84 protein-coding genes and 4 pseudogenes (2 of these 88 cut by a window edge) are annotated in these 115,343 nt (G+C 70.1%); 40 read left to right on the top strand and 48 right to left on the bottom strand.

The window, feature by feature from the left end; genetic code table 11:
• Positions 1–193, bottom strand: the 5' end (the start) of a protein-coding gene (locus tag AB0D74_RS21440; protein ID WP_362589086.1) for a lytic polysaccharide monooxygenase. 875 nt of this gene lie to the left of the window's left edge; 193 of the gene's 1,068 nt are visible here — the first part of the coding sequence; the start codon lies at positions 191–193; its stop codon lies off the left edge, out of view.
• A gap of 262 nt (positions 194–455) precedes the next feature.
• Between AB0D74_RS21440 and AB0D74_RS21435 the strand changes: the two genes are divergently transcribed.
• Complete coding sequence (locus tag AB0D74_RS21435; protein WP_362589001.1) at positions 456–1,070, top strand: Uma2 family endonuclease; 615 nt, start codon at positions 456–458, stop codon at positions 1,068–1,070.
• A gap of 24 nt (positions 1,071–1,094) precedes the next feature.
• Here the strand turns inward: AB0D74_RS21435 and AB0D74_RS21430 are convergent, their stop codons facing one another.
• The 5 genes from AB0D74_RS21430 to AB0D74_RS21410 all read right to left on the bottom strand — a co-directional run bounded on the left by AB0D74_RS21430 (position 1,095) and on the right by AB0D74_RS21410 (position 8,567).
• Complete coding sequence (locus tag AB0D74_RS21430; RefSeq protein ID WP_362588998.1) at positions 1,095–2,615, bottom strand: ATP-binding protein; 1,521 nt, start codon at positions 2,613–2,615, stop codon at positions 1,095–1,097.
• Positions 2,612–3,337, bottom strand: a complete 726-nt coding sequence (locus AB0D74_RS21425; protein ID WP_362588995.1) for a response regulator transcription factor — start codon at positions 3,335–3,337, stop codon at positions 2,612–2,614. Before AB0D74_RS21425 ends, AB0D74_RS21430 begins: the two co-directional genes overlap by 4 nt.
• Positions 3,338–3,490: 153 nt before the next feature.
• On the bottom strand, positions 3,491–6,205 hold the full coding sequence (gene acnA / locus AB0D74_RS21420) for an aconitate hydratase AcnA (RefSeq protein ID WP_362588992.1): 2,715 nt from the start codon (positions 6,203–6,205) through the stop codon (positions 3,491–3,493).
• A gap of 353 nt (positions 6,206–6,558) precedes the next feature.
• Positions 6,559–7,407, bottom strand: coding sequence for a hypothetical protein (locus AB0D74_RS21415; RefSeq protein WP_362588989.1), 849 nt, complete (start codon positions 7,405–7,407; stop codon positions 6,559–6,561).
• Positions 7,404–8,567 (bottom strand): hypothetical protein, encoded by a 1,164-nt coding sequence (locus AB0D74_RS21410; protein WP_362588986.1) that lies wholly within the window; start codon positions 8,565–8,567, stop codon positions 7,404–7,406. The genes AB0D74_RS21415 and AB0D74_RS21410 overlap by 4 nt, the downstream gene beginning before the upstream one ends.
• 148 nt (positions 8,568–8,715) lie before the next feature.
• On the opposite strand from AB0D74_RS21410, the gene AB0D74_RS21405 reads away from it, so the two are divergent.
• Positions 8,716–10,029: a LuxR C-terminal-related transcriptional regulator gene (locus AB0D74_RS21405; protein WP_362588983.1), complete on the top strand. Its 1,314-nt coding sequence runs from the start codon at positions 8,716–8,718 to the stop codon at positions 10,027–10,029.
• Here AB0D74_RS21405 and AB0D74_RS21400 read toward each other — a convergent pair.
• From AB0D74_RS21400 to AB0D74_RS21390, 3 genes are all read right to left on the bottom strand, one after another.
• Positions 10,005–10,208, bottom strand: coding sequence for a PqqD family protein (locus tag AB0D74_RS21400; RefSeq protein ID WP_362588980.1), 204 nt, complete (start codon positions 10,206–10,208; stop codon positions 10,005–10,007). The genes AB0D74_RS21405 and AB0D74_RS21400 overlap by 25 nt on opposite strands.
• A gap of 76 nt (positions 10,209–10,284) precedes the next feature.
• Positions 10,285–11,325 carry a hypothetical protein gene (locus tag AB0D74_RS21395; protein ID WP_362588977.1) on the bottom strand — a complete coding sequence of 347 codons (1,041 nt, stop codon included), beginning with the start codon at positions 11,323–11,325 and terminating at the stop codon, positions 10,285–10,287.
• A 207-nt stretch (positions 11,326–11,532) separates the two neighbouring features.
• Positions 11,533–11,694, bottom strand: a complete 162-nt coding sequence (locus AB0D74_RS21390; protein ID WP_362588974.1) for a hypothetical protein — start codon at positions 11,692–11,694, stop codon at positions 11,533–11,535.
• Between the two features lie 264 nt (positions 11,695–11,958).
• Between AB0D74_RS21390 and AB0D74_RS21385 the strand changes: the two genes are divergently transcribed.
• The gene (locus AB0D74_RS21385) at positions 11,959–13,488 is read left to right on the top strand and encodes a UDP-N-acetylglucosamine 1-carboxyvinyltransferase (RefSeq protein WP_362588971.1); all 1,530 of its coding nucleotides are present in this window, start codon (positions 11,959–11,961) and stop codon (positions 13,486–13,488) included.
• Between the two features lie 150 nt (positions 13,489–13,638).
• On the opposite strand, the gene AB0D74_RS21380 is transcribed toward AB0D74_RS21385, so the two are convergent.
• Positions 13,639–14,145, bottom strand: coding sequence for an integrase (locus AB0D74_RS21380; RefSeq protein ID WP_362588968.1), 507 nt, complete (start codon positions 14,143–14,145; stop codon positions 13,639–13,641).
• A 347-nt stretch (positions 14,146–14,492) separates the two neighbouring features.
• Here AB0D74_RS21380 and AB0D74_RS21375 point away from each other — a divergent pair.
• A pseudogene (locus AB0D74_RS21375) lies at positions 14,493–15,252 on the top strand (IS5 family transposase).
• Between the two features lie 163 nt (positions 15,253–15,415).
• Positions 15,416–15,685 (top strand): hypothetical protein, encoded by a 270-nt coding sequence (locus AB0D74_RS21370; protein ID WP_362588965.1) that lies wholly within the window; start codon positions 15,416–15,418, stop codon positions 15,683–15,685.
• A 118-nt stretch (positions 15,686–15,803) separates the two neighbouring features.
• On the opposite strand, the pseudogene AB0D74_RS21365 reads toward AB0D74_RS21370, so the two are convergent.
• A pseudogene (locus tag AB0D74_RS21365) lies at positions 15,804–16,611 on the bottom strand (IS5 family transposase).
• Between the two features lie 61 nt (positions 16,612–16,672).
• Here AB0D74_RS21365 and AB0D74_RS21360 point away from each other — a divergent pair.
• Together AB0D74_RS21360 and AB0D74_RS21355 are read left to right on the top strand one after the other, a co-directional pair.
• Positions 16,673–17,032, top strand: coding sequence for a hypothetical protein (locus tag AB0D74_RS21360; RefSeq protein ID WP_362588962.1), 360 nt, complete (start codon positions 16,673–16,675; stop codon positions 17,030–17,032).
• Positions 17,033–17,220: 188 nt separating this feature from the next.
• Complete coding sequence (locus AB0D74_RS21355; protein ID WP_362588959.1) at positions 17,221–19,479, top strand: restriction endonuclease; 2,259 nt, start codon at positions 17,221–17,223, stop codon at positions 19,477–19,479.
• Positions 19,480–19,786: 307 nt separating this feature from the next.
• On the opposite strand, the pseudogene AB0D74_RS21350 reads toward AB0D74_RS21355, so the two are convergent.
• From AB0D74_RS21350 to AB0D74_RS21315, 8 genes and pseudogenes are all read right to left on the bottom strand, one after another.
• A pseudogene (locus AB0D74_RS21350) lies at positions 19,787–21,433 on the bottom strand (IS1182 family transposase).
• Positions 21,434–21,580: 147 nt separating this feature from the next.
• A pseudogene (locus AB0D74_RS21345) lies at positions 21,581–22,025 on the bottom strand (DUF317 domain-containing protein); the annotation flags it as partial.
• Positions 22,026–22,081: 56 nt separating this feature from the next.
• Positions 22,082–22,375: a hypothetical protein gene (locus tag AB0D74_RS21340; RefSeq protein ID WP_362588956.1), complete on the bottom strand. Its 294-nt coding sequence runs from the start codon at positions 22,373–22,375 to the stop codon at positions 22,082–22,084.
• A complete protein-coding gene (locus AB0D74_RS21335; protein WP_362588953.1) occupies positions 22,372–22,950 on the bottom strand; it encodes a hypothetical protein in 579 nt (192 codons plus the stop codon). Before AB0D74_RS21335 ends, AB0D74_RS21340 begins: the two co-directional genes overlap by 4 nt.
• 261 nt (positions 22,951–23,211) lie before the next feature.
• The gene (locus tag AB0D74_RS21330) at positions 23,212–27,024 is read right to left on the bottom strand and encodes a DUF4365 domain-containing protein (RefSeq protein WP_362588950.1); all 3,813 of its coding nucleotides are present in this window, start codon (positions 27,022–27,024) and stop codon (positions 23,212–23,214) included.
• 294 nt (positions 27,025–27,318) lie between these two features.
• On the bottom strand, positions 27,319–27,984 hold the full coding sequence (locus AB0D74_RS21325) for a hypothetical protein (protein WP_362588946.1): 666 nt from the start codon (positions 27,982–27,984) through the stop codon (positions 27,319–27,321).
• 624 nt (positions 27,985–28,608) lie between these two features.
• Positions 28,609–28,896 carry a hypothetical protein gene (locus AB0D74_RS21320; RefSeq protein ID WP_362588943.1) on the bottom strand — a complete coding sequence of 96 codons (288 nt, stop codon included), beginning with the start codon at positions 28,894–28,896 and terminating at the stop codon, positions 28,609–28,611.
• Positions 28,889–29,236 carry a hypothetical protein gene (locus tag AB0D74_RS21315; RefSeq protein WP_362588940.1) on the bottom strand — a complete coding sequence of 116 codons (348 nt, stop codon included), beginning with the start codon at positions 29,234–29,236 and terminating at the stop codon, positions 28,889–28,891. The genes AB0D74_RS21320 and AB0D74_RS21315 overlap by 8 nt, the downstream gene beginning before the upstream one ends.
• A gap of 31 nt (positions 29,237–29,267) precedes the next feature.
• Here AB0D74_RS21315 and AB0D74_RS21310 point away from each other — a divergent pair, with 31 nt between their 5' ends.
• On the top strand, positions 29,268–30,548 hold the full coding sequence (locus AB0D74_RS21310; RefSeq protein WP_362588937.1) for a helix-turn-helix domain-containing protein: 1,281 nt from the start codon (positions 29,268–29,270) through the stop codon (positions 30,546–30,548).
• Between the two features lie 500 nt (positions 30,549–31,048).
• Here the strand turns inward: AB0D74_RS21310 and AB0D74_RS21305 are convergent, their stop codons facing one another.
• A complete protein-coding gene (locus AB0D74_RS21305) occupies positions 31,049–31,912 on the bottom strand; it encodes a GntR family transcriptional regulator (RefSeq protein WP_362588934.1) in 864 nt (287 codons plus the stop codon).
• Positions 31,913–32,067: 155 nt separating this feature from the next.
• On the opposite strand from AB0D74_RS21305, the gene AB0D74_RS21300 reads away from it, so the two are divergent.
• The 7 genes from AB0D74_RS21300 to AB0D74_RS21270 all read left to right on the top strand — a co-directional run bounded on the left by AB0D74_RS21300 (position 32,068) and on the right by AB0D74_RS21270 (position 37,893).
• Positions 32,068–32,421 (top strand): hypothetical protein, encoded by a 354-nt coding sequence (locus tag AB0D74_RS21300; protein ID WP_307056007.1) that lies wholly within the window; start codon positions 32,068–32,070, stop codon positions 32,419–32,421.
• Positions 32,418–32,621 (top strand): hypothetical protein, encoded by a 204-nt coding sequence (locus tag AB0D74_RS21295; protein WP_362588931.1) that lies wholly within the window; start codon positions 32,418–32,420, stop codon positions 32,619–32,621. The genes AB0D74_RS21300 and AB0D74_RS21295 overlap by 4 nt, the downstream gene beginning before the upstream one ends.
• Positions 32,609–34,000 carry a cell division protein FtsK gene (locus AB0D74_RS21290; protein WP_362588928.1) on the top strand — a complete coding sequence of 464 codons (1,392 nt, stop codon included), beginning with the start codon at positions 32,609–32,611 and terminating at the stop codon, positions 33,998–34,000. Before AB0D74_RS21295 ends, AB0D74_RS21290 begins: the two co-directional genes overlap by 13 nt.
• Positions 34,001–34,036: 36 nt before the next feature.
• Positions 34,037–34,786: a DUF2637 domain-containing protein gene (locus tag AB0D74_RS21285; protein ID WP_362588925.1), complete on the top strand. Its 750-nt coding sequence runs from the start codon at positions 34,037–34,039 to the stop codon at positions 34,784–34,786.
• A gap of 148 nt (positions 34,787–34,934) precedes the next feature.
• Positions 34,935–36,365 (top strand): replication initiator, encoded by a 1,431-nt coding sequence (locus AB0D74_RS21280; protein ID WP_362588922.1) that lies wholly within the window; start codon positions 34,935–34,937, stop codon positions 36,363–36,365.
• Positions 36,365–36,589, top strand: a complete 225-nt coding sequence (locus tag AB0D74_RS21275; protein WP_362588919.1) for a helix-turn-helix domain-containing protein — start codon at positions 36,365–36,367, stop codon at positions 36,587–36,589. The genes AB0D74_RS21280 and AB0D74_RS21275 overlap by 1 nt, the downstream gene beginning before the upstream one ends.
• Complete coding sequence (locus tag AB0D74_RS21270) at positions 36,589–37,893, top strand: tyrosine-type recombinase/integrase (RefSeq protein WP_362588915.1); 1,305 nt, start codon at positions 36,589–36,591, stop codon at positions 37,891–37,893. The genes AB0D74_RS21275 and AB0D74_RS21270 overlap by 1 nt, the downstream gene beginning before the upstream one ends.
• Before the next feature lie 114 nt (positions 37,894–38,007).
• On the opposite strand, the gene AB0D74_RS21265 is transcribed toward AB0D74_RS21270, so the two are convergent.
• Both AB0D74_RS21265 and AB0D74_RS21260 read right to left on the bottom strand, forming a co-directional pair.
• Entirely contained in the window at positions 38,008–38,370 is a 363-nt protein-coding gene (locus tag AB0D74_RS21265; protein WP_362588912.1) for a hypothetical protein, read from the bottom strand.
• Between the two features lie 86 nt (positions 38,371–38,456).
• Positions 38,457–45,047, bottom strand: coding sequence for a polymorphic toxin-type HINT domain-containing protein (locus AB0D74_RS21260; RefSeq protein WP_362588909.1), 6,591 nt, complete (start codon positions 45,045–45,047; stop codon positions 38,457–38,459).
• A 1,040-nt stretch (positions 45,048–46,087) separates the two neighbouring features.
• Between AB0D74_RS21260 and AB0D74_RS21255 the strand changes: the two genes are divergently transcribed.
• The 5 genes from AB0D74_RS21255 (at position 46,088) to AB0D74_RS21235 (ending at position 57,085) form a co-directional block, all read left to right on the top strand.
• On the top strand, positions 46,088–51,136 hold the full coding sequence (locus AB0D74_RS21255) for a LamG-like jellyroll fold domain-containing protein (protein WP_362588906.1): 5,049 nt from the start codon (positions 46,088–46,090) through the stop codon (positions 51,134–51,136).
• 408 nt (positions 51,137–51,544) lie between these two features.
• Positions 51,545–52,870 (top strand): extracellular solute-binding protein, encoded by a 1,326-nt coding sequence (locus AB0D74_RS21250; RefSeq protein WP_362588903.1) that lies wholly within the window; start codon positions 51,545–51,547, stop codon positions 52,868–52,870.
• Positions 52,871–52,965: 95 nt separating this feature from the next.
• Positions 52,966–53,817 carry a sugar ABC transporter permease gene (locus AB0D74_RS21245; protein ID WP_362589083.1) on the top strand — a complete coding sequence of 284 codons (852 nt, stop codon included), beginning with the start codon at positions 52,966–52,968 and terminating at the stop codon, positions 53,815–53,817.
• On the top strand, positions 53,814–54,644 hold the full coding sequence (locus tag AB0D74_RS21240; RefSeq protein WP_362588900.1) for a carbohydrate ABC transporter permease: 831 nt from the start codon (positions 53,814–53,816) through the stop codon (positions 54,642–54,644). The genes AB0D74_RS21245 and AB0D74_RS21240 overlap by 4 nt, the downstream gene beginning before the upstream one ends.
• Before the next feature lie 86 nt (positions 54,645–54,730).
• On the top strand, positions 54,731–57,085 hold the full coding sequence (locus tag AB0D74_RS21235) for a glycoside hydrolase family 3 N-terminal domain-containing protein (RefSeq protein WP_362588898.1): 2,355 nt from the start codon (positions 54,731–54,733) through the stop codon (positions 57,083–57,085).
• Positions 57,086–57,150: 65 nt separating this feature from the next.
• Here the strand turns inward: AB0D74_RS21235 and AB0D74_RS21230 are convergent, their stop codons facing one another.
• The 3 genes from AB0D74_RS21230 to AB0D74_RS21220 form a co-directional block, all read right to left on the bottom strand.
• Positions 57,151–58,185 carry a substrate-binding domain-containing protein gene (locus AB0D74_RS21230; protein ID WP_362588894.1) on the bottom strand — a complete coding sequence of 345 codons (1,035 nt, stop codon included), beginning with the start codon at positions 58,183–58,185 and terminating at the stop codon, positions 57,151–57,153.
• A gap of 100 nt (positions 58,186–58,285) precedes the next feature.
• The gene (locus AB0D74_RS21225; RefSeq protein ID WP_362588891.1) at positions 58,286–60,472 is read right to left on the bottom strand and encodes an RICIN domain-containing protein; all 2,187 of its coding nucleotides are present in this window, start codon (positions 60,470–60,472) and stop codon (positions 58,286–58,288) included.
• Positions 60,473–60,611: 139 nt separating this feature from the next.
• Entirely contained in the window at positions 60,612–62,012 is a 1,401-nt protein-coding gene (locus tag AB0D74_RS21220; protein WP_362588888.1) for a carboxypeptidase regulatory-like domain-containing protein, read from the bottom strand.
• 150 nt (positions 62,013–62,162) lie between these two features.
• Here AB0D74_RS21220 and AB0D74_RS21215 point away from each other — a divergent pair, with 150 nt between their 5' ends.
• Both AB0D74_RS21215 and AB0D74_RS21210 read left to right on the top strand, forming a co-directional pair.
• Positions 62,163–62,771, top strand: coding sequence for a TetR/AcrR family transcriptional regulator (locus tag AB0D74_RS21215; RefSeq protein ID WP_362588885.1), 609 nt, complete (start codon positions 62,163–62,165; stop codon positions 62,769–62,771).
• 177 nt (positions 62,772–62,948) lie between these two features.
• Positions 62,949–63,557, top strand: a complete 609-nt coding sequence (locus AB0D74_RS21210) for a flavin reductase family protein (protein ID WP_362588882.1) — start codon at positions 62,949–62,951, stop codon at positions 63,555–63,557.
• A 37-nt stretch (positions 63,558–63,594) separates the two neighbouring features.
• Here AB0D74_RS21210 and AB0D74_RS21205 read toward each other — a convergent pair whose 3' ends face one another.
• Both AB0D74_RS21205 and AB0D74_RS21200 read right to left on the bottom strand, forming a co-directional pair.
• On the bottom strand, positions 63,595–65,124 hold the full coding sequence (locus AB0D74_RS21205) for an SDR family oxidoreductase (RefSeq protein ID WP_362588879.1): 1,530 nt from the start codon (positions 65,122–65,124) through the stop codon (positions 63,595–63,597).
• 304 nt (positions 65,125–65,428) lie between these two features.
• On the bottom strand, positions 65,429–66,427 hold the full coding sequence (locus AB0D74_RS21200; protein ID WP_362588876.1) for a LacI family DNA-binding transcriptional regulator: 999 nt from the start codon (positions 66,425–66,427) through the stop codon (positions 65,429–65,431).
• Positions 66,428–66,711: 284 nt separating this feature from the next.
• Between AB0D74_RS21200 and AB0D74_RS21195 the strand changes: the two genes are divergently transcribed.
• Positions 66,712–68,682, top strand: a complete 1,971-nt coding sequence (locus AB0D74_RS21195; protein WP_362588871.1) for a hypothetical protein — start codon at positions 66,712–66,714, stop codon at positions 68,680–68,682.
• A gap of 29 nt (positions 68,683–68,711) precedes the next feature.
• On the opposite strand, the gene AB0D74_RS21190 is transcribed toward AB0D74_RS21195, so the two are convergent.
• Positions 68,712–69,710 (bottom strand): helix-turn-helix domain-containing protein, encoded by a 999-nt coding sequence (locus tag AB0D74_RS21190; RefSeq protein WP_362588868.1) that lies wholly within the window; start codon positions 69,708–69,710, stop codon positions 68,712–68,714.
• Complete coding sequence (locus AB0D74_RS21185; RefSeq protein WP_362588865.1) at positions 69,703–70,749, bottom strand: helix-turn-helix domain-containing protein; 1,047 nt, start codon at positions 70,747–70,749, stop codon at positions 69,703–69,705. Before AB0D74_RS21185 ends, AB0D74_RS21190 begins: the two co-directional genes overlap by 8 nt.
• A 604-nt stretch (positions 70,750–71,353) precedes the next feature.
• Here AB0D74_RS21185 and AB0D74_RS21180 point away from each other — a divergent pair.
• Positions 71,354–72,358 carry a substrate-binding domain-containing protein gene (locus AB0D74_RS21180; RefSeq protein ID WP_362588862.1) on the top strand — a complete coding sequence of 335 codons (1,005 nt, stop codon included), beginning with the start codon at positions 71,354–71,356 and terminating at the stop codon, positions 72,356–72,358.
• A gap of 30 nt (positions 72,359–72,388) precedes the next feature.
• Here AB0D74_RS21180 and AB0D74_RS21175 read toward each other — a convergent pair whose 3' ends face one another.
• Entirely contained in the window at positions 72,389–73,402 is a 1,014-nt protein-coding gene (locus tag AB0D74_RS21175) for a LacI family DNA-binding transcriptional regulator (RefSeq protein ID WP_362588859.1), read from the bottom strand.
• 216 nt (positions 73,403–73,618) lie between these two features.
• Between AB0D74_RS21175 and AB0D74_RS21170 the strand changes: the two genes are divergently transcribed.
• From AB0D74_RS21170 to AB0D74_RS21155, 4 genes are read left to right on the top strand one after another with little or no spacing between them, the layout of a single operon-like run.
• Complete coding sequence (locus AB0D74_RS21170; RefSeq protein WP_362588856.1) at positions 73,619–74,569, top strand: TIM barrel protein; 951 nt, start codon at positions 73,619–73,621, stop codon at positions 74,567–74,569.
• Positions 74,570–74,580: 11 nt separating this feature from the next.
• Positions 74,581–76,005 carry a sugar porter family MFS transporter gene (locus AB0D74_RS21165; RefSeq protein ID WP_362588853.1) on the top strand — a complete coding sequence of 475 codons (1,425 nt, stop codon included), beginning with the start codon at positions 74,581–74,583 and terminating at the stop codon, positions 76,003–76,005.
• Between the two features lie 22 nt (positions 76,006–76,027).
• Positions 76,028–77,044, top strand: a complete 1,017-nt coding sequence (locus AB0D74_RS21160) for a Gfo/Idh/MocA family oxidoreductase (protein ID WP_362588851.1) — start codon at positions 76,028–76,030, stop codon at positions 77,042–77,044.
• Positions 77,041–77,907 (top strand): sugar phosphate isomerase/epimerase, encoded by an 867-nt coding sequence (locus tag AB0D74_RS21155; protein WP_362588849.1) that lies wholly within the window; start codon positions 77,041–77,043, stop codon positions 77,905–77,907. Before AB0D74_RS21160 ends, AB0D74_RS21155 begins: the two co-directional genes overlap by 4 nt.
• A 136-nt stretch (positions 77,908–78,043) precedes the next feature.
• Here AB0D74_RS21155 and AB0D74_RS21150 read toward each other — a convergent pair whose 3' ends face one another.
• Positions 78,044–80,008 (bottom strand): BTAD domain-containing putative transcriptional regulator, encoded by a 1,965-nt coding sequence (locus AB0D74_RS21150; protein ID WP_362589080.1) that lies wholly within the window; start codon positions 80,006–80,008, stop codon positions 78,044–78,046.
• 72 nt (positions 80,009–80,080) lie between these two features.
• Here AB0D74_RS21150 and AB0D74_RS21145 point away from each other — a divergent pair, with 72 nt between their 5' ends.
• Entirely contained in the window at positions 80,081–80,983 is a 903-nt protein-coding gene (locus AB0D74_RS21145; protein ID WP_362588846.1) for an alpha/beta hydrolase, read from the top strand.
• A 73-nt stretch (positions 80,984–81,056) separates the two neighbouring features.
• On the opposite strand, the gene AB0D74_RS21140 is transcribed toward AB0D74_RS21145, so the two are convergent.
• Positions 81,057–81,500, bottom strand: coding sequence for a DUF6299 family protein (locus AB0D74_RS21140; RefSeq protein WP_362588842.1), 444 nt, complete (start codon positions 81,498–81,500; stop codon positions 81,057–81,059).
• 264 nt (positions 81,501–81,764) lie between these two features.
• On the opposite strand from AB0D74_RS21140, the gene AB0D74_RS21135 reads away from it, so the two are divergent.
• The 6 genes from AB0D74_RS21135 to AB0D74_RS21110 all read left to right on the top strand — a co-directional run bounded on the left by AB0D74_RS21135 (position 81,765) and on the right by AB0D74_RS21110 (position 86,429).
• The gene (locus tag AB0D74_RS21135; RefSeq protein ID WP_362588839.1) at positions 81,765–81,959 is read left to right on the top strand and encodes a DUF5999 family protein; all 195 of its coding nucleotides are present in this window, start codon (positions 81,765–81,767) and stop codon (positions 81,957–81,959) included.
• 106 nt (positions 81,960–82,065) lie between these two features.
• Positions 82,066–82,878, top strand: a complete 813-nt coding sequence (locus AB0D74_RS21130) for a PaaX family transcriptional regulator C-terminal domain-containing protein (RefSeq protein WP_362588836.1) — start codon at positions 82,066–82,068, stop codon at positions 82,876–82,878.
• Between the two features lie 189 nt (positions 82,879–83,067).
• Positions 83,068–83,619 carry an adenylyl-sulfate kinase gene (gene cysC, locus AB0D74_RS21125; RefSeq protein ID WP_362588833.1) on the top strand — a complete coding sequence of 184 codons (552 nt, stop codon included), beginning with the start codon at positions 83,068–83,070 and terminating at the stop codon, positions 83,617–83,619.
• Complete coding sequence (gene cysD, locus AB0D74_RS21120; protein WP_362588830.1) at positions 83,616–84,518, top strand: sulfate adenylyltransferase subunit CysD; 903 nt, start codon at positions 83,616–83,618, stop codon at positions 84,516–84,518. The genes cysC and cysD overlap by 4 nt, the downstream gene beginning before the upstream one ends.
• Positions 84,519–84,520: 2 nt before the next feature.
• On the top strand, positions 84,521–85,729 hold the full coding sequence (locus AB0D74_RS21115; RefSeq protein WP_362588827.1) for a GTP-binding protein: 1,209 nt from the start codon (positions 84,521–84,523) through the stop codon (positions 85,727–85,729).
• A gap of 250 nt (positions 85,730–85,979) precedes the next feature.
• A complete protein-coding gene (locus tag AB0D74_RS21110; protein WP_362588824.1) occupies positions 85,980–86,429 on the top strand; it encodes an ATP-binding protein in 450 nt (149 codons plus the stop codon).
• Here the strand turns inward: AB0D74_RS21110 and AB0D74_RS21105 are convergent.
• From AB0D74_RS21105 to AB0D74_RS21095, 3 genes are all read right to left on the bottom strand, one after another.
• Positions 86,389–87,825, bottom strand: coding sequence for an amino acid permease (locus AB0D74_RS21105; protein ID WP_362588822.1), 1,437 nt, complete (start codon positions 87,823–87,825; stop codon positions 86,389–86,391). The two genes, AB0D74_RS21110 and AB0D74_RS21105, sit on opposite strands and share 41 nt — an antisense overlap.
• A gap of 116 nt (positions 87,826–87,941) precedes the next feature.
• A complete protein-coding gene (gene argF, locus AB0D74_RS21100; protein ID WP_362588820.1) occupies positions 87,942–88,982 on the bottom strand; it encodes an ornithine carbamoyltransferase in 1,041 nt (346 codons plus the stop codon).
• Between the two features lie 165 nt (positions 88,983–89,147).
• Positions 89,148–90,371 carry an arginine deiminase gene (locus AB0D74_RS21095; protein WP_362588818.1) on the bottom strand — a complete coding sequence of 408 codons (1,224 nt, stop codon included), beginning with the start codon at positions 90,369–90,371 and terminating at the stop codon, positions 89,148–89,150.
• 128 nt (positions 90,372–90,499) lie between these two features.
• Between AB0D74_RS21095 and AB0D74_RS21090 the strand changes: the two genes are divergently transcribed.
• Both AB0D74_RS21090 and AB0D74_RS21085 read left to right on the top strand, forming a co-directional pair.
• Positions 90,500–91,666: an SPFH domain-containing protein gene (locus AB0D74_RS21090; protein WP_362588815.1), complete on the top strand. Its 1,167-nt coding sequence runs from the start codon at positions 90,500–90,502 to the stop codon at positions 91,664–91,666.
• Positions 91,663–92,562 carry a hypothetical protein gene (locus tag AB0D74_RS21085; protein ID WP_362588812.1) on the top strand — a complete coding sequence of 300 codons (900 nt, stop codon included), beginning with the start codon at positions 91,663–91,665 and terminating at the stop codon, positions 92,560–92,562. Before AB0D74_RS21090 ends, AB0D74_RS21085 begins: the two co-directional genes overlap by 4 nt.
• A 3-nt stretch (positions 92,563–92,565) precedes the next feature.
• On the opposite strand, the gene AB0D74_RS21080 is transcribed toward AB0D74_RS21085, so the two are convergent.
• From AB0D74_RS21080 to AB0D74_RS21045, 8 genes are all read right to left on the bottom strand, one after another.
• On the bottom strand, positions 92,566–94,353 hold the full coding sequence (locus AB0D74_RS21080) for an HEXXH motif domain-containing protein (protein WP_362588810.1): 1,788 nt from the start codon (positions 94,351–94,353) through the stop codon (positions 92,566–92,568).
• Positions 94,354–94,768: 415 nt separating this feature from the next.
• On the bottom strand, positions 94,769–95,872 hold the full coding sequence (locus tag AB0D74_RS21075; RefSeq protein ID WP_362588807.1) for a caspase family protein: 1,104 nt from the start codon (positions 95,870–95,872) through the stop codon (positions 94,769–94,771).
• Between the two features lie 26 nt (positions 95,873–95,898).
• Positions 95,899–96,300: a hypothetical protein gene (locus tag AB0D74_RS21070; RefSeq protein WP_362588804.1), complete on the bottom strand. Its 402-nt coding sequence runs from the start codon at positions 96,298–96,300 to the stop codon at positions 95,899–95,901.
• Positions 96,301–96,607: 307 nt separating this feature from the next.
• Positions 96,608–101,149, bottom strand: coding sequence for an FxSxx-COOH system tetratricopeptide repeat protein (gene fxsT / locus AB0D74_RS21065; protein WP_362588801.1), 4,542 nt, complete (start codon positions 101,147–101,149; stop codon positions 96,608–96,610).
• Complete coding sequence (locus tag AB0D74_RS21060) at positions 101,149–102,252, bottom strand: MoxR family ATPase (RefSeq protein ID WP_362588798.1); 1,104 nt, start codon at positions 102,250–102,252, stop codon at positions 101,149–101,151. Before AB0D74_RS21060 ends, fxsT begins: the two co-directional genes overlap by 1 nt.
• Entirely contained in the window at positions 102,249–103,796 is a 1,548-nt protein-coding gene (locus AB0D74_RS21055; RefSeq protein ID WP_362588795.1) for a hypothetical protein, read from the bottom strand. The genes AB0D74_RS21060 and AB0D74_RS21055 overlap by 4 nt, the downstream gene beginning before the upstream one ends.
• 170 nt (positions 103,797–103,966) lie before the next feature.
• Entirely contained in the window at positions 103,967–106,513 is a 2,547-nt protein-coding gene (locus tag AB0D74_RS21050) for a polynucleotide kinase-phosphatase (RefSeq protein ID WP_362588792.1), read from the bottom strand.
• Entirely contained in the window at positions 106,510–108,018 is a 1,509-nt protein-coding gene (locus tag AB0D74_RS21045) for a 3' terminal RNA ribose 2'-O-methyltransferase Hen1 (protein WP_362588789.1), read from the bottom strand. Before AB0D74_RS21045 ends, AB0D74_RS21050 begins: the two co-directional genes overlap by 4 nt.
• A gap of 114 nt (positions 108,019–108,132) precedes the next feature.
• Between AB0D74_RS21045 and AB0D74_RS21040 the strand changes: the two genes are divergently transcribed.
• On the top strand, positions 108,133–108,882 hold the full coding sequence (locus AB0D74_RS21040) for a TetR family transcriptional regulator (protein ID WP_362589077.1): 750 nt from the start codon (positions 108,133–108,135) through the stop codon (positions 108,880–108,882).
• Positions 108,879–110,207, top strand: coding sequence for an FAD-binding oxidoreductase (locus AB0D74_RS21035; protein WP_362588786.1), 1,329 nt, complete (start codon positions 108,879–108,881; stop codon positions 110,205–110,207). Before AB0D74_RS21040 ends, AB0D74_RS21035 begins: the two co-directional genes overlap by 4 nt.
• A gap of 51 nt (positions 110,208–110,258) precedes the next feature.
• Here AB0D74_RS21035 and AB0D74_RS21030 read toward each other — a convergent pair whose 3' ends face one another.
• Positions 110,259–110,930, bottom strand: coding sequence for an NAD(P)H-dependent oxidoreductase (locus AB0D74_RS21030; protein ID WP_362588783.1), 672 nt, complete (start codon positions 110,928–110,930; stop codon positions 110,259–110,261).
• A gap of 119 nt (positions 110,931–111,049) precedes the next feature.
• Between AB0D74_RS21030 and AB0D74_RS21025 the strand changes: the two genes are divergently transcribed.
• Positions 111,050–112,027, top strand: coding sequence for a LysR family transcriptional regulator (locus AB0D74_RS21025; protein ID WP_362588780.1), 978 nt, complete (start codon positions 111,050–111,052; stop codon positions 112,025–112,027).
• Here the strand turns inward: AB0D74_RS21025 and pheA are convergent.
• The 4 genes in view from pheA to AB0D74_RS21005 are tightly spaced (at most 27 nt apart) and all read right to left on the bottom strand, a layout consistent with a single transcriptional unit that may run on beyond the window.
• Positions 111,997–112,851 (bottom strand): prephenate dehydratase, encoded by an 855-nt coding sequence (pheA, locus tag AB0D74_RS21020; protein WP_362588777.1) that lies wholly within the window; start codon positions 112,849–112,851, stop codon positions 111,997–111,999. The two genes, AB0D74_RS21025 and pheA, sit on opposite strands and share 31 nt — an antisense overlap.
• 18 nt (positions 112,852–112,869) lie before the next feature.
• On the bottom strand, positions 112,870–113,325 hold the full coding sequence (locus AB0D74_RS21015) for a nuclear transport factor 2 family protein (RefSeq protein ID WP_362588774.1): 456 nt from the start codon (positions 113,323–113,325) through the stop codon (positions 112,870–112,872).
• A gap of 27 nt (positions 113,326–113,352) precedes the next feature.
• Positions 113,353–114,276, bottom strand: a complete 924-nt coding sequence (locus tag AB0D74_RS21010; protein WP_362588771.1) for an NAD(P)-dependent oxidoreductase — start codon at positions 114,274–114,276, stop codon at positions 113,353–113,355.
• 17 nt (positions 114,277–114,293) lie between these two features.
• On the bottom strand, positions 114,294–115,343 hold the end of the coding sequence (locus AB0D74_RS21005; protein WP_362588768.1) for a non-ribosomal peptide synthetase. It continues 1,707 nt past the right edge of the window; the window shows 1,050 of its 2,757 coding nt (coding positions 1,708–2,757); the start codon falls outside the window, past its right edge; the stop codon is at positions 114,294–114,296.

Below are 115,343 nucleotides of genomic sequence, written 5' to 3'. Positions count from 1 at the left end.
CGGTGTCGGTGAGCCCGTCCTGCCAGCACAGGAAGGTACGGCTGCCGGGTTTCATGGGGGTGCCGTGCGCCTGGGCCGGGGCGCCCGCGGCGAGGATCAGGGCGAGGGCGGGGACGGTGGTCAGGAGGGCGAGCAGGGTGAGGAAGAGGGCTCGGCCTCGGGTGGGGAGGGGTAATCGGGGTTTTCTTGTCATAGCCATGACAGGCAATTCCCTCTGTGTGGGGTGGACGGTCGTGCGCGGGTCACGGAGACGAACGCGGGGCGGGAGCGGACCCGGCATGCCGGGCGGGTTCCGGTCCGCCGCGACCTTCGATGGGAGCGCTCCCACCCCACTCCCCTGTGAAGCTAGCGCGGACGGGGGCAGGTGTAAACGGCGCGGCATGGCTTCACCGCTTCGAGTGGCGATACCTTCGTACAGAGGATCACGACGCGTCACCGCGTCCACACTCTCGCCCATGGGAGCAGTGATGACGACACGCCGGCAGGGACCGGCCAACGAGGACAACTGGATGTTCCCGCCTGCTGACGGCTGGACGTTCGACCAGGTGAAGAACCTGGAGCTGCCTTTCGACTGGGAACTAGTGGACGGACGAATCGTGGTTCGAGGACGGACCAGGTTCTGGCACAACCGAGTGCGCGACAAGATGCTGATCGCCCTCGAAGCAGCGCGAGTCGAGCCCTACGAGGTCGTGGCCGAGCAGTGCGTCATGGTCGATGACCTCAACGTCAACAAACCCGATGTGATCGTCTTCGACCCACGGGGGCTGGACTTCTTGGAGCTCGAATGCGTTCCGGTGGACAAGCTCACCCTCGTCGTGGAGGTCGTCTCCCCCGGGTCCCGTCAGGATGACCGGGTACGAAAGCCGGCGCTCCTCGCTACGGCGGGTGTTCCGTTCTACTGGCGTGTCGAACTCGACCAGGATGGACGGCTCGCAACCCACGAGTACTGGCTCAACGCCGACACACACTCCTATTTTCCCGCCCCCTTGCACCCGGTACACCGCGGCAAGCTCGTCACCGAAGTGCCGTTCCCTGTCCAGATCGACCTCGACGCTCTCGTCGGATTCTGATCCCCCCTTCCGGCACGGTGCTTCCTAGACCGACGCCGGGCGGGCCCGTACCGCCGTGTCCGTGGGCAGGGGTTCGGCGGTCGGCAGCTCGACGGTGAACTCCGTACGGCCCGGCGCGCTCTGTACGTCGATACGGCCGCCGTGGGCCGTCGTGATCGCGTCGACGATCGCCAGGCCCAGACCCGAGCCGCCTTCGAGGACGCCGGCGCGGGTGCGGGAGGTGTCGGCCCGGGTGAAGCGTTCGAAGACGGTGGGCAGGAGGGCGGGCGGGATGCCGGGGCCGTCGTCGCGGACCCGGATCACGCAGGTGGTGCGGGTGGCTTCGACGGACGCGGTCACGGTCGTGCCGGCGGGGGTGTGCACCCGTGCGTTGGCCAGCAGGTTGGCCACCACCTGGTGCAGGCGGGCCTCGTCGCCCAGCACCAGTGCCGAGCCGTCGTCGAGGTCGAGGTCGAGCTCCAGCTGCCAGACATGGTCGGCACCGGCCGCCCGTGCGTCCCACACCGCCTCCGCGACCAGCGCGGCCATGTCCACCTCGGCGGACTGCAACGGGCGGCCCTCGTCGAGGCGGGCCAGGAGCAGCAGGTCCTCCACCAGGCTGCGCATCCGGGCCGACTCGGCGTTGACCCGGCGCCAGGCCAGGCCGGGCTCGATGCGGTCCGTGCCGCGGTTCATGAGCTCGGCGTACCCGGCGATCGAGGCGAGCGGGGTGCGCAGTTCGTGGCTGGCGTCGGCCAGGAAGCGGCGCATGCGCTCCTCGCTGCGGCGCACCTGTTCCTCGCTGTGCTGGCGTTCCGCCAGGGACGCCTCGACGTGGTCGATCATCCGGTTGAGGGCGGCGCCGACCTGGCCGGCCTCGCTGCCGGGATCGGTGTCCCGCTCGGGCACCCGGGTCAGGCCGGTCACCTGGCCCCGGCCGAGCGGCGCGTGGGAGACCTCGACGGCGGTGGCGGCGACCCGGCCGAGGGGCCGCAGCTGGCGTCGTATCACCACCGCGCAGACGCAGCCGGCGGCCGTGAGGCCGACGACGGCGACCGCGATCTCGACCTCGACCAGGCCGCTGATGGTGTCCAGTACGTCGTCCATGGGGAGGCCGGCCAGGACCCGCACACCGTCGGCGTTCAGGGCGGTGACCCGGTAGGTGCCGAGGCCGGGGACCTGGCGGGTGTGGGTGGAACCGTCCTGTGCGAGGCCCTTCAGGGCGCCGGTCTGGGCCGCGGTGAGGGAGCGCGGGGGCGCGTCCTGGCTGACGACGGCCGCGCTGATGATGTCGCCCTCGGCGTCCAGGCGGGCGGCGAGCATGCCGGCCGGGTGGCCGCTCTCGTTGAGGAAGGTCAGGTCGCGGGTGAGGTCCGGGTGCAGGGCGGCGCCGCCGACGCCGCGCTCGGCCGCGTCGCCGACCTGGTTGTCCAGATTGCCCATCAGATAGGCGCGTTGGGCGAACACGGTGGTCAGGGCGATCGCGGCGCACACGCAGACCAGAACGGCGGTGATGAAGACGAGCAGTCGCGTGCGCAGCGACCGGCTCCGCAGCCGGGCGGTCATCTGCCGTCCTCCACGGGCCGGACGACGTAGCCCATGCCGCGCACGGTGTGGATCATCGGGGCCCGGCCCCGGTCGATCTTGCGGCGCAGGCTGGAGATGTAGACCTCGACGAGGTTGCCGCCGCCGTCGAAGGAGGTGCTCCACACGTGGTCGAGGATCTGGGCCTTGCTGAGCACCTGGCGCGGATGGTCGAGGAGCAGGCTGAGCAGGTCGAACTCCTTGGCGGTGAGCCTGATCGGGGTGCCGGCCCGCTGCACCTCGCGGGACTCGCCGCTCAGCACCAGGTCGCCGAGGACGCGTACCGCGTCGTCGACGGGGGGCTGTTCGCTGCCGGCCCGGCGCAGCAGCCCGCGCAGCCGCAGCACGACCTCCTCCAGGGAGAAGGGCTTGGTGACGTAGTCGTCGGCCCCCGCCTCCAAGCCGTCGATACGGTGTTCGACGGCGTCGCGGGCGGTGAGCATCAGGACGGGCAGCCGTGGCATCTCGTAGCGGAGTCTGCGCAGCACCTGGAGGCCGTCGAGGTCGGGCAGCATCCCGTCGAGCACCACCGCGTGCGGGGCGCAGCCGCGGGCCAGCCGAAGTGCCGTCTGCCCGTCGAGCGCGGGGTAGGGGCGCCAGCCCGCGTCGGCGACGGCGGCGGCGAGCAGCTCGGTGAGTCCGGGCTCGTCGTCGACGATCAGAACGCGGACTCGGCCGGTTCGGGCCCCTGCGGTGGCAGACATGTAGCAAGTCTGTGCCGGTTCGCTGAGGGAACCCTGTGTTCCGACTGAGCTTTGACGATGTCACGGGCGGACAACACCCGTCGGGAGCGGCGGGAAACGCGGAGGGCCGCGTCCCCGGTCACCGGGGACGCGGCCCTCACGGACCTCTTGCGCCTACTTGCGGATCAGGCTGCGCAGCACGTACTGCATGATGCCGCCGTTGCGGTAGTAGTCGGCCTCACCGGGGGTGTCGATCCGGACGACCGCGTCGAACTCGACGCCCGTGTCGGTGGTGACCTTCACCGTGCGCGGGGTGGTGCCGTTGTTGAGCTCCTCGACGCCGGTGAAGGAGAAGGTCTCCTCGCCGGTCAGACCGAGGGACTCGGCGTTCTGGCCCTCCGGGAACTGGAGCGGCAGGACGCCCATGCCGATCAGGTTCGAGCGGTGGATGCGCTCGTACGACTCGGCGATGACGGCCTTCACGCCGAGCAGCGCGGTGCCCTTGGCGGCCCAGTCGCGGGACGAGCCGGAGCCGTACTCCTTGCCGGCCAGGACGACCAGCGGGATGCCCTGCTCGATGTAGTTGCGGGAGGCGTCGTAGATGAACGCCACCGGCGCGTCCGCCTGGGTGAAGTCGCGGGTGTAGCCGCCCTCGGTGCCCGGCGCGATCTGGTTGCGCAGGCGGATGTTGGCGAACGTGCCGCGGATCATGACCTCGTGGTTGCCTCGGCGGGAGCCGTAGGAGTTGAAGTCACGACGCTCCACACCGTGCTCGGTGAGGTACGTGCCGGCCGGGGTGTCGGCCTTGATGGCACCGGCGGGCGAGATGTGGTCGGTGGTGACCGAGTCGCCGAGCTTGGCGAGGACACGGGCGCCGGCGATGTCGGTGACCGGGGACGGCTCGTGCTGCATGCCCTCGAAGTAGGGGGGCTTGCGGACGTAGGTCGACTCGGCGTCCCACTCGAAGGTGTTGCCGGTCGGGACCGGGAGCGACTGCCACTGGGCGTCGCCAGCGAAGACGTCGGCGTAGGACTTGTTGAACATGTCCTCGCCGATCGCGTTGGCGACGACGTCGTTGACCTCGGCCTCGGTCGGCCAGATGTCGGCCAGGTAGACCGGCTTGCCGTCCTGGTCGGTGCCGAGGGCGTCCTTGGTGATGTCCACCTTCATGGAGCCCGCGAGCGCGTAGGCGACCACCAGCGGCGGGGAGGCCAGGTAGTTCATCTTGACGTCGGGGTTGATCCGGCCCTCGAAGTTCCGGTTGCCGGAGAGGACCGAGGTCACGGCCAGGTCGTGGTCGTTGACGGCCTTGGAGACCTCCTCCGGCAGCGGGCCGGAGTTGCCGATGCAGGTGGTGCAGCCGTAGCCGACCAGGTTGAAGCCGACCTTGTCGAGGTAGGGCGTCAGACCGGCCTTCTCGAAGTAGTCCGTCACGACCTTCGAACCCGGGGCGAGGGTGGTCTTGACCCAGGGCTTGCGGGTCAGGCCCTTCTCGACCGCCTTCTTGGCCACCAGGGCGGCGGCGACCATGACGTACGGGTTCGAGGTGTTGGTGCAGGAGGTGATGGCCGCGACGGTCACCGCGCCGTGGTCGATCTCGTACGTGGTGCCGTCGGGGGCGGTGACGGTGACCGGGTTGGTCGGCACGCCGTTGGCGGCGGCCGGGGCGTCGGAGGCCGGGAAGGACTCCTCGCCCGCCTCGTCGGCGGTGGCGACGTAGTTGCGGACGTCGCTCTTGAACTGCTCGGCGGCGTTCGCCAGGACGATCCGGTCCTGCGGGCGCTTCGGACCGGCGATCGACGGGACGACCGTGGCGAGGTCCAGCTCCAGCTTCTCGGAGAAGTCGGGCTCGGCCTTCGGGTCCAGCCAGAGGCCCTGCTCCTTGGCGTACGCCTCGACGAGCGCGACCTGCTGGTCGGAGCGGCCGGTCAGGCGCAGGTAGTTCAGGGTCTCGTCGTCGATCGGGAAGATCGCGGCGGTGGAGCCGAACTCCGGCGACATGTTGCCGATGGTGGCGCGGTTGGCGAGGCTGGTCGCGGCCACGCCCTCGCCGTAGAACTCGACGAACTTGCCGACGACGCCGTGCTTGCGCAGCATCTCGGTGATGGTGAGCACGAGGTCGGTGGCGGTCGTGCCCGGCTTCAGCTCACCGGTCAGCTTGAAGCCGACGACGCGCGGGATGAGCATGGAGACCGGCTGGCCGAGCATGGCGGCCTCGGCCTCGATGCCGCCGACGCCCCAGCCGAGCACGCCGAGGCCGTTGACCATGGTGGTGTGCGAGTCGGTGCCGACCAGGGTGTCCGGGTAGGCCTGCCCGCCCCGGACCATGACCGTGCGGGCGAGGTGCTCGATGTTCACCTGGTGGACGATGCCGGTGCCCGGGGGGACGACCTTGAACTCGTCGAACGCGGTCTGGCCCCAGCGCAGGAACTGGTAGCGCTCCTTGTTGCGGCCGTACTCCAGCTCGACGTTCTGCTTGAAGGCGTCGTTGGTGCCGAACTTGTCGGCGATGACGGAGTGGTCGATGACCAGCTCGGCCGGGGCCAGCGGGTTGATCTTCGCCGGGTCGCCGCCCAGCTCCTTCACGGCCTCACGCATGGTCGCGAGGTCCACGACACAGGGAACGCCGGTGAAGTCCTGCATGATCACGCGGGCCGGCGTGAACTGGATCTCCTGGCTGGGCTGGGCCTGCGAGTCCCAGCCGCCGAGGGCGCGGATGTGGTCGGCGGTGATGTTCGCGCCGTCCTCAGTGCGGAGCAGGTTCTCCAGCAGCACCTTCAGGCTGTACGGAAGGCGAGCCGAGCCTTCCACCTTGTCCAGCCGGAAGATCTCGTACGACTCGTCGCCCACCTGCAGCGTGCTGCGGGCGTCGAAGCTGTTCGCCGACACGACAGTCTCCTTCATTGATGTGCGCGTACCACCGTCATCGTGCCGCCACGCCGACTTGGCCAATCCAGTAAGGTCAGGCTAAGTTAGGCATGCCTAACCAGGGTGGCGGTTACGGTGCGCCTAGGCAGATATCTCGATGTCGAGATAACTCTAGTACACGGTCGCGGGTTGGTCATGCCCGGACCCGCTGTGTTGTGCGCCGCCATGCCACCCACGCCTGAGTCGTGCCCCGTGAGGGGCGCTGGGGGTGCCCCCGGCCGAAGGCTGGGGGAGGAACTGCGCGCCTGGCCCCCGGCGGCCGAGACCGAAAGGCCGGGGAACTCCCCTGCGGATCCCCGGCCGCGTCGGGCTGCTCAGAGCGAGGTCAGCAGCACCACCAGCAGGGCCGCGGACAGGATCAGCACGGTGACCGTCAGCGCACCGACGACGGCCCACGTCCGGTCGGCGGCCCGCCCGGTGTCCAGGGCCGCCGGCGCTCCGGCGCCTCCCGTGCTTCGAGGGCCGCCGCGGCCGAATGGGCCCGGGCCCCCAGGTTCCGGGCTTCCCGGCCTGCCCGGTCCAGCGTCGTACCCGCCAGCCGCAGGAACCCCGCCGCGGTCCTGCGGTACGGGAACGACCGCGGGCCCGCCGCCGGTTGCGACCGGGACGCGCCGCTCGGCCGGGGGTCGGGGGCGGCCCGAGAGGGCCGCCTGGATACTCCTCTGCGAGTGGTAGGTGTCCTGGACGACGCAGGGCAGCAGCGTCCCGCTCTCCGGTACCTCGATCGCGTCGGAGGGGCGCACCCCGAAGGTGTCGGAGTCGGCGTCGTGGAAGTCCTTCACGACGTCCGCGCACCCGACGTGCACGAGGCGGAAGAGTTCCCGCGTGGCGTCGTCGGTCCGCGGCCGGTCCAGGAGGACGACGCCTTCCATCAGGGGTGTCCTGCGCGAGCGGTTGAGGACGTACTCGACGTCCCGGCCCACGTCGGCTCCCGTCAGGTAGACCACGCGGTACAGCAGCCACAGGGAGTGCCCGGCCCGGTCGCGGTACTCGCGCAGGTAGGCGGTTTCGTCGGAGACTTCGCCGCCCGCGACGCTGGTGAGCAGCCCGTGCGTCCGGGTCTCGGCGAGGAACCCGGGGGCGACCACCACCTGGAAGTCGTGGCTGGCGGTACGGGTGATGACGAAGGGCCAGGCCTCCTGCCGGTCCGTTCCGTAGGTCACGAGGCCTCCTTCAGGACGAGCGACCCCGGATGCACGGCCTCGAACTCGGCCAGTACCGCGTCGAACACCTCGGCCATGCGGGTCAGCGCCTCGTCCTCCGTGCGCGCCTGCAGCATCTGGCCGCGTACCTGGGCGATCTCCCGCTCGACCTGCTGTCTGCGCTCGGCGATCCGCTCCCTCCCGTACTCCTCGGCGGCTCCGAGGACGTCCTGCTGGAACAGCCGCAGCAGCGGCGAGCGGGCGGGCCGGGCGCCCAGAGCGCCGCGCAGCAGGGCGAGCTTGCCCTCCCACCCTTCCATCCGTTCGAGCCGGCGCCTGTGCTGCTCCAGCACCGGGCCCGCGCTCTCCGCCCGCAGCGCCGAGGCCCGCAGCTCGTCGCGGACCAGGTCCACCAGGACGGCCATGAACGGTATCTCGACGTTGTACGGCCTCGGGTAGGTGCCGGGCCTGACCTGCTTGACCATGGTCCGGGAGGCCGGGTCCAGGACCGCGTACCCCTGGCCGAGCGCGCTCACCGGGATGAAGCGGAACGTCCCGACGGACTTGCGGTTGAGCCGGTCCAGGTAGAAGTCCGCGAAGTCCGGATGCTCCAGCAGACCGTCGAGCACGCTGCGCAGCGTGTGACCGGCCGCCTGGAGCAGATCCCACTTGGTGACCACCACGTGCACCGCGGCGTCGCTCTGCTGGATCTCGTTGAAGATCGCGATGAGTTCGTCGGTGAGACCCGGCTCGCCGTCGAGCTGGCGGAGCACCTTCTCGCCGTCCAGCAGGAGCAGCAGGAACTTCGAAGCCCGGACCCGGTCCCAGACCGCCTGGCCCGCCTCGCTCTCCCAGGCGTCCACGATCTGCATGAACGCACCCGAATAGTCGAGGTAGGAGAGGGAGAACGGGCTGAAGACCTCGCCCTCCTCGGTCCGCAGCGAACACGTGAACGTCCACTCCGTGGTGTTCGCCTGCATGCTGGGGTCGGGCCACTCGTCGGGCGCTCCGGACGTCACCTCGCGGAAGATGTTGTTGAGTCTGAGCTTGTCGGCGCCGGGGACGTTCACGAAGAACCCGGTGTCCGCCCGCTGGATGGCCAGCCGGCGGAAGAGGCTGGCCAGGTAGAGGGTCTTGCCCGAGCCGGACGGCCCGAGCACGGTGACAGGAATCGTGTCCATGCAGTGCCTCGTTCGGTGACGCGGAACAGCGTCGCGGGGGCCCAGGTCCCCCGCGACACACCCCCCGTGTGGAGCGGTACGGCGACCGTAAGCGGCGGATCGCCCGTAACCCATCCCAACCATCTGGGATATCCGTAGAGTTGTGGATATGCCTCGCCCCGCGTCAGAGCCCTCGCCGGAGCCCGCCGCGGGCCGTTCCGGTTCGTTACGTGCCCGTTCCGGCGACCTGGTGGACGCCTTCGAGCGCCGCTCCCGCCGGCTGCTCGCCACCGCGCCCGCCTCCGGCGCCGCCCTGGAGGTGCTGGGCGCCGCCGCCCAGTGTCTGCTCCGCCGGGTGCCCGCGGACGTGTGGTGCGGGGTGCTGCTCGACCCGGCGACGCTGCTGGACACGGGCGGCCGTCACGAACAGGGCTTTCCCGAGCGGGTGATGCCCCGGCTCTTCGAGATCGAGCATGCCGAGCAGGCGGGCGTCGACAACATCCGGGCGCTGTCCCGCCGTACCGAGCCGGCCAGTCTGCTGAGCCTGTCCACGAGCCGGCGGCGGGAGGGCCTGGAGGACAACGTCTACTACCGGGACATCCTGCGCCCCGAGGGCCTCGCCGACGAGCTGCGCGTGGCCCTGCGCGACCGCGGGCACTGCTGGGGCCTGCTGGTGCTGTGCCGGGCCAGGGGCACCCTGCCCTTCTCCCCCGCCGACGTGGCGCTCGCCGCCCGGCTCAGCACCCCGGCGGGGCGGGCGCTGCGCCAGGCGTTCCTGCTGGGCGGCACGGACCTGGGCGACACCCCGGACGCGCCCGGCCTCGTCGTCCTCGACCGGAGCGGGCGGATCCGGCAGGCCACTCCGACGGCACGGCACTGGCTCGGCCAGATCCAGGAGAGCCGCCCGGCCGACGAGGAGACGGGCCCGCTCGCCCTGCAGGCCGTCGCGGCCAGGGTCCGCACCACCGCGCACGAGGACACCGGCGAGCCGGCCCCGGCGCACTCGACCCGCTCCCGGGTACGGACCCACAGCGGCCACTGGGTCACCCTGCACGCCACGCACCTGCCGGCCCCGGGGAACGGCGATGGGGCCGGGGAGGAGGCCGGGGCCGGGGACACCTACGTCTCGGTCGGGCTCAGCCAGCCCGGCGAACTCGCCGCGATCGTGCTCGACGCGTACGGCCTGTCGGCGCGTGAACGCCAGGTCGCCCAGCGGGTGCTGGTGGGCCGGTCCACCACCGAGATCGTGGACGAGCTGGCGATCACCGAGGACACCGTCCAGGACCATCTCAAGAAGATCTTCCGCAAGGCGGACGTGCACAGCCGCCGCGAACTCATGGAAGAGGTCTTCTTCCACCACTACCTGCCCGGCCTCGTCCAGCCCCCGCTGACCACGGACGGCAGGAGACGTCCGCGGGGCGGCGCCACGCCTCGCCGCGCCGCGCCGGGGTCACCGGCTCAGGAGCGCTCGATCCAGCCGTAGGCGGTGAGGTCGGCCAGGAGGCGGGCGACCGGGGCCGTGGCCTCGGCCGGGGAGCAGTCGGCGGCGGTGGCGAGGATGGTCACCAGGTCCTGTTCGGTGCGCGGTTCGCGCAGCGCCTCCAGGAGGATGCGGGCCGCCCGGTTGACGCGGGCGGCGGTGAAGGTGGTGTCGTCGATCACCTGTGCGCCGCCGTCCTGCTCCGGACGGAGGTGCAGGGAACCCAGAAGACGGATTGTCGGCGTGTCGGAAACCGGGTCAGAGCGTGTCAAGCCGGGCCTCCCGCGAGATGAAGTCGAAGTGCATACCGGTCAGGCCGTTGCCCACCCCCAGATGGACGCCCGCGGCACCCTCGTTGAGCAGGCAGTTCAGACCCCAGTCCACCCGGTCGGCGGAGAGCACACCGGTGCCGATGGCGACCTCGGTGACCGCGCCCCGGTACTCCGGACCGCTCGTCGCGTGGATGCCGTCGGCGAAGGGGCCGAACCCGTCGACGAACCGGTTGTCCCGGATCTCCACGGACAGCGGACAGGATTTCCGCATCATCTCAGCCGTTTCGGCGGCGGCGCCGAAACGGTCGGCACGGACGCCCGTCAGTTCACGGTGTTTGGCGACGAGCACGGAATCTATCCGCAACGTTCCGGAAACAGTGAGTTCGGTGTCCACACGGCCGGCCAGATCGGTCGGCGACATGGCCACCTCGAAATAGTTCCCGATGGTGGAGTGCTCGTCCGGGAGAAGCTCGGGACGGGTACGGCTGGAGAGCTGGAGCTGTTCGGGAAGACGGATGGTGAGATCCGTCCCGGGGCCGGTCATCCGTACTTCTTCGCGGGCCAGGAGAAGTTGGGAGATGATTCGCCGGTTCGCCGCGATACAGCTCGGGATATCGATCTCGGCGAACCTTTCAAGACCGTATCTGGCGACTTGCGGATCGGCGGAGAAGGAGGCCAGTGGAATCCACAGCACACTGGACCCGGAAAAGATGTCGCGCAGGGCCCGCCGGGACGGCAGCCGGCCGTAGTCCACCGGTACCGCGACCGCTCGCGACGGCGCCGGCGCACGGCCGTCCAGCACGCCTTCGAACGTCGACGCCGGCACCCCGTGCGCCGTCAGCCAGTCCACGAGACCGGGTTCGTCGGTCAGGATACTTACCTCCTGACCTGGGAATATCGCATCCAGATTGGCCAGCGTCCCGTCACGCATCGGGCACCAGCGCGGCCAGGCAGGGGCAGGTCGGGATGTCGCCCAGATGGCTCTTGAGGACCGCGGGCGCCTGCCGCCGCACGCCCCCTCCGGCATCCGCGCCGGGCTCCGGCCGCCCGTCCGGAATCTTCAGGGAGCGGCCGTATATGTCACCGTCGCTGGCCACGCCTTCCGCCACCCAGATCCTTCGAGTCATATGCGGTCCCCACTGTGTGCGGTGAGAGTGCGGGAATTCAGGGCACCGCCGCCGGTGCATCTCCGAGCAGTGCACCGGCGGCGGTTTCCGGCACAACAGAACGCGAATCAGATTCCGTTGTAGATGATCGCGAGGAACGGCTTGGGGTTCTCACCCTCGGGCGTCATGGCGGTCGTTCCCTGGTCGGCGTCGAGGGAGCCGAGCGGGGTGATCTCCGGGGCTTCCAGAGTTCCGACGAACAGGGCGGTCTCAATGGCTACCTGGGGCATTTTACGTACCTCCGACTTGAGCCTGGTGACACGTGCCCGTGCTGAGTAACGGGCACCACTCCAGCGTACGGAGGAAAGGCACCCGGACAACGGCCTGCCGAATTCCTGACCAAACGTTGGGCGCCGTCTTGACGCGCTCTCACCCCACCCTTGTGCGAATCTGAACGACGGTCGACGGGCCGAACGGCCGGGCCCGCTGACAGGACATCACCCGAACGGACCCCCCGACGGGCGCCATCTCATATCTGAGATAACCTCGGCCTCATGGCAGACGACTACCTCGTACGCATCGGCAAGCTCATCCGTGACGCCCGGCAACACCGCGGCTGGACACAGAGTCAGCTCGCGGAGGCGCTCGGCACCAGTCAGAGCGCTGTCAACCGCATCGAGCGCGGCAACCAAAACATCAGCCTTGAGATGATCGCTCGAATCGGTGAGGCCCTGGACAGCGAGATCGTCTCACTGGGCTACGCGGGCCCGATGCATCTGCGGGTGGTGGGCGGCCGTCGGCTGTCCGGCGCCATCGACGTGAAGACCAGCAAGAACGCGTGCGTGGCCCTGCTGTGCGCCTCGCTGCTCAACAAGGGGCGCACGGTGCTGCGCCGGGTGGCCCGGATCGAGGAGGTGTACCGCCTACTGGAGGTGCTCAACTCCATCGGCGTGCGCACCCGCTGGATCAACGACGGCGTCGACCTGGAGCTGGTGCCGCCGGCCGACCTCGACATGGCGTCGATCGACGCCGAGGCCGCCGTCCGCACCCGCTCGATCATCATGTTCTTCGGTCCGCTGCTGCACCGCATGGACCACTTCAAGCTGCCCTACGCCGGCGGCTGCGACCTGGGCACGCGGACCATCGAGCCGCACATGATCGCGCTGCGCCGGTTCGGCCTGGACATCGCGGCGACCGAGGGGCAGTACCACGCGCAGGTCGACCGCGCGATCCGCCCGGACCGCCCGATCGTGCTGACCGAGCGCGGCGACACGGTGACCGAGAACGCGCTGCTGGCCGCCGCCCGGCACGACGGCGTCACCGTCATCCGCAACGCCTCCTCCAACTACATGGTCCAGGACCTCTGCTTCTTCCTGGAGGCGCTCGGCGTCAAGGTCGAGGGCATCGGCACCACGACGCTGACCGTGCACGGCGTCCCGAACATCGACGTGGACGTGGACTACTCCCCCTCCGAGGACCCGGTCGAGGCGATGAGCCTGCTGGCCGCCGCGGTGGTCACGGAGTCCGAACTGACGGTCCGCCGCGTCCCCATCGAGTTCCTGGAGATCGAGCTGGCGGTCCTGGAGGAGATGGGCCTCGACCACGACCGCAGCCCCGAGTACTCGGCGGACAACGGCCGTACCCGCCTGATCGACCTCACGGTCCGCCCCTCCAAGCTGGAGGCGCCGATCGACAAGATCCACCCGATGCCGTTCCCCGGCCTGAACATCGACAACGTCCCGTTCTTCGCCGCCATCGCGGCCGTCGCCCAGGGCAAGACCCTCATCCACGACTGGGTCTACGACAACCGCGCGATCTACCTGACCGACCTCAACCGCCTCGGCGGCCGTCTCCAGCTCCTCGACCCGCACCGGGTCCTGGTGGAGGGCCCCACCCGCTGGCGCGCCGCCGAGATGATGTGCCCGCCGGCCCTGCGCCCCGCCGTGGTCGTCCTCCTCGCCATGATGGCGGCCGAGGGCACGTCCGTCCTGCGCAACGTGTACGTCATCAACCGCGGCTACGAGGACCTCGCCGAACGCCTCAACTCGATCGGGGCGCAGATCGAGATCTTCCGCGACATTTGATACGGCGATGCCGCCGCACCCCTCCCTGACCTGCCGTTTAGCAGGTCAGGGAGGGGTGCGGCGGCATCTCTGGGACTTCTCTGGGACTTTGGGCCCACTGTGGGCTACGAGCCGCGCTCCACCGGCTCTACCGGCTGGCCACGGCCGCAGCTAAGCGAAGATCGCGTCGATGGCGGCGCTGCCTCGTGCGCCGGCGCGGGGCAGGAAGTGGGAGTACTTCCGCAGCGTGAACCCGGGGTCGGAGTGCCCCAGCCAGCGTGCCAGGGAGACGACCGATTCGCCAGCCTCCAGTTCCTCAGAGGCAAAGAAGTGGCGCAGAGCGTGGAAGCCGTGTTCCCGGGACGGCTCCCACACGCGAGCGCCGTCGGTGCCGCTCTCGTCCAGCGGGGCGATCACACCCGCGGCGACCAGAGCGGGCTTCCACACGTAGGAGTTGAAGTAGTTCCGGTTGATGGCCTTCCGCTCGCGTCCCGTCACCAGGAGGTGGTAGGTCCTCGGCCGTCGGTGCTTGGCCTCCACCGCCGTCTCGGCCGGAGTCGGGTCGTCCCAAGGCAGCGTGACCGGCACCGGCGCGAACTGCTGGAGTGAGAGGCCGAGATAGTCGTAAGCGTCCTTCACGGTCATGAAGGCGGCGGGCACGACGCCCGAGGAAGCCAAGGCGGCGAGTAAAGATCGTGCAGGTATCGGTGGATCTCTGTCAGGTAGAGGAGGCGTGAGCCCGGGTGGGCGGAAATCCAGTTCCGCCCACCCGGTGCCATGTCATGCGGCAGAACGGGAATCGCAGACGATCCGCAGCGACATACAGCGCTACGGGGGGGCGCACGGCGGTCGGCGCCGACTCATTCGGGAGGTCATGAAGGGCGAGGGCAGCTTCGAGTCGGCCCCAAGAGCTCGTAACACGATCTTGTGCTCTGATACAGGTCAACCCTAACCGGTACGACGATTGAGCCGTTCGGGAAGGCGTGAGCGTCAAGCCGTGGGGCGTGGACGACGAGTTGTGGACGATGATCGAGCCGGTCCTGCATCCCTGGTCCGAGCACTCGCCCGGACCCAAACCAGTCCCCGACCGGCTGTGCCTGCAGGGCAACCTGTTCGTGCTTACGCCGGGATCCCATGGCAGCAGCTGCCATTGGAGCTGGGCTTCGGCTCCGGCCAGACCTGCTGGCGGCGCCTGGAGCGATGGCAGGCAGCCGGAGTCTTCGACAAGCTGCACCGGATACTGCTGTCGGAGCTGAACGCGGCCGGCGAGCTGGACTGGATCCGCGCGTGCGTGGACGCCTCCCATGTGCGCGAGAAAAAGGGGGTGCCGCGACGGGCCCGTCGCCGGTCGACCGCCGCAAGACCGGCAGCAAACACCACCTAATCACCGACGGCGGCGGCATCCCACTCAAGGTCATCACCACCGCGGTCAACGTCAACGACGTCACCCAGACCCTCGCCCTGGTCGACGGAGTCCCGCCGGTCGCCGGCCGCGTCGGCCGCCCCCGCAAGCGCCCCGACGCTCTCCTGGGCGACAAGGGCTACGACAGCATCCCCAACCGGAAGGAACTGCTACGGCGCGGGATCCTGCCGATCATCTCCCGCAAGGGGCAGCCTGACATCCAGAGCCTGGGCAAGCTGCGGTGGGTCGTGGAGCAGACGTTCGCCCTGCTGCACCAATTCAGGTGCCTCGTCTTCCGATGGGAATGTCGCCTGGACCTCCACGACGCCTTCGCTCCGCTCGCCTGCGCCCTCATCTGCTGGAGGAGACTCCGGAAGAGATAGCTTGATCGTCCTGCGGCGGAGGCAATGGTGGAAGGCAGGACGGGTGTCCGAACAAGTGGTGAGGCCAAGCGAGGTCCTGGCCCAAGACGAGGTCCGACTGCTGCAACGGGCTCTCGGTGAATGGGGTGGGCCAGCTCGGTGCAGCGATGAACTCGCCTTCGGTATGGGGTTTGTGGACGCTCGCGATCTGCTCGATCAGTGCCGCATCCTGAGCCGCGCTCTGGGTGACGGTGATCCAATCACGCCGGTCGATTGGGCGCGGACCCTTCTGGCTGCGGAGATCGTCTTCGTCAGCGACCTCGTCGGCTCGGGCGTCGAGTGGCAAACGACCACGGGGCTCACCGACGAGGCCACCCTCCCGATCCTCCGGGCAATCCAGCGAAAGCTGGCCAGGACCGTGAGCGCCTACTACGGAAAGCGCCCGGACGCGTAGCCCCGAGATCGTGTTACGAGTTCTAAGGCGTTGGCAATGCCACGTGAGAAATCGGCACGGCTCCCCAGAGCCGACCCCGCTTGTGATCCCACTTTTCCTCCTGGAATTAGTGATCGTTTCAGAATGCGCTCCGTAGCCGCCTCAAGCAGATGATGGCGCAGGCGAGTTGGAGGAGTCCGTGATGTAGGTCGGCGCGTATCTCGTAGCGAATGCGTAGGCGTTTGAACTGGTGCGGCCACGCGAACGTGCGTTCTGCGACCCGGCGGGTCTTGCCCAGGCAGGAGCCGTGCGGGGCGCCGCGCTGGGCGATCTTCGGGACGATACCGCGGGCCCACACAAGTGGCGGTACTTGCGGAAGTCGTAGCCTCGGTCGGCGTACAAGCGCTTCGGCTTGTGGCGGGGGACGGCCGCGCAGGCCTCGGATACGCGAAATCGCATCCAAGAGCGGGACGAACTGGGTGACGTCGTGCCGGTTGCCGCCGGTCGGCGAGGCGGTGAGCGGGGTGCCGTGGCGGTCGACGATCACATAGTGCTTGCTGCCCGGGCGGCTGCGGTCGACCGGTGAAGGCCCGATGTGAGCCCCCCTTGAGGGCCCTGTCGTGTGAGCCGTCGATCGCTCAGTCGTTCATGTCCAGCAGGCTGGCATGTCGCAGCTCGACGAGCAGGGCCTCGTGCAGGCGGGGCCATACCCCCGCCTCCGTCCAGTCTCGTAGTCGCCGCCAGCAGGTGACCCCAGAGCAGCCGATCCGTTCGGCCGGGACGTCCGCCCAGGACACGCCCTTGCGCGAGACATACACGATCCCGGCCAGCGCAGTCCGGTCGTCGACTGGCTTGCGTCCGGGAAACCGGTGCCGCCGCGGCGGCCGGGCCGGGATTACCGGGGCTATCCGCTCCCATAGGTCGTTGGGCACAAGATCGCTGTTCACACCGGAAGCGCGCCAGAACAAAGCAGTTGAGGAGGGCGGATGGGCCCGGCACACTCGCCCGATGAGCGACAGCACAACATCGGGCAGCTGGGACGGGCCCTGGTACCGCGTCCACACCGAGCAGTTCGAGGCCGCGTTCCTGCCGAATGCCGGCGAGGACGTGGAGGCCGTCGACAACGTCGATGTCTTCGTGGATCTCAAGGACGGCTCCCGGTGGAGCGCGACCATCACCACCCTGGCTCAGGTCGAGATCCTCATGGGCCGATGGGCCACCAGCGGGGAGGCCCTCGCAGGCCGATACTTCTGGTGCTCGGATGGGCTCATCGTCCGTGACGCCGGCATCAGCAACATGACCCAGGTCCTCGCCGGTCTGATCGATACCGGCGAGTTCACCCACGTCCTTCAACTCCTCGACGACTGAAGGCCGTCCGGCCAGCCCGTCCCATTCCGAAACGATCAGTTAGTGCTCCCCCCAGTGAGTGTCACCAGCTCCGGGATCCTGCCGCTGAAGGGCGGAACAGCCAACGCTGAGCCCGCGTCGTGGAGAATGGGTCCGATCGAGCCCCGCGGGAGGACCGAGGGGTACCGGGATGCACGGGCGAAGGCGGCATGGATTCCTTTGAGCTGGGGCGGCTGACAGACCACGACTTCGAAGAGGTGTGCCGGGACCTGTTCACGGAGCTCCTGGGCGTGCCGCTGGAGATCTTTCCGCGCGGCCGGGACCGGGGCGTCGACCTGCGCCATGACCCGGAAGGCGGTCCTTGCACGATTGTCCAGTGCAAGCATTGGTACCGCAGCGGCCGTGCGAAACTCCTGGCCCACCTGACCGATGAGGAGGCCCCCAAGGTCGCCGCTCTAAAGCCGGACCGCTATGTTCTCGCCACCACCGTCGGGTTGACCGTCGACGCCAAGGAGAAGCTGCGCGCCGCCTTCGCCCCTCACATCCGGTCCACCGAGGACATCCACGGCGTGGATGACATCGTGGCCGCCCTGCGGGCGCGACCGCAGCTGGTGGAGCGGCACTTCCGGCTCTGGCTCAGCGGTACGGCGGCACTTGGCGCGCTGCTGCACAAGGGCCCGCTATTGCGCTCCGACTGGCTGCGGCGCGAGCTGGCGAAGGTGGCCCAGACATTCGTCCCGCACGAGGCTTTCGCGCGTGCCCGGCAGCTTCTCGACGAGCAGCACGTGTGCATCGTGACCGGCATCCCCGGTGCCGGGAAGACCACAGTCGCGCGCATGCTCGCCGCCTGGCGGATGGGCCACGGCTGGGAGGTGCACGAGGTCAGCCAGGACATCGACGAGGTCACAGAACTATGGCGCGACGACGTGCCCCAACTCTTCCTCTACGACGACTTCCTGGGCCAGACCACGCTGCTGCCCCAGTTCGGCAAGAACGAGGACACGCGCCTGCTGTCCGTGATGCGCGCGATACGAGACGCGCCAGACAAGGCCTTGGTCATGACGACCCGCGACTACATCCTGGAGGAGGCCCGCCGCAAGCACGATCGGCTGGCCACCGAAGATGTACGGGACGCTCTCACCGGCATTCGCCTCACCGACCTGGACCTGCTGACCCGCGGGCGGATTCTCTACAACCACGTCCACCGCTCGGCTCTCGGACCGCGACAGAAACGGCAGTTCGCCGCTCGCGACGCCTGGCTGCCCGTGGTTAGCCACCGCAACTTCAGCCCGCGCCTGATCGAGGAGACTCTGCGCATCGACCTGAAGCGCGAACCGGACGTCGCCACCGCCATGGTCACCAACCTGGACAATCCCCGGCGGATATGGGAACGCATCGTCGAGAACGAACTCACCGACGAAGCCGTGCACTTGCTGGAGATCCTCTTCACGTACGAGTCGGTCGAACTCGTCGAACTGGAGGAGACTTGGACCTGGTATCGCAAGGAATTGGACCGAGAGGCGGACGGTCGCCGCTTCCGTCACGCGCTCCAGGTGCTCGACGGAACCATGCTCGTTATCGACGAAGGTGCCGTCTCCTTCCATAACCCGTCAATTGCCGACTACTTCCGCTTCCACCTCAGCGCGGGCCGGGGGCAGTTGGGTGCACTACTCGCCTCTTGCGGCGATATGCGGCAGCTCGAACGCCTCGTGGATGCCGGACGGTTGGCAGACGGCGGCGGCATTCTCGCACAGCTGATAGAGCTCAAGCAGGCGTTGACCTCCGCGGTACTCGGCGCAGAAGACACCGTGGATGACAACAGAGAGGACCACCTTGAGTGGGCCCTCGACACCGCGGAGACCATCGGCTCCTCGTCACTGGCGGACTACGTGGCGCAACGGGCCCTGGAACTGGCGCCGTGGTCGGAGAACACGAAGGATCTGCTCCAGCTCGCGAACTCGCTGGACGGCAGCCGACTGATTACGCAGGAGGTCTCCGCCGAGTTCCGCGCCTTGGTCGACGAACATGTCAACAGCCAGATCTCGGAGCGTGTGGCTGCCGGCTGGGTCCAGGTGAACAACTGGTATGCGCATCTTGACGAGCCGATCGGATGTTTCGCCGACGGAGCGCTGCTGGACGACATGGTGGAGTGCGCCTTGGAGAAACTGCGTGAACTCGCCGCCGACCCCGGGGACCTCAGGGAGACCAGCATCGGCTACCTCGAAGCGCTGCTGAGCTTCCTTACCGACAACGATGCCCACCTGCTGCACGATGAGGAGTTCCGGGCCGTCGACCGGGTGCGGGAGCAGCTAACCCAGGCGCGGGAGGCTGCATGGCGCTCCCTGGCGGAGCGCTCACTGGACCGAGGCCGACCGGTCAAGCTGCCACTCGACCCCCGTCATGAGCGGGCCGTCGTCGCGGAGTTCATGAGCGGCCTCGGCAACGCGGAGTCGGACGGCGCGGGCTGAACAGTTACCCTCCCACGTCCGTCACACCCCTGCCCCACTAACAGGTCGTTGCAACACCAGCCCTTGAGGGTGTTGCGATGACCAAGCCACGCAGGAAGGGCCGTTTCACGACGTCAAGGCCACTCGACGGTGTGCCGATGCCGAAGTTCTTTCTGAAACAGCCAGTTAGACAGACTGCACGCGTTGGCCCCGTATCCCCCGGCTACTCTTCGCCGGCTCAACGAAGCCGCAGACGGAATGCCAGAAGCCCGGCCTCCGTTCGGGAGATGCTGTTGGTTTATTCGGGCGTGGTTGCTTTGCCCCGTCGTTATGCGGCGGGGCGAAGTGCTGTCAGGGCGCGGGTGCGGGTGCGGGCTCGGGGTGTGTGGGTGAGCCAGGCGTCGATGCGGATGAGGTTGACGGCGGCGCCGGTGAGCTGGTGCTGGAGGCTGGTCTTGGCAGGCCGCGGTAGCGGGATCTGCGCAGGCCGCAGACGTGGACTGCTTGGGAGATGGTGCCTTCGACACCGGCACGGATCTTGTAGCGGTCCTTCCACCCGCCGGTCGCCTGGAGTTGTCGTGCCTGCTGGAGTGCTTCGTATGCGGCGCAGGGCCGGAGGTTGATCTCCCGCCGTCGGGGCTTGGCGGAGTTGACGCATTCCCCCAGCTGGGGACAGGTGCCGCAGTGGGCCGGAGGGAACCGGACCCGGATGGTCGCCAGCCCCTCCTCGGAGTTGCGCTGGGCCCATTGCGTGCTGACAACGCCGTTCGGGCAGGTCACGTGCTGGTTGTCCCAGTCGATGGTGAAGGCGTTCCGGCCGAGGGCGGCATCGCCACGGGCGTGCGGGACGGTCACCGCTTTCAGCGGTCCGTGCAGGTCGACCCGGTGGTCGCGGCCGGCCGCGACCAGGGCGCCGCCGTTGGCATAGCCGGTATCCACCCAGTGCTCGCCCGGCAGCAGGTCCCGCCGGGCGAGTTCCTCATGGACCGGGACGGTCATCCGGTCGTCGGGGACGCCGGCGAGGGTGGTCACCACGCTCGTGACCAGATGCGGGGTGTCGTCCTCACACGTCTCGGTGAGGTGGGCCTTGTATCCGTCCCAGTTGATGTCACGCTTTCCACCGGTGCGGACTTCCAGGTCATAGGGGGTCACCAGCCGCATCAGGCCCGGTGGCCGGTCTTTTGGGCCCCGGCGGCCCACCTCACCTTCGACCAGGTGGAAGTACTGCACCCACACCTGCCGCAGCACCTCTACTTCCGGCAGTTCCCGCAGGCCCGGTGGCGCGTCCTGGGCCCAGACGTTCCGCAGCAGGTGCATGCCGTCGTCGCCGACCCGCCGGTACGTCTGGTCCCGGCGGGAGCGGTCCTTGGGGAAACGGGCGTCCTCGGCCCGGGTGGCGTAGTGCCTGAACCATTCCGGCCGGACCCGCTCGCTCAGCCGGCTCGGCCAGCGCCACGGCGCTCAGCGCGGAGCGCAGGGTTTCCGTGACCAGTTCCAGCTGGTTCAGCGCGCGCACCGCGGACAGCACGTGGGTGGAGTCGGTCCGCGCCCGGCCCCGGGCGGTGACCAGTCCCTGCCGCCGGGCGGCCACCAGGACCGTGTCCAGGATCTCCCGGCCGCCGTCGGCTCCGACGAGCCGGTCCCGGAACTCCGAGAGCACCGAGTAGTCGAAGCCTGCATCGGCCGGCTCCAGCCCGAGCGCGTACTTCCAGTCGATACGAGCCCTCACCGCCTCCGCGGCCTGCCGGTCGGTCAGCGCCTCCACGAACTGCAACACCAGCACCATCGCCAGTCGCCCCGGTGACCAAGCCGGTTTCCCCCGCGCAGGAAACAGGCCGACGAACTGCTTGTCGCTGAACAACGACCCCAGTTCGTCCCGCACCCGAATCGCCAGGCTCCCTTTCGGGAACGCGGCCCGCGCCACCCGCACTGTCTCCGCCGGGATCTCCCCAAACCCCTTCGGCTGCATCGACACCCGCACCCACCCCACACGACAACGTCGGCCTTCAAGACCACAACCAGGTCTTGAAGGCCGACGTCACGCACAGACCCGAATAAACCAACAGCATCCCGTTCGGGAGGACCGGGCTTCTCCTGTCAAGTTCAGGAACGCCGCTGATCGCTATGCCGGCGCCCGCAGCAGTCGCTCCCGTGTAGCCGCCGGCAGCACACGGCGCAAGACCGGTGCCGTCGAGGTGAGGGAGGCGGCGAAGGAGGCCACGAGATGGTGCGGGACGCTGGCCGCAAAGGAGGCCACGAGATGGTGCGGGACGCTGGCCGCAAAGGAGGCCGCCCACAGGCACGGTGCGCCGAGCACGGGCTCAGCCCATGCCTGCCAGCCGACCCTGTCTCGTCGACCTCGCGGCCAGGACCTGCGGGTCGGCGTCCTGAATGAGGGGCGGGACCTCGCCGAGGCTGATGTGCGAGGTGAACGTCGGGTCCGGCGCCGCCACCTGGGGCCGGTCGATGTCCCGGAACCATCCGTGGGCGGCGACGGCGCCAAGGACCAGCTCGGATCCGGCGAGCCGCACGGCAGGCAGGCCGTGGGCATCGAGCGCTACGAGGAAGACGAGTCGGGCGGGAAGTCGGGTTACAGGGGCGCCTCCAAGGGCTCGGTGCGTATCTAGTTGCCGCCGACGCGGCGCCGGGGGCGGCGCTGAGGTGCCTGGACGGGTCCCTGCCACGTCAGCTCGATGGCGGCCTCCGGTGGCAGGTGGCCGAGCTGGGCGGCGTCCGGGTCACGCCCTTCGGCGAGGTAGACGAATGTCCGGCCAGTCTCGTCGACCGACTGCAGGACCTGCGCCAGGCGATGGGCCATCGGGAAATACGGGTTCACGGCCTGGCAGACCGGAGCATTCGGGCCGCAGGCGGACAGCAGGTTGATGAGATCGCCGACGGTCTTCTCCTCGGGCGTCACGAACAGCCTCCTGGGGTGCGGGGAAACGGGTGCGACCGAGCGGACTGCCGTTCTGATGCCAGCTCACTCACAGGGCGGTCTCTATCTGCCCGTGTCCGCGCTGTCAGCGGCGGCGCAACGAGCGCGCGGTCGGCCCCGAGATCGCGACGCATGGCCTCCCGCAGCCGTGCGAGCGCGGCCTCATACTCGGCCCGGCCACCGGCGTACACCTCGTCCCCGGCACGGGTGCCGCACGCCGCAAGATCCCGTATGCCCCGAAGGCTGCGGAAGGCATCTTCGGAGGCGGTGACAACGTCCGGTGCAGCCGCGATTGCTACCTGATAGCGCGCCCCGTAGCACGCGGCGAAGCTGTCGCGGGCAGAGCGCTCCCGCTCGGCGGGGACGAGGTCCTGATTTCGGACCAGAGAACGAAAGGCGATTCGGGCCTGAGCGAGGGACGTGAGGTAGTCGCTGTACAAGGCCCGCCGCGTCGCCACAAGGTGTTCGTCCTGTTCACGGCGCCACCGACCGCGGTCAAGCATGGCGGTGGAAAATGTCGCGATCAAGGCCCCGACGACTGCGCTGACCAGCGTCATCCATGACATAGGCCAGACGGTAAGTCAGCCCACTGAGGAACAAAACAGTGGAGAACCAGCCATCTCCTGGAGCGCGAAGGGATTCCAACGCGCTGAATTTGGTCATGAAACCGATTCCCGGCGGGCTTGCCCTCAGCGTGGCTGGTCGCACCGGCTGTCACTACATCGGTCACCAATGCAGCTGAGCAGTCGCGATTGCAGTTTCGAGCCGCGGCGCGGCATGTGGCTCCTCGGCGAGGACGAACGGGCGTCCGACCAGGCTCACCTGATGAGTTGGGTGATGACATGTTCGATATCTGCTGTGCTCAGATGTTTGGACTGGCTGATGACGGCAGAGCTGGTCAGCTCGTCACGGACGGCCGCTGCCCATAGGCCGGCGTTGAGTCCGCGTGCGCGGGCCGCTTCGGCACTCGCCCCTGTCAGCGACGCGGCAGCCTTTGCAGAGGCTTCGGAAGCAGTGATCCCCACCGTGAGGATCCGTGCCAGTGTCACGTAGACATCAGCTCCGGTGCCGCCTGCCCCGAGCGAGGCGAGGTAGAGCCATGGGACAAGCTGCTCAGGCGCGTGGTCGGCAACGGCGGAGGCGATCCGAGCCCATGTCGTGAGTGTGTCCGAGCGATGCCACGGCGCGGGGCGGCTGAGTGCGGCTGCAACGCTCCCAACGCGCCACTGTTCAGCCTCGGACTGGCTAAGCGCGACATCCGGCTTCAGCGGGATATCGACGACAAACGCGCCCAGAAGGACGGTGTTGTCGTCCTCATGAGTGTCAGGGAGGTAGCCCTTCTCGACGAGTGTGTGGGTGAGGTCAACGGTGCCGAAGGCGGGGATGCCGGCGTTGCGGGCGGTCTCACGCATGAAGACGTCATCGGACCACAACGGAAGGCGCTTGCCGAGGGCGAGCTCGACCGGGGCGGCCCATGGCCCTTCGACCTGTAGGCGGAGCGTTGCGGTGGCGGGGCTGTTGTCGTCGCCGAACACGGCTTCCGCTGCGGTGAGTTCCGTTACCGGGACCAGCGTGACTGTCGAAGCGGCGCTGACGACGGCGCGGATCTGTGCCGCCAGGTGTTTCTTGGCAGCGGTGGTGAGGGGGGTGGTCTCGACGGTAGCGTCGTCCGCGTCGAGGCCGGCGGTGAAGCTGGAGGCGAGAAGCCGACCGATGTTCTCCTCAGTGCGAAGGATGTCGTCCATGCACACATCGGGCATCTGCACCGTGCTGAAGTAGGCGCGCAGTGCGTCCCAGCGACCGGGGAGCAACGCTGTGATGACCAGGGCACTGGGGTCGACGACGACGGTGCCGTCGAGGGCCTGGCCGACGGCGAGGCGCTCGGCCTCGTTGACGGCGGGGTCGGTGCTGCAGGCAGGAATCATCCCGGCGGCGCGTTGGATGAGGGACTGGGTGTAGAGGCGCTCGACGCTACTGGCGGCCAGGCCGAGGACCGCGTCACCGTCGCGGATGACCTGGCAGATCTGTTGATGCGCCTCTGTCCGGACGCCCGCGGCCGTGGCAAAGGCCCGCAGCGTCTCGGCATCGGGGATGCCGACCACGGTAGCGAGACCGCCGTTGGGGTGGCGCGCCTGGTAGTCGTCCATGGCCTGGGCGGCCAGCGAGCGCAATTCCGTGAGAGTCCCGGGCAGCAGCTCTTCGGACCAGGACGCTCCCCACTGGGCGCTTTCCGGCGCGTCGGCGACGGCCAGTGCGCGGTTGACGGTGTCCAGCGCCTGGGCGCCGACCTCGTCGTTGTCCGCGAACTTCGCGCGCAGGTCCAGCAGCACGCTGACGTTCTGCCTCGTCCAGGGGAGGCGTCTCACCAGGTGGATCCAGATGAGCGCCTCCTGCACGGTGGTCGCCTCTGGTTGGTACCGGTCCCAAGCGGTCCACGCCTTGTCCCACAGGCGCATGTTGTACAGAGCGCCCACCTTGCCCCAGGCGAACTCCGGGGCCATCGTGTCGCGGTGGACCAGTGCTGCGACATCGGCGTCGGGTTCGTCCTGGAGGATCTCGTCGAGTCCGTTCTCGGCGTGTTCGCCGGCTGCGGCCCAGTCATTGCCCTGGTAGGCGTGCCGCATCAGGTTGTAGTGGAGCCGTCGGCGCATCGCTCGGGGCAGCCCGGGGCGGGCTAGGAGCAGCAGCGCCTGTCGTTCGGCGGCTTCGGTGGCATCGGCCCGAAGCAGGATGTCCAGCGACTTCAGGTCGAGGTTCAGGTCGGAAAGGCGTCCGGCTGCCTCCTTCAGCACGGCGGCGGCTTCGTGCGGCTTTCCGTCGCCTTCCAAGATGTCGGCCAGCGCGGTGGCGGCGAGCACACTGGAGTGCTGGTGCGGGCGTAGCTGCCGCGCGGCCTCGGCCAGGTCACCGCGCCGCTTGTGGGCGTTGGCCGCCATGACGGCGTACACATCCGGTGCAATGAGGCCGGCTGCGCGGAAGTTCTCCAGGGCCAGGATCGGCCACTCACCCAGCTGGGTGAGTCGCTGCACGGCGATGAAGCGCTGCTCGTCGGTCTCCGCTGCAGTGAGCGCCTGCGTCCACAGACGGCGACGCTCGTCGTCCGCGGTATCGGTCGCGTCCGCCTGAGCGGCAGCCAGCTCCGCAGCGTAGAGCGGGGTAGCGGCGGTTGATGCGGCGGCAAGGCCGGCGCCGGTCTCAAGCTTCCCGGCCTGGTAGGCGACGCGGGCCCCGAGGGAGGTCAGGCGTGCGGATGAAGCCTCCCGGTCGGTGGCCTCGCCGTCCGGGCCGGGGAGTGCGAGCGCCAAGGCCGCGTCCACGTCGGACTGCAGGATCCGGACCTGGAGGAGCACTTCGGCGGCGACCTCGCTCGGTCCGTCCCAGCGGCGACGGTCTGCTCTGGCCGCCTCGGCCAGACGCAGAGCACGGCGAAGATCGCGGTCCCGTCCGGGTGACTTGTGCGTGCTCAGGCGGGCAAGGAGCGTCTTGGCGATGAGGATTTGCACGGTCGAGCTGCTGGGAGCGTGAGACAGCGCCGCCTCGTAGTGGACCAGCGCCTGGTCATGGTCGCGTCGCACGGCACACTGGTCACCGAGGAACAGGTGCGCCGTCGGTGAGTTACCCCATGCTTGGATGTTCCGCGGAGCCAGGATCGCCGGAATCGGAACCGGTCCCTTCTTGTCCTGATGGGCCAGCACCGCGAGGCCGATGTCGGCCAGGATCTGACCACCATCCATCTCCCGGGCCGCGCGAAGGGTCTGCTCGGCCTGGGGCTGGCCCGCGGTCATCTCAAAGATCCCGCCACTGGCCCGCCAGTGTCCCTCAGGGACCGCGCCGGCCTCGGCGGCGAGACGGAACGCGGCGGCAGCCCTCACCGGAAGGTCGTACTCGTTGGCGTATCCGCCGATTGCACACCAGACTTCATGTTCAACGGGGCCCCGCCAGCGGGGATCATCCTTCGTACGGCCGGTCAGCCAGCGGGGGGTACGTTCCAGCAGTTCCGCGCAGCAGGCGTCCGGCGTGTTATGGCCGTCAGCGAGCGCCGCAGAGAGCCGCTCGATCGGCCGACGGACCTCAAGGTCCTCGCGGGCGGTCTGGGCGTGGAGTCGCGTAAGCGGAGCGACCGCCTCCGGGGGAAGCCGGTGAAGGCTGTCGTAGAAGGCGGCAAGGGCGGAATCACCCTGTGCGCGTGGGGCATCGGCAAGCGCCGCGAGCGGGTCCCGAGCGCCGGTGTCGAGGACTTGGGCAGACGGCACCTCAAGCTTCCAGCCCTCGCCTGTGGACGTCACGGTGTCACTGGTTACCGCCTGCCAGTACGCCCGCCCCACCGGCAGGTCAACAAGCACCACGACGACTGGGAAGTCATGGTGGAGCCAGTATTGGTAGTGATCGTCGTCGAACCGGAACCACCAGCCCTCGTCGGAAGGCTCGGTGAACCAACTCGGGCCACTCTTGACCTGAACGCCGAGGTGACGGCCGATCGCGTGCCCCTGGGCGACGACCTCGACGTAAAAGTCGACCCCGATGTCGGTGACGAGGATCTCGCGAGGGATCCAGCCGAGGTCGCTGAGGATCAGCTCCTGGATGACCGTCGCACCCCGGCGACCCGTGAACTCGGTGTTTGCGACCTTCACTACGCCAGTCTCCCACCAGCGTCCGACCTTTGCGGACCGCCTCCATGACACCCGGTCAAAGGCGTCATGGAGATGCCCGTCCTAGCCCAGGCACAGGCCAGAGCCAGGTTCGCTGGCAGGACAGCGGTGAGGGTCAGTGTCCGCTCAGGAGGTCCTGATCTGCGGCCACGGCTCGCTCCCACCGACAGCGACGACCCGCTGATCTGTGCAACACCCGTCCGCTGGCGTTGCCGTCAAGCCCAGAGGCTCCGTCGGAAGGTCATTCCGACGGAGCCCCCCTTCCATCACCAAAAGCTATTCCTGCCGCACCTTTGCAAGTTTGTGAAAGGCGATCTGGCCGTCGACAACCTCATGGAGTGAATCAACATCCTCAGCCTTTGCCGATAGCACCTCAAGCCATTCATCTCCCGAGGCCCAATTAATCGGAAGTCGCGACTTAGGCCACTTTCCCAGAAGCTCCTGTGCAAGTTGGACACTCTCCTTGGAAATGTCAACTGAGCCAGTTGCCGCAGGGATGAGGACACTATCCTCAACTTCATTCACCGCAGGCGGGCCACCTTGGGATTGCCGAGATACCGCAAAGGCACGCAACTCTCGAACGACGTCCTCAACCGTCGGCGGCAAATCCAAACTCAACCGCGCCTGCTCGGCCAGTCGCCTAGCGGCGTCGGAGTAGTCTTCCCCATGGCGACAGAAAGTAACGGCCTCCTGCACCCCTGAGGTCGTGACGAGACGCTGGCCAAGAGTCAGGGAAATGACTGGAAACTCTCGGGTAAGAGCATGGATGTGCACGGTCGGGAAGTACGCATCGCCCGAGGTAGATCGGTCGAGCGTGACCCCTTGAAGCACAGGGCCAATACGCCTAAGAAGTCTCAAAGGCCGCCAGACATCGAAGCCTGGGTACAGTGCCGCCCAGTCCTTAGTAACCCGCCTGACGGTCGCCGCATCCACCTTACTCACGGGTTCACCTCCACTGTCAGATTCACACCTGGGACGTTTAGGACATTCTTGTCCGCCTGCCACTTCCCGATCCCTTGACCGGGGTTCTTGACGAACTTGTAGTCATATACGATACCTGCAGCCGGATCGAACACATCTGGTCGGGCACTCCCCGCCGTGCCTCTCGGAACGGGCACCCCTCCCAAGTAGCTTTGTTCGGTAATCAGACCACGATTTCCATAGATACCCTGGTAGCGAGTGAGGAGAGTGTCGGCATAAGCATGCTTAGCAGTACCCGAGACTGCCCCGCTGCCGCCCAGTCGGGCTTGAGCACGACTGGCAATCGCTTGAACGAGGTCCGCGTTAGAGGGATTCGTCGAGCCGTTGCAGGAGCAGGCAGCTCCGTTCGGAGCAGTTCCACCATTGCAGTTATGGACCAAGATCGGCGTTCCGCCTGCCACAACATAATACGTGTGCTACGCGACCCCTCTCTATCTGCGTATTCGCAGATCAGCGGCGGTTTCGGGTTCCGCTGGTGTCCGTGGTTGTGCGGGGGAATCCGTGGGTGTTGCCGTCGCTACTGCCGTCAGCGACGCGGGCCGCACGGTCGCGCTACGGCTGATGCGGTGGCGGCGCAGAGGGACTCTACTGCCAGGCTCCGGGCTCGGCGCGGAGAATGGTGCGGGCGGTCTGCTCGTACACCCCGTGGCCGGTGGTGGCGCAGTGTCCGGCGATCCAGCGGGTCAGCTCGTCCGGGGTGTGCAGGGTGCCGGAGGTGGCACCGCAGTTGTGTTCCTCGCCGGTGACGCAGACCGCTTCGAGGGTCGGCAGCGCCATGGGGTCGGGGACGGTGGTGACGTGGTACTCGCGGAATCGGTAGCGTCCCCGTGCGGGGGTGCGGACCGTTGTGTCGGGGTTCGTGGAGTCAGGCATCCTCGTCCCTCTCGTCCTCTTCCGGGCCCGGGAGGCGCTGCCCACGCGAGTCAGCGACCCTGAGTGCGTCGGAGAGGGCTTCGGTCAACCGGCGGGCCAGCCAGCGGTATTCGGTCGCCGACATGGCCTGCGCTCCGGGGGCCGTGGCGTCGCGGGCGTACTCCAGCAGCTCCGTGACCATGCCGAGCTGGATCGTCTCGATGCTGTCGGCGAGGGTGGAGAGGTAGCCGTGACCGTCGGTGCTCAGGTAGCAGGGCTTCCCCTCGGCGGTGTTCCAGGGCAGCAGGCGTGGGCCCTCTGCGGCGGGACGCCCTGGCCACGGTGTCGCGTGCTCGGCCATCGTGTTGCCCTCTCCTCTGCTTGGCTCGGGGGTGTTGATCAGGGTCTCGCTGGTGTGGACCTTGCGGAGTAGCCAGCGTGTCTGCCTTTCTGTCTGCCAAGCTGGTGGAGTGCGGGAGACGGTCGGGGAACTAGTCAGGCGGCTGCGCGTGGCGCGTGGTTGGAGTCAGCGGCGGCTCGCCGAGGCGCTGGCCGAGGCTGCTCCTGATCGCGTTCCTCCGACGCGGAATGACGTGTCCCGCTGGGAGATCGGGACGCGGTCGCCGCGTGAGTGGCTGCCGTTCCTCGCGCGGGTTCTGGAGGTCCCGCGCGAGATGCTGGAAGCGGCGAAGGCCGTTCACCCTGTCGAGCTCACGCCGCCGGTGCGGTCGGTGGCCGACTTCCTGCCCAAGGGCGACCCGCTCTCCCCGCTGCGTGCCCGTACGGGCCGGCAGATCGGGGCCGGGCAGGTGGCTGACCTGGCTCAGCGGGTGCACGGCCTGCGGCTGGCCGACGACGTGGTGTACGGCAAGGACCTGATCGGGCCCGCGCTGCGCGAGCTGCGGGCGGCGGTGAAGCTCTACCGCGAGGGCGTGCACAGCGAAGCAATAGGTCGCGAACTACTGCGAGCCATTGGCGAGTTGGCGCAGATTGCCGGGTGGGTGGCCTCTGATGCCGGGGAGCATGCCGAGGCGGAGCGGATCTACCGGCTCGGTATGAGCGCAGCGCAGGCCGCCGGGGACGGCGTGCTGTCCGGGAACGTGGCGGGCTCGCTGGCCTACCAATGGAGCAACACCGGGCGCACGACTGACGCGGTCGGCTTGGCCCGCGCCGCGCTGGAGGACGCCGGTCCGGATGCTCCCCCGAAGGCTCGCGCGCTGTACCTGGACCGCGCGGCCTGGGCGCATACCCGTGCCGGGCAGGACCGCCCGGCGATGACCGCCCTGGGAGAAGCGGCCGAGGCTCTGGCCGAGGACTCGGCCGGCACTGAATCACCGACCTACCTGTACTGGATGGACGCCGGGGAGTTGCAGGTCATGGAGGCCCGCGTCTACACCGAGCTACGCCGTCCGCTGCGCGCCGTACCCCTGCTGGCGGACGTGCTCGGGCGCTACGACGCCAGCCACTCCCGGGAGTTGGCGCTGTACCTCTCATGGCTGGCCGTGGCCTACGCCGACGCCAACGAGCCCGAAGCCGCCGCCCAGACCGCGGGTCGCATGCTCGCCCTCGGGCAGAGCGGCAGCGAACGAACAGCAGAGCGGACACGGATCGTCCTGGACCGCCTGCGGGCCTTTCGCGACGTGCCCGAAGTCGCCGAACTGCTGGCGTCCTGAGCGCCCTCGGAGAAGGCACCCACCGGCCAGGGCCAGCACCCGGCACGATCCGGGCCTGAGCGGGTGGGGGTCCCTCGTCGGTCGGGCAGCTTCGCCGTGCCAGGGTTCCCCGGGGGCCGCCAAGGCTCACATCGTGACGCGTGCGCTCGGCCTTGGCGGCCCCCGGGGGTTCCTGGTACGCCTCCGGTGACCGGACGGCGAGGGACCCCCACCCGCGGCCCCGAACCCCGCACCACGACGAAGCCGCACCCGACACGTGGCCCCCTGCCCCTCGGAGGGAGGGCCGGGGTCTGGGGCGGAGCCCCGGAAAAGGTTGGCTGTGCTGGCTGTTGCGCGCCCGGACCGGCGGGGCCGTCGGCAAGCGGGGCGGAGACAGGAGCGGGCGGCGGCCCCGCAGGGCCGGAGCGCGCGCGGGCCGCGCCAGCGGACCGCCTTGATCAAGTAAAGAAACTCTGAACAGCTCACCCACGGGCCCACGGGCCGAGCTGTCAACCTGGCCGTCAGGGGCCCTGCTGGCGCCGCTTCTTCGCGTCGGCGAGTCTGTCTTCGAGTTCCTTACGGGCGGCTGCGGGATCGTCGTGGAGCGGTGGCGCGAGTTGGCCACGGCGGGCCAGTTCGCGGGTGATCTTCCGGCCCTTCTCGACCGCTGCTTGGTAGGCCGTGCGGGTCTGGTTGAGCTCGTCATGGATTTGGTCGGCAAGCGCTTTGAGCTCGGCGTCGGCGAGGTGCGCGAATTCGCCAGCGGCCCTGTGGGCCTGGCGTTCGACCTCCTCGCGCTGGAGGTGCTGGACGACCTTGGAGCTGTAGTTCTTGCCGGGTTTCGGGGCGGTGCGCACGAAGACGCCGCGCCCCTTGACGGCGTAGATCAGCCCCTCGCTCTTGAGGAGGCGAAGGGCGTTCTGCGCGGTGGAGTTGGCGATGGTGAACCGCTCTTGCAGCTCACGCGCGGAGGGCAGTTTGCTACCCGGGGGGAAGAGTCCTTCCTTGATCTCTTCGCGCAGGGTGTCCGCGGTCCGGACGAAGGGGGGGCGGTTGTCCTCCGCGCGGGCCGAGCGCCACCCAGGCGGGAAGGGGCCGTCTCCTGCCGCGCCTTCGTCGCCGTCCTTTTCTCCGGTGTCCTGTTGGTCGAGGGGCAGGCTGACGTAGCTGCCCCGGCCGAGCACGGAGTGGACCAGCCCCTCCTGTCGCAGGACGCGCAGGGCGTTCTGGACCGTGGAGCTGGCGACGCCGAACCACTCTTGGAGGTCGCGCGCCGACGGCAGGCGCTCACCGGGCTGAAGCTCGCCGCTCAGGATGGCGGCCCGTAGAACTTCAGCGGCCTGGAGGTAGGGGGGCCGCGGGTCGTCGTCCAAGGGCAGGGTCATGGACCAACCGTAGCGTCCGTAGCGCCTGCCGCACACGCCCGCATCACCGCCCTAATCAACCGTCCCACCTATGCGTGCGTTGCATCTGTATCACCGTAGCGCTATGGTCATCACTGAGTCGATCAAGCGGCTCCATCGAACGAGGATGTGATGGCATGGCCATGACCCGTATCCGTGTTGCCCTGCTGCCGTCGGCGGTGTGCATCGCGGGCACCGAGCCGGTGCTGAAGATCAAGGACCAGCAGACCGGGGAGGTCGCCACCGACCGGGAGACCGGCGCGTCGCTGTACACGGTGACCGTGATGCTCATGGAGGACGGCCGCGCCGAAGTCCTGAAGATCACCGTCCCGGAGACCGGCCTTGCGGCTGGGCTGAAGCCGGGGGCGATGGTGCGGCCGGTGGAGCTGTTCGCCACCCCGTGGGCGCGGATCTTCAACGGCCAGCTCTCCGACGGCGTCGCCTACCGGGCCGCCCGCCTGGAGCTGGTGACGGTTGAGGCGAACCAGTGACCCGCTTCGAACACCGCTTGCCGGAGCGGGAGTTGCACCCGATCCGGCCTCTGCCGGGGACCGAGGGCAAGGCCACGTTCGCCGTCTCGGCCGCCGTTCTTGATCTCCTCGGCCTGAGCCCCGGACAGGCGGCCCGCCTGGACCTGGGAGACGTGGCCCGCCTCATACGCGAAGAAGGGGACGTGACATGGAAGCCGTGACGGGATACGCGTCGTACGCACTGCCGATCGCTACGGTGCTGGTCGGTGTGTGGCTGCTGGTGATGGTGGTGCGCTACGTCCGGGCGGACGAGGGCACGCGGGTCAGCATGCGGCAGGCCGTGCGGGTGCGCTGGGGCTGGGTACGCCTCGCCCGGATGGCCGGGCTGACGGTCACCGACAAGACCCCGAGCCTGCTCGCGCAGATCACCGCGCAGAAGGACGGTCCCCCGCCCGCTCCTCGGGTGCTGACTCCGAAGATCAAGGTCAAGCCCGACCAGTTCGGGGTGATGGTGCGGGCGCGCACTCTGCCGCAGGTCGGGTTGGAGGAGTACCAGAAGTCGGCGCGGTTCCTGGCGGATGCCTGGCGGTGCACGCGGGTGTCCGTGCTGCCGGACGGCCCCGGCAAGGTGGTGATCCGGGGCGTGCGCTCCGACCCGCTGACCACGCCCACCCGCCATCGGCCCACTGGCCGCCCACCTGCGGATCTGACGCGCTGGGAGCTGGGGGTGGATGAGTACGCCGCGCAGGTGTGCGTGTCCCTGGCCAACGTTCCCGGGGTGACGGTGGCCGGCGTCCCGGGTGCAGGCAAGACCTCGGGGGTCAACAAGTTCGTGTGCGACTTCGCGCCGTCGGCCGCCGTGCAGATCGCGGGTGCGGACGGGAAGGTGTCACGGGCCTCGGAGGGCGATTACGCCGACCTGGTCAAGCGGATGTTCGCCTTCTGTGGCGACGACCTGGACGAGGCGAACGCGCTGTTCAAACGCCTGGTCGAGCTGCGTAAGCGGCGCTCGGCGACCATCCGGGACGTACTGGGTGTGAAGAACATGTGGCACGTTGGCCCCTCCCCTGAGTGGCCGCTCACGGTCCTGATCATCGATGAGGCGCACACGTACTTCCGCGAGTACAAGGGCAGCGACGCCACCACGAAGCGCTTGGCCGCGTTGACGGCGGAGAACGCCCGGCTGGTGGAGGACCTGGTCAAGAAAGGCCGCAGTGTCGGCATCCTGGTGATCCTGATCAGCCAGAAGACCACCGGCGACGCCATCCCCACCTTCATCCGCGACGTGTGCCCGATCGGGCTGTCGTTCGCGCAGAAGACCGTGGAGGCCGCGGTGGCCGCGCTGGGTGAGGACATCCGCAACTGGCCCGACGCCAGCCCGGTCACGTTGCAGGACCCTGCCTACGTCGGGGTCGCGGTGATGGCGATGCAGGGCCGCCCCGGCTACACCCGCATCCGCACCCCCTATGTCTCGGATGCCGACGCGGCCCGCGTCGCGGACGCCACTTCGCATCTGACCGCCGACCCGGACCTGTGCCTGGATGCCTTCCTGCGCTCGACCGGCCGGACGGCACCGTTCGCGCCCTCGCTCACCAAATGATCCCGAACAACGCACGCCGGAAGGGAGGTTGAGATCATGGCGGAGGAACGGTTCACCCGGCACACCGTGACCGTGGTCATGGCGGTCATCGCGGCCCTGGCCTTCGTCTTCTCCTTCGGCAACGTCTGGGCGCTCGCCCTGCGCCTCGGTGTTCCGCACCCGATCGCGCCGCTGATCGCTCCCATGGTGGACCTGTCAGTCGTCGGCCTCTTGGTCGCGCTGCGGTTCCTGGCCCTACGCGGCGTGTCCAAGGCGGAGTTGCGGGCCGGTACCCGGCTGCTGCACCTGTGCGGGCTGCTCACCCTCGCCCTGAACACCGCCGAACCCCTGCTGGCCGGACGCTACGGCCGGGCCTGCCTGGACACCGTCGCCCCTCTCCTGCTCCTCGGCTGGGGCCACGTCGGCCCCGCCTTCCTCGCCCAGTTCCACACCCTCACCCGCCCCACCCAGCACCTGGAGCACACGCCCGCTTCTGCCTCCGACCCGGTGCCCGACGAAGCACCCGCCCCCGAATCAGCACCCCCGGCCCTCGTCCCTGGCGTCGTTGCCGCCCCGGCCGAGGAACCGCAGCCCGCCCCGGCTCCGGCCGCTGCGCTGCCCGCCACCGTCGCGAAGACAGCTCGGCCCGCCTCCGGCCCGACCCTGCCGGCTGCCCTGCTGGACGCGGCCCGGCGCATCGCGGACACCCACCGCGCCGAGCATGAAGCACCGATCACAGCTGCCCAGTTGGGGACTCGCATGGGCGTCGCCCTGCCGGTGGCGACTGCCGCTCTCGCTCAGCTCTGAGCCCCGGCCCTCACCGGCCTCATCCCCTCGCTGAACCCCACGCCCGCCCCTGGGCCTGGTTCCCATGCCCCGAGCAGCACCAACACGCTTCCCTGACGGGCTGGTTGCTGCTCGGGGCCACCCACCCGACAGAAGGGACACGCCCCGAATGGTCACCCTGGACCTGCGCCACGTGGCAAGCCCCGCCGTACGGGACCTGCTCCACCTCGTCAACCACCCCGACTTCGACCGCGCACAGCAGCAGATCGAACACCTCGGCGGCTGCACCGAACCCGTACGCCTCACCGGCCACATCACCACCCTCGACGCCACGACCGGTGAAGTCCTGCGCTCCTACTCCACCGACACCGAGCCCACGGGCAGTCTGCTCACTGCGTGCGGCAACCGCCGCGCCTCCCGCTGCCCGGCCTGCTCCCGCCTCTACGCCGCCGACACCTACCACCTCATCCGCGCCGGCCTCTCCGGCGGCAAGACCGTCCCCGACACCGTCCGCACCCACCCTCGCGTCTTCGCCACCCTCACAGCACCCTCCTTCGGCCCCGTCCACAACCGCCCCGACACCCGGCCTTGCCGCTGCGGCACCCGCCACGAACCCACAGACCCACTACTCGGCACGCCGCTCAACCCGACGACGTACGACTACGCGGGCGCCGTCCTCTTCAACGCCCACGCCGGAGCCCTGTGGGCCCGCTTCACCACCTACCTGCGCCGCGAACTCGCCGCCCGGCTCGACCTGACGCAGAAGGCCGCCCGCGCCGTCCTGCGGGTCTCCTTCGCCAAGGTCGCCGAGTACCAGAAGCGCGGCCTGGTCCACTTCCACGCCGTGATCCGACTCGACGGACCCGACGGCAGCACCCAGCCCCCGCCCGCCTGCGCCACGGTCGCTGTGCTCACCGACGCCATCCGCGCCGCCGCACCCCGCGCCCGCATCTCCATCACCTCGGACGCCATAGGGGAACGCGAACTCGGCTGGGGCCAGCAGCTCGACGTGCGCGAGATCGCCGCCTTCGACACCGACGCCGAATTCACCGACCAGGCCGTGGCCGCCTACGTGGCGAAGTACGCCACCAAGTCCGCCGACGCCTCCGGCACCCTCGACCGCACCCTGTACTGCCGCCCCTGCCAGGGACGCGGCGCAACCGTCCTACCTCACGGGACCCCGCTCCCCTGCACCGCCTGTGACGGCACCGGGCAGGCCCGGCCGCTGCCACGGCTCGCCGTCGCCCGCCACGTCCGGCAGATGATCCGCACCTGCTGGGAGCTCAGCCGCCTACCGGAGTTCGCCGAACTCAAGCTCTGGAAGTGGGCGCACATGCTCGGATTCCGGGGCCACTTCTCCACCAAATCCCGCGCCTACTCCGTCACGCTCGGCGCGCTGCGCGACGCCCGCCGCGCCTGGCGCACCGAACAGGCCCACGCCCACTCTGGCCTGCCCGAGTCCGAACCGACGACCACGCTCGTCGTCGGCCACTGGGACTACCTCGGCTCGGGCTACAGCCCCGGCGCGAACCTCCTCGCCGCCGACGTCTGGCACCGCAGGGAACTGGAACGACGGTTCATCGCGGAAGGCGGCAGTTGATGACCTCGCCCCCGCCGACCGCCCTCCGCGCAGAAGCGGTCCCGGTGCTGGATCTGCTGACGGTGCCCCAGGTGATGGCCCGCCTCCAGCTCGGCCGCTCCGCCGTCTACGACCTGCTCCGCACCGGCCAGCTCGCCTCGATCACCCTCGGCCGCGCCCGCCGTATCCCTGCCCACGCCCTCACCGACTTCATCCGCACCCGCCTCGAACAGGACGCCGCCTGATGACCACACCTCGCCCTGCCTCCTCCCGCCGCGTCCGCGCCAACGGCGACGGAACCGTCTACCAGCGCAAGGACAGCCGCTGGGAAGCCGCCGGATACGTGCTGGCCCCCGGCAACACCCGCAAGCGCATCCGCGTCTACGGCACCACTCGCAAAGACGCCCTGGCCAAGCTCACCGAGAAGATCGCCGCCAGCAACCGCGGCATCCCCATGCCCTCCGCACAGGGCAGCGTGGCCGCGTACCTGACGTACTGGCTCGACGCTGTCGCCGTGCACCAGCTCCGCGAGAACACCCACACCCGCTACACCGCCGTCACCCGGCTCTACCTCATCCCCGGCATCGGTCGGAAGAAGCTCGCCAAACTCACCGCCAAGGACGTCCGCACCTGGCTCAATCAGCTCCGCACCACCTGCCAGTGCTGCGCACGCGGCCTCGACACCGCCCGCGATGAGCCCCTCTGCTGCGCTGCCGGAAAGTGCTGCGCAAGGCGGCTCTCACCGCTGACCCTGGCCTACGTGCACTCCGTCCTCAAGTCCGCCCTGGAGCACGCCGTACGCGAGGAGGAGATCCCGCGCAACGTCGCCCGCAACGTCCGCACCGGCACACCCCGACCCCGCCGCTTCGAACCCCTCACTGCCGACGAAGCGCGCACGTTCTTGGCCGCGACGAGCGGTCACCGGTTGCAGCCGCTGTTCGAACTCGCCCTGCACACCGGACTCCGCAAGGGCGAACTCCTCGGCCTGCGCTGGGAAGACCTCGACCTCGCCAGCGGAACCGCCAGCATCCGACGCACCCTCCAGCGCACCAATTCCGGCGGCCTGACCGCCCTCCCGACGAAGACCAAGAGCTCGGAGCGGCGCATCGTCCTGCCGACGCTGTGCCGGCGCTCCCTCGAACAGCACCGCGACCGGCAACTCCAGGAACGTGAGGCGGTGGGGACGGGCTGGGAGGACAGCGGCTACGTCTTCACCCGACCCGACGGCGCCCCGATCGAAGGGTCCACCCTCACCCGGCACTTCAACACCCTGCTCCGCCAGGCCAGACTCCGCCGCATCCGGTTCCACGACCTCCGCCACTCGACCGCCACCCTCCTCCTGGAACAAGGAGTGGAACTCGTCGTGATCAAGGAGCTGCTGGGCCACGCCCACATCGGCGTCACCGCCACCGTCTACGCCCACGTCCGGCTCCGCCTCCAACGCGACGCCATCGACCTCCTCGGCCATGCCCTCCGCAACCCCGCCGAGATCACCGGCAAGCCCGACGACGGCGACGAACCACCCCTCGTCGGAGCCGCCGTCCGCTGACGTTGCCGTCAACTACTGCCGTCAGCCACCCAGTGGCCCCACCGGAAGCAATCTCCGGTGGGGCCACTGCGCTATTTCCAAGGGATCTCCTCGGAAGTTCCCAGCCACACAAAATTATTCGGCATCCACCGGATCAGGATCTGCCGCTGAGGGCCGGACTCCAAGACAGGCAATTACCTTCTTAAAGCTCGGCGCCAGGAAGATTTGGAAGTAGTATCCGCCTGCCGGGCGTTCATCAACATACCCGATCAGAAGTTCCGTCTCTGCACACGTCTTGAGATCAGCAACCGCTTCGGCTACCCCTATCGAAGGTTGCCCGGTTCGATTCATAGTCCGCATCCGACGGGAATAGATAGACGTGAGCTCCTGCGTCGATGTCGGCTCGACCCAGACTTTAAAATCGGCACCACCAGTCAATGCAGCCCGACAAAGGCGGAAGACCTCCCTATCACCTACAAGGAGTTCAGCGAGTTCCATCCGCTCCAAGATACTTACCTCCAGGTCATAGCCTGGTGGGGCCGAGTTCTCGCACTCAGCCCCACCAGGCTGTCTCGCGCAGGAGCCTACCCCCCTGGCAGAGTCCACGGCCCCCTGTTGATACTGATCTCCGCGCCCCCTACAGGCCCTCGGAGCGCATGCTCCATTTCTTCGTATGATTCAAGATCCGTATCGTGAATCTGAGTGTCGATGCCCTTTGGGACACTGGACCTTGGAATCCTCAGAACGATTCCACCCGGACCAAGCTCCTCTGCGGCATCGAGCGCCACGCCTTCATAGTCGTGGGTCCACGAGGTGAACTCGCTCTCAGTATTACCTCCAGCGTGACGTCCAGGGTCAGAATGCCCGCCTCTGGGAACTGCACGCCCCTGGAGGGCGTCATCGTAGGCGGGATGCCCCTTGGGGATTCCACGATAGAGATAGTCACCTGCTTCATTGCAGTTATGCACCAACACCGGCGTGGTCCCGGCGAGTACATAATACGTGTGGAGTTGCTGGACAGTCAGGTTCCAGCGGCTCGCAGCACCCGAGGTGACCTGGCGAGCAAGGACGGAGACGTGGCCGTTGGCAGAGGTATTGAGTGCGTCGCCTCGGTGGAGTTGACCAGCGGAGACCCAACCGTGGGTGGTGTTGTTCCAGAAGGGGTGGTTGGTGGTGGTGTGGATGGTGGCGGTGTTGCCGGTCTTGGTGCGGATGGTCAGGTTGAGTAGATCGTGGTCGTGGTTGATCCACACGTGCTGGACAGTACGGGCGCCTTGTTGTTTACCGGTCTTGGGGTCCGCTGCCTGGACTTTGTCGCCAACTTTGATCTTGCTGATCGACTTGGTTTTCCCGCCGGCCATCAGGACACGCGTGGACGGCGCGAAGCTGCACATTCCCTCGTCGAACTCGTCGTATCCAATGCGGCCCGAGATGGCGCCCAGGTCCCCCATCGACCCGCCGATCATTCCCGATAGCATCGCGAAGGCGAACAGAGTGTTTCGTGCACCGCACAAGCCGTTGCCCGCGGCGCACTCCACCACCTTGGGGATCACTGTTTTACTGACCGTCTGGGTCTGGCAGCCGTAGTTCATGCCCATGGCGTAAACGCAGCCCTGGGTAGCCGAGGAGCTCTTGTGCGCAGTTCCCGTGGAACTCCTGCGTGCTGTGCTACTGGTGTTGCTGGGGGTACTACCCGAACCTGCGTGGTCGGTTAGTGCCGGCGAGTTGGGGTTCTTGTCGGTCGGTGTGCGATTGATGCAGCTGGGGCAGTTGCGGGTGGGGCAGTCAGCCGAGGCACACAAGCCTGTTGGGTCGCTGCTGGAGACCGGGTCGCCGCCGGCGTAGGTGTAGCCGCTGAATTCTTGGGGGCTGGTGGCTTCGAATACGGGGTCGAGGCTGATGAAGCGGCCGACGGTGGGGTCGTATTCGCGGGCGCCGATGTCGGTGAGGCCGGTGGTGGTGTCGGTGGTCTTGTTGAGGAAGGTGCGGTTGTCGGCCCATGTGGTCGTGGTGCCGCGGGAGTTGCCGTAGGGGTCGAACTGACGCCACGTGGGGGTCTGAGCTGTGTAGTCGAGGTAGAGGCTGTTGGTGCCGTGCTGGTCGGAGGGGAGTTCGAAGCCGTAGTTGGTGCCGGTGCCGGTGCGGACGATGGTGGCGCCGCCGGGAGCGGTGTAGTAGCGCACGCCGGTGGCGGTGCCGGTGGAGTCGTTGAGGGTGATCTGTTCGCTGCCGAGATACAGGGTGGTGGTGCTGGGGTCGATCTGCAGCAGCAGGTTGCCGTCGGCGTCGTAAATGTAGCTGGTGGCGGTGCCGGTGGTGCTGTTGGAGACGTTGGTCAGTTGTTCGGCGTTGTTCCAGATGAGGGTCTGGTCGCCGGTGCTGGTGGTGCGGGTGTGGGTGTTGCCGGCGGCGTCGTAGCTGTAGCTGGTCGACCCGGTGGAGCCGCCCGTGGTGGTGGTGCCCATCAGGGTGTTGGGCTGGCTGCTGGACCAGGCACTGTTGGTCACGGTGTCGCTGCCGGAGCCGGAGACGGTGTGCTGGGTCTGGGTGAGCCGGTTACCGATTTCGTCATAGATCCAGCTGGTCCAGTATGTGCCGCCGGTAATGCCGTCGCCGACGGTGCTGTGGTCACTGCTGGTGGGAGTGGTGTTGCAGGTGTCGGTTGCGGTTGAGGCGGTGGTCCACGCGCTGGTGAGGCGGTCGAGTATGTCGTAGCTGTAGCACTGGGTTTCGGCGGTGGTGCTGGAGCCGGAGCGGGTCTCCGCCTGGCGGGTGATGTTGCCGGACAGGTCGTACGCGTATGCGGTCTCGTCGATACTGGCCGGGGTGGCGGTGGAGCGGGTGACCAGTTGGTCGGCCAGATCTCCAGTGTGGGCGTCGTAGCCGTCGGTGACAGTGGCGTACGAGCTGGCGGTACCTAGCTTGACCTGGGCGACCTGGTCGTAGGCACTGTAGGCGGTGCTCTGTACATAGCTGTATCCGCCGACAAGGGCGTTGAGTTCGTCGTCGTTGTTGTAGCCGTGGGTTACGGTCTCGGCGGGCAGTCCGCCGCCGAGGGTGTAGATGTCGTTCCACAGCAGCCCGTTGACGCTGGTGTAGGAATGCGTGATCTTCCAGGTCTTGCCCAGGACGCTGCCCTGTGCGGCTGAGGGGACGATAGTCTCCTCGCCCAGGGATTCGCCGAAGACGTTGAAGTTCACGGCCTGCTGGACGTAGGCGTAGCCGCCGCTGTAGGAGGTGGCCGTGGTGACGTGACCGACCGGGTAAGTCATGCCGGAAATAGCGGTGTTGGAGTTGTCGTAGACCCAGGCCGCTGTCTGGTTGCCAGGGGTGCTGGTGGAGGCGTAGGCGGCCTGGTCGGCGGTGGCGGCGGCGTACTGGCCGGTTTTCCGGTCGAGGGCGTCGTAGGTGTAGGAGACGTACTGACCTCGGGAGTCCTGGGTCTGCAGCAGGTTCCCGTCGGCGTCGTAGGTCATATACGAGGTACCGGCGGTGGGGTCGGTCTTGGAGACCACCTCGCCCATGAGGTCGTAGGTGTTGGTCCACACCTGGTTCTTGGCGTCGGTGGTGGTGGACTGCTGGTTGTGACCGTCGTAGCCGTAGGTGGTGGCAGTGGTGCTGCCGCCGGTGAGGTAGAAGACGCCGGTGGCCGGGTTCAGCGGCGTGGTGAGCGTGGGCGCGGTGGTGTACTCGTCGAGTTCGCTGGTGCGGCCGAGCGGGTCGGTGCGGGTGGTCTTGGTGACTCCGCCGGCGGGCGGGATGACGGTGGTGGTATCTCCGTTGTAGACCGTGGTCGTGGTCGAGACGACCGACCCGTTCTTCTCGGAGATGTCGTAGACCTGCCGGCCGAGCCCGTCGTAGGTGTAGACGTCCTGGTCGGCGACCTGGTTGTCGGGCACCGAGTCCAGGGCCAGGGTGGGGGTGGTGGCGGAGTCCCAGTAGTCGTTGTTCTTCTTCGCCGTCCAGCCGCGTGAGTCGTACAGGGTGTCGTCGATCAGACGGCCGCCCTGCGGGGTGTAGGTCTGGGTCTGACGGGTACGGCCGAGGGAGTCCTCGATGCTGACCGAGGTGAGGTAACCGCTGTTGTCGTTCAGGGTGTTGGTCACCACACCCGATATGGAGCTGCTGGACAGCGTGTACGTGTAGGTGAGGTTCGCCAGCGAGGTGGTAGCGCGGGAGTTCTTCCACACCGACGTCGCCCGGCCTAGCGCGTCGTACTGAACGGTCGTCACCACATGGTTGGCGTCGGTGCTGGTCAGCGTCAGCCCGCGCTCAGGGTCGTAGGTCTCGCTGGTGGTGTGGGCCACGCCGCCTACGGTGGGCTGGGTGACGGTCTTTCCGGTGGTCAGGTAGGCCGAGTTGACCGTGTAGGCGGTGGTGGTGGTGTTGCCGTTGCCGTCGGTGGTGCCGGACAGGCGGTGGTATGTGCTGTCGTAGGTGTTCTTCGCGGTGGTCCGCCAGGTGAACGCGCCCGAACCGTAGTCGGTGGCCTTGCGGGTCATCGTGACCAGGCCCAGGGTTGGGGCGGCGGCCTGCGGGAACGCGGTGGAGAAGGTGGAGTCGTCGTAGAAGGTCCGGGTGGCGGAGATGACTTGGTCAGGCCGGTTGACGCTGGATGGTGCGCCGAGGGTGTTCAGCCCGCTGGGCACGGAGGTGACGGTTCCCTCGGTGAAGCCGGAACAGGCGACCGAATCCTCCTCGGCGCCGGAAATCAGGCCAACGAGGTTGGCGCCGGTGTTGGCGGGGGCGTAGGTGGTGGCGGTGCACCGGTCGTAGTCGGGGTCGGTCGGCACGGTGTGCGCGTAGGCGTAGGTCGGCAGGCCGAAGTCGTCGTCGGTACGGGTGGCTTCGTACGTGGTGTCGGTCTCGTTGTAACGCCAGCTGGTACTGCCCTTGTCGGTCAGCCGCTGCCGGGTCCACACCTCGGCGGTGCCGGTCGCGTTGGCGGTCAGGTCCGGCAGCCCGGACCGAGTGCGGGTCGCGGTGGCGGCGGAGATCCAGTACGAGGTGATGGTGGAGTGGTCCACGCCGCCGCCGTTACCCAGGTAGGAGGTGGACTCCAGTATCTGTCCGGCGAGTTGGGCGGAGTCCGTGTGGCTGCCGCTCTGGGAGTCGGTGAGCGAGACGCTGCGGGTCGAGGTGGACGAGAGCCAGTCGCCGTCCATGCCCTGGTAGTAGGAGTCGACCTGCTTTGTCTGGGCATCACCGGCGCCGTTGCCGGTGATGGTGGTCACCTTCTGGTAGCCGCGCCACTGCCCGTAGGTGCGGTACTTGGCCTTGGTGGTCTCGTCGTCGTCGTAGTGCCAGGCCGCACCGCTGTAGGAGTAGTCCGTCTCCTTGATGGCCGAACCGCCGGTGGTGTCGGTCTCCAGGACCTCCTGCACCGCGTACTTGTTGAACCAGTCCAGCATCGGGCTGATGTAGCCACTGGGCGTCCAGTACTCCGGGAAGCACGAGGCCGTGTTCGAGGACGGCGTGGCCGAGGTCGAGCAGGCGGTCGGCAGGGTGTAGGAAATGCCGGTCACCCCGCCCAGTTCGTTGGTGATCTTGGTGATGCGGTAGCGGAAGAGACCTGGGTAAGTGGAGGTGCTCACCCGGTTCTCCAGGGCGGAGCCGGTGAACTGCACTGTCGGCATAGTGATCAACGACGTCGAGCCACCCGCCGTCGTGTCGGAACCGGTCCGCTGGAGCGAGGACAGCCACAGTGTCGCGCTGGTCGCATCCCCGGTAGAGGGCTCCGTCTGTGTCAGCGCGTAGGAGTCAACCGTGACGTACACGCTGGAGGTCACCGAGTACTGCTGGGTGGTGATCGAGGTCAGGCGGACGGTGGAGAAGAACGACGGCGCTTGGGCGCTGCAGGTGGCGCCGGAGGCGCAGACGAGGTCGTAGGGAACGTCGGGGTAGTAGGAGGCGTTGGAGGAGGTCTCCGCGCTGCCGCAGTTGGTGCTGGTGGAGGTGCAGCGCACCGACGTGCCGTAGACGATCTTGTCGGGGACGGTGCCGTAGGGGCCGGTGGCGGTGGTGAAGCCGTAGTCGATGTGCGCGAGGTAGGAGTCGCGCACGTACTTGACCTCGGAGTCCCCGTTGTGGGCGCCGTAGTAGTTGGTGTCCTGCTTGTAGTAGTACGCCATCGCGTCACCGGTGGCGCTGGTGACGTAGTCCAGGTGCCACTTGTAGGCCATGGTGCAGTAGCTGCTTGTGGCTGTTGAGTCGTAGCAGGGGTCGCTGGAGTGGGCGGAGTACACGCGCTCGGAGTCCACCGAGTTCGTCGTGTCGTTGCCGGACGTCCAGCCGGGCAGTTCGTTGCGGCCGAAGTAGTACTTGGTGCCGTCCCGTTCTGTGATCACCCAGTACGACGTGTCGTACGTGCCGGATCCGTTCGACGAACCGGTCATCTTGCTGACCGTCGCGCCATTGTCACTGGCCAGCTTGTAGGTGGACGTGTCCTTGTCGTAGACAATCGACGTCGACGCCCCGTCCAGCGACATCGTCAGGACCGGACCGTCGTAGCATTCGTCGGTGGTCGTCACGGAGCCTGCACTGCCCTCCGGGGAATCAGAGCAAGGCGTGAACTCCTGGGCGACGAAGGAGTCCTGGGTGGTCCACCCGTCACCCACCCAGGACGACTGGGCCTGGGTGTTGGCCGTCTTCCCGTCCACGCTGCCGGAGTCGTACGACAGCGACGGGTCCGGCGCCAGCGACGTCGTGGCGGCCGGTGAGTCCACCTTGTAGGTGTAGGTGAAGTCGCCCGAGGACCCCGACTGGCCCCAGGAACCCATGGACGACAGGGTCGAGGCGTAGTTGCCGCCGGCTCCGCCCTCCTGGCCGGTCGAGTCGGTGGCCGCGATCACCGTCGCCGCGCCGGATGTCGAAGCCGTTTGCGCCGTTGCCGCCCCGGAGACAGAGCCGGTGTAGACAGCCGAGACCGCCGGCCGGACAGCAGTCCCGTGAGCACCGGTGACGGCGGCGTTCTTCACCGAATCCGTGCTGGCGAGAGTGACCTCTGCGGATAGGGCCGTGTTCTTGGAATCGTTGAGGGACGTCAGAGGCGTCTGTTTGCGGCACTGCGTCAGTTGAGGAGTCGTCAGGGCGCAGGCGGGCAGTTCCACCAGACGCAGCCGGGACGCGTAGTTGCCGCCGAGCGCCTGGCTGAACGCACCGTAGTCCAGGCCCACTTTGACCCGTCCCGAGCCAGGCTCCACGGCCGCACCGCCCGACGCGGCAGCGAGGGACCAGACCGGGCCGGATACGCCCAGTCGGGCGGACAACGACCGCGACCGGACCGATACCCCCAGCATCGTCGGCCCGGCATAGCCGCCCTTGCGTGGGGCTACGGCCTGTGCCCACACCGGTGTTCCCGCCGCAGTGGCTTTGGAGCCCGTGGTCGCCGAGTGCTTCGGCGCCGTGAGTTTCAGGGTGCTGACCTTGGCTGCCGGCCACGCGGTCCGGGTCGGCACGACGGTGTGCCGGGTGGCACCGGAAAGACGCACGCTCTTGTGCGGAACAGGCTTCAGCCCTGTGACCGAGCGGCCCAGATCTGCCTTCGGCTTCACGGCCGATGTCGTGGCCGTCGCGCTGGACATGGGCAGCGCGGTCGCCGTCGATCCGAAGGCCGCAGTCAGGCACAGGCACCAGGCCAGTACTACCGCCCACCCCGCCACATGCCTCCCGGCCGTGCGCCGGTATCGGACTTTCGCTGCTCCGCTGTTTCCGCGCGCACGTCTACCGGACACGGCCTCCCCCTCGTCATGACGACATGCCGAAATATCGAACAGCCACCTCGGCCTATGGCCGCGCCGATGACTGTTCGCCCGACGGAAAGAAATACATGAAGGTTCAATCCCGAAGGATAAGAAGTTAGAAAAAAATCACCCCAAGAAGCTCCACAAACTTCACCAGAAGCAGACATCAAAGGCATGCACACGTTGTGATCCGTGACACATAGACACATGCCAAACCGCGTGAAACCCATACGGTAGCGCCGCCCCGACCAGCCAATACCGTGATCACGCGCCACCATCGAAACGAGATGCACGACCCGATGGATCGCCACGAGATCACCAAGAGAACTTTGCAATCAATTGACTCATGCGCGAGGTCAGCGAATACCGGTCGAGGGTATTGCTCGCGGAATTTTCCATCGTCATGAATGCGTGGGGGAAAGAAAGTGCAAAATAATTCGCGGAAATCTCTTCCCCGTTCGTGGGTGTGCCGCGTGGTCGTCGGGGCGACGGTTCTCGCCGTCACCGGCGCCCTGAGTCTCCCCGGTCTCGCGAACGCGGCCACCCCGACAGCACACTCCGACGCGAACGCCCGCACATCGGCCGGGGCTTCCGCCGGGCTGAGTGAGGCACAGGCTCTGGCGAAGGCCCGGGCCACCGGCAAGCCGGTCCAGGCGACGGCCGCCACGACGGACTCCTCCACGCTCACCGCGAACCCGAACGGCACCCTGACGCTCAGACAGACCCTTTCACCGGTGCGCAAACTGGTGCACGGCACGTGGAAGAGCCTGGATGCGACGCTCGTGCGTCATGCGGACGGCTCGATCTCCCCCAAGGTGTCCACCAGTTCGCTGACCCTGGCCGGCGGCGGCACAGACGATCCGCTGGCCGCCATGCGGGCCGGCAGCGGCTCCCTGGCCGTCTCCCTCCCGGCGGCGTTCACTCTGCACGCGCCTGCGCTGTCGGATGCCACGGCGACATACCACGACGTGCTGCCCGGCGTGGACCTCGCGGTGACCGCGCAGGACACCGGCGGGTTCAGCGAGGTCCTGGTCGTCAAGAACGCCGCCGCTGCCGCGAACCCCGCACTCACCGACCTGACCCTGGCCACCAAGGCCACGGGCGTGACCCTGGCCAGTGACGCTGCCGGCGACATCACCGCCAAGGACCACGACGGGCAGACCCTGTTCTCGGCGACTGCCCCCACCATGTGGGACTCCAGCCGACCCGCCGCGAACACCCCGAAGACGACCGACCCGCACTCCGGGCAGACCGTGGACAGACGCAGCGGGGTCCCCCTCGCCTCCAGCCCTGTGTCGCCGGGCGACGCGGCCCAAAAGGCGAGTCTGAAGGCCGCCTACCACCGCGGACACATCAGCCTGACACCACAACGCACCCTGCTGAGGGGCAAGGACACCGTCTACCCGGTCTTCATCGACCCCACGTTCACGCCTTCCGGTCAGACCGACACCGTCCAGGCGTGGGCGTTTGTCGACAGTGAATGGCCCGGCACCTCGTTCTACAAGCCCGCCGCCTCCACCCCAGGCCCCCTGCACGTCGGCTACACCGACTGGACCCCCGACGTCTCCACCAACCGGGCCTACTTCCAAACCAGCATCCACAGCAGCATCTGGGGCGCGCAGGACGTCATCTCCTCCAAGATCTCCTTCTACGAGAACTGGTCGGCGTCCTGCACCAAGGAAGAGGTCGACCTCTACGCGACCAACCCGATCTCCTCCAGCACCACGTGGAACAACCAGCCCACGCACCTCAAAATCGGCGAGCTCGACACCCAGACCGTCGCCCACGGCTGGTCCACCGACTGCGGCCCCGCGGACGTCACCTTCGACATCCGCGCGCTCATGGAGCAGGCGGCCTCCGGCAAGTGGTCGAAGGCCACCTTTGAGCTGAAGGCCGCCGACGAGGGCAACGACCTGGCCTGGAAGCAGTTCAGCAAGCAGGCCACCATCACCACCACCTATGACCACACCCCCAACACCCCCACCTCACTGACTACCAGCCCCACCACCAACTGCACCGCTGCCACCCCTACCTCGCTGGGCCTGGGCGACGTCACCCTGCGCGCCGGGGTCTCCGACCCGGACGGCACGACCAGCCAGCTCACCGCGAACTTCACCCTGAAGAACATGGCGAGCGGCACCACCTACACCCGGGCGATCGACGCCACCAGCGGCACCACCGCAAGCACCCTGTACTCCCACACCAGCAGCTCCGGGCCCTTCCAAGCACTGACCGCGAAGACTGAGTTCGCCTGGTACCTCACCGTCACCGACCATGACCTGACCAGCGACCAGTCCAAGATCTGCCACTTCTACTACGACCCCACCGCCCCCGGCCCACCCACCATCACCCCCGTCACATCCACCACGAGCCAGTGCTCCGAACTCACTGACAGCCCCTCAGGCGACAGCCAGTGCACGGTAGGTACCGCCGCAAGCTTCACGATCACGGACACCAACACCAGTACGAAGCCGGGCAGTTACCGCTACCAGCTCAACGGCGGCAATCCGGTCAGTGTCCCCGCCTCCACCACCAGCCCCTACACGGCCACCGTCTCCCTGAAGCCGACCACCCAGACCGATGTCCTGACCGTCACCGCCGTCGGCACCAGCGGCAACATCGGCGACACCTACGACTACCGGTTCATCGCCAAGGCGCCCGCCACCGCCACCGCCGACGACCTCAACGGCGACGGCAACGCCGACCTGCTGACCATAGGCGGAAAGAACTCCCTGCCCGCAGGGCTCTGGCAGGCAACCGGCACCGGAAGCGGAAAGGTTGACACCGTCGCCCGGAACATCGGCATCGACGGCAACGGCGTCTCCACCACTCAGACCGCCACCTCCTTCACCGGCACCCAGGCCATCACCGGCCACTTCTTCACCGGCGCCGGATTCAACGACGTCCTCGACTACGACTACGACACCTCAACCGGCGCCATCAGCGGCGAGATCCTGGGCGGCCAGGGCGACGGCACCAATCTCCAGCCCGTGGACTCCCTGCCCATCACCAATTCCGCCGGCGTCTTCGCCCTGACCGACACCACCTTCAACGACGACGGCACCACCACCGACACCACCACTGCAGCCACCTCCCTCGCCACCGGCGGTGGCCTCTACAACACCGTCAACGGCTATGACACCACCGGCTATCCGGACCTCCTCCTGGTGATCAACGGCCACCTGTACGACGAGAACGCCACCGGGGTCGCAGGTATCTACCGCGGAGCCGATCAGGCCGCCGACCTGGCCGACTACAACCCCTACTGCCTCGCCCAGAACACCGCCACCACCACCAGCTGCACCACCGGCTGGAGCGGCTGGACCATCACCAGCGCCCTCGACGCGAACGGCCTGCCCGAGTTGTTCGCCCGGGACACCAGCACCGACACCAGCGACCCCTCCCACGGCCAGCTGTGGTATCTCAGCGCCGACAACCTGCAGACCCTCACCTACGACTCCCTCTCCAACGGCGCCACCGACGCCACCCTCACCTCCGTCGAAGCTGCCGCCACCGGCTGGGACTCCGCCAGCCAGCCCACCCTCCAGGCCGCCGAAATCAACAACGACGGCACACCCGACCTGTGGACCGTCAGCAGCACCGGCACCGCCACCGCCCATGAGATGGCCCTCTCCGGCACCAGCGCCACGTGGACCACGCCCACCGGGCAGGCATTGAGCACCGACACCCACGACTGGCCCCTCAACGACTACGACATCACCGCCCACACCGCCGACGACGCGGCCACCAGCGCCATCACCCTCACCGGCACCAGTGGCGTCACCGCCCCCACCGGCGGCCTCTTCGACCCCGACGTCCAACTCGACTCCGCCGACCACGACTACCTCCAGGGCAGCAAAGCCCTGGACCTGACCAAGTCCTTCACCGTGTCCATCTGGGCCGACCCCACCGCCTACGGCGGCGCCGTCCTCTCCCAGAGCGGCAGCGCCGACTCCGGCATCCTGCTCCTGCCCACCAGCGACGGCTGGCAGTTCAGCCTCAACACCGGCTCCGGCACAACCTGGGACTTCGACACCGTCACCGCCGGCACCGTCCACCTCGGCACCTGGGCCCACCTGACCGCCACCTACAACCAGTCCACCGGCGTCATGAGCCTCTACGTCGACGACGTCTTCGTCGGCTACACCGACCACACCGCCCCCACCACCGGCGCGAGCGGCAACTTCCAACTCGGCGACGCCCTCAACGCCTCCGCCCGCACCGACTACTTCAGCGGCGAACTCGCCCGCGCCCAGACCTGGACAGGCGCCACCGTACGCCCGGCCCAGCCCTACACCCCGGCCGGCTACCACCAGGCCGTCACCCCCACCCGCATCCTCGACACCCGCAGCAGCAGCCTGCTCACCTACACCAGCGGTATCACCGCCGGAACCAGCACCGTCCCCGCCGACTCCGTCACCCATCTCAAGATCGCGGGCGACACCGTCACCACGCCCGTCAGCGGCGCGCCCACCACCATCCCCAGCACCGTCACCGCGGTCGCCGTCGACGTCACCGTCACCGGAGAGACCGACAGCGGCTACATCACCACCTACGCCGACGGCACCCAGCGCCCCAAGACCTCATCCACCAACTTCGCCGCCCACACCACCGCCACCGGCTACCAGATCGTCCCCGTCGGCAACGACGGCAAGATCGACCTCTACACCCATATCAACACCAGCGACGGCACCGCCGCCCTGGTCGTCGACCTCACCGGCTACTTCACCAGCGATGCCACCCTCACCGGCGACCAGACCTACACCCCGCTCACCAGCGCGGTCCGTGTCCTGGACACCCGATCCAGCGTCGCCCACACCAGCCTGACCAGCACCGGAACCGTGGCCGCCGGAACGGCCTTCACCCTCCAGATCACCGGACTGAACGGCGTACCCAGCAACGCAACCGCCGTCGCCGTCAACCTCGCCGCCGCCAGCGCCACCGACACCGGATACCTCGAAACCTACGCCACCGGATACACCCCCGCCTCCGCCCACAGCCTCAGCTTCAGCGCCGGCAACGCCATCACCTCCCTCGCCGGCGACGTCCCCATCGGCACCGGCGGAACCATCACCATCTCCGTCCAGACCAGCGCCGCAGCCGTCATCGCCGAAATAACCGGCTACTACACCACCGGCACCACCGGCCAGAAATTCCACACCATCAACCCCACCCGCCTCGTCGACACCCGCAACGGCATCGGCGGCACCACCACCCCCGTAGCCCCCAACACCGCCTACAACCTCACCTCCGCCCACACCCAACAAGTCACCACCGCCACCACCCCCACGATCGCCGCCATGCTCACCGTCACCAACCCCACCGCAGTCGGCTACGCCACCGTCTACCCCACCGCCGTCGGCAAACCCACACCCATCATCAACAACCTCAACTGGGGCACCGGCGACACCCTCGCCAACCTCACCCTCACCCCCACCGACACCAACGGACAGATCAGCATCTACAACACCAGCGACGGCACCGCCGACTTCATCGTCGACTCCAGCGGCTACTACACCTGACCAACCCACCAAGCCGTAACAGGTAGGGGCCGGGCCCAGACTCCGCTGGGCCCGGCCCCCACGTGCGCGTGGAGTATGACGAGACCGCGCCAGCGATCACCATCCTCGTCAGGCCGTGTTTCTCTTCTGCGGCATCTGACCCGAGGCTGCCGGTCTGGGCCTGCTCCGGTTCTCCGGGTTCGCGCGGTGCCGACGTGCGGGCGCGGGTGCGAAAGTCTTTCGTAACCGAGGAATTTCCCCTCCTTGTCCCCGGCGTGAATTACGTGCCAGTGTCCCGGTCCAGCAGACAGGCCATCCGTGGTGACGGCGTCCGAAAGCTTTTCGCACCAGCCGCCCGACTGCCTGGCGAGTGAATACGGCATGCCGAGAGAAGAGAGGCAGACAATGCGCGGATTTCCGGTGCATGGAATGAGCGGTGCGGGGATTCCCGGAGTGCGGCGCGGGATCGGTGCCGCGATCGCCGTGGCGGCGGCCATGTCCCTTGCCGCGTGCGGGACTTCGGGGCCGGCCGGGTCGTCCGGGGGCGCGTCGGCCAAGGGGCTGACGATGTGGGCGCTCAACGACCAGACGATCCTTGCGAAGTCGGTGGACGCGTACAACAAGGACCACCCGGACGCGAAGATCACGCTGCGGCTGTTCGCCAACGACGACTACAAGCAGAAGCTGCGGGTGGCCTTCGGCGCGAACCAGGCGCCGGACATCTTCTTCAGCTGGGGCGGCGGCGCCCTCGACGACTACGTCAAGGCGGGCAAGGTGGACGCCCTCACCGACGCCCGGGTGGACCTGCTGCGGTTCACGCCGAGCGTCCTGAAGAGCGCCACCTTCGACGGCCAGACCTACGGCGTGCCCGCCAACGGACTCGCCCCGGTGGTCCTCTACTACAACAAGAAGGTCTTCAGGAGCGCCGGCCTCCAGCCCCCGAAGACGTACGACGACCTGCTCACCGACGTGAAGAAGCTCAAGGGCGCCGGCGTCACCCCGGTCTCCCTCGCGGCCAACTCCAAGTGGCCGACGCTGATGTACCTGGAGTACCTGCTCGACCGCGAGGGCGGCCCGGACGTGTTCGACCACATCGCCGCCGGTTCCGCGGCCGGCTGGAAGGACGCCTCGGTCACCGCGGCCAACACCCGCCTCCAGGAGCTCGCCAAGGCCGGTGCCTTCGGCGACAACGCCTCCTCCGTCAGCTACGACCAGGGCGCCGCCACGGCCCTGCTCTACACGGGCAAGGCCGGCATGGAGCTGATGGGCACCTGGGAGTACGCCAACATCGTCAAGGCCGCCCCGGACTTCGCGAAGAACGACCTCGGCTACGTCGCCTTCCCGTCCCTGTCCGGCGGCAAGGGCGACCCGAAGGACATCGTCGGCAACCCCTCCAACTTCCTGTCGCTGAACTCGAAGAGCGGGAACAAGTCCGCGGCGCTCACCTACCTCAAGGACTACGTCCTGAACGACTCCCAGGTCGACGCCTACCTGGCGGCCGGCAGCGTGCCCCCGGTCAACAAGCTGGACGCCAAGCTGGCGGCGGTGTCGTCGGCCGACGACAAGAAGTGGCTGACCTTCGTCTACGACCTGGTGCAGGACTCGCCGAACTTCCAGCTCTCCTGGGACCAGGCCCTCCCCTCCGACCAGGCCGACCCGCTGCTGACCAACGTGGACAAGTCGTTCCTGCGGCAGATCACGCCCGAGCGGTTCGGCACGGCCATGAGCACGGCCATGAGCAAGGCGGCGCAGTAGTGACCACCGTGGTGCGTACGTCGCGGCCGGTCGCGTCCCACCGGGCGCGCCCGGCCACGGGCCGCCCCGGGCGCCGCCGTCACAGCGGTCTGCTGATGGCCGCGCCCGCGCTGCTCCTGTTCGGTCTGTTCGGCCTGGTCCCGCTGGCCGGTGTGCTGGTGCTGAGCCTGTCCCGCTGGGACGGCCTCGGCTCGATCGGCTGGTCCGGCCTCGCCAACTGGACCGGTGTGCTGACCGACGGCGCCACCTGGCAGGCGCTGTGGCTCACCGTCAAGGTGATGGTGGTCAGCTGGCTGGTCCAGACGCCCCTCGCACTGGCGCTCGGCCTCTTCCAGGCGCCCCGGGGCCGGCTGCGCGCGTTCTTCGCCGTGCTGTGGTTCCTGCCGCTGCTGCTGTCAGCCGTGGCGATCGGCCTGACCTGGCAGGCCCTGCTCGACCCGTCCTTCGGCATCGGCGCCGCCCCCGGGCTGCACTGGCTGGCCCAGCCCCTGCTCGGCTCGCCCGAACTTGCCCTGTACACGGTGGTCTTCGTGATCGCCTGGCAGTTCGTGCCGTTCCACGCGCTGCTCTACCAAGCGGGCGTGCGCCAGATCCCGGTGTCGCTGTACGAGGCCGCCGCCATCGACGGCGCCGGTCCCCTCACCCGCCTGCTGCGGATCACGCTGCCGCAGCTGAAGTACACGTTCGTCACGTCGAGCACGCTGATGCTGGTGGGGTCGCTGACCTACTTCGACCTGATCTACGTCCTGTCCGGCGGCACCGGCGGCCCGGGCACCGCGACCCGGGTGCTGCCGCTGGCCATGTACATCACGGGCTTCCAGACCCACGACATGGGCCGGGCCAGCGCGATCGCCACCATCCTGGTGGTCCTCGGCCTCGCGCTGTCGCTGCTGACCACCCGCCTGTCCGGCTTCACCCGGATGGACAGCCAGCAGGAGGGCATGTGAGCACCGTCGTCGCGACCCTGCGCCGTACCGCCGCCGGCGGCGCCACGCTGCTGTGGACCGCGCTGGTCGTCGTCCCCCTGTACTGGGTGGTCGTGACCAGCCTCCGCGGCCAGGCCGACTTCACCACGGGCAACCCGCTGGCACTGCCCGGCCGGCCGAGCCTGGACAACTACCGGACCGTCCTCGACGGGGAGTTCACGACCTACCTGCTCAACAGCGTGATCGTCACCGTCGCCACGGTCGCGATCGTCATCGTCGTCGCCCTGATGGCCGCGTTCTCGATCGTCCGCCACGCCAACCCCTGGTCTCGCCTGACCTTCCGCCTCTACCTCCTGGGCCTGGCCATCCCCCTCCAGGCGGTGATCATCCCGGTGTACCTGCTGATCATCCGCATGCACATGTACGACAGCCTGCTCGCGATCGTGCTGCCCTCGGCGGCGTTCGCGCTGCCGGTGACGGTGATGATCCTGGTCAGCTTCCTGCGGGACATCCCGCGTTCGCTGTTCGAGGCGATGGTCGTGGACGGCGCCGGCGACTGGCGGATGCTGTTCTCGCTCGCCGCGCCGATGGCCCGGCCCGCGCTGGTGACGGTCGCCGTGTACGACGGCCTCCAGGTCTGGAACGGCTTCCTCTTCCCCCTGATCCTCACCCAGAGCGGCGACAAGGCCGTACTGCCGCTCGCCCTCACCCTGTACCGGGGCGAGTTCGGCATCAACGTGCCCGCGACCATGGCCGCGGTGGTGCTCTCCACCCTTCCCATGCTGGTGGTCTTCGTCCTCGCCAGGCGGCAGCTGGTCGCCGGGCTGACCGCCGGATTCTCCAAGTAACGCATACCGCACGGGAGTCGGCCGGTGCCGTGGCGCGCCGGCCGCCCTCGGCATGCCCGCGCAACAACCCCCACGAGGAGTCGTGCATGACGACCACCACGCCGGACCACTCCGCGCTCTCCCCGGCAGGTGACGACCGCCCCTGGACCGACCCCGGCCGCCCCGCGGACGAACGTGTCGAGCTGCTGCTCGCCCGGCTGACGCTGGAGGAGAAGGTCGCCCAGCTCAGCAGCGCCTGGGAGGACGTCGAGCCGGCCGGACCCGAAGTGGCCCCCGGCACCAGCCTGTTCGGCCGCGTCGGCGATCTCGACGCGACCGCCCGGCACGGCCTCGGCCAGCTCACCCGCCCCTACGGCACCGTCCCCCGCCCCGCCCTGGAACACGCCCGCCTGCTGGCCGCACGCCAGCGGCAGATCATGGCGCAGAGCCGCTTCGGCATCCCGGCGATGGCGCACGACGAGTGCCTGACCGGCTTCACCGCCTACGGCGCCACCGTCTACCCCACCTCCCTGGCCATGGCCGCCACCTTCGACCCGGCGCTGGTCGGACGGGTCGGCGCGGCCATCGGCGCCGACATGGCCGCCGCCGGCGTCCACCAGGGCCTCGCCCCCGTCGTCGACGTCGTCCGCGACTACCGCTGGGGCCGCTGCGAGGAGACGTACGGCGAAGACCCCTACCTGGTCGGGGAGATGGGCGAGGCGTACGTCCTCGGCCTGCAGGGCGCCGGGGTGTACGCCACCCTCAAGCACTTCGCCGGCTACTCCGCCTCCATGGGGGGTCGCAACCACGCCCCGGTCGGCATCGGCGAGCGCGAACTCGCCGACGTCCTGCTGCCGCCCTTCGAGCGGATCGTCGCCGCTGGAGTGGGTTCGGTCATGAACTCGTACGCCGAGATCGACGGCGAGGCCCCGGCCGCCAGCCGCCGGCTGCTGACCGGGGTGCTGCGCGAGCGGTGGGGCTTCGAGGGGACCGTGGTCTCCGACTACTGGTCGCTGCCGTTCCTGGTCGACGCGCACCGGGTGGCCGCCGATCTGCCGGGCGCCGGGGCCCTGGCACTCCGTGCGGGCATGGACGTGGAACTGCCCGACCAGCGGGGCTTCGGCGCCGCGCTCGTCGCCGCCGTCCGGACCGGAGCGGCCGACGAGGCCGATGTCGACCGGGCCGTGCGCCGGGTCCTGCGGCAGAAGGCCGCCCTCGGGCTCCTCGATGCCGGCTGGGAGCCGGAGCCGCCCGCCCTGCGCGCGGGGGCGCTGGACCTGGACAGGCCGGAGAGCCGTCGGCTCGCCCACGCCGTCGCCCAGGCCGGCGCGGTGCTGCTGCACAACGCCGGGGGCCTGCCGCTTCCCGCCACCGGCCGGATCGCCCTGATCGGCCCGTGTGCCGACGACGTCCGCACGATGTTCGGCTGCTACAGCTTCCCCAACCACGTCCTCTCCGAACGCGACGACCTCGGCAACGGTGTCGACGCGCTCTCGCTGCGGGCCGCTCTGGCCGGTGAACTCCCTGATGTGGCGTGGCTGTTCGCGCAGGGGTGCCCGATACGCGAGGCCGACGGGAGCGGTATCGCGGCTGCGGTGGAGGCGAGTCGCACGGCCGGCCTCACCGTCCTGGCCGTCGGCGACAGGCCCGGCATGTTCGGCATCGGCACCTCCGGCGAAGGCTGCGACGTCGAGGACCTGCGGCTGCCCGGCGTGCAGGAGGAACTGGTCGAGGCGGTGCTCGCGGCGGGCGGGCCCGTCGTCCTCGTCGTCGTCAGCGGACGCCCGTACGCCGTGGGGCGGTTCGCGGCGGGTACGGCGGCCATGGTGCAGGTCTTCCTGCCCGGCGAGGAAGGGGGCCGTGCGGTCGCCGAACTCCTCTCCGGACGTGCGAACTTCAGCGGAAGGCTGCCGGTGCAGATCCCCGGCTCGCCGGCCGGGCAGCCGTACACCTACCTGCACCCGCCGCTGGGCGACCGGCAGAGCCAGCTGTCCAACCTGGACCCGAGCCCGGCGTTCCCCTTCGGGCACGGCCTGTCCTACACCGGGTTCGAGATCCACGATCTGCGGACGGACCGTCAGGAAGTTTCCGTGGACGGCGAGTTCGAGGTCTCCGTGCGGGTGCGGAACACCGGTGCGGTCGCGGGCGCGGAGACCGTCCAGCTGTACTTCACCGACCCGGTCGCCCAGGTCACCCGGCCGGTCCGGGCGCTGCTGGCCTTCGCCAAGGTGCCGCTGGAGCCGGGCGAGGAGGCGACCGTCCGCTTCCGCGTCCACACCGACCGCCTGGCCTTCACCGGTCTGGACGGCCGGCGCGTCGTCGAGCCCGGCGAGATCCTGCTCCGTGCCGGGTCCTCCAGCGCGGACATCCGGAACGAGGTGCGCGTCCGGCTCGTCGGTGCGCAGCGGGACGCGCGCGTCCTGCGGCAGCACGGGGTGCCGGCGCTGGTCGAGCGGGCCTGAGCGGGTCCGCACAGCGCAAGGGCGGGCGGTCCCCCACGGGGGGGCCGCCCGCCCTTGCGTGCCGCTCAGCGGAGGGTGCGCGGGGCGGACGTCGAGGCCCGCAGGACCAGTTCGGTGGCGAGTTCGATGCGCGGGGAGGCGGGTGGGCGGCCCTCGGCGACCGAGAGCAGCACCCGGGTGGCCTCGCGCCCCAGTTCCTCGAAGGGCTGCCGGACCGCGCTCAGCGGCGGGGACGCCATGGCCGCCACCAGGGTGTCGTCGAAGGACATCACGGCCAGGTCGTCGGGCACCCGCAGCCCCAGCTGCCGGGCGGCCTCCAGCACGCCGAGCGCCTGGGCGTCGCTGGCCGCGAAGACGGCCGTGGGCCGCCGCTCGCCCCGCAGGATCCTGAGGCCGACGGCGAGCGCCTCGTCGTAGTCGAAGTCGGTGGACCCCACGATCGCCGGGTCGTAGCCGATGCCGGCCTCCTCCAGCGCCGCCCGGTACCCGTGCAGCCGTGCCGCCCCGGCCAGCGAGTGCGACCGTCCGGCGACCATCGCGATCCGGGTGTGGCCGAGGCCGAGGAGGTGCTGCACCGCCTCCCGGGCCCCGCTCCAGTTCGTCACCCCGATGCTCGGGATGTCGGCCGACGGCGCGCTCAGCGGGTCCACCAGCACCACCGGGAGCCGCTGTTCGACGATCCGCCGCTGGTCGTCGTCGGCCAGCATCGAGATGACGATGATCAGCCCGGCGGCACCGAGCGCCAGGCACTCCTCCAGCCACTGGGAGATGGACCGCCGGCTCGTGGTCCCGGTCAGCACGTCGACGCCGAACTCGCCGGCCGCTTCCACGACCCCGCGGACGACCTCCAGTGTGTACGGGCCCGACAGGTCCCGGAAGACGGCGATGATCTGCCGGGACGCGGCGGACTCCCGGTCCCAGGGGCGCACGTACCCGTGCTGCTCCAGGAGCTCCTCGACCCGGGACCGGGTCTTCGCGCCCACGTCACGGCGGCGGTGCACCACCTTGGAGACGGTGCTGAGTGACACCCCCGCCTCCTGGGCGATGTTCGTCAGCAGACCGTACTGCCCGTCCAGCTGCCCCTTGTCCTGAGCGGTCACTGTCCTCGCTCTCCCGCCGGCCCCTGACCTGGCCCTCCCGCGCAAGCCAACAGCAGCGGGCGCCGGGAGACAAGACTCCGGTGCCCGCCGCCGCGTCTGCTCAGGCTCTGCTCCACTGCTGGTTGGCGGCGCCGCGCCCGGTCCACAGGGCGACCTTGGAACCGTTGGCGGTGCCCGCGCCGGTCACGTCGACGACCAGGCCGTCGGAGCGGTTGACGACGGTTCCGTCGACGCGGAACGCCCACTGCTGGCTGGTCTTGCCGTTGCAGGCCCACAGGATGACCTTGGTGCCCGCGGTGGTGCCGTCGCCGTCGGCGGCCAGGCACTTGCCCGAGACCCGGAGTTCGCCCGCCGCGGTCCAGGTGATCGTCTGGTTGGCGTTGCCCGAGCAGTCGTAGATCTGGACCTGGACGCCGGTCGCGCCGTTGGGGACGTCCAGGCAGCGGCCGGAACCCGTGCCCTTCAGGGTGAAGGTGGCCGCGGTGGGCAGCGGGTCCTGGACGAGCTGCCAGTCCTGGGAGCCGTCGTCGGCCGAGGCGGCCAGGGTGACGGCGCCGCCCGCGGTGGCACCGGTCATGTAGAGGCTCGTGTTCCTCACCGAGCGAAGCTTGTAGTAGCCCGAGGCCGAGGACGCGACCAGGGTCCACTGCTTGTCGGTGGCACCGTCGTCGACCCACTGGGTCAGCTGCTGTCCGGCCGTCGCCGTGCCGGTCCAGATGCCGACCGCGCGCCCGCCGGCCTTGTTCAGCAGGGTGACGGCGGAGCCCGTGGCCTGGGTGTGCCAGCGCTGGGTGGGGTCCGAGGCGCTGACGGTGCTCGTGACCAGGTCGGGGACGTTGCCGGTGAGGTTGGCGTCCTGCGTCCTGCCGGCGGCGGGGGCGAGGGCCTGGCCGGTCAGCCGGTTGACGAGGGTGTAGTAGGCGCCGTCGGAGCGGCCGAGGTCGACCTCGGCGTACTTCACCGGCCCGACGCTCGTGCCGCTCCAGGACGCCTGGAGGACCAGGACGCGTCCCGTTCCGTCGACGTACTGGAGGTCGCGGCTGTACCCGGCGGCGATCGGGGTCTGGTACTGCTTCCAGGTGCCGGTGGACGAGCCGGACTCGTTCACCCACACGCTGCCGCTGCCGGCCGCGTTGTAGACGATCCGGCCGTCGGGCAGCGGGAGCAGGACCGGACTGCCGCCGGTGGCGAGGGTGTTCCCGCCGGAGGGCACGGGCAGCGAGGTGACCGCGCCGTCGGTGCCGGCGTAGAACTTCGTCGGGTCGTCCGCGATCCGGTAGCGGACGTTCGCGCCGCCGCCCCAGTACTCGTACGTCATCAGCCACTTGCCGTCGGTGGTCGGCGCGACCGTGGTCATGCCGGGCCGGCCCCCGCCGATCTCCGTCTTGCCGCCGCTCATGGTCACGGTGGAGCCGGGGACGTCGACGACCGGGCTGCTCCACGCGGAGGTGCCGGTGCCGTCCCACGTGCGGTGCACGAGGACCTGGCCGCCGGAGTCCGTCGCCGTGGCGTTGTCGGGGTCGAGGGTCGGGGCGCCGGTGCCGGTGTCGTAGCCCGTGTAGTCGTTCTCGTCGGAGTAGTAGGCGATCAACTGCCCGTTGTGGGCGAGCAGATGCGGCTCCCAGACCGGGTCGACCTGCTGGTACGTGTTGGCGGTCGAGGTGCGGCCGAGGGCGCCCGCGCTGCCGCCCTGCCAGGAGCCCGCGGCGATGATGTTCCGGAAACTCCAGCTCGCCCCGTCGTCCGAGCTGGAGTACAGGGCCAGCGCGACGTCCTTGCGGTCGCCGTCGGCGGTCGGCGTCCAGGAGGAGTTCGCGGCCTTCTGCTCCTCGTAGTAGTAGTCGTCGCCCGAGACGATGCTCGCGAGCAGCAGCGTGCCGGCGCTCAGGCCGCCCACGCTCTGGGGGAGCACGTAGAGGTAGGGGTTCGTCCAGTTGCTCGTGTACTTCGCGTACGACGAGTCGCTCGACAGGTACGCCGGCGCCTTGACGTCGGTCAGCTTGGACCACGTCGTGCCGTCGTCGCTCTTGTAGACGGGCAGGGACTGCCCCACCGGAGCGGTCTCGCTGTCCTCGAAGGTCGCCACGATCCGCCCGTCGGGCAACTGGGCCGACTTCGGGTAGAGCACGCACGGGCTCTTGTTGCAGGCGGCCGAATTCGTCGCCGTATAAAGGTTGGTGGGACTCGGCTGATAGGCGGTCGCGGTCGCCGCCGAGGCGATGATGAATGCGATGGCGGTGCTCGCAGCCGCTGCCGCCGCGAGCACTTTCCTTGTCAATGAGCGCATCAAAGCGGTTCCTTGGGGGGCCTCGGGATTCCTCTGGCGGAAAACGCCGGACGAAAGGTGAGGACAGTATTGGGATACGGCAGCGGTGTGTCACGAGCACGTTTCCGAAAGTGTTTCGCGGAATGCCGTCCGCGCGGTCCTACGGAAGCTGTCTGGCGTGGCGTCCCTGGGGCCTGTGGTGCAGGGCGAAGTCGGCCCGGGCCGTCAGCCCCGTCTGCAGCAGCGCCTGGTGCACCATCGGGTGCAGGCCGGGCGCCGAGACCACGATGCTGAGGTGGCCGGCGGGCAGACCGGCCGCGGCGTACTCACCGGTTCCGTCGGTCACGCTGCGCACGAGCTGACGTCCCCGTGCGTCGATGACGGTGACCGCGGCGCCACGGACCGGGCGGCCCTCCCCGTCCTGGACCCGGCCGGTGAGCACCGGCACCTGCTCCCCGAAGCGGTGCGTGTGCACCGGGAGCGCGGTCGGCCTGGGCGTCTCCAGCGCCGGGTCCTCGACCGGCGGCTCCGCGACGGGCCCGCTCTCCCCGTCGGCGGCCCCGGCCTCGTCCTCGCCCTCGTCCGCGTCGACGTCGCCCGCCTCGCCGGGCTGTACGGCCGGTGCCCCGCGCCTGCGCCCGTGCAGCCAGAAGTCGAGCCCCAGCAGGGCGAGCCCGCCGGCGAACCAGGCGCACAGCACCAGGACCGGTTCGAGCACTCCGGCGCCGTCGAAGTAGAGGACTCCGCGCAGCGCGTCGAGGCCGTTGGCCAGCGGCATCACCGTACGGACGTGCTGGAAGAACATCGGCAGCATCGGCGCGGCCACGGCGCCGCCGCTGGTCGGGATGCTCATCACGATGAACAGGCCCATGGCGACCGCGGGGAAGAACTGCCGGGTGAACGGGGCGAGTCCCGAGGCGGCCGTCGCCACCGCCGTGGTGAGCAGGAAGGACACCGCCATGGCCGCGGGCCTGTCGGGCAGGTAGCCCAGCCACACGCCGACGTAGAAGCCGACGGCGCTGCACCCGGCGGCCACCCCGGCGATGGTGAGGAGCTTTCCGCGCCGGCTGAAGGTCACCGCTCGGAGCAGCGTGGTCGCCAGCACGTAGGCGGGGATGCTCCAGGCCAGCGAGAAGTAGAGCAGGGTGGTGCCCAGCTCGTCCTCGGGTTCGGTGGGCGCCACGTCGGTGACGGTCAGCTGCCGGTGGTTCCCGGCGGCGACCTGGGTGAACACCGTGGTCACGGTCTGTTCCAGGGAGGCGCCGTCGGCCTTCGCCACGTACAGCACGGCGTGCTGCCCGCTCTGGCGGAACCCCGCCACCGTGTCCCGGTCGAGCACCGACCGGCGTGCCGCCCGGCCGTCGGCGACCGCGGTGACGTCGAACCCGCCGGGCAGCCTGCCGTTCAGCGCACTGTCGACCTTCCGGGCCGTCGCGGGACCGGCCACCGCGACCCGCACATGGTGCGGCTGCGGTGCGTGCAGGGCGGGTGCGAAGAAGAACAGCATGCCCAGGAACAGAGAGACCGGGAACCACAGGGCTTCGGCCAGGGTCACGGCCACGGAGCGGCCCTTGGATCGTTCTGTCCGTTCCGCCACGGGGACTCCAACCATCGTCATAGATTCTTGCAGTACTGCATTTTTGCAGTACTGTAGCAATTATTCGGCCGCCTGCTCACAGGGGCCGACGAGCGGACGGAGAGCAACGCGCCCATGGAGAACGGCCGCCCCGACGGGCTGCGCGAACGCAAGAAGCGGGCGACGCACCGAGCGCTGCAGGGCTCCGCGGTGGCCCTCTTCCGCCGCCATGGCCCGGAAGCCGTCACGGTCGAGGGCATCTGCGCCGACGCCGGTGTCTCCCCGCGTACCTTCTTCAACTACTTCGCCACCAAGGACGAGGCCGCCTTCATGCTGGAGGAGGGGACCCCGGCGCTGATCGAGGAGCGGATCACCGCCCGGCCCCCGGAGGAGACCCCGCTGGAGGCGGTCAGGGCCGTGTTCGTGGCGCGGCTGAGCGAGCTCTCCACCGGCAGGATCTGGCTGGAGCGGGTGCTGCTGGTGCGCGAGCGTCCCGAGCTGCTGCCCCGGATCGTTCTGACGAACCGCGCCGTGGAGGACGCCGTGACGCGGGCGGTCGCGGCACGCACCGGCCTGCCGGAGTGCCACCTCTACGTACGGACGACCTCAGCCGCGGTCTTCGCGGCGCTCCAGGCCGCCATCAGCTGCTGGCAGCCGGACTCCGGCCCGGAGGTGGTCGCCCTGGTCCACGAGGCCGTGGAGCTGCTGGGCCGGGGGCTGCCCGCTCCGCCGCGGACCGGCTGAACCGACGGACGCCCGACCCGGGCGCGGAGGCCGGGCGCGGATGCCGGGCGCGAAGGCAGGGCGCGGAGGCAGGGCGGCTGGTGGAGCATGAACGTGGCGGCCCGGTACGCGGACCGGCCCGGGAAGGAGCAGCCCCACGATCACGTCGGACCTCGGAGCACCGCCTGAGAGGCCACCATGCGTCTGGAATACACCCCCGAGACGATGAGCAGCACCGACTTCTACCGGTTCCTGACCTCGGTCGTCGTTCCCCGGCCGATCGCGTGGGTCTCCACGGTCACACCCGACGGGCGCACCGAGAACCTGGCCCCGCACTCCTTCTTCAGCATCGCCAGCACCGATCCCCCGATCGTCCAGTTCACCTCGATCGGCCGGAAGGACTCCCTGCGGAACGTCGAGGACACCGGCGAGTTCGTCGTCAACTTCTCGTCCGAACCGCTCCTGCGGCTGATCAACGCGACCGCCGTCGACTTCCCCCGTTCGGTGAGCGAGTTCGACACCGCGGGCATCGAGCGCGAGGCCAGCAAGTGCGTGCGCCCGCCCAGAGTCGCCGCCTCCCACGCGGTGCTGGAGTGCCGCTCGCACACCACGCTGCGCATGGGCAACTCCACGCTGGTCTTCGGACGGGTGCTGCATGCCGCCGTCGACGAGGACTACCTGGCCGACGGCCGTCCCAGCAGCGCGTTGCTGCGTCCGCTCACCAAGCTCGGCGGCGACGAATGGGGCACCCTGGGCGAGGTCGTGCACCTGAACCGCATCCCCTACGAGGAGCCCGGCACGCACTGACCGGGGTCGCGTACGACGGGCCCGGCCGGCCCGGAGATCAGCGCTCCCCGGTGGGACCCGCCGGTCCGCCCGCGTCGCCCGCGCCGTCCGGCCGGGAGGCGGGATCCGGGTCCTGCCCGCGTTCGGCGGCGCGGACGATGTTGCGGGCCATGCCGCCGAAGACGGCCGCGTGGAAGGGCGACACGCTCCACCAGTAGAGCTGGCCGAGCAGTCCGTGCGGGTGGAACAGGGCCCGCTGCCGGTAGCACGCCCCGCCGGCCCCCTCCGCGTCGACGTACATCTCCAGCCAGGCCAGGCCGGGCAGCCGCATCTCGGCGCGCAGCCGCAGCAGCCGCCCCCGTTCGATCTCCTCCACCCGCCAGAAGTCCAGCGAGTCGCCGACCCGCAGCCGCCGCGCGTCCCGTCGTCCCCGGCGCAGGCCCACCCCGCCGGCCAGGCGGTCGAGCCAGCCGCGTACCGCCCAGGCCAGCGGGAAGGAGTACCAGCCGTTCTCGCCGCCGATGCCCTCGACCACCTCCCACAGGGCGCCGGGAGCCACCCGTGCGTGGCGTTCGCGCACGTCGGTGTAGAGGCTGCCGCCGGCCCAGTCCGGGTCGGTGGGCAGCGGATCGCTGGGGGCGCCCCGCACCGCGGCGGAGGACCAGCGGGTGACGACCTGGGCGTCCCGCACCCGCTGCAGCGCGAGGGAGACGGCGCGGTCGAAACCGACCGGGTGGCCCGGCGGGCTGGGCACGTACCGTGCGATGTCCCCTTCCCGGCACACCACCTCGTAGCGCAGCGACTCCGTCAGCGGGCGGGCGATGGCGGCCGGCACGGGGGTCACCAGGCCGACCCAGTGGCTGGACAGGCCGGGTGTGAGCACCGGCACGGGCAGGATGAGCCGCCGGGGCAGCCCGGCGACGGCGGCGTACCGCTGCATCATCTCCAGGTAGGTGAGCACCTCGGGGCCGCCGATGTCGAAGGTGCGGCTGACGTCGGGCGGCAGGCCGGCGCAGCCCACCAGAATGCGCAGCACGTCCCGTACCGCGATCGGCTGGATGCGGGTGTGCACCCAGCGCGGCGTGACCATCACCGGCAGCCGCTCGGTCAGGTAGCGCAGCATCTCGAAGCTGGCCGAGCCGGAACCGATGATGACGGCGGCCCGCAGGACGGCCGTCGGCACGCCCGAGCCGAGGAGGATACGGCCCACTTCGGCGCGGGAGCGCAGGTGCGGCGACAGTTCCCGCTCGGGCACGTCGGCCGGGGTCAGACCGCCCAGGTAGACCAGTCGGCCGACACCCGCCCTGCGGGCCTGCTCGCCGAAGACGTGGGCCGCCTGCCGGTCGGTGCGCTCGAAGTCGCGGCCGGCGCCGAGCGCGTGCACCAGGTAGTAGGCGACGTCGACGCCCGCGAGCGCCGCCGCCACCGAGTCCGGGTCGGTGACGTCGCCCCGCACGACCTCCACCCGCCCGGCCCACGGCTGGTCCCGCAGCTTCCCGGGCGTGCGGGCCAGGCAGCGCACCCGGTACCCGGCGTCCAGCAGTTCCGGCACCAGCCGCCCGCCGATGTAGCCGCTGGCACCGGTCACCAGACAGGTCCTGGAACCCGGGACAGCGGTTCCGTACGCGTTCGCCGCCGTCCCGGCCGTCTCGTCCGCCACGCGAACCGCCTCAGTCGTCGTCCGTGCGCCCTCGCGCCCCGCGCCCCCGGTATCTCTACGGTGCGGCCCGCCCGTCCGGATGCGCCGGGCGACCGCGGCATCCGGGTGAACGCGGCGCTCGGACGGGCCGCGTCCGGCCGTCCGTGCCAACGTCCGGCCGTCCGGGCCGGCGGGTACGGCGCCTGCCCCGACGGGCAGCCCGATATACCGCAGGTCAGCGGCGCTTCGGGGGTCAGCTGCCCTTCGGGGGTGCGGTGCTGGCGCGGACGACGAGTTCGGGGTCGAAGAGGAGTTCGCCGACCGGGACGTCGCGGTTGCCGAGGAGGGCCAGGACGCTGCGGGCGACCTCGGGGGCCAGCCGGTCGGCGGGCTGGCGCACGGTGGTGAGCGGCGGATCGACGAAGTCCATGATCATCGAGCCGTCGTAGCCGACGACCGAGACGTCACCCGGCACGTCGTAGCCCTGCCGGCGCGCCCCGCGGATCGCGCCCAGCGCCATGTAGTCGCTGGCCGCGACCACCGCCGTGGCTCCCAGGCCCAACAGCGACAGCGCGGCGGACTGGCCGCCCTCCACGGTGTAGGACTGCCGCACCACCCACGGCTCGGGATCCGCGATCCCGCGCCGCGCCAGCGCGTCGACGAACCCGCGCACCCGCCGGTCGGCCGGCCGGTTGCCCACCGGACCCGACGCCATCCCGATCCGCCGGTGACCCAGCCGGTACAGGTGATCGACCGCGAGCTCCGCCGCCAGCAGATCATCCGTGGAGAACACCGGAGCCCGGCAGTCGCCCTCGAACTGCCCGTTCACCCCGACGAACGGGATCCGCCGTGACCGCAGCAGCTCGTACGCCTGCGGATCCGCGCCCTCGATCGTGTTGCTCGCGGACAGGAACACCACCGCCGCCACTCCCCGGTCGGCCAGGGCGCTCAGGTAGTCCAGCTCCTGCACCCCGCCCGCGAAACACGGGCACAGGATCGTCTTCAGACCGTGCGGAGCCAGCGTCGCCTCGATCCGCTCGCACACATCGGCGAAGAACGGGTTGGACACCAGCTCCGTGACCACCGCGACCAGTTGCCCCTGGGTCTGCCGCTCGTACCCCAGGTCCGCCATCGCCCGCTCGACGGCCTCACGCGTCTTGCGGGACACCCCCTGACGCCGGTTGATCACACGGCTGACCGTCGCCTCACTCACCCGCGCCCGGTCCGCGACCTCGGTGATGCCGACCTTCATACGGTTCCCTCCGTGCCCCCGCCGTGCCCCGTCGTGCAGTCGCCCGGCGACCGTTCGCAGGCGTCGATGATACGCGGCCCCGCGGAGTTCACACCCCTGGATCCGCTCGACTTGCACGTTCTGAACGAAAACTTTCGCCTGAGACAGCCATTCTGAAGTGCGATATCGCCATACCGCTTGCAACTTTGCCTTGCAGGACCATTGAACGACTTCTTCCGGCCCTGTTAGCTTCGGCCCCGGATCGGCCGCCCGCCCGCCCGCCGTAGCTGAAGACCGGAGACCCGATGAAGCCCTCAAGGCTCATGCTGCTCACCGCCGTTGCTCTGCTCACGCCGATCGCGCCCGCGGCCTCCGCCACGGCGGCACCGCGCGCGGCCACCGACTCCCGTCCCCAACTCGCCCTGCCCGACCCCGGATTCGAGAACGGCGGCACGGGCTGGACCTTCGGCCCGGGCACCGGGGTCGGGGCCGGCAACGTGCACAGCGGCAGCCGCTTCCTCTACCTGGACGCAGGCACCGGCAGGACCGCGCGGCTGGACCTGGTCGCGCCGCGGGACGGCAGTTACGACTTCTCCGCCTGGGTGGGGAGCGCCGGCACCGGCGGTACGTACACGATCCGGCGCAACGGCGAGACCGTCGGCACGGTGGAGCTGCCGCAGCGCGCCTCCTACGCCCGGTACACCATCAGCCGCGTCGATCTGAAGGCAGGCGACCGGCTGGAGATCGCCTTCGGCTCCGGCACCTCCTGGGTCAACGCCGACGACCTCATGATCTCCCCGGCCGCGCCCGCCGACCCGCAGGTCACCTCGTCCGACCCCGAGGTCGTCGAGATGTTCGACTGGGCGAAGCGCAAGGCCAACAGCTGGGTGCAACTGCCCGGCACCGTCGGCCCGGTCAACGCCGACGAGCACCACACCAGCGGCACCGGTACCGGGACGTACGGGCCCACCTACTGGGCCGGATACGCCAACCGCAGCGCCTACTACTCCCGGGACATGACCCACCAGCTCGACGGCGCCGCCGTCCTCGGCCTCGACGCCGAGAACAGGACGATGCTCACCTCGTACGCCGCGTCGGCGACCGCGGAGCACAAGTACTTCCCGGTCTGGTCCGTCAACTTCGACGCCAAGACGTATCTGAGCATCGACTACCACAGCCCGGACGACTACGTGCGCGAGGTCCCGGCCGTCTTCGAACTCGTCGAGAAGGCCGCCCAGGCCTACCTCTGGACCGGCGACCGCGGATACGTCGACGACCCGGTGCTGTGGGACTTCTACCGGCACGCCACCGAACAGTTCATCGACCTGCACAACAGCGCCAAGGACAACGGCGGGGTGAAGGTCGCCGAGGGCACGGGCAAGGGCATCTTCTCCGGTGCCGCCAGCTACAACGAGCAGGACGGCGACGGCCTCGCCGAGGCCGGGGACGGCATCGCCTCCGAGTACCGGGCGTATCTGGCGATGGGCGTGCTCGCCCGCGGCAAGGGCGACCTCGCGCTGGCGAAGACGTACGACCGCAGGGCCGCCGACCTCAAGAAGTACTTCAACGACACGTGGAGCGGGAGCGGCAGCGGAGCCGACATGGTCCGTGCCTACACCACCTCCGGCGCCCCGGTCACCGGCTGGGGCAAGGAGAACAGCGTCTTCATGCCGATGAAGCAGATCATCGACCCCGGCCCGCGCAACGACGCCTACCTCGACTACATCCAGGCGCAGGAGCTCGGCCCGGACGGCTCGCCCAACATCGAGTCGACGACGTACCTGCCCGACATGTTCTTCCGCAACAACCGCGCCGACACCGCCTGGTGGTGGATGCGGAAGATCTACGGCGAGCGGAACACCCAGCACGTCAACTCCAGGCAGGGTCCCGACGGCGACTACCCCGAGGTATCGTTCACCCTGGTCAGCCAGACCGTCGAGGGCCTGATGGGCATCACCCCGGACGCGGCGGACCACCAGGTGACCACGCAGTCCCGGCTGCCGTCCGGCATGCAGTGGCTCCAGGTCGCGGACGTACCCGTCGGCACGGGCACGATCACCGTCCGCCACGACGCCGCGACGAAGACCACGCTCACCAACAACTCCCGTCATGGCGCCTACCGTTGGGAGGCCCGCTTCCCCGGCGTCCACAAGCGGATCACCGTCGACGGCGTGCCTCGGCGGGCGCGCACCAAGACGGTGGACGGCGTGAGGTACACGTACGCGACGCCGACGGTACGGGCCGGGGCGACCGCGGTGGTGCAGGTGTCCGGCTGAACGGCCGCTCGACGGTGGGTCAGCGTGGGTCAGCGCCCCCAGCCGGTGCAGGAGGACGCGCCGTCGGGCAGGTCGACGCAGGCGCGCGCCTCCGAGGAGCGCCCGACGCCGATCATCAGGGTGTAGAGGTACCGGCCGGGAACCAGCACCAGCCGTGACTGGTGCCGTCCGTCGGCGGTGTCGACCCGCACCACGTCGCCGGTGCCCGGGGCCGTGATCCGGCCCCAGGCCGCCCGGCACCTCGGGCTGTAGCGGAGTTCCAGGGTCCGCCCGGCGATCTCCCGTCGCGCCCGGGTGACCGCGTCGGTCCAGCAGTCCGTGTCGTGCTGTTCGGCATCGCGGTCCGTGCAGCTCTCCCCCCGGCAGGTGCCACTGGTGGGTCCCGGGGCCGGTGCCCGGTGCCCGCCGGCGTACGTCCACGCCACGGCACCCACGCCGAGGGCGGTGACCAGCGCGGTCCCCGCCGCCACGAGGAGGACGGTGCCGCGGTGCGGATTGCGGGCCCGGCTCTCCGGCCCGCCGTGGTCGTCCGGGGTGCGCGGCACGGGGGCGGCGCCGGTCGGGGCGGCGCCGGTCGGGGCGGCGCCGGTGAGGGCCGCGGGCGCGGTGGGTCGGCCGGGTGGCAGGTCCGCGACGGCGGCGGCCCCGGCACCGGGGGCGACCCGCGACTCCGGTGCCGCTTCGGGTGGGCGGGCGGTCGGCTCCGCCTCGTCGACGGCGGCGGCGGTTGCCTGGGCGTCGCGGCCACTCCACGCCCGGTCGGCGAGCCGCCACAGCGCCAGCAGCCGCACCGGATCCGCGCCGCTCAGCTTCGCGAGCGTCTCCACCGCGTCCCGGGGCGGGAGCGTCTTGCCGTTGAGGTACCGCTCCCAGGACGACTTGCTGTACGCCGTCCTGGCCGCCAGCGCGGCAAAGCTCAGCCCGGTCGACTCCCGGGCCTCCCGCAGCCGTTCCACGAGGTGGCGGACCTCGGGTGCGGTCTCCGGCCGCGGCGGACGGCCCGGCCCCGGCCCGGCGCCCTCAGTCACCCGGCTTCCTGAGCTCGCGCCAGGTCATGGGGCCCACGATGCCGTCGGCGGTGAGTCCGCGGGACCGCTGGAACCCCTGGACCGCGGCCCTGGTGTGGGGCCCGAACGAGCCGTCGATGCCCTTCGGGTCGAAGCCGTGCCGTCTGACCAGGCACTGCACCTCCGCCACCGCCTCGACGGTGATGCCTACGTGGTACTCGTCGGAGACGGTCGTGCTGTGCCCCGCGTACAGCAGACCGTGGCGCAGGGTGAAGTAGCACGGGAACGTCTCGGCGGAGTAGGTGGAGGTCGGCACCTTCGTCGTCGCGGTGACCGCGCGCGACTCCGGCTCCGCCGACGGGGACCCGGGCCAGGTGATCGCCACGGCCACCGCGACGGCCACCGCGAGGGCCGCCGCCACCACGGCCACCCCGGCCACCGTCGCGACCGGCCGCCGCCCGCGCGGACCCCGGCGGGCCTCCTCCCGACCGGTGTCCACCCGACCGTCCGGGGCCGCCGCTTCCCGTTCCCGGTACTCCCCGGACCCCGCCTCGGAGGCCTCCGGCTGCTCCAACTCCCGTGCGGCCGAGGCCGGTTCCAATTCCGGTGCCGGTGCCGGTGCCGGTGCCGATAACGATTCCGGTGCCGATTCCGAAACCGGTCCCGACACCGACGCCGCTGCCGGTTCCGGAGCCGATCCCTGAGCCGGAGCCGATCCCAGAGCCGGAGCCGGAGCCGGAGCCGCAGTCGGCCTCGGAGCCGCAGTCGGCGTCGGCGTCGGCGTCGTGGGACTCTGCGCCGTGCCGGAGGTGGCCACCTCCCAGAGTGCCGCCAGGCCGATCCGGTCGCCGCCGCACACGTCGGCCATGGCCTCGACGGCCTGCCGGGGCGGCGTCACCCTGCCGTTGAGATAGCGCTCCCAGGACGACTTGCTGAGCCCCGTCCTGGATGCCAGCGCGGCCATGCTCAGTCCGCTGTGGTCCTTCAACCGGCGCAGCTCGACCACGAGCCTGCGGACCCGGGGATCCGTCGACTCGGGCAGCGCCTTCCATCGCGGCATGCCCCACACCCCTTCGCGTGCGCCGTGGCGCAGCCGTCCAGCCCCCGTCCAACCCCCCGTCCCGCCTTCACGATATCCGCACGTCCCGCCGTTTCGTCGTCCCGCGCGACGTCCCGGCAGCTCAGCGGCGGGATCGTCCCCTGATGTCCCAACCGGCCCTGAATCATGGCCGGTTGGGCGACGACTCGGCCACGATGGGCCGCACACCGACGCCCGCGGACGACGATCGCGGCGTCTCTCGGAACCGGCTCGCGCGGGGGCCACGGGGGTGTCCCCGCGCGAGCTTTCCCACCCCGGGCCTGCCCCGCGGCGACTCCGCCGCCTTTGTTGGAACGTCATGACAAAGTGATTGACATCCCCTGAGGGCGCCCCCATAGTACGTGTCACTAGAGCGCGCTAATAAAGCGCTCTAGCACAGTCACAAGCCGTCGGCGACCGCACCCCTGGCCGTCGGCGAGGAGCTCCTTCCCCACTCCCGTGCGAGGCACCCGGCCGGCCACCGGTGCCGCCCCCACCGCTCGCGCCCCCGGGATTCCTTCCCGTCACTCACCGCTCGTTCCGCTCCGCAGAGCCGACCCAGACCGCACAGCGAGGTGCAAGGGACATGCACAGAAACCACCGAGCCGCCGCCACGGCCGCCACCGTTCTCGCGGGCGTCCTGCTCGCCGCGGGCTGCTCCAGCAGCTCCGGCGGCAAGAAGTCCGAGGACAGCGGCACAGCCGCGTCCGCCGGCAAGGCGTCCACGCCCCGCATGACGGTGGCCATGGTCACCCACGCGGCGCCCGGCGACACCTTCTGGGACCTGATCCGCAAGGGCGCCGCCGCAGCCGCCGCCAAGGACAACGTCAAGCTGGTCTACTCCGCGGATCCCAGCGCCGCCAACCAGGCGAACCTGGTGCAGAACGCGATCGACCAGAAGGTCGACGGCATCGCCCTGACCGCCGCCACGCCCGACGCCCTGAAGTCCGTCGTGGCCAAGGCCAAGGCCGCGGGCATCCCGGTCGTCGGCTTCAACTCCGGCGTGGACGCCTGGAAGAAGCTCGGCATGCTGGAGTACTTCGGCCAGGACGAGAACATCGCCGGCCAGGCCTTCGGCGAGCGCCTCAACCAGCTCGGCGCCAAGCACGCCCTGTGTGTCGTGCAGTCTCAGGGCCAAGTCGCGCTCGAAGCCCGCTGCGCGGGTCTGGCCAAGGGCTTCAAGGGCAAGACCGACAAGATCTACGTCAACGGCACGGACATGCCCTCGGTCAAGTCCACCATCACCGCCAAGCTCCAGCAGGACTCCTCGATCGACCAGGTCGTCACCCTCGGTGCGCCGATCGCCCTGACCGCCGTCCAGTCCGTCAAGGACGCCGGCAGCAAGGCCGAGGTCGCCACCTTCGACCTCAACAAGGACCTGGTGTCCGCCATCCGGAACGGCTCGGTCGAGTTCGCCGTGGACCAGCAGCCCTACCTCCAGGGCTACCTCGCCGTCGACGCCCTGTGGCTCTACAAGAACAACGGCAACTACAGCGGCGGCGGCGCCGAACCCGTGCTGACCGGGCCCGCGTTCGTCACCAAGGACAACGCCGCCGCCATCGCCGGGTTCGCCGCCAACGGCACCCGCTGACGTCCGCACCCGCTGACGTCCGGTCGGCCGTCAGCGGACGGGCGGGCCGTCCCCTGCGGGGGGCGGTCCGCTCGTGCCGCGCACCACCAGTTTCGGGTCCAGCACCGCCTCGCGCGGCTCCAGTCCGGGCTCCTCCAGCCGCTCCACGGCGAACCGCACCGCGTACTCGGCCATCAGCCGCGCGTCCTGGCGGACGGTGGTCAGACCGATCGGCATGAGGTGGGAGAGATGGCTGTCGTCGAAGCCGACCACGGAGACGTCGCGCGGGACCTCGACACCGCCGCGCGTCATCGCCATCAACACGCCCATCGCACACCGGTCGTTGCCCGCCAGGACCGCCGTCGGCAGCGGCAGCCCGCGGTCGCGTTCGGCGAGCAGCAGCCGTCCGGTCTCGATGCCGGACTGCTCGGTGTGCTCACCGGGTACGACCCGGATCTCCGGCTCCAGTCCGTGCCGGCGCATCGCGGCCCGGTAGGAGCGCCGTCGCTCGGCCGAGCCGGGGCCCCGGCCGCCGTCGATGTGCACGATCCTGCGGTGGCCGAGTTCGACCAGGTAGTCCATGGCCTGCCGGACGCCCTTGCTCTCCGCGCTGTGCACGAAGTCCACCCGGGCCCGTGGCACCCGGCTGCTGACCGACACGGTCACGACACGCCGGCCGAGTTCGTCCAGGTAGCCGGGGTCCGCGTCCGGGCCGAGCAGGATCAGCGCCTCGCAGCGGTGCCCGAGCAGCGCCTCGACCGCCTTCTCCTCGCTGCGGCCCTCGGCGGCGGCGGAGAGCAGCACGTCGTAGCCGAGCCGCTCGGCCTCCGGGTAGATGCCCTCGATGAGGTCGGTGTGGAAGGTCTGGTGGACGGTGAACAGCACGCCGAGGGCGCGGCTGCGCCCGCGGGCCAGCAGCCGGGCCGCGCTGTCCGGGCGGTAACCGATCTCGTCGGCGACCCGCAGCACCCGCTCACGCGTCTCCTGGCTGGCCCCCGGCTGGTTGCGGAACACGATCGACACCAGCGCCCGGGAGACACCCGCCCTCTGCGCGACGTCGGCCATCGTCGGCCGCCGTCTGCCCGCCGCATCCACCTGTGCACCCGCCCTTCGCCGGAGCCCACCCTACGGGCTGACCCCGAACGCTCCCGGAAATCCCCCGGCAACAAGGTATTGACATGACATTCGGACAGGGGTCATCGTACTCGCACTAGAGCGCGCTAGTAGAGCGCGACAAAGGTCCGCCTCACGCGGCAGAGCCCCCTCCCCGAAGGACATGCCATGGCAACGGCGCCCTCCGCCCTCCGCACCACCGCCGGCAACCTGTGCCTCGGCTCGGCCCCCGACTCCTGGGGCATCTGGTTCCCCGAGGACGAGCACCAGGTGCCGTACACCCGCTTCCTCGACGAACTGGCGCAGGCCGGCTACGAGTGGCTCGAACTCGGCCCCTACGGCTACCTCCCCACCGACCCGCGCCGGCTCAAGGACGAACTCGACGCCCGCGGGCTCAAGGTCTCCGGCGGCACCGCGTTCGGCGCGCTGCACCGCCCCGAGGCCTGGGACGAGATGCTCGCCCACGTCCGCCAGGTCGCCACGCTGACCCAGGCCGCGGGCGCCCACCACCTGGTCCTCATCCCGCCCATGTACCGGGACGAGAAGACCGGCGCGTTCACCGAGTCGCCCGAGCTGACCGCCGAGCAGTGGGCGGGCTTCGGCAAGGCCGCCGACCGGCTGGGCCGGCTGCTCCTCGACGAGTACGACGTGCGCCTCGTCGTCCACCCGCACGCCGACAGCCACATCCAGACCCAGCCGGAGATCGAACGGCTGCTCGACGAGTCCGACGGCCGCTACACGAACCTGTGCCTGGACACCGGGCACGTGGCCTACGGCGGTGGTGACAACGTCGACCTGATCCGCCGCTTCGGCGAGCGCGTCGGCTACGTCCACATCAAGCAGATGGACCCGGCGGTCCTGGCCCAGGTCGCGGCCGAGAACCTCGGTTTCGGCGAGGCCGTGCAGCGGGGCGTGTGCGTCTCGCCGCCGGCCGGGGTGCCGAACCCCGCCGACGTGATCGCCGAGCTGGCCGGTCTCGACGCCGAACTGTTCGTGATCGTCGAGCAGGACCTGTACCCGTGCGCCCCCGAGGTGCCGCTGCCCATCGCCACCAGCACCCGTGAGTACCTGAACGGCCACGGGCTGTCCGGTACCCGGCGCCCCGCCCTCGACCGCTGAGGAGACGGCCCATGAACGTCAGCGACGACGCGCTCCAGGCCACCGCCCCCGCCACCGACCGGCCCTCCCCCGCGGTCTCCCGGCGGCTGCGGGTCATCACGCTCATCGCCACCTTCGGCGGACTGCTCTTCGGCTACGACACCGGCGTCATCAACGGCGCCCTGCCCTACATGAGCAAGGACCTCGGGCTGAACTCGGTCACCGAGGGCATGGTCACCAGCTCGCTGCTGCTGGGCGCCGCGCTCGGCGCGGTGGCCGGCGGCCGGCTGTCGGACGCGCGGGGCCGCCGGCGTACGATCCTCACCCTCGCAGTGCTGTTCTTCGTCGGCGCGCTGGGCGCCACCCTCGCGCCGACCACCGCGTTCATGATCGTCGCCCGGTTCGTGCTCGGCCTCGCGGTCGGCGGCGCGTCGGTGACCGTGCCGGTGTACCTGGCGGAGATCTCGCCCGCCGAGCGGCGCGGCGCGCTGGTCACCCGCAACGAACTGATGATCGTCAGCGGTCAGTTGCTCGCCTTCACCTCCAACGCCGTCATCGCGCACGTAGGCAGCGAGAGCGGCGGCATCTGGCGCTGGATGCTGGTGATCGCCACCGTCCCGGCCGTGGTGCTGTGGTTCGGCATGCTGGTGATGCCGGAGAGCCCGCGCTGGCTCGCCTCCAGGACCCGGTTCGGCGAGGCGCTGGAGGTACTGCGGCAGGTGCGGTCCGCGCAGCGCGCCGAGGCCGAGCTGGCCGAGGTGTCCGCGCTCGCGGTGCAGGAGGAGCAGGAGAAGCTCGGCGGCCGGCAGGACATGAGGACCACGCCGTGGCTGCGCAAGCTGATGTTCGTGGGCTTCGGCATCGCGATCGTCCAGCAGATCACCGGCGTCAACACGATCATGTACTACGGCACCCAGATCCTCTCGGACGCCGGCTTCGCCTCGGACACCGCGCTGACCGCGAACATCGCCAACGGTGTCATCTCGGTCCTCGCCACCTTCGTCGGCATCTGGCTCCTGGGGCGCGTCGACCGCCGGCCCATGCTGATGACCGGCCAGGTCGGCACCACCTTCGCCCTGCTCCTCATCGGCGTCTTCTCCCTGCTGCTGCCGGCCGGCGACGGCCGGGCCTACGCCGTGCTCGCCATGACCGTCACCTTCCTCGCCTTCCAGCAGGGCGCGATCTCCCCGGTGACCTGGCTGATGCTCTCCGAGATCTTCCCCATGCGGATGCGGGGCTTCGGGATGGGCGTCGCGGCCGTGGTGCTGTGGCTGACCAACTTCGTGATCGGCCTGGTCTTCCCGTCGCTGGTCGCCGCCATCGGGATCTCCAACACGTTCTTCCTCTTCGTCGTGGCGGGGATCCTCTCGCTCACCTTCGTGAAGCTCTACGTCCCCGAGACCAGGGGCCGCACCCTCGAAACCCTCGAAGCCGAGCTCCGCGCGCGCTTCTCCTGACCTCTTCGAAGGAAATACGACCATGAGCGTACGTATCGGCGTCATCGGCGCCGGCTGGATCGGCAACGAGCACATCCGGCGCCTCACCCACACCGTCACCGGGGCCCGGGTCACCGCGGTCACCGACATCGACCCGGCCCGCGCCGCCGGGGCCGCCGAGCCGGTCGGCGCCCGGGTGCTGCCCGACGGCGCGGCCGTGGTCGCCGCGGACGACGTGGACGCCGTACTTGTCACCTCCTGGGGCCCCACCCACGCCGAGCACGTGCTGAACGCGATCGCCGCCGGAAAGCCGGTCTTCTGCGAGAAGCCCCTCGCCACGACCGCGGAGGACTGCCTGCGCATCGTCGAGGCCGAACAGGCCCACGGCCGCCGCCTGGTCCAGGTCGGCTTCATGCGCCGCTACGACACCGGCTACCGCCAGATGAAGCAGGTCATCGACTCCGGCCGGATCGGCGAGCCGCTGATCGTGCACTGCGCCCACCGCAACCCCACCGTCCCGGAGTCCTACACCTCGGCGATGGCCGCGCTGGACACGGCGGTGCACGAGGTCGACGTGCTGCGCTGGCTCCTCGACGACGAGATCGTCTCCACCCAGGTGATCACCCCGCGCGCGACGAGCAAGCGGTTCACGCACCTGAAGGACCCGCAGATCATGCTCTTCGAGACCGCCAGGGGCGTCCGCATCGACCTCGAAGTCTTCGTCAACTGCCGGTACGGCTACGACATCCAGTGCGAGGCGGTGGGCGAGGAGGGCCTGGTCCGGCTGCCCGACCCGGCCGCGGTCGGCGTCCGTACCGCCGGACAGCACAGCACCGAGGTCCTCACCGACTGGGTGGGCCGCTTCCGCGACGCCTTCGACACCGAGTTCCGCGAGTGGATCGCCGACCTGGCGGCGGGCGAGGCGCCCACCGGCCCCTCGGCCTGGGACGGCTACGCCGCCACCGTCATCACCGCGGCGACCGTCGAGGCCCTGGAGTCGGGCACCGTCGTCGCCACCGACCTCAAGCCCCGACCGGCCTTCTACGGAGGCACCGCGTGAAGATCGCCCTCGACCCGTACATGTTCCGCGCCCTGCCGATCGACGACATGGTGCGCACGGTGGCCGAACTCGGCTACGAGTACATCGAGTTGTCGCCGCGCGACGACTTCATGCCGTTCTTCCTGCACCCGCGCGCGGACGACGGGCGGATCGCGGAGCTGAAGAACTCCCTGCGCACGCACGGCGTCCGGCTGTCGTCCGTCCTGCCGCTGTACAAGTGGTCGTCCCCGGACGAGACCGAGCGGCAGGCGGCCGTCCGCTACTGGAAGCGGATGATCGAGATCACGGCCGACCTGGGCTGCACCCTGATGAACAGCGAGTTCAACGGCCGCCCCGAGCGGGCCGCGGAGAGCGAGGCGGCCTTCTGGCGCTCTCTGGAGGAACTCCTCCCCCTCTTCGAGCGCGAGGGCATCGCCCTCAACCTGGAGGCCCACCCGGACGACTTCTGCGAGGAGAACACCCCCGCGGTCGACCTGGTCCGCGCGATCAACAAGCCGTGGGTGAACTACCTGTACTGCGCCCCGCACTCCTTCCACCTGTCGGGCGCCGACCCGACGGCGGACATCGCGGCGATGATGCGGTACGCCGGGGACAGGCTCCAGCACGTGCACATCGCGGACTCCTTCAACCACAAGGGCTCCAGCGGCCTGCGCTACATCCTCAACCCGCCCGGCACCAAGGCCCGTATCCACCAGCACCTGGACGTCGGCCAGGGCGAGGTCGACTGGGACGCGTTCTTCGGCACGCTGCGGGAGCTGGGCTTCGACGGGGTCGCCACCGCGTGTGTCTTCGCGTGGGAGGAACGGGCGCGGGAGTCCTCGGCGTTCATGCTGGACCGCATCAGGAAGGAGCTGGTGGCGTAGCGCTCCGCCGGAAGCCCCGGGACATGCCGTCAGTCGGCTGCGGCGTCGTCGTGGCTGGTCGCGCAGTTCCTCCCCCAGCCTTCGGCCGGGGGACCCCCAGCGCCCCTTTCGGGGCGCGGGTCAGGCGGGGCGCTGGTCAGGTGAGGGCGTCTGCGATCGACGTCAGCCAGGTGTCGACCGGGCCGGTCGTCAGGAAACCGCTGCCCGCGCCGGCGAGTTGGCCCGCGGCCGGGCGGAGGGCCGCCAGGCAGCGGCGCAGGGTCGGGCGGTCGTCGAGGGCCAGGGCGACGGCTGCCGCGATGCACCACAGGGCCTCCTGCACGAGGTCGGCGGGCGTCTCGGGCAGCTCGCGCAGGGCGGCGCGGGCTGTCCTCTCGTCGGCGGCGGCGAGGGCGAGGGCGGGGCGGAGCCAGGGGAGGTACGGTCCCCAGTCGGCGGCCGGGTCGACGGCGTCCCGGATGCCGTACGGCCGCCCGGCCAGGCGGAGGCAGAGCAGCGCGAGGGGAAGCAGCCCGTCGCGCACACCGGGCATGCCGGGCCCGTCGAGGAGCCGGCCAGCTTCGCGGTAGGCGGCCTCGGCTCCGCCCCCGCCGTGCGCGGCGAGGCGCAACGCCCGGTATCCCGCCGTGAACGCCCTTGCCAGCGGCAGTTCATGACGGTCCGCCAACCGGTCGGCCGCCGCTGCGTGTTCGTCGGCCGTCGTGAAGTCGGCGAGGGCGGCCCGGGCCTGGGTCCTGACCAGGTGGCCGAGCACCTCGTAGGTGACCAGGCCGTGCCGGGCGGCGAGGGCGACGAGTTCGGTGCCGACGGCGTCGCGGCGCGGGGCGAGGCCGGTGCGGGCGCAGGACTGCATGAAGACGCCGTTGAGGGCGAAGGCGAGCAGCGCCGGGTCGTCCAGGCGGCGGGCGAGGCGTTCGGCCTCGGTGGCGGCAGCCGCGGCGCGGACGGACCTGGTGCCGCGTGTCTCCAGGGCGACGGTGGCGAGCAGCCGGCAACGGGCCGCGTCCTGGGCCGGGGCGGCGGGGAGGAGGGCGAGCGCCCGTTCGGCGGCCCGGACGATGCGGTGGGCGGCCGTCTCGTCGTCGGACCGGGGCCAGACCGCGGGGACGTCGTAGGCGCCGATGACCCGGGCGGTGAGTTCAGGGTCGCCGGACTCCTCGGCCGCGGTGATCGCCGCGAGCCGGTGTTCGCGGGCGGCGGCCAGTCCGCCGGAGCCTGTCACCGCGAGCGTGCGCAGCAGCCCGACGGTCGATTCCAGCCGGACCCGGGCACCGGCGGCGACGTTGCGGTCGTACGCCTCGGCCGCCCGGGACCAGACCCGGGCGGCGCCGGTCTCCCGGGCGGCGGGGGCGTCCAGGCCGGGGTCCTGGGCGAGTACGTCGGCCTCCAGGCGGCGCAGTGCCCGGCCCGGGTCGACGCCCAGCCGCCCGGCGAGGGTCGCGCGGGCCCGGCGCAGCACGGCGAGGGCGTCGCCCTGGCGGCCGGTCCGGTAGAGGGCGAGCGCCAGCAGCCGCCAGGCCTCCTCGCGCCACGGGTGGCCGGCGAGGTGGGCGTCCAGGTCGGGCACCGCCTCGGCCGCCCGGTCCGCCGCCAGCAGCGCCTCGGCCCGCTGCTCCACGGCCCGCAGCCGCAGCTCGGCGAGGCGGGCCCGCTCGCCCCCGCACCACGGCTCGTCCGCGAACTCGGCGTAGGCGGGTCCCCGCCACAGCTCCAGCGCCTCCCGCAGCAGGTGCGCGGCGCGCGCGGGCTCCTCCTGCGCGGCGGCCTGCACGGCCTGCTCGAACCGCCAGGCGTCGACCGTCTCCGCGCGCAGGGCGTAGCCGGGGCCGTCGGTGACGAGGAGCCGGGCGGGGGCGCGGGGCGGCCGGTCGGGTTCGAGGACCCGCCGCAGGTCGCCCACGAAGGTGCGGATCGCGCCGACGGCGGCGGGCGGCGGCTCCTCCCAGAGGTCGGCGACCAGCCGGGCGACGGGCACCACGCGCCTGCGGGCGACGAGCAGCCGGGCCAGTACGGCGCGGTGCCGGGGGCCCTTCAGAGCGAGCGGGAGGCCGGCCCGCCCGGCCGTCACGGGTCCGAGCACCCCGAAGGCGACCTGGTCGATCCTCACCCGCCCACCGTACGTGCCGTACGCGCTGCTGATCGGCTGCTGATCCGGGGGCGGGAGCCTCGGCACATGAACATCCCCGGTACGGACACCCTCAGTACGCACATCCCCGGTTTCCGGCAGCACCGCGTCCCGGTCGCGGACGGCGTCGCCCTGCACGCGGCCGTCGGCGGCACCGGCAGCCCGGTGGTCCTGCTGCACGGTTTCCCCCAGACCCACCTGATGTGGCGGCATGTGGCCGCCGGCCTCGCGGACGGACACACCGTGATCTGTCCCGACCTGCGCGGATACGGCGCCAGCGACAAACCGGCCGACGCGGACGGGACGTCGTACGCGAAGCGGACCATGGCCGCCGACGTCGTGGCGCTCGCCCGGGCGCTCGGGCACGAGCGGTTCGCGCTGGCCGGGCACGACCGGGGCGCGCTGGTCGCCTTCCGGGCCGGGCTCGACCATCCGGACGCGGTCACGCACCTGGCACTGCTGGACGTGCTGCCCACCCTGGACATGTGGGAGGTGCTGCACGGCGCCACGGCCGCCGTCGCCTTCCATCTGTACCTGATGGCGCAACCGCCCGGCCTGCCCGAGGAGTTGATCGGAGCCGCCCCGGACCTGTTCTTCGGCCACTTCCTCGACCTGTGGACGCGTGACCCGGGGGCGATCCCGGCCGGCGTCCGCGCCGCCTATCTCGCGGCCTGTCGGGCGGCGGTGCCCTCGATCGTGGCCGACTACCGGGCCTCGGCCGGTGTCGACGCCGAGCACGACCGGGTCGACCGGACCGCCGGGAACGTGCTGCGCATGCCGGTGACCGTCCTCCAGCAGGACTGGGGCGCCGCCCTCGGCTACGACGCGGTGGCGCTCTGGCGGGCCTGGGCACCGGATCTGGAGCACCGCACGGTGGACTGCGGGCACTTCATGGCGGAGGAGGCGCCGGACGAGGTGGGTGCGGCGCTGCGGAAGCTGCTGGGCCGCTGACGGAGGCCTGCTGCGGCCGGAGACGGCCGGCGGTCCGGCACCGCTGGGGCGCCGGACCGCCCGGGGACGCGGCTCAGGCCTTGGCCTTGGCGAGGGTGATGTCCTGCCGGCTGACGGCGTGGAAGGACGGCAGCGGCAGGCCGCCCGTGTTGCGCAGCTCCAGGATCGTGGCCTCGACGTTGGCCGCGCCGGGCTTCAGCTTCTCCGAGGCGACCTCGCCGGTGTTCTCCCAGTGGTGCTCGGCGCCGTCGCACACGGCCTGGGTGCCGCCGATGCCGTGCCGGAAGTTCGGGGAGTCCTGGCTGAGCGAGGCGCTGATGAACACCGGTCCGGTGGCGTCGGTGCAGGTGTAGGTGCCGGACAGGGTGACGGTGCCGTCGGCGGCGAGACGGCCGGTGGCGTCGACGGTGACGGACTCGGTGGGGGCGCTCGCCGGGGCGGCGGTGGCGGGGGCGACGGCGGCGCAGAGCAGGGCGGCGGAACCGAGGGCCGCAGCGAGGGCGGGGCGTACAGGCATGGTTTCCTTCCCGGAAAACGGGGTGGGGGGTATGCCCTGGATACCGGGCGACCGGGCACGGGAGCGTGACCGTCACCCCTTCGGTGGCGCGTCCCACGGCGGTGTCCGTGTCCCGGCGGCGCGGCGACCGTCGTGACGGCGTCCGAAGGTTGTCCGCGTGTTGTCACAGGTCGCGGCAGGAGGTTCCCCCGCGTTCACGGCAGGAGCATGGTCTGGTCATGCCGGTCGGCGACCGTGCCGGAGGCAGACCCGTGGAGGTGCGCCATGTGTTCCCACCAGTCCCCCAGCGCGACGGCCGACCGCGGCCTGGCGCACATCGTCGCCGCCCGCCCGGAGCAGGGCTGGACCCTGCTGTGCGACGGGGCGATCGTCTTCGACGACACCGGCGAGCTGCACGCCGACGGCAGCGTGGTCCCGCCGCACCGCGGCCCGGCCGAGCGCCTCGTCGCCGCCGCCTGAGCAGGCCCCCGGCAACCGGCGCGCGGCATCCGGGACGGGCCCCGGAATCCTGACTCTCATTCAGCCGTGCACCGAAGGTGACCAGCAGCGATGCCGGGGACCTAAAATGATCAACGTGCCCGAGCAACACGCCCCGAGGTCCCTCATCGTCACGCTCTACGGCGCGTACGGCCGCTTCCTGCCCGGCCCGGTGCCCGTCGCCGAGCTGATCAGACTGCTGGCCGCCGTGGGCGTGGACGCCCCGTCCGTCCGTTCGTCGGTGTCCCGGCTGAAACGGCGCGGGCTGCTGGCACCGGCCAGGACCGCGCAGGGCGCCGCCGGGTACGAGCTCTCCGCGGAGGCACGGCAGCTGCTCGACGACGGCGACCGCCGGGTGTACGCCTCCGCTCCGCCGCAGGACGAGGGCTGGGTGCTCGCGGTGTTCTCGGTGCCCGAGTCGGAGCGGCAGAAGCGGCACGTGCTCCGCTCCCGGCTGGCCGGGCTCGGCTTCGGCACGGCCGCGCCGGGCGTGTGGATCGCCCCGGCCCGGCTGTTCGAGGAGACCAGGCACACCCTGTCCCGGCTCGGCCTCGACCCGTACGTGGACTTCTTCCGCGGCGACCATCTCGGCTTCCAGCCCACCACCGAGGCGGTCGCCCGCTGGTGGGACCTGACGGCGATCGCCAAGGCCCACGAGCAGTTCCTCGACGCCCACGAGCCGGTGCTGCGCGACTGGGAGCACCGCGCCGACACCCCGCCCGAGGACGCCTACCGCGACTATCTCCGCGCCCTCGACACCTGGCGCCACCTGCCGTACACCGACCCCGGGCTGCCGACGGACCTGCTGCCGGCCGACTGGCCGGGCATCCGCTCGGCCGCCGTCTTCGCGGCACTGCACGAGCGGCTGCGGGACGCGGGGGGCGCCTTCGCCGGGCTGTGAAAAACCGTGTGCCCTGTGAACGAAACCCTTTCTGTGAAATGTTCATCGCAGGGGCTCGTGACCTCTTGCGTACCAGGAGTCACTCAGTTAAACCTCAGGTTCCTTAACCACTCCTCTCAGACTTCTTACCTACTCTTCGACGGGTCGTACGCGAGTTCGCCGAGAAGGTAAGGAAGAGGTCTGTTGCGCATGACCACCACGCCAAGGGCTCAGGGAGCCACGGTCTGGCTGACGGGGCTGCCGAGTGCGGGCAAGACGACGATCGCCCGGCTTCTCGGTGACCGGCTCAAGGCCGAGGGACATCGCGTGGAGGTCCTCGACGGCGACGAGATACGCCGCTTCCTCTCGGCCGGCCTCGGCTTCTCCCGGGCGGACCGCAACACCAATGTGCAGCGCATCGGCCTGGTCTCCGAGGTGCTCGCGCGCAACGGCGTGCTCTCCGTCGTCCCGGTCATCGCCCCCTACGCCGACAGCCGCGAGGCGGTCCGCACCCGGCACGAGAAGAGCGGGACGCCGTACCTGGAGGTGCATGTGGCGACCCCGGTCGAGGTGTGCAGCGAGCGGGACGTGAAGGGCCTGTACGCCAGGCAGGCCGCGGGGCAGCTGACCGGGCTGACCGGCGTCGACGACCCGTACGAGCCGCCCGTCGACCCGGCGCTGGTGCTGCACACCCAGCAGCAGACCCCGCAGGAGTCGGCGGACGCGGTGCACGCGCTGCTGGCGGAGCGGGGGCTGGCATGAGCACCTTCACGCTGTCGCACCTGGACGCGCTGGAGTCCGAGGCGGTCCACATCTTCCGCGAGGTCGCGGGCGAGTTCGAACGGCCGGTGATCCTGTTCTCCGGTGGCAAGGACTCCATCGTCATGCTCCACCTCGCCCTGAAGGCGTTCGCCCCCGCCGCGATCCCCTTCTCCCTGCTGCATGTGGACACCGGACACAACTTCCCCGAAGTCCTGGAGTACCGGGACCGTGTGGTCGCCGCACATGGGCTGCGCCTCCATGTGGCCTCCGTACAGGACTACATCGACCGCGGTGTGCTCCGCGAACGCCCCGACGGCACCCGCAACCCGCTCCAGACCCTCCCGCTCACCGAGAAGATCCAGAGCGAGAAGTTCGACGCGGTCTTCGGCGGTGGCCGTCGCGACGAGGAGAAGGCCCGCGCGAAAGAACGCGTCTTCTCCCTGCGCGACGAGTTCTCCCAGTGGGACCCGCGGCGCCAGCGGCCCGAGCTGTGGAACCTGTACAACGGCCGCCACGCCCCCGGCGAGCACGTCCGCGTCTTCCCCCTGTCCAACTGGACCGAACTCGACGTCTGGCAGTACATCTCCCGCGAGGAGATCGAACTCCCCGAGATCTACTACGCCCACCACCGCGAGGTCTTCCTGCGCGGCGGGATGTGGCTGACGGCCGGCGAGTGGGGCGGGCCGCGGGAGAACGAGACCGTGGAGAAGCGGCGGGTCCGCTACCGGACCGTCGGTGACATGTCCTGCACCGGCGCGGTCGACTCCGACGCCGACAGCATCGAGAAGGTGATCGCCGAGATCGCCGCCTCCCGGCTCACCGAGCGCGGCGCCACCCGCGCCGACGACAAGCTCTCCGAGGCCGCGATGGAAGACCGCAAGCGCGAGGGGTACTTCTAAGCATGAGCACGACCATCGACACCCTGCGGTTCGCGACCGCCGGCTCGGTCGACGACGGCAAGTCCACCCTGGTCGGACGGCTGCTGCACGACTCCAAGTCGGTCCTCGCCGACCAGCTGGAGGCCGTCGAGCAGGCCTCCCTCAACCGCGGCCAGGACACCCCCGACCTGGCCCTGCTCACCGACGGACTGCGCGCCGAGCGCGAGCAGGGCATCACCATCGACGTGGCCTACCGCTACTTCGCCACCCCGAAGCGCCGGTTCATCCTCGCCGACACCCCGGGCCACGTGCAGTACACCCGCAACATGGTGACCGGCGCCTCCACCGCCGAACTGGCGATCATCCTGGTCGACGCCCGCAACGGGGTGGTCGAGCAGACCCGCCGGCACGCGGCCGTGGCCGCCCTGCTGCGCGTCCCGCACGTCGTCCTCGCCGTCAACAAGATGGACCTGGTCGGCTACGAGCGCGCCGAGTTCGAGCGGATCGTCGCCGACTTCACCGCCCAGACCGCCGAACTGGGACTCCCCGAGGTCACCGCGATCCCGGTCTCGGCGCTGGTGGGCGACAACGTCGTCGACCGTTCCGCGCACATGGACTGGTACGACGGCCCGGCGCTCCTGGAGTTCCTGGAGAACGTCCCGGTGGCCGCGGACGCCGCCGACGCCCCGGCCCGCTTCCCGGTCCAGTACGTCATCCGGCACGGCGACGTCCGTCACTACGCGGGCCAGCTGGTCTCGGGCTCGCTGCGGGTCGGCGACCGGGTCACCGTCCACCCGTCCGGCGAGACCTCCCAGATCGCGGCGATCGACGTGCTCGGGGCTGGCACCGAGGCGGCCCATGCCCCGCAGTCCATCGGGGTGCGCCTGGCCGACCAGCGGGACGTCTCCCGCGGCGACATGATCACCGCGGGCCCGGAGGCGCCGGTGCTCACCCAGAACGTGACGGCGGCCGTGTGCCACCTGGCCGACCGGCCGCTCCGGGTCGGCGACCGGGTCCTGCTCAAGCACGCCACCCGGACCGTCAAGGCGATCGTCCGGGACCTGGGCGGCGCGACCGCGCTGACCGCCAACGACCTGGGCCGGATCACCCTGCGCAGCGCCGAGCCGCTGCCGCTGGACGCCTACGCGGTCTCCCGCCGTACCGGCGCGTTCATCCTGATCGACCCGGCGGACGGCGCGACGCTGACCGCGGGAATGGTCGAGTTCGACTGATCGCCCGCTCCCTCCTGCCGCGGAAGAGCCCCCGGATTCCGGGGGCTCTTCCGTATGTACCGCGTCACAAGGTCACGGCGCGTCAATAACGCGGTAACAGCCGAGCCGGATGTGCGAGACGGGCCCTCGGGCGGGGTAAGCCACCCGTTACCGGGACGAAGGTCCCGTCAGGGGGGCGCCGACAGCGTCCGGGACGGGACCCGTACCATTCCTACAGTTGAAAGCAGGACAAGCAGTGATCGCCTGCGCCATGAACGGAATCGCCGTGTACGAACCACCTTCCGCCGCCTCCTGGCGTATCGCGCTGCCGCACACCGTCGCGGCCGTGCCGGTCGCCCGTGCCCTGGTGCGCTCGGCGATGGAGGAGGCCGAGCACGCGCCCGACGCCGACACCGCCGAACTGCTCACGGCGGAACTGGTCGCCAACGCCGTGGAGCACACCGCCGGCAAGGGCCCGATAGAGCTGGTCGTCGAGATGGTGCCGGGGGGCTGCAAGGTCGAGGTGCACGACCCGGACCCGGCGCCGCCCGGCCATCTCACCCGTCCGGTGATCGAGGAACCCGACCCCATGCAGGAGGGCGGGCGCGGCCTGCTGCTGATCCGCGCCCTCAGCTCGTCCTGCGGGCACCGCCCCACCGAGTCCGGCAAGGCGGTGTGGTTCAGGCTTCCTGTAGTACCGCGTCAGTGGCGTCCGGCGTAACGACCGCCGAACCGGCCAGCATGGAGTTCCGGCGCCCGTAGCCGACGTAGACCAGCAGGCCCACGGCCAGGAAGACGGCGAACTGGATCCAGGTCGTCCACCCGGTCTCGTACATCAGATAGAGACAGAAGCCCACGCCCAGCAGCGGGGCGACCGGGTAGAGCGGCACCCGGAAGGTGCGGGCGAGGGCCGGTTCGCGGCGGCGCAGGGCGATCACCGCGATGTTCACCACGGCCATGATCGCGAGGGTGCCGATGGTGCACAGGTTCATCACCGCGTCCAGCGAGGCGAAGGCCGCCGGAAGGGCGAAGACGGCCGCGACGATCAGGGTGCCGGCCACCGGGGTGGCGGTCTTCGGGGAGACCTTCTCGAAGACGCGCGGGATCAGGCCGTCCCGGGACATGGACATGAGGATGCGGGTCTGGCCGTACATCACCGCGAGGACGACCGAGGCGATGGCGACGACCGCGCCGAAGGCGACCACACCGCCGCCGACGGTGGACCCGGTGACCTGGTTGACGACGTAGGACAGGGCGGCGGGACGGCCCGCGACCTGACCGCCGCCGATGGCGCCGATCGCGGCCAGCGCGACCGCGCAGTACAGCAGCGTGACCACGCCCATGCAGACCAGGATCGCGACCGGGATGTCCCGGCGCGGGTTCTTGGCCTCCTCGCCGGCCGTGGTGATCGCGTCGAAGCCGATGTACGAGAAGAACGCGGCCGTGGTGCCCGCGCCGATGCCGCCGAGCCCGGCCGGCGAGAACGGGACGAGGTTGCCGTCCTTGAACGCGCTGAAGCCGATCGCGCAGAACGCGAGCAGGACGACCAGCTTCACGGCGGCCATCGCGGCGGTGGCCCTGGCGCTCTCCCGGACCCCGCGCACCAGCAGGACGGCGGCCATCGCGATGACGACCACGGCGGGGAGGTTCACGAGCCCGCCGTCGCCGGGGCCCGCGGACAGGGCGTGCGGGAGCTGCACGCCGGTGAGGCTGTGCAGCAGCTCGTTGACGTACTGGCTCCAGCCGACCGCGACGGCCGAGATCGAGATGCCGTACTCCAGGAGCAGGCACCAGCCGACCAGGAACGCGGTGGACTCGCCGAGTCCGGCGTAGGCGAAGGAGTACGACGATCCGGAGACCGGGATCGCGCCGCCCAGCTCGGCGAAGGAGAGGGCGGTGAAGACGCAGGTGACCGCGGCGAGCACGAAGGAGACGACGACGGCGGGACCTGCCTGGGCGACCGAGTCGGAGAGGCCGACGAAGATGCCGGTGCCGACGATCGCGCCGATGCCGAAGCAGATCAGCTGGAAGAGGCCCATGGTGCGGCGGAGGCCGTGGCCCTCCCGGTCGGCGCCGGATTCGGCCACCAGGAGGTGCGGGGACTTGATGCGGGGCATGCGGGTGGTGCTCGTTTCTGGTGGTGCGGGTGCGATCCGGGGTCGGTCGCGGCGGCGGCTCGGCCGAGGGGTGGTGCCGGGCCGCCGCACAGCATAGGGGCAATGAACCGCGCTGGTCAGGCGCTGGTCGGGCGCGGGTCGGGCGCCGGTCGGGCGAGGGTGGCCACCAGGACCGCCTTGATGGTGTGCATCCGGTTCTCGGCCTCGTCGAAGACGACCGAGTGCTCGGACTCGAACACCTCGTCGGTGACTTCCAGTTCGGTCAGCCCGTGCCGCTCGTGGATCTCGCGGCCGACGACGGTGCCGAGGTCGTGGAAGGCCGGCAGGCAGTGCAGGAACTTGACGTCGGCGTTGCCGGTGGCGCGCAGCACGTCCATGGTGACGGCGTACGGCCCGAGCAGCGCGATGCGCTCGTCCCAGACCTCCTTGGGCTCGCCCATCGACACCCAGACGTCGGTGGCCACGAAGTCCGCGCCGCGCACGCCCTCCTTCACGTCCTCGGTGAGCGTGATCCGGGCGCCGGACGCGTCGGCGAGCTGCCGGGCCAGCTCGACGATCGTGTCGTCCGGCCACAGCAGCCGGGGCGCGACGATCCGGACGTCCATGCCGAGCAGGGCGCCGGTGACGAGGTAGGAGTTGCCCATGTTGTACCGGGCGTCGCCGAGGTAGGCGAAGGCGATGGCGTCGAGCGGCTTGTCGCTGTGCTCGGTCATGGTGAGCACGTCGGCGAGCATCTGGGTGGGGTGCCATTCGTCGGTGAGCCCGTTGTAGACGGGCACCCCGGCGAACGCGGCCAGCTCCTCGACGACGCCCTGGCCGTGCCCGCGGTACTCGATCGCGTCGTACATCCGGCCGAGCACCCGGGCGGTGTCCTTCACCGACTCCTTGTGCCCGAGCTGCGAACCGGCCGGGTCGAGGTAGGTGGTGGCGGCGCCCTGGTCGGCGGCGGCGACCTCGAAGGCGCAGCGGGTGCGGGTGGAGGTCTTCGCGAAGACCAGCGCGATGTTCTTTCCGCGCAGGTACTGCGTCTCGGCCCCGGCCTTCTTGGCCGCCTTCAGCTCGGCGGCCAGCTCGACCAGCCCGCGGAACTCCTCCTGGGTGAAGTCCAGCTCCTTGAGGAAGTGGCGGCCGGCGAGGGCGGTCGGGACAGTCGCCATGGGGCGCTCCAGCGGTCGGGTCGGCTTCGGGGACTTTGGAAGTCTATACGATGTTCCACATTTCTATACAGGCCCGTCGGGTCACCCCGCGAGGTCGGCCCCGCCCGGGCCGCGAGATCCCGGGGAGCGAACCGGGGCGGGGAAAAGCGTCCTACGCGGCGCTCCTCACACCGCGTCCCGTTCCACCGGGCAGCTCATGCACCGCGGGCCGCCCCTCCCCCGCCCCAGTTCGCTCCCCGGGATCTCGATCACCTCGATGCCCTGCTTGCGCAGGTGGGTGTTGGTGGTGGAGTTGCGTTCGTAGGCGACGACGACGCCGGGTTCGACGGCGAGGACGTTGCAGCCGTCGTCCCACTGTTCGCGTTCGGCCGCGTGCACGTCCTGGGTGGCGGTCAGGACGCGGATCTCGCTGAGGCCGAGGGCGGCGGCGATCGCCCGGTGCATGTGCTCCGGCGGATGGTCGGTGACCTTGAGCTCCTTCTCGCCGGTGCCCGGTTCGATGGTGTACGAGCGAAGCATGCCGAGGCCGGCGTACTGGGTGAAGGTGTCGCCGTCGACCATGGTCATCACGGTGTCGAGGTGCATGAAGGCGCGCCGTTTCGGCATGTCGAGCGCGACGATGGTCCGCGCCGAGCCGGCCGCGAACAGCTTGTGCGCGAGCATCTCGACGGCCTGCGGGGTGGTGCGTTCGCTCATGCCGATCAGGACCGCGCCGTTGCCGATCACCAGGACGTCGCCGCCCTCGATGGTGGAGGGGTAGGCGGCCTGCCCCTCCGACCACACGTGGAACGTTTCGCCACGGAAGAGGGGGTGGTGCCGGTAGATCGCCTCGAAGTGCACGGTCTCGCGCTGCCGGGCGGGCCAGCGCATGGCGTTGATGGAGACACCGTCGTAGACCCAGGCGGAGGTGTCGCGGGTGAAGAGGTGGTTGGGGAGCGGTTCGAGGAGGAAGTCGTCGAGGTCCATGGCGTGGAAGCGGACCGAGGTGGGCTCCGCGTGCGCGTCCAGGAACTCCCGTTTGGTCATGCCGCCGACCAGCGCCTCGGCGAGTTCGGCCGCGGGGAGTTCCTCGAAGGCGGCGCGCAGGTGGTCGGTGGCGAGCGGGCCGTACTCCTTCTCGTCGAAGACGCGGTCCAGGACGAGGGTGCGGGCGGCCTCGATCGCCAGTGCCTCTTCGAGCAGGTCGCCGAAGAGATGGACGGCGACCCCGCGGTCGCGCAGCACGTCGGCGAACCCGTCGTGCTCGGCCCGGGCCCGGCGCACCCAGAGGACGTCGTCGAAGAGGAGGGCGTCCTTGTTGCTCGGGGTGAGCCTTTTGAGCTCCAGATCCGGCCGGTGCAGGATGACGCGGCGCAGCCGCCCGGCCTCGGAGTCGACGTGGAATCCCATGCCTCCATCCTGACCATCGGCGACCGTCTTCACCCCCTGCTCGACCGAATCTTGTTCTCGTCCCCTTGACGACAAACAGCGTCCAAGATTATGGTCATCATGACTCTTAAAGCGAGGGGGCGGATCCGATGGCCGACATCACCCGACGCCTGGGCTGGCGCCATCTGCGCGGCGCGCCGACGGCGCACGTCAGACACCACCGGGGCGACAAGCTGCTGCACGACGGGCCGGGGCTCAGCTTCTGGTACCGGGCGCTCACCGCGGCGATCTCCGAGATCCCGGTCGACGACCGTGAACTGGCGATGACGTTCCACGCCCGTACGGCCGACTTCCAGGACGTGGCGGTCCAGGCGACCGTCACCTACCGCGTCGGCGACCCGGCCGTCGCGGCGGCCCGCCTGGACTTCTCCGTCGACCCGGACACCGGTGTCTGGCGCGGCACCCCGCTCGAACAGCTGGGCACCCTGCTCACGGAGACGGCCCAGCAGCACGCGCTGGACGCGCTGGCCCGCACCCCGCTGGCGGAGACGCTGGTGGACGGGGTCGCGGTGGTCCGGGAGCGGATCGCGGCCGGCCTGGCCGCGGAACCGCGGCTGCCCGCCACCGGCATCGAGGTGGTGGCCGTCCGCGTGATGGCGCTGCGGCCGGAGCCCGAGGTGGAGCGCGCGCTGCGCACCCCGGCCCGCGAGCAGATCCAGCAGGAGGCGGACCGGGCGACGTACGAGCGGCGCGCGGTGGCCGTCGAGCGCGAGCGGGCGATCGCCGAGAACGAGCTGGCGAGCCAGATCGAACTGGCCCGCCGCGAGGAGCAGCTGGTCGAACAGCGGGGCACCAACGCGCGGCGCGAGGCGGAGGAGCACGCGGCGGCGGACGCGGTGCGCGCACAGGCGGAGGCGGCCCGGACGGTGAAGCTGGCCGAGGCGGAGGCGGCCAAGTCCCTGCGGCTCGCGGAGGCGGAGGCGGCCAGGTCCGTACAGCTGGCGGACGCCGAGGCGGCACGCACGGTACGGCTGGCGGAGGCGGAGGCGGCCCGCTCGGCGAAGCTGGGCGAGGCGGAGGCGGCCCGAGCGGTCACCCTGGCGCGGGCCGAGGCCGCGGGGGCGCGGGAGCTCGGCGAGGCGCGGGCCGCGGCGCAGGCGGCCTGGCTGCGGGTGCACGGCGAGGCGGACGTGGCCACGCTGCACGCCCTCACCGGCGCCCGGCTCGCCGAGAACCTGCCGCGCATCGACAGTGTGACCGTGTCGCCGGACGTGCTGACCGGGCTCCTCGCCAAGCTGGGCGGGGAGCGGGAGTGAGCCTCGCGCCGCGGGCCGTGCTGGTCCACCGGACCACGGAGTACGAGGAGTTGGTGGCCCGGCACGGCACCCACGGCCAGGCCGCCTTCTTCCTCGCCTCCCGGGGCCGGGACATGGCCGAGGTCGCCGAACGCCACCGGCGCACCCGGCGGGCGCTCGCCGAGGTGACCTCGGCGGTGCCGCTGGCCTGGCGCCAGGCCCGGGTCGAACGGGCCGACCTGGACCGCTTCCTGTTCGCGCCCGAGGACGTGGTCGTGGTGGTCGGCCAGGACGGGCTGGTGGCGAACGTCGCCAAGTACCTGGACGGCCAGCCGGTGATCGGCGTCGACACCGACCCCGGCCGCAACCCGGGGGTCCTGGTACGGCACCGCCCGGAGCAGGCGCGCGTGCTGCTGGCCTCGGTGGGCGCCACGGCCACGGGCGCCGACGAGCTGACGATGGTCGAGGCGGTCGCCGACGACACCCAACGGCTCGTGGCGCTCAACGAGATCTACCTCGGTACCGCCGGTCATCAGACCGCCCGATACCGCCTGGGCCTCGAGAACGACGGGGGTGTCGTCGAGGCCCAGGCCTCCTCCGGGGTGCTGGTGGGCACCGGCACCGGGGCCACCGGCTGGCTGCGCTCGGTCTGGCAGGAGCGCGGCGCCCGGCTCCCGCTGCCGGCCCCCACGGAGGACCGCCTCCTCTGGTTCGTCCGGGAGGCCTGGCCCTCACCGGCGACCGGGACCTCCCTCGTCGCCGGCGAGCTGACGGCCTCGGCATCCCTGACCCTCACGGTCGAGTCCGACCGCCTCATCGCCTTCGGCGACGGCATCGAGACCGACGCCCTGGAGCTGACCTGGGGGCAGACGATCCGGGTGGGGACCTGCGGAAGGCGGCTGCGGCTGGTGGGGTGAGGGTCAGCTGCGCGTCAGCGGTTGGAGAAGTTCTGGACGGGCCAGCATGCGACGGGCGTGGCGACCGGGTTCGACGGCGGCGTGAGCGACGATCCAGCCGGCGAGGGCGTGCGGTTCCCCGGGGGCGGCGGCCAGAGCATCGGCATACCCGGCCAGCGCGGCGGCCGGGTTGCCGGCAGCGAGGTGTTCGTCGGCGGTGCGCGGAGCCTCGGGCAGGGTGGCGAATGCGTAGGTGCGCACGTCCGGCCACGAGACACGGCCGGGGCGCAGCGGCGGGGTGTCGGGGGTGTGCGCGTCGTCAGCGACCGGAACCACGTTGTGCAGCCGCCACTCGGTGCGGTGCAGCGCGGCGGCGATACGGGCCCGGCCCACGGCTGCCGGCGGGACCGTCTCCCGCAGCCAGCCGTCAAGGGTGCGGGCGAGCCCGGACACCATGGACCGGCCTTGTGCGGTGAGCCGGCCGCTCCTCAGCAGGGTGCGCACGACGAGTCTGCTCTGCAGGCGTCTCAGCGCGAAGTGGTAGCCGGCCTCCTCGGCCGCCCGGCTGTCCGGCGCGTCGGCCAGCCGGTCCCGCCAGAATCCCGCGACGCCGGTGAAGGCGTATGCGCCGTGCAACAGTCCGGTGAGGTGGCGCGGGTCGGCCCGCCATGGGGCGTAGTACCGCTCGGCCCGGTCGTCGTCGAGCAGCCGGAACAGGTGCAGGAGGGCGGCCAGCTTGCTGTGCTGGAACTCGTGCACGAGTGTCTCGGCGAGGGCGAACTCGGAGGAGGGCCGGGCGATGACCATGGCACCGAAGGCGTCCCCGCTGGAGGCGGAAATCTGGACGGTCCGCGGGGCGGGGGGCAGCACAGCGGTACGGCCCCAGGGGACGACGGCACGAATGACCGCGGGGTCGACGCGTCCTGGCCCGGTACGCATCAAGCCGCTTCCGTCCCGCCCCGCGAGCACCGCGACCGCCGCCTCGAACAGCCGCTGCCAGGCCGCCGCCTCTGCGTCTTCCAGACGGGCAGGTGCAATGGGGCCGTCGAGGTCTCGGTAGGGGTCGAGGTCGTCGAGAGGAATGGCGACGGGGCCTGCAGGAGTGAAGTGGGTCAGGGTCCGCAGGGGAAACCACGATACGGGCGGGCCAGGAGGACCGGGGGCGACGTCGGGGTGTTCGGCCCGGACGGCGTCGCCACGCAGCGGCGCCGTTGTCGGACGGAGCGCCCGAGACGTGACGGGGCCGGACCACACCCCGTCCGGGTCCGAGTCGACATCGCATCGTGTTTCGACGATCCTCAACTCCCCCTTGTCCGCAAGAGCGTGGCCGACGGCGAACCCGGGCCGTGTCTCCGGCACCCTGGCCAGTCCCAGACCCGGCAGGTGCGTCATGCCGTCGGTGAGCGGTACCCACAGGTCAGCCCTGATTCCGGCAATCAGAGACGCCGAGACGGCAAGAGAGCACAGGTGACCAGCGTCCACCCACACCGGCGGCCCCGTCGCGGTGCCGTGCAGCCGGCGCAGCAGATGTGCGATCCAGCCACCGGTCGCCGGAGCGAGCAGCAGCCGGTCGACCGGCCCCGGTGCCGCTTCGGCCGCCTCTTTCAGGACACGCCACGCCTCGGCGACCGGGGTCAGCGGTGTGGACAACGGGCCGAGGCGCTCCAAGAGGGTCCGTAGGAGGAACAACCGCCGAGACCGCTCCGCCCGTTCGAGGAATGCGACGGCCTCGGCGGAGCCTCCTCCGGAGGCCACCTCTGCGAACAGTTCGTCGGGCATGCGGAACGGGACATGTCGCTGCGCACCGGTCATGGGCGGGACCTCCGTCGCGGATGCGGGCATGCTTGGGCCCAGCGGGACCCGAGAAACCAAGCCTGCCTGGGCTCTGCCGTCCGAGAGCGGCGGCTACTCGGCCCGGGCGCCCTCGCCGCCGCCCCGGATGCCGCCGCGGGCACGCAACACCTCTCCGAGAAGACGGCTGGCAGGGCGAAGAGGAGCCAGTTCGTCCACATCGGTCAGGGGAAGATCTGCGACGTCGACCAGGTCCGACTCCCAGCCATAGGGGGGTGCATCGGTTGTCGGCTCACGGGCGGTGACTTCGGCGTGCTGTGCGGGCGGCCGGTCCAAGATGTTCCCCCTTCTCACACGGTGGCACGCGATGCCCCGTGTCCTTTTCCATGATGGCCATTCCGGCCCAGGTCGAAAACCGTACGATCACGCCACTCGATCATTTCCGATCCCTGAGTCGCCTCGCCCAGGCCGCGAAAGCACCGATCGCTGCCTCGAGTTCGCTTTTGCGCCCCGGGTCGTCATCAACCGACACCACCGCGTCGAAAAGATCGTCCAGTGCCTCAGGGTGATGCCGGGCGAGCGAATTGAGGATGCCCGTGACATCCGTGCGTGCCTTGGTGTGACGGGGAAGCGTCGCGGTGACATGAGGTGCCATGACGGCGATGACGGTCTGGCGTTCGGTGGGATCAGCCATCAACGGATAGGCGAGGAGGGCCTCAACCACGCGCTGCAGCGGCGATATCGGACGCCGTTCGGCGGCCTGGGCCGGAGCCGGGACGTCGGCGGACATGACCTCGGTGCGTTCAGGACTGCGCAGCCGGATGTCTGGATACTGCAGAGTACGTCCCGCTTCCTTGAGGGCCTCGATACCCGCACGTACGGCCGGAAACAGTTCCTCCGGATCGGGTGGTGCGGGCAGGACGTCGGCACGGTCGGCAAGCAGGCCGAGCAGCACGTCGGAGAAGAGCCCCGTGCCGCGGTCCGGATCGTTTGCCGCGGTCCGCCCACGTCCCGCGGCCCGTAGGACCGTCTGCCGGTGGGTGAGGGTGCGATGACCCAGCGGCAGCGAGTCCGGCGGCAGCTGCTCACGGAAGCCCAGGTCCTCCTCGAAGGTCTCGCAGGCGTCCACGATCCACAGCTGCTCGGGGAAGCCGAGCACTGCGTCGCTCGCGTACCGTTCGACGGCCGAGTCCAGGTCGATGCCGAGCTTGTCAGCGGTGGTGGCGTCGGCGCAGAACAGTCGCAGCCGACCGGTCCTGTCGAGGACACCGTGCCCGCCCCACCACACCCAGAGAACGTCCCCCGACGACATCGCCAGTTCACGCACGAGGACGCGGCGCAGGGTGGCCTGATCAGCAGGTTGGTATGGTATGCCGGGTGCGTGCGGCGTCAGCGGCGCGAGGTGGAGCCGCAGTTGGGCCTCGGGGACACCGACCTCCCGCAACAGCCGGTGGAAGCGGACGGCGTCCCGAGCGGGACCGGGCAGGTCCCAGTCCTGGCCGGCGTCATAACGTTCGACTCCCACGATCAGGGCGTGCACCCTGCCCGGATCCACTCGCGCGCCCGTCACGGCAGGCGATCCACGATGTGCCGGCACACCGCCGGGTTGGTCCAGCAGAGGCTGTGGACGGCGAGTTCCTCGGAGGCAAGGGCCTCGGCGGCGGGCATGTCGCCTTGCCCATCGGTGCACAGAGCGGCCCAGGCTGCAGTGGTGTCATCCGGAGTCGAGGCGGGCACGGTGCGGGGATCGCTCGGCTGTTCGGCCAGGCCGCGGAAGACGGCTGGGGGTTGTGCGGGCAGACTTGCCTCGCCTGCGACCAAGGCGGCGCCGTGCGTGCTTCCCCAGTGGTACGGCGCAATACGAAGTCCTCCACGCAGTACGGTCAGTCCGTCCGTCACGCGCTCCGGAGGCTTGGAGAAGCCGGGTTCACGAACCTCTTTCTTGTGGATGAAGACAACCGCCGTCATGTGTCCCCCGTGACACCTGTGCAGTGTTGTGTACAGCTTCTTTTGCGGCGTCAAGTTACCAGTGTGACAGGCCAGTTGCTGTCGGCACCTCGGCCCCGGGCTCCTCACATATTCCCACATCGCGGGATGGTTGACCTCGACCGCCCAGTAGCCATGGGCGCTGATCGTCCGCGGTTTCGCGTCAAGATCGCGATCTGGCCGAATGGATCGATCCAGACACGAACAGCTTCTCATCGTCACTTGCAGCGTCACCCGACATCGGATACTCGCCCCCTGCCTCCCATCGGCGCAGGGGGCGCCGGCCCGCCTACAGCGGCATCGGGGCCATATCGCACTCGATGCGCCGACGTTGACGGGCGGCAAGCAGCCAGGGGTGGTCGGCCTTGAGCACTCGGGCGAAGCCTTCCACTGCCTTGCGCTGCACTTCGTCCGCTTCCGCACCCCGCCCCAGACCACGCACGTCAAGGGCGAGGTTCGCGGTGCAGGCCTGGGTCAACGGGTGTTCCTCGCCGGCCACCTCGATCAGCAACGGCAGGTTGGCCGTGTCAATCTCGTAAGCCCGGTCGAAGTCGAGGCGTGCGTAGGCCGTGTTGGCCTGACCGATCGCGACCGTCAAAGTGGTGACGTGGTGGGCCCCGACGGATTCGGCCAGCCGGTTGGCAGCGTCGTCCTCCAACTCCTGCGACTTGTCGAGAGCACCGAGCGCCCGATGGGTGGCGGCCAGGTTCGCCTGCGTCAGCAGGGTGATGGCGTGCCGGTCACCGAGCCGCTGCCCAAGTCGCTGCAAGGTCGCCTCGCCCAGTTGCCGCGAGCCTTCCAGGTCCCCCGACAGCCGTCGGTCGACGGCCACGTTGGTCGACGTGGACAGCGAATCGAAGTGGTCGAGGCCGTATCGGGCGACGAAGCGCTGCCGGGTCTCCTCGGCCAGCTTGGCTGCCTCTTCGAAAGCCCCGTCGCGGCGCCGACACACCGCGAGGTTGCGCGCGATGCGCAGGGTGAGCGGATGCTCATCACCGAAGGCGGTGCGCGCCCTTCGGTGGACGTCTTCCTGGAAGTCGCGGGCACCCGGGTAGTCGCCGCTCTCCCGCATGTCGATGGCGATGGCGTTGAGGGTGTTCAGGGTGAAGAAGCTGTCGGCGCCGAACAACAGCTCCCGCAGCCGGGCATTCTCCTGGTCCAGCGGCAGTACGTCCCGGAACTGCCCGCACAGGCGCAGGTCGACTCCCCAACTGTGCGTCGCGCGCAAGGTGATCGGATCGTCGGAACCGAACAGGGAGCGTGCCAGTTCTGTAGCCTCCTGGCCCAGGTCCCGTCCTTCCGCGAACCGGCCTTGGTACCGGCGGCCGTCGGCCAGCTCGCACAAGGCGTCGATCAGGTCCTCGGGGTCGGCCTCGACCCGACGGGAGACCGCCAGCGCGTTCTCCACGAGCGGGATCGACTCGGGGATCTGGCCGATCTGGCGCAGCAGGAAGGAGAAGCACTTCGCCATACGAATGACATGGATGTCCTCCTCACCGGAGGCGGCGAGCCACGCGTTCCATGCTTGACGGGCAAAGTTCGCCGCTCCTTCGTGGTCGCCCCAGTAGTAGAGAAACCATGCGGTGTCGGAGACCAGGTCGCGTACATAGGTGTCGGTACTGGTCACCGCCTGCGAGGCGAGAACGTGGGGCAGCAACGCCTGGTAGGCACGCCATTCGCGCGGCGAGCCGTAGGGACCGGGCTTCGCGGCCGACAGGAGTTGGTGAGCCGCGTCCCGCATCTGCTCACGTTCCCGGGTATTCAGCTTGGCCAGGAGCACGGTCTGCAGGAGGCGGTGCATCTGCAGGGTGTCGGTCCTCGGGTCCACCTTGACCAGGGAGAACTGGCTGAGGTCCCGAATGGCGCGGTTGAGTTTGATCGACTCGCGCAGCAGCGGGTCGACGTCGGGCGTGATGCTGATGCCCCGGCTGCCGCGCAGCATGGAGCGCGGAATGGGCTCGGGCGCCATGCTGGCGCAGATGTCCAGCAGTTGCCGGGCGCCTGGATTGTTCGCCTGGATCCGCTCCAGCGAGATGTCCCAGGCGGCAGCGACGGAGACCGGATAGTCCGGGGTGGGGTCGAGCTCCAGGATCTCCGGGCTGCGCTGGGCCAACAAATCGAGATATTCGTCGACCTGCATGCCGGTCACAGCGCGCCAGGAGCCCGCCTGCTCCACCGCCAGCGGCAGGTCGCCCAACGCCTCGGCAAGCCTGCTGGCTTCCTCGGCCGCCAGGTCCGGCGAACGCTTCTGGAGCAGTTCGATGGATTCCTGACGATCGAAAACGTTCACCGGAAGCGGAGTGGCGACGCGCTCCCAGGCCCGGTTCCTGGAGGTGACGATCACCTTGCCGGGACCGTTGGTCGGGAAGTAGTTACGCACCGCCTCGACATCCTCGGCGTTGTCGAAGACGAGCAACCAGTTGTCGTACGGTGCTCCGGTGCGCAGCGCCTCCAGGACGGCTGGCACCGCGGTGTTGGCGGCGGGGGCACCGAGGCTGTCCTGGCCGGTCGGCGCGACGCCCAGCTGGGCCGCAAGGCTGGCCAGCGCCGCCAGGATGAGGCTCTCACGCTCGGCCGGGATCCAGCAGATCACCTTGAAGTCGTGATGATGGGTGTAGACGTACTCCAGTGCCAGTTGCGACTTGCCGACACCGCCCAGCCCGTGCAGTGCGTGCGGCAGGACCGCCGCCGTGTCCTGGGCGCTCAGCTGCTCTTCCACGGCCCTGAGCAGCGCCTGCCGGCCGACGAACGAGGTGTTCCTGAGCGGAACGTTCACCAGAAGGGCGGGCGTTGCAGTCGTGGTGCTCGGCATGAGCGGCTCAGCCTCCAGGGCTTCTTGTTGGGTGGCGTCGGTTACCAGTGGCACGAGATCTCCAGACTCGTCGGATAGGTTCGACGCTGGATCATTCGCCGCTGCGTCGCCGGGTGACGCCCCGACACCCACACGGTTCACCTCTGAGGGTGTACCGGTGGGCAAACCGGAGCCCACCCGTTCGGCCGCACTGGGCCCGGGCCTGAGCAGACGTGGCTCAATGCGCTTCGCACGTTCGGAGTACGGTCCTGCCAGCGCGTGCATCACGGCCACTTCGCTGCGCGCCCAGCCCCGCTCCTCCGGGTCTGGCAGGCGGGTCCCCAGAGGGTCTCGCAGGGCCGCGCGCAGAGCGACACCCCGCTCGCCGGCGGCCGGCAGATCACCCACCAATCGGATGGTGTGAGCGAGTTGGCTGCGTGTGGTGGCGGCGAGCAGTTCCTCCCGGACACCGTCAGCGAATTCGGGGCTTCCCTCGCCGTTACTGTCCCAGTCGATCAGACCGCCCATAAGGATCTCCGCGAGATGGTCCGGGCCGGTCTCGGGCATCGTGCGCCGCCTGAGCTGTTCCACGAGGTCGAAGTCGAAGGGAATCGTGGCGAGTTGGGTGGCAAGTCGACGGGCGGCCGGAGTGGCGAGGGTGAAGAAGCGGCGCACGGCGGCCTTCGCGGCTCGCGGGAATCGCGGGGCACGCAGTCCGGGCGCGGGACCGCCCTTGGTGAGAGTGCCCGCCAGCAGGACCGGGAGTGTACGGCGTACTCCACGTTCTCCGATGACGAGGTCTGCCCAAGCGGCCAGGGAGCCGGGTTTCGGTGACAGCACCGGCACAGGTACCGAGTCGTCACCCCCCTCGGGCAACGGTCGCAGCGGATCCGGTGTCCAGTGTCCGAGCGCGTTGTTGGCGGCGCCGAACCCGCCGGCCTCCAGGACTGCCTGGTAGGGATAGAGCGAGGAGCGGTGTCTCAGATGCGGCGGCAGCAGATGGACGATGGCGGTGGGACCCGCGTGGGCGAGCTTGGCGAGCAGGTTGTCAGCCGCTTGGGAAACCCAACCATGGGCGAGACCGTCGGTGACCACGAGAAAGACGCGTCCGCCGCGTCCGTCGAGGAGTTCGGCGGGGTCGGCGGCAGCCCGTGAGGCGGACCGTCGCAGGGAGGCTGCGCCGGTCCGCGGCACGTTCACCCGGACGGTGCGCACGCCCCGGAAGGCGCCGCTGTGCTCGGCAGCCTGGGCGAGACGGGCGGTGGTGTCCTCCCAGATCCGCATCGTGGGCGCGTCGTCGGTGAGCAGGACCAGGTCGAAGGCGGAGGTACGCGCGGGCCGGAAAAAGGGCATCCACATGCCGTCCACGATTCCTTGCTCGGCGGTGGTCTCCTCGTCCAGTTCAAGGGTGTCGCGGGAGGGGATGCGGCGCGCCAGCTGGTGCAGAGCTCGCGCGAGCAGCGCGGTCGTACGGCCTGGCCCTGGCTGTGGCCGGTCGTCGGCGGGCAGCAGCGGCTGCCCCACGTGCAGGGTGAGGTCCCCATGGGCATCGGGGAAGAGCCGGGACTCGGGCATAGGTTCAGCGGGCAGGCCGGAGGCACTCCTGGCCCCGTCCTGGGGGTCCGACGGCAGGACCGGGTGCGGCTCGACGGAACCGGTGCCACCGGTGAGGGCCGGCCTCGCAGAACCCACTGCGTCGTCGACAGCCGGAGACTCCTCCGGGCGGCGCGCCTCCTCGGTGCCCGGTCGACCGGCTGGCCGAGCGTCCGGTGACGGACGAGTTTCACGGGCGGCCTCCTCCTTCGAGACCATGGCACCGGCTCTGGGCGAAACGCCGTGGCGATCCCAGTGGGCGGCAAGCCAGACCGCGTCGGCAACCTCCTGCCAACGCACCGGGGCGTGCTCGGGGCCGACCGTGACCGCCGCTGCCCGCCCGGTGCCGTCCTCGCTGGAATCCGGGGACGGCAAAGGAGGCGACGACCCCGAAACGGGAAAAGCGTCGCCGAGTCCGGATGCGTGCTCCCGTGGATCGCCCTTCATCAGCGGCCTTTCGCGAGGTCGCGTAGGAGCATTTCCACGAGCGTACGCCCGTCATCATGCGCCTGGAAACCACCCGCCGTAGTCATCTGGACAGCGTTCAGTAGCTGATCGAGTGAGTGCGTGCCACCGGCCTGCACCCGTTGCACGAACTCGTCGACCAGGTCTTCCGTGCCCTGGGGACGGATCCCAAGGTGCCCCTCCACCATGGCCAGCAGCTGATCCCTGGTGGGAGTACGCATCTCCAGAGGCAGACAGCGTCGTCTGAAAGCCGCGGGGAACTCCCGCTCCCCGTTGCTGGTGATCACTACCACCGGGAACTCCCGGCACTCCACCCGTCCGTCGCGGATCTCGGCGATGCTCCCCGGGTCATCGGTCTGCACGCGCGCGGTCTCCGCGGCGTCGCGTACCAGCTCCGGTACTCCATAGCTTCCGTTCTCCAGGACGTGCAAGAGGTCGTTCGGCAGATCGATGTCGCTCTTGTCCAGTTCGTCGACAAGGAGCACTCGGGGTCGATCGTAGGGCAGCAAAGCTGTGCCCAACGGTCCGAGGGTTATGAAGTCGCCTATGACCGGCGGGTGTTGACGAGGATTTGAATCAACCGCTGTGTTGATTCCGGTGTTCGGCGTGTGCGCCTCTTCTGCTTCGTCGGAGTGCGCCGCTGCCCCGCGTCGCAGTGCGGCCCGCCAGGCGGCGATGGCCTGTGCGCGTCCCATGGCGTCATGGGCGTACAGGCCGTCCCTCAGCTCTGTGCGACTGACGATGTTCCATTCCAAGACCCTGCCGAGGCCGAGCTCTCGAGACACCAGATAAGCGAGGGCAGACTTGCCGACACCGGGTGGTCCAGTGATCAGCAAAGGCCGTCGCAGCAGCAGGGCCGCATTGATGATGTCGACGTCCTCCTCTCGCAGGCGCGGGCTGATGTCGCCAGAGCCCAGGCGGCGGCGGGCCGCCTCGGGATCGGCCGGGGGCACAGGCCGGGGCGGGCCGCCTCGGAAGCGGCGCCAGGGAGGCGGCTGGGGCATGTCGGGTGGGGTGGCAGGGGCGCTGCCAGTACCGTGGAAGACTCGCCAGCCGTGGGGCTCCGTCTGCTCCTGGACACTCAAGCGGGTGCCTCCTCGTTGGTGAGATCGCCGGGATCGGTGGGCTGGAAGTCGACAGTGCGCGTTGGATCGTCCCAGAGAAAGCCGATGTCCTTGAGCTGGAGCTCGACCGGTCCCTGGCTCTGAGCCTTCCGACGCAAGCGGTGGACGGCCAGGGGGATCTGGACGGGCATCTGAACGGAGGCGAGAACGGCGCTCATCTTCTGTCGACCCGCTTCCACGAAGACCCCTGCCCGGTCCCAGACCGCAAGCCCTATCCCTTCTGCGATGGCGGCCTTGAGGGCCGCCAGGCCGGCGGCGTCCGTCGGCGCGTCGAGAACGACTGCCGTATGCATGGCTTCCCCGGCGAGCCTGCGCTGCCACATTCCGACACTGTCGATATCCGGATCGGGCCAGTCGTGCGAGAGGACCCCGTGCTCGCGCAGAGTGCTCCAACGTTCGAGCCACTGGTCGCGCCAGAGCGGATCGTCGGTCCGCATCCGTTCCAGACTGCGCAGGTGCACCCCGTACTTCAGGCCGAGGGGCATGGGCGCTCCGTCGCCGACCTGATACGTAAGTCCCGCCACATCGAGGTTGAGTAAGTCGTACGGCAAGACGAACTCGACGTACAACGGGTGCTGCTGGCGGTCGCTCAGGTGCGACGCGGCCGGAGCGGACCAGAGCCGGGCGCCCCGCCGCAGCGCACCCTCGACGGCCGGACCGAGTTCGGTCAAAGTGGTCGTGGCCGGTTCCCCGGGCAGCGGGCTCCAATGACCGGGCACACTGTTGAACCACTGCCGGACGACGATGTCCTCCGTGCCGTCCCGGGCCGGCTCGACCGCGATGATCACGCAGCGCGGGACGTCCGGATCGTAAGGAGTCTCGCGGCGCGCCGCACGGCGCCTCTCCAACTGTTCGGCCAGGCCGGCGCGTCGGGCCCAGTCGTCGGCCCAACCGGCCAGGGCGGCTCGGTGTCCCGGTGTGACGGCAAGCAGAGCGGCGCAGTCGAGGAGGAGGACAGCGGGCGGCAGATGATCCGCCTGTGCGGTGCAGTCGAGGAGGTACGTGAACAACTGCTGCACCGACAGGCCGCTGGGTAAGCCGAGTCCGTTGAGGTCCTCGACGACGTCGTCCCGCAGACGTGACGCGGGCAGTTCGCCCTTGGCGAGGACCGCGCGGGCGCTGCTCTCGTCATCGTCAGAGAACGAGCCGCGCCCGAGCGGCGCATACGTGGCGGGTGCGAGGAACTGGCGGAGCAACTCGTCGAGTTGATCGCCGGCCGCCTCTCCTTCAAGGATTCGCACCACTTCGACCAGTACGCGTTCGCCCTCCGCGACGTTCAGTGCGGAGCGGACCAGAACAACTACGTCCTCACGCAACTTGACGCCGCGCAGATCTATCTGGCGACCCAGTAGATCTCCCAGCACGTCACTGAAGCGAAGCCTGGCGGGCGCGTCCTCCATGCAGCCAAGCGCGCTCAGGGAATCAGTCAGCTCGCGCACCAGTAAAGGGACGCGCACACGTCCGGATCCACCCTTGGGTTCGTCGAACCCCACACCTGTCGTCACCGACTTTCCCCCTGAGCCGGTAAGCCTGCCTGACCGACCAGCGAAGTTAGCACGGCAACCACCGGTTAACCAGGGACGAATGAGATCGGAAGCGCAGCGTTCGGCCAGGATCGTCACAGAGAAAACAACCCTGACCGGAATTGATCGCTACGACACCCAAGAGTGACTGTTCACAGCCGTGGGTCCACCGGCTCCGACTCCAGGGCCAGGATTCCGAAGACCGCCTCGTGTACGCGCCACAGTGGCTCGCCGTCGGCGAGGCGGTCCAGGGCTTCCAGGCCGAGGGCGTACTCGCGGACGGCGAGGGAGCGCTTGTGGTTGAGGAAGCGGCCCCGCAGGCGGGTGAGGTTGTCGGGGCGGGTGTACTCGGGGCCGTAGATGATCCGGAGGTACTCCCGGCCCCGGCACTTGATGCCGGGCTGGACGAGTCGGCCCTGTGGGTCGCGGACCAGCGCGTCGGCCGGTTTGACGACCATGCCCTCGCCGCCCCGGCCGGTCATCTCCAGCCACCAGTCGACGCCTGCCTGCACCGACTCCGGGGCGCCGGTGTCGACGTACAGGCGGCGGGTGGTCTGGAGCAGGCCGGTGGCGTCGTGCTCGACCAGCCGGTCCAGGAGGGCGAGCTGCTCGTCGTGCGGGAGCGCGGCGAGGCTGCGGCCCTGGACGGCGAGGATCTGGAAGGGGGCGAGGCGCACCCCGTCCAGGCCCTCGGTGGTCCAGCAGTAGCGACGGTAGGCGTCGGTGAACGCGGCTGCGTCGGCGGCGCGTTCGCGCTGCCGGGTCAGCAGGTCGGTCACCTGCACGTTCCGGGCCGCGGCGCGCTCCAGGGCGGCCAGCGCGCCCGGGAACACCGCGCCGGAGGCGGCGCCGACGGCCGCGTACTGGGTGCGCAGCAGGCCGGAGGCCTTGAGCGACCAGGGCAGCAGCTCGGCGTCCAGCAGGAGCCAGTCGGTGGCGAGTTCGTCCCAGAGGCCGACCGCGTCGACGGAGGCGCGGATCCGGCCGAGGATCTCCTCGGTCACCGACTCGTCGGAGAAGAACGGGCGTCCGGTGCGGGTGTAGAGGGAGCCGGTCGGGCCGGGGGCGACGCCGAAGCGCTTGTGGGCGACCTCCGCGTCCCGGCACACCAGCGCCACCGCCCGCGAGCCCATGTGCTTCTCCTCGCACACCACCCGGGCGACCCCGTCCGCGGCGTACTGGGCGAAGGCCTCCGCCGGGTGCTCCAAGTAGCCCTCGACGTGACTGGTGGCGGTGGGTGCCATCGTCGGCGGGAGGTACGGCAGCAGGCGCGGGTCGATCGCGAAGCGGCTCATCACCTCCAAGGCCGCCGCCGCGTTCTCCTCGCGGACCGCGATCCGGCCCTGGTGCCGGGTCTCGACGACCCGGCGCCCGTGGACGTCCGCCAGGTCCAGCGGGCGTCCGTCCTGGCCGCCGGGCGCCTCGGTGAGCAGCGGGCGGGACGGCTCGTACCAGACCCGCTCGGCGGGTACGTCGACCAGCTCCCGCTCCGGCCAGCGCAGCGCGGTGAGCTTGCCGCCGAAGACGGCGCCGGTGTCCAGGCAGATGGTGTTGTTGAGCCAGGTGGCCTCCGGGACCGGGGTGTGGCCGTAGACGACGGCGGCCCGGCCCCGGTAGTCCTCGGCCCACGGGTAGCGCACCGGCAGGCCGAACTCGTCGGTCTCGCCGGTGGTGTCGCCGTACAGGGCGTGCGAGCGGACCCGGCCGGAGGTGCGGCCGTGGTACTTCTCGGGCAGCCCGGCGTGGCAGACGACCAGCTTTCCGCCGTCGAGGACGTAGTGGCTGACCAGTCCGTCGATGAACTCCCGTACCTGTGCCGTGAACTCCTCGCTCTCGCCGTCCATCTGCTCGATGGTCTCGGCGAGTCCGTGGGTGTGCTGGACCTTGCGGCCCTTGAGGTAGCGGCCGTACTTGTTCTCGTGGTTGCCGGGCACGCACAGGGCGTTGCCCGAGCCGACCATCGACATCACCCGGCGCAGCACGCCGGGGCTGTCCGGGCCGCGGTCGACGAGGTCGCCGACGAAGACGGCCGTACGGCCCTCCGGGTGGACGCCGTCCCGGTACCCCAACTCGGCGAGCAGGGACTCCAGTTCGCTCGCGCAGCCGTGGATGTCGCCGACGATGTCGAAGGGGCCGGTGAGGTGGGTCAGGTCGTTGAACCGCTTCTCGGTGACGACGGTCGCCGACTCGATCTCCTCGACGCCGCGCAGGATGTGCACCTTGCGAAAGCCCTCGCGCTCCAGGTGCCGGACGGAGCGGCGGAGTTCGCGGATGTGGCGCTGGATGACCCGGCGGGGCATGTCGGCCCGGTCGGTGCGGGTCGCGTTGCGTGCGGCGCACACCTCCTCGGGCACGTCGAGGACGACGGCGATGGGCAGCACGTCGTACTGCCTGGCCAGGTCGATCAGCTGGCGCCGGGACTCCTGCTGCACGCTGGTCGCGTCGACGACCGTGCGGCGGCCGGCGGCGAGGCGCTTGCCGGCGATGTAGTGCAGGACGTCGAAGGCGTCCTTGGTCGCGCTCTGGTCGTTCTCGTCGTCGGAGACCAGACCGCGGCAGAAGTCGGAGGAGATGACCTCGGTCGGCTTGAAGTGGCGCCGGGCGAAGGTGGACTTGCCGGAGCCGGAGGCGCCGACGAGGACGACCAGGGAGAGGTCGGTGACGGGGAGGACCCGTCCGGTGCGCGGTGTCTCGGTCATGCCGTCTTCGCCTCCTTCACGACGCGCACGGCGGCTGTGCGCGTTTCGGCTGTGCTTGTTTCGGCTGTGCTTATGTCGAAAACGGCCATCTGGGTGGGTGGGCCGACCTCGGGGTCGTCCGGGCCGACGGGGGTGAACTCGACGTCGTAGCCGTGGAGTTCGGCGACCCGGTGGGCCCAGGCGCGGAACTCCTCGCGGGTCCACTCGAAGCGGTGGTCGCCGTGCCGGGTGTGGCCGGCGGGGAGGGTCTCCCAGCGGACGTTGTACTCGACGTTCGGGGTGGTGACGAGGACCGTGCGCGGGCGGGCGGCGCCGAACACGGCGTACTCCAGGGCGGGCAGCCGCGGCAGGTCGAGGTGTTCGATCACCTCGCTGAGCACGGCCGCGTCGTACCCCTTGAGCCGCTTGTCGGTGTAGGCGAGCGAGCCCTGGAGGAGGCTGACGCGGGCGGCCTGCCGCTCCCCCATGCGGTCCAGCTTGAGCCGCCGGGAGGCGATGGTGAGCGCCCGCATCGACACGTCGACGCCGACGATCTCGGTGAACGCCGGATCCTTCAGCAGCGCCTGCACCAACTGGCCCTGCCCGCAGCCGAGGTCGAGGACCCGGGCGGCACCGGAGCGCCTGAGCGCGTCGAGGATCGCGTCCCGGCGCTGCACGGCGAGCGGGGCCGGCTTCTCCTCGGTCTCCGTCTCCTCCTCGACCGCGTTGTCGATCTCCTCGACCTCGCTGTCGTCGGACTCGGCGAGCCGCACCAGCTCCAGCCGCTCCATCGCCTGCCGGGTCAGCGACCAACGGCGGGACAGGTAACGGCTGGTGATGAGCTTCTGCTCGGGGTGACCGGGCAGCCAGCCCTCGCCGGCGCGCAGCAGCTTGTCGACCTCCTCGGAGGAGACCCAGTAGTGCTTGGCGTCGTCGAGGACGGGCAGCAGGACGTAGAGGTGGCGCAGCGCCTCGGAGAGGGTCAGCGCCTCGGACTCCAGGACCAGGCCGACGTACCGCGACTCGCCCCACTCCGGGAACTCGGCGTCCAGCGCGACCGGTTCGGCGGTCACCGTCCAGCCGAGCGGCTCGAACAGGTGCCGTACGAGGTCGGGGCCGCCGCGGGCGGGCAGCGCGGGCACCTCCACGCGCAACGGCCGTGCCTGCGCCGGGGCTTCGGGGCGGGCCTTGCAGACGCCGCGCATCGCGCTGGAGAAGACGTTGCCGATCGCCACGGCGAGCAGCGAGGAGGCCGCGTACGGGCGGTCATTGACGTACTGCGCGAGCGCCGCGCCGGGGGCTCCGTCGCGTCCCTTGCCCTTGCCGCGCCGGACCAGCGCCACCGCGTCCACTTCCAGGAGCAGCGCCGCCGTGCAGCGCCCGGCATCCGCCTCTGGGTAGAAGACGTGCGCGATGCCGTGCGAGGTCGTGAAGGTCTGGGCGTTGTCGGGGTGCTTGTGCAGCAGGAACCCGAGGTCGGTGGCCGGGGAGGCGGCGGTGCCGCTCATGGAGATCGTCAGGAACACACGTCCGAGTCTTCCTGGTCCGGCTCCACCGTGACCACTGGTTTTGCCCGGGCCCCGACCCGGGCCCCGACCCGGGCCGCACTAATGACCAGCTGTACATTAAGGTCGGTGACCATGACGTCCAGCGACGGGCCGCCCGCCAGGAAGCGGGTGCGGGCACCGCAGGCACATCGGGAGGCGATCCTCGGTGCGGCCCGCGCCGCGTTCGCCGAGCGGGGCTACGCGCGGGCCACCATCCGGGAGATCGCCGGCCGCGCCGGAGTCACCCACGGCCTGGTGATGCGGCACTTCGGCTCCAAGGAGCGGCTGTTCCTTGCCGCCGTGCCCGGCACCCGTGACCTGCCGGAACTGGTGCCCGGCCCGCCCGGGACCCTGCCGGACCGGATCGCGCGGGCCTTCGTCGAGCGGATGGAGCACGCCGACAGCGGCGATCCGTTCCTCGCCCTGATCCGCAGCGCCGCCTCCGACGAGGGCGCGGCGACCGCCCTGTACACGGCGATGCGGCAGAGCAGCACGGAGGCCTACCGCACGGTGCTGACCGGGCCCGATGCCGACGAGCGCATCGACCTGCTGGGCGCGCACCTGATCGGGATCGCCTTCAGCCGGTACGTGCTGTGCAGCGGGCCGGTGGCGGAGATGGACCCGGAGCGGCTGACGCGCTACCTGGCACGGACGCTGCGCTGCGCGCTGGAGCCGCTCGACGAGCCCGAGGCGGAAACGGAAACCCGACGTGGAGCCGGACGCGGAACCAAAGCCGGAACCGGAACCAAAGCCGGAACCGGACGCGAAGCCGGAGCCGGAGGAGGCACCGGACGCGGGGCCGAGAGTGAAGACGAACGCGGAGAAGGGAACTCCCTGTCATGACGTCCACGTTGCCGCCGGTGCCGCCGTCCCTCGCCGGCCGGATCGTCGGGCCGGACGACGCGCGGTACGAGCGGTTACGGCACGGCTACGTGCACCGCGGTGCGCCCGCCGCCGTGCTGCTGCCCGAGGACGCCGCACAGACCGCCGAGGCGCTGGCGTACGCGCGCTCGCTGGGCTCGGCCGTCTCGGTGCGCAGCGGCGGCCACGGCATCAGCGGTCGCTCCACCAACGACGGCGGTGCCGTCGTCGACCTGTCCCGCCTCGACGAGGTGCGGGTGCTGGACCGGGCCCGGCGCCGGATACGGGTGGGGGCGGGCGCCCGTTGGGGACGGGTGGCGCAGGCGCTCGCTCCGCACGGGCTGGCCGTCAGCTCCGGGGACACCGGCGACGTGGGGGTGGGCGGGCTGGTCACGGCGGGCGGCATGGGCTGGCTGGCCCGGCTGCACGGGCTGACCGTCGACCATGTGACGGCGGTCGAACTCGTCCTGGCCGACGGCGCCCTCGTACGGGCGGACGCCGAGCGGGAGCCCGACCTGTTCTGGGCGGTACGCGGGGCCGGCGGGAACTTCGGCGCCGTCACCGCCGTGGAACTGCGGGCACACGAGACCGGTGACGTGGTCTTCGCCAACCTGGTCTTCGACGCGGGGAACGCGGCGGAGGCGGCGGCGCTGATCGAGGCGTGGGGTGCGGTGCTGGAGACGGCACCGCGCGAGCTGACCAGTTTCCTGACGTTCATGCCGGGCGGGCCGGGCCGGTCGCACGTCGCCCATGTCGCCGCCGTGTACGCGGGCAACGCGGAGCACGGCGCCGCCGAGCGGACGCTGACCCCGTTGCTCGGCGTCGGCCCGCTGGTCCGGCAGCGGGCGGTGCTCGCGCCGTACCCGGCGCTGGTGCCGGTGAGCGGCGTCGCGCACCACGCGCAGCAGCCGCTCGGCGCCACCCGCTCCGGCCTGCTCGACCACCTCACCGCCGACGCCGCCCGGGCGGTCGCGGAGGCACTGGAGTCGGGGCAGGTTCTGATGCAGCAGTTCCGCTCGGTGGGCGGGGCGGTCAACGACATGGATCCCGCGGCCACCGCCTACGCCCACCGCACCCAGAACTTCTCGCTGATGTCCGCCACCGTCCCCGAACGGGAGAGCGGACTCGACGCGCACTGGGCGCGGCTCGCCCCGCACCTGAACGGCCTGTACCTGAGCTTCGACACCCGCCGTGGCCCGCGGGTGCTGGCGGAGGCGTTCCCCGGACCGGTGCTGCCCCGGCTGCGTGCCCTCAAGGAGCGGTACGACCCGGAGAACGTCTTCGACCGCAACTTCCCGCTGAAGTGACGGGGAGGGACGGGGGACGGGGCGGGACGCGGGGACGCGGGGACGCGGGGTTCAGGAGGCGCCGTGGGTGCGCGCGCCGTCCAGCGCCTTCTCGTACGACGCCGCGGCCAGCTCCTGGAACTGGGCGAGCCGGGGCACGTGCGCCGACTTGGTCAGTTCGGCGTGCAGGAAGGTGAGGTCGGTGGCCAGGCCGACCATGCCCAGGGCCGCCCTCAGGTACGGCTCCTGGTGGTCGAAGTCCTGGCGCGGTGTGCCGGGGCCGTAGGCGCCACCGCGCGCCGAGGCCACCACGACCCGCTTGCCGGACAGCGGGCCCTCGCCGGTGGCCGGGTCGGCGATGAGCGGGGCGATCAGCACCCGGTCGAACCACGCCTTGAAGGTCGACGGCACCGAGAAGTTGTACATCGGCACGCCGAGCAGAATGGTGTCGGCGGCCAGGAGTTCCTCGACCAGCGGCCAGGTGACCGCCCAACTGGCCTGTTCCTCGGGCGTGGTGGCCGCGTCACGGGCCGCGGTGAGGTCACGTACGCCCTCCTTCTCCAGGCGGTGCATCACCTCGATCTGCGCGTTGTCGACGTGCGGCACCGGGCCGACGGCCAGGTCGCGGTAGATGTAGCTGCCCTCGGGGTTGGCCTTGCGCCAGGCCTCGGCGAACTCTCCCGAGAGCCGGCGGGAGACCGAGCCCACGCGCGGGCTGGAGTCAAGGTGGAGCAGTGTGGGCATGGCGGAAAACCCCTGTCTGATCAGGTTGTTCAGGTCGGTCCGTGATCCATTGAAGGTCGGCGCGGCCGGGTTGTCCCGTAATCTGGCGTGACCGTTCTTAACCGGAAGCGTTAGCGAGGATGACGGTGCTGGACGTACGGAAACTGGTTCTGCTGCGCGAGGTCGGTGCCCGGGGGTCCATCGCCGCGGCGGCGCAGGCCCTGAACTACACCCGTTCCGCGGTCTCCCAGCAGCTCTCCGCACTGGAGTCGGAGACCGGCACCGCGCTCCTCGACCGGGGCAGCAAGCGGGCCGAACTCACCCCGGCCGGACGGCTGCTGGTCGCGCACACGGACCGGATCGTGAGCCAACTGGAGACGGCCGAGGCCCAGTTGCTGGCCACGGACGGCGAGGTCGCCGGTGAGCTGCGGGTGGGCGTCCCGCTGCACGAGGGGCCCGCGCTGCTGGTGCCGGCCCTGAACCGGTTGCGTGAGGACCACCCGCGGCTGCGCATCACCCTGCACGGGGTGGCCCCGGACGAGGGGCGGCAGACGGTCCGGCTCGGCCGCCTCGACGCGGTCCTCGCCACCGGCTACCCGCGGGTGCCGGAACCCCGGGTGCCCGGGCTGTACGAGGAGGAGGTGCTCCGCGACCGCGTCCGGCTGATCACCGCTCCCGGGCATCCGCTGGCCCGGGCCGAACGCCCTTGCCCGCTGGAGGAGTTCGCCGGGGAGCCATGGTTGCTCGACCGGACCTCGCATCTCGGCCGGCTCGCCCTGCACGCCTGCGCCGGGGCCGGTTTCGTGCCGGACATCGTCTCCGACATCGGGGACATGCAGGCCGTGTTCGGGCTGGTCTCGCTGGGCTGGGGCGTGGCGCTGGTGCCCGACCTGGTGCCGAGCCGGCCGGGTCTGCCGGTCGGCCGGATCACCCCGGCCGGGCCCGAACTGATGCGCAGGGTCACCCTCGTGGTGCGTGCGGGGGCCGTGCACAGCCCCCAGGTGGCGGCACTGCTGCCGGCCGTACGGGAGGCAGCCGCCGACCTGACCCGGCGTCAGGAGGCGTCGGACCAGGCAGACCAGGCGGGCTACGCGGACCAGGCGGACCAGCGGGGGTAGCTGCCGAGGAAACGGACCTCCACAGCCAGGGCCTCGACGTCCGCCATCGCCAGCCGCAGCCGTCTGCTGTCGATGTGCGCGTCGACGTCCAGGAACACGTGGTAGCGGCCGAGGCCCTCGCCGGTGGGCCAGGACTGGATCCAGGACAGGTCGACCGCACGGGCCCGGAACGCCTGGAGGACGTCGGGCAGCAGCACCGGTCCGCCCGTGCCGAGGGACAGCAGCAGCGAGGTGCGTTCCCGCGCCGTGCGGGCCGGGTGGTGCCAGCGGGGCGCGACCGACACGAACCGGGTGACCGCGCCCGCGGCCCGGCCGAGGCCGGTGGCGAGGATCCGCAGCCCGTACAACTCGGCGGCGGCCGGGGCGGCGACGGCGGCCCGGCCCGGGGTACCGGCCGCGGCGACCTCCTGCGCTGCCGCCGCGGTGGACGCGGCCGTCCGGGTGCGGGCGCCGGGCAGGCGGGCGCGCAGCCAGTCCTCGCACTGACCGAGCGCGTGCGGATGACTGACCACCTCGGTGACGTCCGCCGGGCCGGTGCCCGCGGGGGCCATCAGCGCGAACCGGACGGGCACCTCGACCTCGGCGTTGATGTGCATGTCCGCCGCGGCGAGCTGGTCCATGGTGGCGGGGACGACCCCGCGCACCGAGTTCTCCAGCGGCACCACGGCCGCCTCCACCTCCCCGCGCCGGGCCGCCTCCAGGGCGGCCGGCACGGTGGGGAACGGGTGGTGCGGGCCCCGGCGGGCCGCGGGGACCACCGACAGCAGCCGGCGCACGGCGGTCTGGGTGAAGGTCCCCTCGGGGCCGAGATAGGCGTAGGTCATCGCGGGCCGCCGGCTCTCTCAGCTCTCGATGACGCGGTGGAAGGCGACGGTGTCGAAGATGTCCTCCATCCGCACCGCACGCCCGTCGCGCAGCACCCAGGAGTGCACGAACGGCAGTGTCTCGGTGTGGCCGGAGCGGGAGACGACGTCCCGGTGGCCGAAGACGACCACCCGGTTCCCCTCCCGGACGAACTCCTCGGGGTGCAGCCGCATCCCGCCCAGCACGGTCGGCACGTGGGCGAGGAACTCCTTGACCCCGGCGTGCCCGTGCTTGGTGCCGCCGAGGCCGTACCGCGCCATGCCGTCGGGGTGCACCCACTCGATGTCCGGGTCGAAGGCGTCGAGCAGCGCGCCCACGTCCCGGGCGGCGAAGGCCGCGTAGGCGGCGTGGACCGGGGCCAGCGGATCGGCGGGGTTCGCTGTGCGCTTCTCGGCGGGCTTCTCGGCGGGGTTCGCTGTGGCGTTCTCGGTCATGTCCTTCTCAGCCCTTCTCGGTCCTGCTCAGTGCTTGAGGTGCTCGGGGTACAGCGCGGCCACGGTCCGGCGGATGCCCTCGCGCCAGGGCACCCGGCACGGGCCGGTGATGGAGCGGCGCAGGGTGGGGTCGAACTGGTAGGTCTCCCGGGTGACCTCGCTCGGTACGAGGTTCGCCGTGACCCCGGTGAGTTCCTCCAGGTACCGGACGCAGTCGGTGATGCCGACCGGCTCGTCGCCGCCCCAGTTGGTGAGGGTCACCGGCACGCTGGCCGCGTTCCACAGGTGCGGGACCTGCTCGACGAGGTCGTCGGTGTACAGCAGGGAGCACCAGTTCTGGCCCTCGACGGGCACCGGGATGGGCTCGCCGGCGAGCATCCGCTTGAGGTAGAGCATCGGGACACCGCCGTAACCGCCGGGCCCGTAGGCGATGTTGAGGCGGGCGACGACGGTGGGCAGGCCGAGGGTGCGGGCGAAGGCGCGGACGGTGCCCTCGGCGGCGATCTTGACCACGGGGTAGGCGGGCAGCCAGTCGGCCCTGCCGTCGAGCGGGTCGGTCTCGGTGTACTTGTGGTCCAGGGTCTGCCGGGCGTAGAGGGCCCCCGTCGACACGTAGAGGAAGGCCTCCGCGGTACGGCAGTGGGTCATCAGGCGCCCGGCGGCGACCGAGTTGACCTCGACGGCCGCGTTGAAGTCGCCGTCCTCGCCGCGGCGCACCGCCGAGTGGAAGACGTGGGTGAAGTCCTCGGGCAGGCCCTTGAGGGAGCCGTCGCCGGTGTCGTCCATGTCCCAGCGGAAGGTGCGGATGCCGTGCCGGGTCAGGTCGTCCTCGGCGCCGGGGGTGCCGAACCGGCCGAGTGCCCAGACCTCGTTGTCCTGGGCCAGGGCCTTGGCCACCGGTCCGGCGACTTGTCCGGTGGCGCCGGTGACCAGGATCTTCTTGCCGTTCACTGATGCTCTCCCCGTGTTCAGGCGTCGCCGAGGGCGCGGTCGAGTTCCTTGCGGAGGATGGACTGGAAGGTGGCCACGTGCTGCGGGCCCATCAGGGTGTAGTGCTCGCCGGGCACGTCGAGGTAGCGGTTGTCCCCGGTCGTGTGCTCGTCCCAGCGGCGCAGTTCGTTGTTGAGCCAGTCCTCCTTGGTGCCGCGCAGGGGGACGGCGTAGAAGACGCTCATCGAGCGGACTTTGCCGCCGGGCGCGTAGCTGCGGCCCAGGTTGGTGAGGCCGTCGGCCAGCTCGGCCCAGGCCCGGAACTTCTCGAAGGTCAGGTCGAGTTCGGCGAGCCGGCCCTCGGGCGCGTGGTCGACGAAGTACGCCAGTTGCTCGTCCCGGGCCAGATGGCGCAGTTCCGCCGGAAGTTCGAGGGACTGCTTCTTGTCGATCAGTTCCAGGAAGAAGGCGAGGTTGGCGGCGGTCTCGACGAAGTCCAGTTCTTCCATGCGGTACTTGATGTGCGGGGGCAGGTTGAAGCTGCCGACGAAGTCGACGCGTTCGCCCTGGTCCTGGAGGACCTTGGCGATCTCGAAGGCGACGGCACCGCCGTACGAGTAGCCGGCGACGGCGTAGGGGCCGTGCGGCTGCCGGGCGCGGATGGCCTTCACGTAGGTGTCGACCATCTCGGCGAAGCTCTCGAAGGGGGTCTCGCCGGGGTTGAAGCCGCGGGCGCGCAGGGCGTAGAACGGCCGGTCGCCGACGAAGTACTTGGCGAGGTTCACGAAGACGAGGACCTCGCCGACGCCGGGGTGGACGCAGAACAGCGGGGTCTTGTCGCCGCTGACCTGCATGGGCACGATCGGGTCGTACTCCTGCTCGCCGGACTCGGTGCCGTCCAGGTGGGCGGCGAGGGCGCGGACGGTCGGGGCCCGGAGCACGGTGATGATCTGCAGGTCGGTGGCGCCCAGGCGCTGGGCGACCAGGGCGCGCAGCCGCAGGATGTCCAGCGAGGTGCCGCCGAGGTCGAAGAAGTTGGCGGTGGCGCTCATCTTCGACGGGTCGGTGTCGAACATCTCGGCGTAGAT

The sequence above is a fragment of the Streptomyces sp. NPDC048278 genome (assembly GCF_040652195.1).
GTDB lineage: Bacteria > Actinomycetota > Actinomycetes > Streptomycetales > Streptomycetaceae > Streptomyces.
Note: the sequence above shows the minus strand (reverse complement) of the source record. Positions and strands in the feature narration are given on the sequence as shown.

Excerpts from the sequence above, each read along its gene's own strand:
- AB0D74_RS21435 (WP_362589001.1), top strand. The coding sequence starts at position 456 with ATGGGAGCAGTGATGACGACACGCCGGCAGGGACCGGCCAACGAGGAC.
- AB0D74_RS21430 (WP_362588998.1), bottom strand. The coding sequence starts at position 2,615 with ATGACCGCCCGGCTGCGGAGCCGGTCGCTGCGCACGCGACTGCTCGTC.
- AB0D74_RS21425 (WP_362588995.1), bottom strand. The coding sequence starts at position 3,337 with ATGTCTGCCACCGCAGGGGCCCGAACCGGCCGAGTCCGCGTTCTGATC.
- AB0D74_RS21410 (WP_362588986.1), bottom strand. The coding sequence starts at position 8,567 with ATGGACACGATTCCTGTCACCGTGCTCGGGCCGTCCGGCTCGGGCAAG.
- AB0D74_RS21405 (WP_362588983.1), top strand. The coding sequence starts at position 8,716 with ATGCCTCGCCCCGCGTCAGAGCCCTCGCCGGAGCCCGCCGCGGGCCGT.
- AB0D74_RS21395 (WP_362588977.1), bottom strand. The coding sequence starts at position 11,325 with ATGCCGGAGGGGGCGTGCGGCGGCAGGCGCCCGCGGTCCTCAAGAGCC.
- AB0D74_RS21390 (WP_362588974.1), bottom strand. The coding sequence starts at position 11,694 with ATGCCCCAGGTAGCCATTGAGACCGCCCTGTTCGTCGGAACTCTGGAA.
- AB0D74_RS21385 (WP_362588971.1), top strand. The coding sequence starts at position 11,959 with ATGGCAGACGACTACCTCGTACGCATCGGCAAGCTCATCCGTGACGCC.
- AB0D74_RS21370 (WP_362588965.1), top strand. The coding sequence starts at position 15,416 with ATGGGGTTTGTGGACGCTCGCGATCTGCTCGATCAGTGCCGCATCCTG.
- AB0D74_RS21360 (WP_362588962.1), top strand. The coding sequence starts at position 16,673 with ATGAGCGACAGCACAACATCGGGCAGCTGGGACGGGCCCTGGTACCGC.
- AB0D74_RS21355 (WP_362588959.1), top strand. The coding sequence starts at position 17,221 with ATGGATTCCTTTGAGCTGGGGCGGCTGACAGACCACGACTTCGAAGAG.
- AB0D74_RS21335 (WP_362588953.1), bottom strand. The coding sequence starts at position 22,950 with ATGACGCTGGTCAGCGCAGTCGTCGGGGCCTTGATCGCGACATTTTCC.
- AB0D74_RS21320 (WP_362588943.1), bottom strand. The coding sequence starts at position 28,896 with ATGCCTGACTCCACGAACCCCGACACAACGGTCCGCACCCCCGCACGG.
- AB0D74_RS21315 (WP_362588940.1), bottom strand. The coding sequence starts at position 29,236 with ATGGCCGAGCACGCGACACCGTGGCCAGGGCGTCCCGCCGCAGAGGGC.
- AB0D74_RS21305 (WP_362588934.1), bottom strand. The coding sequence starts at position 31,912 with ATGACCCTGCCCTTGGACGACGACCCGCGGCCCCCCTACCTCCAGGCC.
- AB0D74_RS21300 (WP_307056007.1), top strand. The coding sequence starts at position 32,068 with ATGGCCATGACCCGTATCCGTGTTGCCCTGCTGCCGTCGGCGGTGTGC.
- AB0D74_RS21290 (WP_362588928.1), top strand. The coding sequence starts at position 32,609 with ATGGAAGCCGTGACGGGATACGCGTCGTACGCACTGCCGATCGCTACG.
- AB0D74_RS21285 (WP_362588925.1), top strand. The coding sequence starts at position 34,037 with ATGGCGGAGGAACGGTTCACCCGGCACACCGTGACCGTGGTCATGGCG.
- AB0D74_RS21280 (WP_362588922.1), top strand. The coding sequence starts at position 34,935 with ATGGTCACCCTGGACCTGCGCCACGTGGCAAGCCCCGCCGTACGGGAC.
- AB0D74_RS21275 (WP_362588919.1), top strand. The coding sequence starts at position 36,365 with ATGACCTCGCCCCCGCCGACCGCCCTCCGCGCAGAAGCGGTCCCGGTG.
- AB0D74_RS21270 (WP_362588915.1), top strand. The coding sequence starts at position 36,589 with ATGACCACACCTCGCCCTGCCTCCTCCCGCCGCGTCCGCGCCAACGGC.
- AB0D74_RS21265 (WP_362588912.1), bottom strand. The coding sequence starts at position 38,370 with ATGGAACTCGCTGAACTCCTTGTAGGTGATAGGGAGGTCTTCCGCCTT.
- AB0D74_RS21250 (WP_362588903.1), top strand. The coding sequence starts at position 51,545 with ATGAGCGGTGCGGGGATTCCCGGAGTGCGGCGCGGGATCGGTGCCGCG.
- AB0D74_RS21245 (WP_362589083.1), top strand. The coding sequence starts at position 52,966 with ATGGCCGCGCCCGCGCTGCTCCTGTTCGGTCTGTTCGGCCTGGTCCCG.
- AB0D74_RS21235 (WP_362588898.1), top strand. The coding sequence starts at position 54,731 with ATGACGACCACCACGCCGGACCACTCCGCGCTCTCCCCGGCAGGTGAC.
- AB0D74_RS21225 (WP_362588891.1), bottom strand. The coding sequence starts at position 60,472 with ATGCGCTCATTGACAAGGAAAGTGCTCGCGGCGGCAGCGGCTGCGAGC.
- AB0D74_RS21215 (WP_362588885.1), top strand. The coding sequence starts at position 62,163 with ATGGAGAACGGCCGCCCCGACGGGCTGCGCGAACGCAAGAAGCGGGCG.
- AB0D74_RS21210 (WP_362588882.1), top strand. The coding sequence starts at position 62,949 with ATGCGTCTGGAATACACCCCCGAGACGATGAGCAGCACCGACTTCTAC.
- AB0D74_RS21200 (WP_362588876.1), bottom strand. The coding sequence starts at position 66,427 with ATGAAGGTCGGCATCACCGAGGTCGCGGACCGGGCGCGGGTGAGTGAG.
- AB0D74_RS21195 (WP_362588871.1), top strand. The coding sequence starts at position 66,712 with ATGAAGCCCTCAAGGCTCATGCTGCTCACCGCCGTTGCTCTGCTCACG.
- AB0D74_RS21185 (WP_362588865.1), bottom strand. The coding sequence starts at position 70,749 with ATGCCGCGATGGAAGGCGCTGCCCGAGTCGACGGATCCCCGGGTCCGC.
- AB0D74_RS21180 (WP_362588862.1), top strand. The coding sequence starts at position 71,354 with ATGCACAGAAACCACCGAGCCGCCGCCACGGCCGCCACCGTTCTCGCG.
- AB0D74_RS21175 (WP_362588859.1), bottom strand. The coding sequence starts at position 73,402 with ATGGCCGACGTCGCGCAGAGGGCGGGTGTCTCCCGGGCGCTGGTGTCG.
- AB0D74_RS21170 (WP_362588856.1), top strand. The coding sequence starts at position 73,619 with ATGGCAACGGCGCCCTCCGCCCTCCGCACCACCGCCGGCAACCTGTGC.
- AB0D74_RS21165 (WP_362588853.1), top strand. The coding sequence starts at position 74,581 with ATGAACGTCAGCGACGACGCGCTCCAGGCCACCGCCCCCGCCACCGAC.
- AB0D74_RS21160 (WP_362588851.1), top strand. The coding sequence starts at position 76,028 with ATGAGCGTACGTATCGGCGTCATCGGCGCCGGCTGGATCGGCAACGAG.
- AB0D74_RS21145 (WP_362588846.1), top strand. The coding sequence starts at position 80,081 with ATGAACATCCCCGGTACGGACACCCTCAGTACGCACATCCCCGGTTTC.
- AB0D74_RS21140 (WP_362588842.1), bottom strand. The coding sequence starts at position 81,500 with ATGCCTGTACGCCCCGCCCTCGCTGCGGCCCTCGGTTCCGCCGCCCTG.
- AB0D74_RS21135 (WP_362588839.1), top strand. The coding sequence starts at position 81,765 with ATGTGTTCCCACCAGTCCCCCAGCGCGACGGCCGACCGCGGCCTGGCG.
- AB0D74_RS21130 (WP_362588836.1), top strand. The coding sequence starts at position 82,066 with ATGATCAACGTGCCCGAGCAACACGCCCCGAGGTCCCTCATCGTCACG.
- cysC (WP_362588833.1), top strand. The coding sequence starts at position 83,068 with ATGACCACCACGCCAAGGGCTCAGGGAGCCACGGTCTGGCTGACGGGG.
- cysD (WP_362588830.1), top strand. The coding sequence starts at position 83,616 with ATGAGCACCTTCACGCTGTCGCACCTGGACGCGCTGGAGTCCGAGGCG.
- AB0D74_RS21115 (WP_362588827.1), top strand. The coding sequence starts at position 84,521 with ATGAGCACGACCATCGACACCCTGCGGTTCGCGACCGCCGGCTCGGTC.
- AB0D74_RS21110 (WP_362588824.1), top strand. The coding sequence starts at position 85,980 with ATGAACGGAATCGCCGTGTACGAACCACCTTCCGCCGCCTCCTGGCGT.
- AB0D74_RS21105 (WP_362588822.1), bottom strand. The coding sequence starts at position 87,825 with ATGCCCCGCATCAAGTCCCCGCACCTCCTGGTGGCCGAATCCGGCGCC.
- argF (WP_362588820.1), bottom strand. The coding sequence starts at position 88,982 with ATGGCGACTGTCCCGACCGCCCTCGCCGGCCGCCACTTCCTCAAGGAG.
- AB0D74_RS21095 (WP_362588818.1), bottom strand. The coding sequence starts at position 90,371 with ATGGGATTCCACGTCGACTCCGAGGCCGGGCGGCTGCGCCGCGTCATC.
- AB0D74_RS21090 (WP_362588815.1), top strand. The coding sequence starts at position 90,500 with ATGGCCGACATCACCCGACGCCTGGGCTGGCGCCATCTGCGCGGCGCG.
- AB0D74_RS21080 (WP_362588810.1), bottom strand. The coding sequence starts at position 94,353 with ATGACCGGTGCGCAGCGACATGTCCCGTTCCGCATGCCCGACGAACTG.
- AB0D74_RS21070 (WP_362588804.1), bottom strand. The coding sequence starts at position 96,300 with ATGACGGCGGTTGTCTTCATCCACAAGAAAGAGGTTCGTGAACCCGGC.
- fxsT (WP_362588801.1), bottom strand. The coding sequence starts at position 101,149 with ATGAAGGGCGATCCACGGGAGCACGCATCCGGACTCGGCGACGCTTTT.
- AB0D74_RS21050 (WP_362588792.1), bottom strand. The coding sequence starts at position 106,513 with ATGACCGAGACACCGCGCACCGGACGGGTCCTCCCCGTCACCGACCTC.
- AB0D74_RS21040 (WP_362589077.1), top strand. The coding sequence starts at position 108,133 with ATGACGTCCAGCGACGGGCCGCCCGCCAGGAAGCGGGTGCGGGCACCG.
- AB0D74_RS21035 (WP_362588786.1), top strand. The coding sequence starts at position 108,879 with ATGACGTCCACGTTGCCGCCGGTGCCGCCGTCCCTCGCCGGCCGGATC.
- AB0D74_RS21030 (WP_362588783.1), bottom strand. The coding sequence starts at position 110,930 with ATGCCCACACTGCTCCACCTTGACTCCAGCCCGCGCGTGGGCTCGGTC.
- AB0D74_RS21025 (WP_362588780.1), top strand. The coding sequence starts at position 111,050 with ATGACGGTGCTGGACGTACGGAAACTGGTTCTGCTGCGCGAGGTCGGT.
- pheA (WP_362588777.1), bottom strand. The coding sequence starts at position 112,851 with ATGACCTACGCCTATCTCGGCCCCGAGGGGACCTTCACCCAGACCGCC.
- AB0D74_RS21015 (WP_362588774.1), bottom strand. The coding sequence starts at position 113,325 with ATGACCGAGAACGCCACAGCGAACCCCGCCGAGAAGCCCGCCGAGAAG.